The sequence below is a fragment of the Nocardioides sp. LS1 genome (assembly GCF_003865225.1).
Lineage (GTDB): Bacteria > Actinomycetota > Actinomycetes > Propionibacteriales > Nocardioidaceae > Nocardioides > Nocardioides ginsengisegetis.
On sequence record NZ_BIFF01000007.1, the window covers coordinates 53,836 to 167,613 of the forward strand.

The 113,778-nt window shown below is 71.3% G+C and carries 102 protein-coding genes, 1 tRNA gene and 1 pseudogene (2 of these 104 cut by a window edge); 68 read left to right on the top strand and 36 right to left on the bottom strand.

The genetic code is table 11. The features are described 5' to 3' along the window. A protein-coding gene (gene truA / locus EJF31_RS20200) for a tRNA pseudouridine(38-40) synthase TruA (RefSeq protein WP_125038991.1) crosses the window boundary here: on the top strand, window positions 1-26 show its end. It extends 811 nt beyond the left edge of the window; the window shows 26 of its 837 coding nt (coding positions 812-837); its start codon lies off the left edge, out of view; it ends in the stop codon at window positions 24-26. Further along, window positions 19-621, top strand: coding sequence for a class I SAM-dependent methyltransferase (locus tag EJF31_RS20205; RefSeq protein WP_125038992.1), 603 nt, complete (start codon window positions 19-21; stop codon window positions 619-621). The genes truA and EJF31_RS20205 overlap by 8 nt, the downstream gene beginning before the upstream one ends. A 7-nt stretch (window positions 622-628) precedes the next feature. On the opposite strand, the gene EJF31_RS20210 is transcribed toward EJF31_RS20205, so the two are convergent. Next, the gene (locus tag EJF31_RS20210) at window positions 629-1,036 is read right to left on the bottom strand and encodes an ArsI/CadI family heavy metal resistance metalloenzyme (protein ID WP_125038993.1); all 408 of its coding nucleotides are present in this window, start codon (window positions 1,034-1,036) and stop codon (window positions 629-631) included. Between the two features lie 80 nt (window positions 1,037-1,116). Here EJF31_RS20210 and EJF31_RS20215 point away from each other — a divergent pair, with 80 nt between their 5' ends. The 6 genes from EJF31_RS20215 to EJF31_RS20240 are packed head-to-tail and all read left to right on the top strand — an operon-like array spanning window position 1,117 to window position 6,406. Then, on the top strand, window positions 1,117-1,473 hold the full coding sequence (locus tag EJF31_RS20215; RefSeq protein WP_125038994.1) for a metalloregulator ArsR/SmtB family transcription factor: 357 nt from the start codon (window positions 1,117-1,119) through the stop codon (window positions 1,471-1,473). Next, on the top strand, window positions 1,470-2,150 hold the full coding sequence (locus EJF31_RS20220; protein ID WP_221767676.1) for an aquaporin: 681 nt from the start codon (window positions 1,470-1,472) through the stop codon (window positions 2,148-2,150). Before EJF31_RS20215 ends, EJF31_RS20220 begins: the two co-directional genes overlap by 4 nt. After that, window positions 2,150-2,572, top strand: coding sequence for an arsenate reductase ArsC (locus EJF31_RS20225; RefSeq protein ID WP_125038996.1), 423 nt, complete (start codon window positions 2,150-2,152; stop codon window positions 2,570-2,572). Before EJF31_RS20220 ends, EJF31_RS20225 begins: the two co-directional genes overlap by 1 nt. A 33-nt stretch (window positions 2,573-2,605) precedes the next feature. Then, a complete protein-coding gene (mgrA, locus tag EJF31_RS20230; protein WP_125038997.1) occupies window positions 2,606-3,652 on the top strand; it encodes an L-glyceraldehyde 3-phosphate reductase in 1,047 nt (348 codons plus the stop codon). A 43-nt stretch (window positions 3,653-3,695) separates the two neighbouring features. After that, window positions 3,696-5,390, top strand: a complete 1,695-nt coding sequence (locus EJF31_RS20235; protein ID WP_125038998.1) for an ABC-F family ATP-binding cassette domain-containing protein — start codon at window positions 3,696-3,698, stop codon at window positions 5,388-5,390. Further along, the gene (locus tag EJF31_RS20240; protein ID WP_125038999.1) at window positions 5,387-6,406 is read left to right on the top strand and encodes a PE-PGRS family protein; all 1,020 of its coding nucleotides are present in this window, start codon (window positions 5,387-5,389) and stop codon (window positions 6,404-6,406) included. The genes EJF31_RS20235 and EJF31_RS20240 overlap by 4 nt, the downstream gene beginning before the upstream one ends. 93 nt (window positions 6,407-6,499) lie before the next feature. On the opposite strand, the gene EJF31_RS20245 is transcribed toward EJF31_RS20240, so the two are convergent. Beyond that, entirely contained in the window at window positions 6,500-7,744 is a 1,245-nt protein-coding gene (locus tag EJF31_RS20245; protein WP_125039000.1) for a S1C family serine protease, read from the bottom strand. A gap of 83 nt (window positions 7,745-7,827) precedes the next feature. Here EJF31_RS20245 and EJF31_RS20250 point away from each other — a divergent pair, with 83 nt between their 5' ends. From EJF31_RS20250 to EJF31_RS20260, 3 genes are read left to right on the top strand one after another with little or no spacing between them, the layout of a single operon-like run. Next, window positions 7,828-8,346, top strand: coding sequence for a calcium-binding protein (locus EJF31_RS20250; RefSeq protein WP_185736361.1), 519 nt, complete (start codon window positions 7,828-7,830; stop codon window positions 8,344-8,346). Window positions 8,347-8,383: 37 nt separating this feature from the next. Continuing rightward, window positions 8,384-9,949, top strand: coding sequence for a long-chain-fatty-acid--CoA ligase (locus tag EJF31_RS20255; protein WP_125039002.1), 1,566 nt, complete (start codon window positions 8,384-8,386; stop codon window positions 9,947-9,949). After that, on the top strand, window positions 9,946-10,737 hold the full coding sequence (locus EJF31_RS20260; protein ID WP_221767677.1) for a DUF2127 domain-containing protein: 792 nt from the start codon (window positions 9,946-9,948) through the stop codon (window positions 10,735-10,737). The genes EJF31_RS20255 and EJF31_RS20260 overlap by 4 nt, the downstream gene beginning before the upstream one ends. Window positions 10,738-10,746: 9 nt before the next feature. On the opposite strand, the gene EJF31_RS20265 is transcribed toward EJF31_RS20260, so the two are convergent. Together EJF31_RS20265 and EJF31_RS20270 are read right to left on the bottom strand one after the other, a co-directional pair. Next, complete coding sequence (locus EJF31_RS20265; protein ID WP_125039003.1) at window positions 10,747-11,397, bottom strand: HAD family hydrolase; 651 nt, start codon at window positions 11,395-11,397, stop codon at window positions 10,747-10,749. A 99-nt stretch (window positions 11,398-11,496) separates the two neighbouring features. After that, window positions 11,497-12,786, bottom strand: a complete 1,290-nt coding sequence (locus EJF31_RS20270; protein WP_125039004.1) for a citrate synthase — start codon at window positions 12,784-12,786, stop codon at window positions 11,497-11,499. Window positions 12,787-13,086: 300 nt separating this feature from the next. Between EJF31_RS20270 and rplM the strand changes: the two genes are divergently transcribed. The 4 genes from rplM to EJF31_RS20290 are packed head-to-tail and all read left to right on the top strand — an operon-like array spanning window position 13,087 to window position 16,490. Then, on the top strand, window positions 13,087-13,530 hold the full coding sequence (gene rplM / locus EJF31_RS20275) for a 50S ribosomal protein L13 (protein WP_125039005.1): 444 nt from the start codon (window positions 13,087-13,089) through the stop codon (window positions 13,528-13,530). 30 nt (window positions 13,531-13,560) lie between these two features. Beyond that, on the top strand, window positions 13,561-14,067 hold the full coding sequence (gene rpsI / locus EJF31_RS20280; protein ID WP_125039006.1) for a 30S ribosomal protein S9: 507 nt from the start codon (window positions 13,561-13,563) through the stop codon (window positions 14,065-14,067). 22 nt (window positions 14,068-14,089) lie between these two features. Beyond that, window positions 14,090-15,442 (top strand): phosphoglucosamine mutase, encoded by a 1,353-nt coding sequence (gene glmM, locus EJF31_RS20285; protein WP_125039007.1) that lies wholly within the window; start codon window positions 14,090-14,092, stop codon window positions 15,440-15,442. 43 nt (window positions 15,443-15,485) lie between these two features. Further along, window positions 15,486-16,490 carry a GNAT family N-acetyltransferase gene (locus EJF31_RS20290; protein ID WP_125039008.1) on the top strand — a complete coding sequence of 335 codons (1,005 nt, stop codon included), beginning with the start codon at window positions 15,486-15,488 and terminating at the stop codon, window positions 16,488-16,490. Here EJF31_RS20290 and coaA read toward each other — a convergent pair. Next, a complete protein-coding gene (gene coaA / locus EJF31_RS20295) occupies window positions 16,477-17,463 on the bottom strand; it encodes a type I pantothenate kinase (protein ID WP_125039009.1) in 987 nt (328 codons plus the stop codon). The two genes, EJF31_RS20290 and coaA, sit on opposite strands and share 14 nt — an antisense overlap. Window positions 17,464-17,529: 66 nt before the next feature. On the opposite strand from coaA, the gene glmS reads away from it, so the two are divergent. Together glmS and EJF31_RS20305 are read left to right on the top strand one after the other, a co-directional pair. Continuing rightward, window positions 17,530-19,374, top strand: a complete 1,845-nt coding sequence (gene glmS / locus EJF31_RS20300) for a glutamine--fructose-6-phosphate transaminase (isomerizing) (protein WP_125039010.1) — start codon at window positions 17,530-17,532, stop codon at window positions 19,372-19,374. A 2-nt stretch (window positions 19,375-19,376) separates the two neighbouring features. Beyond that, complete coding sequence (locus EJF31_RS20305) at window positions 19,377-19,730, top strand: holo-ACP synthase (protein ID WP_125039011.1); 354 nt, start codon at window positions 19,377-19,379, stop codon at window positions 19,728-19,730. Between the two features lie 33 nt (window positions 19,731-19,763). On the opposite strand, the gene EJF31_RS20310 is transcribed toward EJF31_RS20305, so the two are convergent. Further along, a complete protein-coding gene (locus tag EJF31_RS20310; RefSeq protein ID WP_125039012.1) occupies window positions 19,764-20,687 on the bottom strand; it encodes a hypothetical protein in 924 nt (307 codons plus the stop codon). A gap of 120 nt (window positions 20,688-20,807) precedes the next feature. Between EJF31_RS20310 and EJF31_RS20315 the strand changes: the two genes are divergently transcribed. Genes EJF31_RS20315 through rimI form a run of 6 tightly spaced genes read left to right on the top strand, consistent with a single transcriptional unit; the run spans window position 20,808 to window position 26,973 of the window. Further along, on the top strand, window positions 20,808-22,247 hold the full coding sequence (locus EJF31_RS20315; RefSeq protein ID WP_125039013.1) for an NAD(P)H-hydrate dehydratase: 1,440 nt from the start codon (window positions 20,808-20,810) through the stop codon (window positions 22,245-22,247). Next, window positions 22,244-23,377: an alanine racemase gene (gene alr / locus EJF31_RS20320; RefSeq protein WP_125039014.1), complete on the top strand. Its 1,134-nt coding sequence runs from the start codon at window positions 22,244-22,246 to the stop codon at window positions 23,375-23,377. Before EJF31_RS20315 ends, alr begins: the two co-directional genes overlap by 4 nt. After that, window positions 23,374-24,456 carry an alpha/beta fold hydrolase gene (locus tag EJF31_RS20325; protein WP_125039015.1) on the top strand — a complete coding sequence of 361 codons (1,083 nt, stop codon included), beginning with the start codon at window positions 23,374-23,376 and terminating at the stop codon, window positions 24,454-24,456. The genes alr and EJF31_RS20325 overlap by 4 nt, the downstream gene beginning before the upstream one ends. Next, window positions 24,453-25,868, top strand: coding sequence for a tRNA (adenosine(37)-N6)-threonylcarbamoyltransferase complex ATPase subunit type 1 TsaE (tsaE, locus tag EJF31_RS21990; protein ID WP_185736362.1), 1,416 nt, complete (start codon window positions 24,453-24,455; stop codon window positions 25,866-25,868). The genes EJF31_RS20325 and tsaE overlap by 4 nt, the downstream gene beginning before the upstream one ends. A 20-nt stretch (window positions 25,869-25,888) precedes the next feature. Continuing rightward, on the top strand, window positions 25,889-26,527 hold the full coding sequence (gene tsaB / locus EJF31_RS20335; RefSeq protein WP_125039016.1) for a tRNA (adenosine(37)-N6)-threonylcarbamoyltransferase complex dimerization subunit type 1 TsaB: 639 nt from the start codon (window positions 25,889-25,891) through the stop codon (window positions 26,525-26,527). Beyond that, a complete protein-coding gene (rimI, locus tag EJF31_RS20340) occupies window positions 26,524-26,973 on the top strand; it encodes a ribosomal protein S18-alanine N-acetyltransferase (protein ID WP_125039017.1) in 450 nt (149 codons plus the stop codon). The genes tsaB and rimI overlap by 4 nt, the downstream gene beginning before the upstream one ends. 42 nt (window positions 26,974-27,015) lie before the next feature. Here the strand turns inward: rimI and EJF31_RS20345 are convergent, their stop codons facing one another. After that, window positions 27,016-28,659 carry an HAD family acid phosphatase gene (locus EJF31_RS20345; RefSeq protein WP_125039018.1) on the bottom strand — a complete coding sequence of 548 codons (1,644 nt, stop codon included), beginning with the start codon at window positions 28,657-28,659 and terminating at the stop codon, window positions 27,016-27,018. A gap of 101 nt (window positions 28,660-28,760) precedes the next feature. On the opposite strand from EJF31_RS20345, the gene tsaD reads away from it, so the two are divergent. Continuing rightward, the gene (gene tsaD, locus EJF31_RS20350; RefSeq protein ID WP_125039019.1) at window positions 28,761-29,807 is read left to right on the top strand and encodes a tRNA (adenosine(37)-N6)-threonylcarbamoyltransferase complex transferase subunit TsaD; all 1,047 of its coding nucleotides are present in this window, start codon (window positions 28,761-28,763) and stop codon (window positions 29,805-29,807) included. A gap of 16 nt (window positions 29,808-29,823) precedes the next feature. Here the strand turns inward: tsaD and EJF31_RS20355 are convergent, their stop codons facing one another. Both EJF31_RS20355 and EJF31_RS20360 read right to left on the bottom strand, forming a co-directional pair. Then, a complete protein-coding gene (locus EJF31_RS20355; protein WP_125039020.1) occupies window positions 29,824-30,993 on the bottom strand; it encodes a hypothetical protein in 1,170 nt (389 codons plus the stop codon). Beyond that, entirely contained in the window at window positions 30,990-31,505 is a 516-nt protein-coding gene (locus EJF31_RS20360) for a SigE family RNA polymerase sigma factor (protein WP_125039021.1), read from the bottom strand. Before EJF31_RS20360 ends, EJF31_RS20355 begins: the two co-directional genes overlap by 4 nt. Window positions 31,506-31,582: 77 nt before the next feature. Between EJF31_RS20360 and EJF31_RS20365 the strand changes: the two genes are divergently transcribed. The 3 genes from EJF31_RS20365 to EJF31_RS20375 are packed head-to-tail and all read left to right on the top strand — an operon-like array spanning window position 31,583 to window position 34,272. Beyond that, window positions 31,583-32,671 (top strand): S-(hydroxymethyl)mycothiol dehydrogenase, encoded by a 1,089-nt coding sequence (locus EJF31_RS20365; protein WP_125039022.1) that lies wholly within the window; start codon window positions 31,583-31,585, stop codon window positions 32,669-32,671. Continuing rightward, window positions 32,668-33,273, top strand: a complete 606-nt coding sequence (locus EJF31_RS20370) for an MBL fold metallo-hydrolase (protein WP_125039023.1) — start codon at window positions 32,668-32,670, stop codon at window positions 33,271-33,273. Before EJF31_RS20365 ends, EJF31_RS20370 begins: the two co-directional genes overlap by 4 nt. Before the next feature lie 12 nt (window positions 33,274-33,285). Further along, window positions 33,286-34,272, top strand: coding sequence for a B12-binding domain-containing protein (locus EJF31_RS20375; protein ID WP_125039024.1), 987 nt, complete (start codon window positions 33,286-33,288; stop codon window positions 34,270-34,272). 3 nt (window positions 34,273-34,275) lie between these two features. Here the strand turns inward: EJF31_RS20375 and EJF31_RS20380 are convergent, their stop codons facing one another. Continuing rightward, window positions 34,276-35,433: a class I SAM-dependent methyltransferase gene (locus EJF31_RS20380; protein WP_125039025.1), complete on the bottom strand. Its 1,158-nt coding sequence runs from the start codon at window positions 35,431-35,433 to the stop codon at window positions 34,276-34,278. Between the two features lie 228 nt (window positions 35,434-35,661). Here EJF31_RS20380 and groES point away from each other — a divergent pair, with 228 nt between their 5' ends. Both groES and groL read left to right on the top strand, forming a co-directional pair. Beyond that, a complete protein-coding gene (groES, locus tag EJF31_RS20385; protein WP_125039210.1) occupies window positions 35,662-35,955 on the top strand; it encodes a co-chaperone GroES in 294 nt (97 codons plus the stop codon). Between the two features lie 80 nt (window positions 35,956-36,035). Then, a complete protein-coding gene (gene groL, locus EJF31_RS20390; protein ID WP_125039026.1) occupies window positions 36,036-37,661 on the top strand; it encodes a chaperonin GroEL in 1,626 nt (541 codons plus the stop codon). A gap of 69 nt (window positions 37,662-37,730) precedes the next feature. On the opposite strand, the gene EJF31_RS20395 is transcribed toward groL, so the two are convergent. The 5 genes from EJF31_RS20395 to EJF31_RS20415 all read right to left on the bottom strand — a co-directional run bounded on the left by EJF31_RS20395 (window position 37,731) and on the right by EJF31_RS20415 (window position 42,630). Further along, window positions 37,731-39,068 carry a hypothetical protein gene (locus tag EJF31_RS20395; RefSeq protein ID WP_125039027.1) on the bottom strand — a complete coding sequence of 446 codons (1,338 nt, stop codon included), beginning with the start codon at window positions 39,066-39,068 and terminating at the stop codon, window positions 37,731-37,733. Further along, entirely contained in the window at window positions 39,062-39,607 is a 546-nt protein-coding gene (locus tag EJF31_RS20400; protein WP_125039028.1) for a SigE family RNA polymerase sigma factor, read from the bottom strand. Before EJF31_RS20400 ends, EJF31_RS20395 begins: the two co-directional genes overlap by 7 nt. A gap of 101 nt (window positions 39,608-39,708) precedes the next feature. After that, the gene (locus EJF31_RS20405) at window positions 39,709-40,581 is read right to left on the bottom strand and encodes an ABC transporter permease (protein WP_125039029.1); all 873 of its coding nucleotides are present in this window, start codon (window positions 40,579-40,581) and stop codon (window positions 39,709-39,711) included. Beyond that, on the bottom strand, window positions 40,568-41,512 hold the full coding sequence (locus tag EJF31_RS20410) for an ABC transporter ATP-binding protein (protein ID WP_125039030.1): 945 nt from the start codon (window positions 41,510-41,512) through the stop codon (window positions 40,568-40,570). The genes EJF31_RS20405 and EJF31_RS20410 overlap by 14 nt, the downstream gene beginning before the upstream one ends. Beyond that, window positions 41,509-42,630 (bottom strand): hypothetical protein, encoded by a 1,122-nt coding sequence (locus tag EJF31_RS20415; RefSeq protein WP_125039031.1) that lies wholly within the window; start codon window positions 42,628-42,630, stop codon window positions 41,509-41,511. The genes EJF31_RS20410 and EJF31_RS20415 overlap by 4 nt, the downstream gene beginning before the upstream one ends. Window positions 42,631-42,709: 79 nt before the next feature. Between EJF31_RS20415 and EJF31_RS20420 the strand changes: the two genes are divergently transcribed. Further along, complete coding sequence (locus tag EJF31_RS20420; RefSeq protein WP_125039032.1) at window positions 42,710-43,372, top strand: response regulator transcription factor; 663 nt, start codon at window positions 42,710-42,712, stop codon at window positions 43,370-43,372. Continuing rightward, window positions 43,369-44,760, top strand: coding sequence for a HAMP domain-containing sensor histidine kinase (locus EJF31_RS20425; protein WP_221767679.1), 1,392 nt, complete (start codon window positions 43,369-43,371; stop codon window positions 44,758-44,760). The genes EJF31_RS20420 and EJF31_RS20425 overlap by 4 nt, the downstream gene beginning before the upstream one ends. On the opposite strand, the gene EJF31_RS20430 is transcribed toward EJF31_RS20425, so the two are convergent. After that, on the bottom strand, window positions 44,708-45,007 hold the full coding sequence (locus EJF31_RS20430) for a YciI family protein (RefSeq protein ID WP_125039033.1): 300 nt from the start codon (window positions 45,005-45,007) through the stop codon (window positions 44,708-44,710). The genes EJF31_RS20425 and EJF31_RS20430 overlap by 53 nt on opposite strands. 114 nt (window positions 45,008-45,121) lie before the next feature. Here EJF31_RS20430 and EJF31_RS20435 point away from each other — a divergent pair, with 114 nt between their 5' ends. Both EJF31_RS20435 and guaB read left to right on the top strand, forming a co-directional pair. Continuing rightward, window positions 45,122-46,021 (top strand): GNAT family N-acetyltransferase, encoded by a 900-nt coding sequence (locus EJF31_RS20435; RefSeq protein WP_125039034.1) that lies wholly within the window; start codon window positions 45,122-45,124, stop codon window positions 46,019-46,021. Window positions 46,022-46,091: 70 nt separating this feature from the next. After that, window positions 46,092-47,594 (top strand): IMP dehydrogenase, encoded by a 1,503-nt coding sequence (gene guaB / locus EJF31_RS20440; protein ID WP_125039035.1) that lies wholly within the window; start codon window positions 46,092-46,094, stop codon window positions 47,592-47,594. On the opposite strand, the gene EJF31_RS20445 is transcribed toward guaB, so the two are convergent. Continuing rightward, a complete protein-coding gene (locus EJF31_RS20445; protein WP_125039036.1) occupies window positions 47,515-47,838 on the bottom strand; it encodes a hypothetical protein in 324 nt (107 codons plus the stop codon). The two genes, guaB and EJF31_RS20445, sit on opposite strands and share 80 nt — an antisense overlap. Before the next feature lie 57 nt (window positions 47,839-47,895). Here EJF31_RS20445 and EJF31_RS20450 point away from each other — a divergent pair, with 57 nt between their 5' ends. The 3 genes from EJF31_RS20450 to rnhA are packed head-to-tail and all read left to right on the top strand — an operon-like array spanning window position 47,896 to window position 50,289. Then, window positions 47,896-49,002 (top strand): GuaB3 family IMP dehydrogenase-related protein, encoded by a 1,107-nt coding sequence (locus tag EJF31_RS20450; RefSeq protein WP_125039037.1) that lies wholly within the window; start codon window positions 47,896-47,898, stop codon window positions 49,000-49,002. 4 nt (window positions 49,003-49,006) lie between these two features. Then, on the top strand, window positions 49,007-49,804 hold the full coding sequence (locus EJF31_RS20455) for a carbon-nitrogen hydrolase family protein (protein ID WP_125039038.1): 798 nt from the start codon (window positions 49,007-49,009) through the stop codon (window positions 49,802-49,804). Window positions 49,805-49,824: 20 nt separating this feature from the next. Continuing rightward, on the top strand, window positions 49,825-50,289 hold the full coding sequence (gene rnhA / locus EJF31_RS20460) for a ribonuclease HI (protein WP_125039039.1): 465 nt from the start codon (window positions 49,825-49,827) through the stop codon (window positions 50,287-50,289). A gap of 5 nt (window positions 50,290-50,294) precedes the next feature. On the opposite strand, the gene EJF31_RS20465 is transcribed toward rnhA, so the two are convergent. Next, complete coding sequence (locus EJF31_RS20465) at window positions 50,295-50,726, bottom strand: RidA family protein (protein WP_125039040.1); 432 nt, start codon at window positions 50,724-50,726, stop codon at window positions 50,295-50,297. A gap of 58 nt (window positions 50,727-50,784) precedes the next feature. Here EJF31_RS20465 and EJF31_RS20470 point away from each other — a divergent pair, with 58 nt between their 5' ends. The 11 genes from EJF31_RS20470 to EJF31_RS20520 all read left to right on the top strand — a co-directional run bounded on the left by EJF31_RS20470 (window position 50,785) and on the right by EJF31_RS20520 (window position 62,395). Further along, entirely contained in the window at window positions 50,785-51,453 is a 669-nt protein-coding gene (locus tag EJF31_RS20470; RefSeq protein WP_125039041.1) for a fumarylacetoacetate hydrolase family protein, read from the top strand. Between the two features lie 50 nt (window positions 51,454-51,503). Next, window positions 51,504-51,989 carry a cupin gene (locus EJF31_RS20475; RefSeq protein ID WP_125039042.1) on the top strand — a complete coding sequence of 162 codons (486 nt, stop codon included), beginning with the start codon at window positions 51,504-51,506 and terminating at the stop codon, window positions 51,987-51,989. Further along, window positions 51,986-52,906 (top strand): acyl-CoA thioesterase II, encoded by a 921-nt coding sequence (locus tag EJF31_RS20480; protein WP_125039043.1) that lies wholly within the window; start codon window positions 51,986-51,988, stop codon window positions 52,904-52,906. Before EJF31_RS20475 ends, EJF31_RS20480 begins: the two co-directional genes overlap by 4 nt. After that, entirely contained in the window at window positions 52,903-54,561 is a 1,659-nt protein-coding gene (locus tag EJF31_RS20485) for an AMP-binding protein (RefSeq protein ID WP_125039044.1), read from the top strand. Before EJF31_RS20480 ends, EJF31_RS20485 begins: the two co-directional genes overlap by 4 nt. After that, complete coding sequence (locus tag EJF31_RS20490; protein WP_125039045.1) at window positions 54,558-56,945, top strand: bifunctional salicylyl-CoA 5-hydroxylase/oxidoreductase; 2,388 nt, start codon at window positions 54,558-54,560, stop codon at window positions 56,943-56,945. The genes EJF31_RS20485 and EJF31_RS20490 overlap by 4 nt, the downstream gene beginning before the upstream one ends. Beyond that, window positions 56,942-57,778, top strand: coding sequence for a PaaX family transcriptional regulator C-terminal domain-containing protein (locus EJF31_RS20495; protein WP_260430992.1), 837 nt, complete (start codon window positions 56,942-56,944; stop codon window positions 57,776-57,778). The genes EJF31_RS20490 and EJF31_RS20495 overlap by 4 nt, the downstream gene beginning before the upstream one ends. A gap of 15 nt (window positions 57,779-57,793) precedes the next feature. After that, window positions 57,794-58,057: an RNase H family protein gene (locus tag EJF31_RS20500; RefSeq protein ID WP_260430993.1), complete on the top strand. Its 264-nt coding sequence runs from the start codon at window positions 57,794-57,796 to the stop codon at window positions 58,055-58,057. Window positions 58,058-58,344: 287 nt separating this feature from the next. After that, window positions 58,345-59,061, top strand: coding sequence for a hypothetical protein (locus tag EJF31_RS20505; RefSeq protein ID WP_125039046.1), 717 nt, complete (start codon window positions 58,345-58,347; stop codon window positions 59,059-59,061). After that, window positions 59,046-60,002: a beta-ribofuranosylaminobenzene 5'-phosphate synthase family protein gene (locus tag EJF31_RS20510; protein WP_125039047.1), complete on the top strand. Its 957-nt coding sequence runs from the start codon at window positions 59,046-59,048 to the stop codon at window positions 60,000-60,002. The genes EJF31_RS20505 and EJF31_RS20510 overlap by 16 nt, the downstream gene beginning before the upstream one ends. Window positions 60,003-60,048: 46 nt before the next feature. Further along, complete coding sequence (locus tag EJF31_RS20515; RefSeq protein ID WP_185736363.1) at window positions 60,049-61,587, top strand: non-canonical purine NTP pyrophosphatase; 1,539 nt, start codon at window positions 60,049-60,051, stop codon at window positions 61,585-61,587. After that, window positions 61,580-62,395 carry a Dam family site-specific DNA-(adenine-N6)-methyltransferase gene (locus EJF31_RS20520; protein ID WP_185736364.1) on the top strand — a complete coding sequence of 272 codons (816 nt, stop codon included), beginning with the start codon at window positions 61,580-61,582 and terminating at the stop codon, window positions 62,393-62,395. Before EJF31_RS20515 ends, EJF31_RS20520 begins: the two co-directional genes overlap by 8 nt. 48 nt (window positions 62,396-62,443) lie before the next feature. Here EJF31_RS20520 and EJF31_RS22590 read toward each other — a convergent pair. Continuing rightward, window positions 62,444-63,636: pseudogene (locus tag EJF31_RS22590) on the bottom strand (low temperature requirement protein A). Window positions 63,637-63,929: 293 nt separating this feature from the next. Between EJF31_RS22590 and EJF31_RS22195 the strand changes: the two are divergent. The 5 genes from EJF31_RS22195 to EJF31_RS20555 all read left to right on the top strand — a co-directional run bounded on the left by EJF31_RS22195 (window position 63,930) and on the right by EJF31_RS20555 (window position 67,179). After that, complete coding sequence (locus tag EJF31_RS22195; RefSeq protein ID WP_221767680.1) at window positions 63,930-64,175, top strand: MmcQ/YjbR family DNA-binding protein; 246 nt, start codon at window positions 63,930-63,932, stop codon at window positions 64,173-64,175. A 74-nt stretch (window positions 64,176-64,249) separates the two neighbouring features. After that, window positions 64,250-65,980: a helicase gene (locus EJF31_RS20540; protein WP_125039052.1), complete on the top strand. Its 1,731-nt coding sequence runs from the start codon at window positions 64,250-64,252 to the stop codon at window positions 65,978-65,980. Between the two features lie 559 nt (window positions 65,981-66,539). Beyond that, entirely contained in the window at window positions 66,540-66,773 is a 234-nt protein-coding gene (locus EJF31_RS20545; protein ID WP_125039053.1) for a DUF3099 domain-containing protein, read from the top strand. Between the two features lie 52 nt (window positions 66,774-66,825). Next, on the top strand, window positions 66,826-67,029 hold the full coding sequence (locus EJF31_RS20550) for a hypothetical protein (RefSeq protein ID WP_125039054.1): 204 nt from the start codon (window positions 66,826-66,828) through the stop codon (window positions 67,027-67,029). A gap of 76 nt (window positions 67,030-67,105) precedes the next feature. Continuing rightward, window positions 67,106-67,179, top strand: a tRNA-Gly gene (locus EJF31_RS20555). 23 nt (window positions 67,180-67,202) lie between these two features. On the opposite strand, the gene EJF31_RS20560 is transcribed toward EJF31_RS20555, so the two are convergent. After that, window positions 67,203-68,318, bottom strand: a complete 1,116-nt coding sequence (locus EJF31_RS20560) for a DNA glycosylase AlkZ-like family protein (protein WP_125039055.1) — start codon at window positions 68,316-68,318, stop codon at window positions 67,203-67,205. 74 nt (window positions 68,319-68,392) lie between these two features. Between EJF31_RS20560 and EJF31_RS20565 the strand changes: the two genes are divergently transcribed. Continuing rightward, window positions 68,393-68,833 carry a VOC family protein gene (locus EJF31_RS20565; protein ID WP_125039056.1) on the top strand — a complete coding sequence of 147 codons (441 nt, stop codon included), beginning with the start codon at window positions 68,393-68,395 and terminating at the stop codon, window positions 68,831-68,833. A gap of 82 nt (window positions 68,834-68,915) precedes the next feature. Here the strand turns inward: EJF31_RS20565 and EJF31_RS20570 are convergent, their stop codons facing one another. Next, window positions 68,916-69,740: a nuclease-related domain-containing protein gene (locus EJF31_RS20570; protein ID WP_221767681.1), complete on the bottom strand. Its 825-nt coding sequence runs from the start codon at window positions 69,738-69,740 to the stop codon at window positions 68,916-68,918. 125 nt (window positions 69,741-69,865) lie between these two features. On the opposite strand from EJF31_RS20570, the gene EJF31_RS22000 reads away from it, so the two are divergent. After that, a complete protein-coding gene (locus EJF31_RS22000) occupies window positions 69,866-70,033 on the top strand; it encodes a hypothetical protein (protein WP_185736366.1) in 168 nt (55 codons plus the stop codon). 32 nt (window positions 70,034-70,065) lie between these two features. Continuing rightward, window positions 70,066-71,088 (top strand): serine hydrolase, encoded by a 1,023-nt coding sequence (locus EJF31_RS20575; RefSeq protein ID WP_125039057.1) that lies wholly within the window; start codon window positions 70,066-70,068, stop codon window positions 71,086-71,088. A 24-nt stretch (window positions 71,089-71,112) separates the two neighbouring features. Here EJF31_RS20575 and EJF31_RS20580 read toward each other — a convergent pair whose 3' ends face one another. Further along, window positions 71,113-72,474 carry an MFS transporter gene (locus EJF31_RS20580; protein ID WP_125039058.1) on the bottom strand — a complete coding sequence of 454 codons (1,362 nt, stop codon included), beginning with the start codon at window positions 72,472-72,474 and terminating at the stop codon, window positions 71,113-71,115. Between the two features lie 50 nt (window positions 72,475-72,524). Then, a complete protein-coding gene (locus EJF31_RS20585; RefSeq protein WP_125039059.1) occupies window positions 72,525-73,076 on the bottom strand; it encodes a GNAT family N-acetyltransferase in 552 nt (183 codons plus the stop codon). A 59-nt stretch (window positions 73,077-73,135) separates the two neighbouring features. On the opposite strand from EJF31_RS20585, the gene EJF31_RS20590 reads away from it, so the two are divergent. Further along, the gene (locus EJF31_RS20590; protein ID WP_221767683.1) at window positions 73,136-73,489 is read left to right on the top strand and encodes an MmcQ/YjbR family DNA-binding protein; all 354 of its coding nucleotides are present in this window, start codon (window positions 73,136-73,138) and stop codon (window positions 73,487-73,489) included. Here the strand turns inward: EJF31_RS20590 and EJF31_RS20595 are convergent. Continuing rightward, a complete protein-coding gene (locus EJF31_RS20595) occupies window positions 73,478-73,897 on the bottom strand; it encodes a pilus assembly protein CpaE (RefSeq protein ID WP_125039060.1) in 420 nt (139 codons plus the stop codon). The genes EJF31_RS20590 and EJF31_RS20595 overlap by 12 nt on opposite strands. 78 nt (window positions 73,898-73,975) lie before the next feature. Here EJF31_RS20595 and EJF31_RS20600 point away from each other — a divergent pair, with 78 nt between their 5' ends. The 5 genes from EJF31_RS20600 to guaA all read left to right on the top strand — a co-directional run bounded on the left by EJF31_RS20600 (window position 73,976) and on the right by guaA (window position 81,588). Continuing rightward, the gene (locus tag EJF31_RS20600; protein ID WP_185736367.1) at window positions 73,976-75,703 is read left to right on the top strand and encodes a glycerol-3-phosphate dehydrogenase/oxidase; all 1,728 of its coding nucleotides are present in this window, start codon (window positions 73,976-73,978) and stop codon (window positions 75,701-75,703) included. Between the two features lie 98 nt (window positions 75,704-75,801). After that, window positions 75,802-77,418, top strand: a complete 1,617-nt coding sequence (locus EJF31_RS20605; protein WP_125039061.1) for a succinic semialdehyde dehydrogenase — start codon at window positions 75,802-75,804, stop codon at window positions 77,416-77,418. Then, entirely contained in the window at window positions 77,415-79,175 is a 1,761-nt protein-coding gene (locus EJF31_RS20610; RefSeq protein WP_125039062.1) for a GMC oxidoreductase, read from the top strand. The genes EJF31_RS20605 and EJF31_RS20610 overlap by 4 nt, the downstream gene beginning before the upstream one ends. A 26-nt stretch (window positions 79,176-79,201) precedes the next feature. Then, the gene (locus EJF31_RS20615; RefSeq protein WP_125039063.1) at window positions 79,202-79,723 is read left to right on the top strand and encodes a hypothetical protein; all 522 of its coding nucleotides are present in this window, start codon (window positions 79,202-79,204) and stop codon (window positions 79,721-79,723) included. A gap of 287 nt (window positions 79,724-80,010) precedes the next feature. Beyond that, window positions 80,011-81,588: a glutamine-hydrolyzing GMP synthase gene (guaA, locus tag EJF31_RS20620; RefSeq protein ID WP_125039064.1), complete on the top strand. Its 1,578-nt coding sequence runs from the start codon at window positions 80,011-80,013 to the stop codon at window positions 81,586-81,588. Between the two features lie 7 nt (window positions 81,589-81,595). Here guaA and EJF31_RS20625 read toward each other — a convergent pair whose 3' ends face one another. Next, complete coding sequence (locus EJF31_RS20625; RefSeq protein WP_125039065.1) at window positions 81,596-88,222, bottom strand: N,N-dimethylformamidase beta subunit family domain-containing protein; 6,627 nt, start codon at window positions 88,220-88,222, stop codon at window positions 81,596-81,598. Between the two features lie 189 nt (window positions 88,223-88,411). Between EJF31_RS20625 and EJF31_RS20630 the strand changes: the two genes are divergently transcribed. Beyond that, window positions 88,412-88,795: a VOC family protein gene (locus tag EJF31_RS20630; protein WP_125039066.1), complete on the top strand. Its 384-nt coding sequence runs from the start codon at window positions 88,412-88,414 to the stop codon at window positions 88,793-88,795. Between the two features lie 44 nt (window positions 88,796-88,839). On the opposite strand, the gene EJF31_RS20635 is transcribed toward EJF31_RS20630, so the two are convergent. Continuing rightward, window positions 88,840-90,036 carry an ROK family transcriptional regulator gene (locus tag EJF31_RS20635; protein ID WP_185736368.1) on the bottom strand — a complete coding sequence of 399 codons (1,197 nt, stop codon included), beginning with the start codon at window positions 90,034-90,036 and terminating at the stop codon, window positions 88,840-88,842. A gap of 174 nt (window positions 90,037-90,210) precedes the next feature. On the opposite strand from EJF31_RS20635, the gene EJF31_RS20640 reads away from it, so the two are divergent. Genes EJF31_RS20640 through EJF31_RS20650 form a run of 3 tightly spaced genes read left to right on the top strand, consistent with a single transcriptional unit; the run spans window position 90,211 to window position 93,351 of the window. Continuing rightward, window positions 90,211-91,302, top strand: a complete 1,092-nt coding sequence (locus EJF31_RS20640; protein ID WP_125039068.1) for a substrate-binding domain-containing protein — start codon at window positions 90,211-90,213, stop codon at window positions 91,300-91,302. Beyond that, the gene (locus EJF31_RS20645; protein ID WP_125039069.1) at window positions 91,302-92,105 is read left to right on the top strand and encodes an ATP-binding cassette domain-containing protein; all 804 of its coding nucleotides are present in this window, start codon (window positions 91,302-91,304) and stop codon (window positions 92,103-92,105) included. The genes EJF31_RS20640 and EJF31_RS20645 overlap by 1 nt, the downstream gene beginning before the upstream one ends. Further along, window positions 92,098-93,351: a sugar ABC transporter permease gene (locus tag EJF31_RS20650; protein WP_125039070.1), complete on the top strand. Its 1,254-nt coding sequence runs from the start codon at window positions 92,098-92,100 to the stop codon at window positions 93,349-93,351. Before EJF31_RS20645 ends, EJF31_RS20650 begins: the two co-directional genes overlap by 8 nt. An 80-nt stretch (window positions 93,352-93,431) precedes the next feature. Here EJF31_RS20650 and EJF31_RS20655 read toward each other — a convergent pair whose 3' ends face one another. The 3 genes from EJF31_RS20655 to EJF31_RS20665 all read right to left on the bottom strand — a co-directional run bounded on the left by EJF31_RS20655 (window position 93,432) and on the right by EJF31_RS20665 (window position 100,064). Continuing rightward, window positions 93,432-95,255, bottom strand: a complete 1,824-nt coding sequence (locus EJF31_RS20655; protein WP_125039071.1) for a serine/threonine-protein kinase — start codon at window positions 95,253-95,255, stop codon at window positions 93,432-93,434. Window positions 95,256-95,355: 100 nt separating this feature from the next. Further along, window positions 95,356-97,899, bottom strand: a complete 2,544-nt coding sequence (locus tag EJF31_RS20660; RefSeq protein ID WP_125039072.1) for a bifunctional FO biosynthesis protein CofGH — start codon at window positions 97,897-97,899, stop codon at window positions 95,356-95,358. A 59-nt stretch (window positions 97,900-97,958) separates the two neighbouring features. Next, window positions 97,959-100,064 carry an MMPL family transporter gene (locus EJF31_RS20665; RefSeq protein WP_125039073.1) on the bottom strand — a complete coding sequence of 702 codons (2,106 nt, stop codon included), beginning with the start codon at window positions 100,062-100,064 and terminating at the stop codon, window positions 97,959-97,961. A 202-nt stretch (window positions 100,065-100,266) separates the two neighbouring features. Between EJF31_RS20665 and EJF31_RS20670 the strand changes: the two genes are divergently transcribed. After that, window positions 100,267-100,539 carry a hypothetical protein gene (locus tag EJF31_RS20670; protein WP_125039074.1) on the top strand — a complete coding sequence of 91 codons (273 nt, stop codon included), beginning with the start codon at window positions 100,267-100,269 and terminating at the stop codon, window positions 100,537-100,539. 52 nt (window positions 100,540-100,591) lie between these two features. Here EJF31_RS20670 and EJF31_RS20675 read toward each other — a convergent pair whose 3' ends face one another. Both EJF31_RS20675 and EJF31_RS20680 read right to left on the bottom strand, forming a co-directional pair. Next, complete coding sequence (locus EJF31_RS20675) at window positions 100,592-101,725, bottom strand: HNH endonuclease signature motif containing protein (protein ID WP_260430994.1); 1,134 nt, start codon at window positions 101,723-101,725, stop codon at window positions 100,592-100,594. A 360-nt stretch (window positions 101,726-102,085) separates the two neighbouring features. Beyond that, window positions 102,086-103,234 carry an acyl-CoA dehydrogenase family protein gene (locus tag EJF31_RS20680; RefSeq protein ID WP_125039076.1) on the bottom strand — a complete coding sequence of 383 codons (1,149 nt, stop codon included), beginning with the start codon at window positions 103,232-103,234 and terminating at the stop codon, window positions 102,086-102,088. A gap of 110 nt (window positions 103,235-103,344) precedes the next feature. Between EJF31_RS20680 and EJF31_RS20685 the strand changes: the two genes are divergently transcribed. Then, window positions 103,345-103,737 carry a hypothetical protein gene (locus EJF31_RS20685; protein ID WP_125039077.1) on the top strand — a complete coding sequence of 131 codons (393 nt, stop codon included), beginning with the start codon at window positions 103,345-103,347 and terminating at the stop codon, window positions 103,735-103,737. On the opposite strand, the gene EJF31_RS20690 is transcribed toward EJF31_RS20685, so the two are convergent. From EJF31_RS20690 to EJF31_RS20700, 3 genes are read right to left on the bottom strand one after another with little or no spacing between them, the layout of a single operon-like run. Beyond that, window positions 103,730-104,758: an LLM class F420-dependent oxidoreductase gene (locus EJF31_RS20690; protein ID WP_125039078.1), complete on the bottom strand. Its 1,029-nt coding sequence runs from the start codon at window positions 104,756-104,758 to the stop codon at window positions 103,730-103,732. The genes EJF31_RS20685 and EJF31_RS20690 overlap by 8 nt on opposite strands. A 42-nt stretch (window positions 104,759-104,800) precedes the next feature. Beyond that, complete coding sequence (locus EJF31_RS20695) at window positions 104,801-106,891, bottom strand: acyltransferase family protein (protein WP_125039079.1); 2,091 nt, start codon at window positions 106,889-106,891, stop codon at window positions 104,801-104,803. Between the two features lie 19 nt (window positions 106,892-106,910). Then, complete coding sequence (locus EJF31_RS20700; protein WP_125039080.1) at window positions 106,911-111,188, bottom strand: BTAD domain-containing putative transcriptional regulator; 4,278 nt, start codon at window positions 111,186-111,188, stop codon at window positions 106,911-106,913. 162 nt (window positions 111,189-111,350) lie between these two features. Between EJF31_RS20700 and EJF31_RS20705 the strand changes: the two genes are divergently transcribed. Next, entirely contained in the window at window positions 111,351-111,725 is a 375-nt protein-coding gene (locus tag EJF31_RS20705; protein WP_125039081.1) for a hypothetical protein, read from the top strand. Between the two features lie 19 nt (window positions 111,726-111,744). Here the strand turns inward: EJF31_RS20705 and EJF31_RS20710 are convergent, their stop codons facing one another. Both EJF31_RS20710 and EJF31_RS20715 read right to left on the bottom strand, forming a co-directional pair. Further along, a complete protein-coding gene (locus EJF31_RS20710; RefSeq protein ID WP_260430995.1) occupies window positions 111,745-113,520 on the bottom strand; it encodes an ABC transporter ATP-binding protein in 1,776 nt (591 codons plus the stop codon). Next, window positions 113,517-113,778, bottom strand: partial view of an ABC transporter ATP-binding protein gene (locus EJF31_RS20715; RefSeq protein ID WP_185736369.1) — the 3' end only. It continues 1,463 nt past the right edge of the window; only the last 262 of its 1,725 coding nucleotides appear in the window; the start codon falls outside the window, past its right edge; the stop codon is at window positions 113,517-113,519. Before EJF31_RS20715 ends, EJF31_RS20710 begins: the two co-directional genes overlap by 4 nt.

The following is a 113,778-nucleotide window of genomic DNA, read 5'->3' on the forward strand; positions in this document are numbered from 1 at the left end:
CCAAGCGAGGAGTGCCCCATGGATGACCACTACTTCAGCGCCGACCCGGCGGTGGCCTTCAAGCGGGCACCCGTCTCGGCGCAGGTGTGGGGCCACGACCTGGCGCTCGTGAGCGGCTCGGGGGTCTTCGCCCAGGGACGCCTCGACATCGGCACGGCGATCCTCTTCCGCGAGACCGAGCCGCCGGCGGCCGGACGGGTCCTCGACCTGGGCTGCGGCTACGGCGTGATCGGCCTCGCGGTCGCCGTCGCCGTGCCGGACGCGGTCGTCACGGCCGTCGACGTCAACGAGCGGGCCGTCCTGCTCGCCAACGAGAACGCCGCGACGCTCGGCGTCACCGACCGCTACGCCGCCTCGACGCCGGACGGTGTCGACGCGGGAGCGACGTACGACGAGATCTGGTCGAACCCGCCCATCCGGATCGGCAAGGAGGCCCTCCACGAGCTGCTGCTGACCTGGCTGCCGCGACTCGCGCCGGGCGGCCGGGCCGTCATGGTCGTGGGCAAGAACCTCGGCGCCGACTCGCTCCAGCGGTGGCTGGGGGAGCAGGGCTTCCCGACCGGGCGGATCGCGAGCGCCAAGGGCTTCCGGGTGCTCGAGACCCGCCGGGCCGGGGACTGACCCGGGCTCAGCAGCAGGCCGTGGCGGTGGGCTCGGCGGCGAAGGTCGCGGAGTCCTCGAGCACGGTGTAGACCTCCCACCGCTCGCCGTTGGGGGCACCCTCGACCCAGAACTTGTCCTGACGGGCGTAGCAGCAGGTCGTGTCGCGCTCGTCGACCGAGGCGAGCCCGGCGGCGGCGAGCCGCGACTGCTCGGCGTCGACGGTGTCGGTGTCGGCGACCTCGACGCCGAGGTGGTTGACCGAGCCGCCGTGCCCGGGGTTCTCGATGAGGACCAGCTTCAGCGGCGGCTCGGCGATCGCGAAGTTGGCGTAGCCGGGCTTCGTCTTGGCCGGGGCGGTGCCGAAGAGGGTGCTGTAGAACGCGACGGACGCTTCGAGGTCGTCGACGTTGAGGGCGAGCTGGATGCGGGACATGGTTCCTCCACTGGAACATAGATGGTTGTCGATGTGTCCCCACCTTGCAACGACGTATTGACGTCTGTCAATATTCACGCATGTCGAATTCTCTCGAGCTGACGCCGGTGCAGACGGTGGCGTGCTGCTCGCCGCTCACCTCCGAGCCGCTCTCGATCGAGCAGGCCGAGCGGATCGCGCCGCTGGTCAAGGCGATCGCCGACCCGGTGCGGCTGCGGCTCCTCTCGATCGTGGCCAGCCACGAGGGCGGCGAGGCGTGCGTCTGCGACCTCAACGACGCCTTCGAGCTGTCCCAGCCCACGATCAGCCACCACCTCAAGGTGCTGCACGAGGTCGGGCTCCTGGACCGGGAGAAGCGCGGCGTGTGGGTCTACTACCGGCTCAACGCGACGGCGCTCTCCGACGTCGGCCTCCTGCTCGGCGGCGTCGCCCGGTGACGCTCGTACGACGCGCCGCGGCCGAGCTGGTCGGCACGGCGTTCTTGGTCATGGCCGTCATCGGCTCGGGCATCGCCGCCACGCGGCTCTCGCCCCACGACGTGGGCCTCCAGCTCCTCGAGAACAGCCTGGTGACCGGCGCCGCCCTGGTCGCCCTGATCCTGGCCCTCCAGCCCGTCTCGGCGGCCTTCAACCCGGTGGTGACCCTGGTCGAGCGGGTGCTCGGTCTCGTCACGACCTCCGACGCCGCCGTCCTCGTCGTCGCGCAGCTCGTCGGTGGCGCGGTGGGCGCGGTGGTCGCCAACCTGATGTTCGGCCTCGACGCGGTCACGGTCGCCACCCACGACCGGAGCGGGGGCGGCCTGTGGCTCGGGGAGGTCGTCGCGACCCTCGGGCTCGTGGCCGTCATCTTCGGCAGCGTGCGCCGCGGCCGCAGCGACAGCGTCGCCTACGCCGTGGGCGGCTACATCACCGCGGCCTACTGGTTCACGAGCTCGACGAGCTTCGCCAACCCCGCCGTCACCGTGGCCCGCACCCTGTCCGACACCTTCGCCGGCATCGCGCCGGGCTCGGTGCCGGTCTTCGTCCTCATGCAGCTGGTCGGCGGCGCCCTCGGGCTCGGCCTGGTCCTCCTGCTGCACCCCGACCCCACGCTCCCCACCGAGGAAGGCGCCTGATGGCCCCCACCGCCAAGCCCACCGACCGGCCCACCGTCCTGTTCGTCTGCGTCCACAACGCCGGTCGCTCCCAGATGGCCGCCGGCTACCTGCAGCACCTCGGGGCCGGTCGCATCGAGGTGCTCTCGGCCGGCTCGGCGCCCGCCGACTCGATCAACCCGGTCGCCGTCGCGGCGATGGCCGAGGAGGGCATCGACATCACCGCTGCGGTCCCGAAGATCCTCACCGACGACGCGGTGCGGGTCTCCGACGTCGTCGTCACGATGGGCTGCGGCGACGCCTGCCCCTACTTCCCGGGCACCCGCTACGAGGACTGGAAGCTCGACGACCCGGCCGGGCAGGGCATCGAGGCCGTGCGGCCGATCCGCGACGAGATCCGGTCCCGGGTCGAGGCACTCGTTGCGGAGCTGCTCCCGGCCTGACCCGCGTCGGCGGCGGGTGGCAGGCTGGTCGCCATGACGAGCTACGCCGCCGCCGACGACCGCTACGACACCGCCGCCACCGGCATGCACTACCGCCACACCGGCCGCAGCGGACTCCAGCTGCCCGCGCTCTCGCTGGGCCTGTGGCAGAACTTCGGCGACGACCGGTCCGAGGACACCCAGCGCGCGATCCTGCGCCGGGCCTTCGACCGCGGCGTGACCCACTTCGACCTCGCCAACAACTACGGCCCGCCCTACGGCCGCGCCGAGGAGAACTTCGGTCGCTACCTCAAGGACGACCTCGCGCCCTACCGCGACGAGCTGGTGATCTCGACCAAGGCCGGCTACGACATGTGGCCGGGCCCCTACGGCCAGGGCGGCGGCTCGCGGAAGTACGTCCTCGCCTCGCTCGACCAGTCCCTGGTCCGGCTGGGCCTGGACTACGTCGACATCTTCTACAGCCACCGCTTCGACCCCGACACCCCCGTCGAGGAGACGATGATGGCGCTGGACCAGGCGGTGCGCTCCGGCCGTGCGCTGTACGCCGGCATCTCGTCCTACTCGGCCGACAAGACGCGCGAGGCGGCCACCATCGCCCGCGAGCTGGGAACCCCGCTGCTGATCCACCAGCCGTCGTACTCCCTGCTGAACCGCTGGATCGAGGGCGGCCTGCTCGACGAGCTCGAGGCCCAGGGCATGGGCTGCATCGTCTTCACGGCGCTGGCGCAGGGCCTGCTGACCGACCGCTACCTCGACGGCATCCCGGCCGACTCGCGGGCCGCCCGGACCGGCTCGACCATCCCCGGCGACCACCTCGACGACACGACGCTCGGGCACGTGCGCCGCCTCAACGAGATCGCGGCCGGACGTGGGCAGAAGCTGGCCCAGATGGCGCTGCAGTGGGCGCTGCGCGACCCCCGCGTGACCTCCGCGGTCATCGGCGCCAGCTCGGTCGAGCAGCTCGACACCAACCTCGACGCGCTGTCGGGGCCGGCGTTCACCGCCGAGGAGCTCAAGGCGATCGACGACGACGCCGTCGAGGCCGGCATCAACCTCTGGGCGAAGGCGACCGAGGACTAAACGGTTCGCCAGCGCCACCGCCCATGACGGAGAATCCTTCGACGTGGGTCATGTGGATGTCGCCGGAGTCCGGTACGAGCTCCCCGACGGGCGGGTGCTGCTCGACGACGTGTCGTTCCGGGTCGGCGAGGGGGCCAAGGTCGCCCTCGTCGGGGCCAACGGCGCGGGCAAGACGACCCTGCTCCGGATCATCACCGGCGACCTGGTGCCGCACGCCGGTGCCGTCACGCGCAGCGGCGGGCTCGGAGTCATGCGGCAGATGGTCGGGGCCGGCCTGGGCGAGGACCCAACCGTCGCCGACCTGCTGCTGAGCGTCTCCCCGCCACGCGTCCGGGCGGCCGCGGCCGACGTGGAGCGCTGGGAGCTGGCGCTGATGGAGACCGACGACGAGAAGACGCAGATGGCCTACGCCCACGCGCTCTCGGAGTTCGCCGACGCCGGCGGCTACGACATCGAGGTCACGTGGGACGTGTGCTCGATGGCGGCGCTGGCGCTGCCCTACGACCGCGCGAAGTACCGCTCGCTGAAGACCCTGTCGGGCGGCGAGCAGAAGCGGCTGGTGCTGGAGTTCCTGCTGCGCGGCCCCGACCAGGTGCTGCTGCTCGACGAGCCGGACAACTTCCTCGACGTGCCGGGCAAGATCTGGCTCGAGGGGCGGGTCCGGGAGTCCGACAAGACGATCCTGATGATCAGCCACGACCGGGAGCTGCTCAACAACACCGCCACGCGCGTGGTGACCGTCGAGCTCGGGGCAGCCGGGAACACCGTGTGGACGCACCCGGGCGGCTTCGCGTCCTACCACCAGGCGCGCCTGGACCGCTTTGCCCGCTTCGAGGAGCTCCGCAAGCGCTGGGACGAGGAGCACGCCAAGCTCAAGCAGCTGGTGCTGCACTACAAGATCAAGGCGGAGTACAACGACGGCATGGCGTCGCAGTACCGCGCCGCCCAGACCCGGCTGCGCAAGTTCGAGGAGGCCGGGCCGCCGACCGAGCAGCCGCGCGAGCAGCAGGTCTCGATGCGGCTCAAGGGCGGCCGCACCGGCAAGCGTGCCGTGGTGTGCGAGGGCCTGGAGCTCACCGGGCTGATGAAGCCGTTCGACCTCGAGGTCTGGTACGGCGAGCGGGTCGCCGTGCTCGGGTCCAACGGGTCCGGCAAGTCGCACTTCCTGCGGCTCCTCGCGGCCGGCGGCAGCGACCCGGACGTCGAGCACCGGCCGGTCGGCGACGTCGTGGTCAAGCACGTCGACCACACCGGCAAGGCCAAGCTCGGCGCCCGCGTGCGCCCGGGCTGGTTCGTCCAGACCCATGAGCACCCCGAGCTGATGGGGCGCACGCTGCTGGAGATCCTGCACCGCGGCGACGGCTCGGCCAACGGTCGCGCCGGCCTGGGCCGGGAGGCCGCCGCGCGCGTGCTGGACCGCTACGAGCTCGCGCACGCCTCGGAGCAGAAGTTCGAGTCGCTGTCCGGCGGCCAGCAGGCGCGCTTCCAGATCCTGATGCTCGAGCTCAGCGGCGCCACGCTGCTGCTGCTCGACGAGCCGACCGACAACCTCGACGTCCAGTCCGCCGAGGCGCTCGAGGAGGGCCTCGAGGCCTTCGACGGGACGGTCCTGGCGGTCACCCACGACCGGTGGTTCGCCCGCGGCTTCGACCGCTTCCTGGTCTACGGCGCCGACGGGGAGGTCTACGAGTCCGACGGTCCCGTGTGGGACGAGGCGAGGGTGAAGCGAGCCCGATGAGCGACATCCGTCCCGTCGATCCCCACGACGACGCGGCCTTCGACGCCTGGCACGAGGTCTACCTCGCCTCCCAGCTGCACGGGCGGGGCGACTGGGCCTCGCCGTGGCAGCGCGAGGAGCTCCGCGCGCAGGTGCAGGCCCCCAGCACGCTCCGCAGCAACGCCGTGTACGCCGGGTGGTCGGCGGGACGGCTGGTCAGCGCCGGCTGGCTGGCGATGCCGCTGCGCGACAACCTGGACCGTGCCTACCTCGCCGTCGACGTGGCCCCCGGGGACCGGCGGAGCGGCCACGGGGCGGCCATGCTCGCCCACCTGGAGCAGCTGGCGCTGGCCGAGGGCCGGACCGTCATCGGGGCCGAGACCTCGTGGGGGCTGGAGTCCGGCGCCGAGGGCGAGGGCGACCCCGGACGGGAGTTCCTCGTCGCCCACGACTACACGCTGATGCTCGGCGACGTGCAGCGGCAGCTCGACCTGCCGGTCGCCGACGGGCTGCTGGACGAGCTCGCCGCGAGCGCGGCGGGTCACCACGCGGCGTACACGCTGCGGTCGTGGGTCGGCCCGGTGCCCGACGACCTGGCCGAGGGCTGGCTGGCGCTGTCCACCACCCTGATGACCGAGGCGCCCACCGGCGAGATGGAGCTGGAGCCGGAGGTCGTGGACGTCGCGGAGATGCGTGTCCACGAGGAGATGGTGGCCAGGCAGGGCCGCACGAAGTACAACACCGTCGCCCTGGACGCCGACGGCACCGTCGTGGCCTACACCGACATCGCGACCACGGTGCACGAGCCGGACCGCGCCTACCAGTGGGGGACGCTGGTGGCCGGCGACCACCGCGGGCACCGGCTCGGGCTGGCGGTCAAGGCCGCCAACCTCGCCCTGCTGCAGCGTGAGTGCCCGGGAGTCACCCGGCTGACGACGTACAACGCCGAGGTGAACGCGCACATGATCGGCGTCAACGAGATGCTCGGCTACCGGCCGGTGGCGCGGCTCGGGGAGTTCGAGAAGAAGCTGGCGTGACGGGGTCCCGCGGCCGGCGGGAGACGGACCGTGGGCCGCGGGACGCCCGTCACATCTGGGGGACCGGTCCAGGTGTGGGCTGGACCGGCTGGATCAGGAGTTGCTGGCGTTGGCGTCGGAGTCGAGCGCGAGCTTGACCGTCTTGGTGGCGCCGTTGTGGTCGTAGGTCACGGTGACGTCGTCGCCGGGCCGGAAGGACCGGATCGTCGCGACGAGGGAGTCGGCGCCGGTGATCGGCTCGTCGTTGACCTTGGTGATCACGTCGCCGGACGACAGGCCCGCGTTGTCGGCCGTCGAGCCACTGGTGACCTCCTGGACCTGGGCACCCTCGGAGACGTCGCTGTTGCTGCGCACGTCGGAGACGGAGATGCCGAGCCGGGCGTGCGTGGGGGTCTCGCCCTTGATCATCTGCTGCACGATCGGCATCACCTCGTCGATCGGGATGGCGAAGCCGAGGCCGATCGAGCCGCCCTGCTCCGTGGCGGAGGAGGACGAGGTCTGGATGGAGGAGTTGATCCCGACGACGTGCCCGTGGAGGTCGACCAGCGGGCCGCCGCTGTTGCCGGGGTTGATCGCCGCGTCGGTCTGGACCGCCGGGTAGACGGTGCTGTTGCCCTGGCCGTCGGATCCGACGTCGACGGGACGGTTCAGGGCGCTGACGATGCCGCTGGTGACCGTCGACTCGAGGCCGAAGGGCGAGCCGATCGCCACGACGCTCTGGCCGACCGCGAGGTCGCCGGACTTGCCGATCGTCGCGGGGGTGAGCCCGTTGACGCCCTCGGCCTGGATCACGGCGGTGTCGGTCAGGGGGTCCGTGCCGAGCACCTTCGCCCTGGCCGAGGAGCCGTCGTTGAACGACACGGTGATGGAGCCGGAGCTGCCGGCGATCTCGACCACGTGGTTGTTGGTCAGGATCTGGCCGTCCGAGCTCAGGATGATGCCCGAGCCCGAGCCGGACTCCTGGGGGCCGGAGACCTCGATCTTCACCACCGAGGGCAGCACCTGCTGGGCGACCTGCTCGACGCTCTCGTTGCTGGAGGACGAAGGGGTGTCCACCACCTGCGAGCTCGTCGGGGTGCTCGAGGAGGACGACGTGGTGCCGTCCGCCGGGTGCCAGGAGGTCCAGGCGGCGGCGCCGCCCACCCCCGCCGCCCCGCCCACGAGCAGGGATGCGGCCACGACGGACGCGGCGAACGCGCCACGGCGCGGTCGGCTCTCGGTGACGGTCCCGGTCGGGGGCGGCGTCGGCGGGCCGCTGGGGGGAAAGACCGGGTACGCGTAACGCGAGGTGTCGTCGGGCCGATCGCCCGCGGGCGGGACGGAGGGGGTGTCGTTCATGTCATGAACCTTGTCCGGCGTGCCTGTGACGTTCCTGAGACCGCCCTTGGCGTCGCCGAAGAACTCAGGCGATGCTGGCGGGCATGACGAAGAGAATCGCGACCGCGCTCGGGTGCGGCGTCCTGCTCGCGGTCACGGCGTACGGCGCCACCGCGCAGGCGGCCGTGGTCCGGGGCGACGACAACGACAACGTGCTGCGCGGCACGGCCCGGGCCGACAGCATCCGTGCCTTTGCCGGCAACGACCGGCTCTACGGGCTCCAGGGCCCCGACACCATGGCCGGGGGCACCGACGACGACAAGGTCAAGGGCGGCCCCGGCGCCGACGTGCTCAACGGCCAGGACGGCAACGACCGGATCAACACCGGCCACGACGACCAGGCCGACTTCGTGCACGGAGGCGCGGGGAACGACGTCATCTTCATGACTGGCAACGACACGGCGTTCGGCGACACCGGGGACGACAAGTTCTTCGCCTCCTACGCCGGCGACGGCATGGAGATCCAGTGCGGGGCGGGGGAGGACACCGTCATCTTCAACCAGCCGAGCCCGGGCGCGAAGCGCAAGGACTGCGAGCACGTGAAGGTGATCCCGGCCGGGTAGTTGTGCGGGGGTGTGGCGCCGGACACAATCGGGCCCCATGGACTCCCCGCGCTTCATGGACGACCGCCTCGCCCACTGGGCGGGCGCCGAGCCCGATGGTGAGGCGATCACCTACGGCTCCCGCACGTGGACGTGGGCGGAGTGGAACGACCGCGTGCGCCGCAACGCCGGCGGCCTGCAGGCGTTGGGCATCGGGCGCGGCGACGTCGTCGCGTTCCTCGACAAGAACCACCCCGCGTGCGTCGAGACGTCGCTGGGGGCGGGGTCGCTGGGTGCGGCCAACGCGATCATCAACTGGCGGCTGGCCGGTGAGGAGGTCGACTACGCCGTCAACGACAGCGGCGCGCGGGTGCTGATCGTCGGCACCGAGCTGATGCCGCTGGTCGACAAGATCCGCGACCGGCTCACCCACGTCGAGAAGGTCATCGAGGTGACCCCCGACGGGGCGGACGGCGACGAGTACGAAGCGTGGCTGGCTGCCTCCACCCCGGTGTCGCGGCCGGCCGACGTGGAGCCCGACGACGTGTGCCTGGTGATGTACTCCAGTGGCACCACCGGCCACCCCAAGGGCGTGATGCTCACGCACGCCAACATGGTCGCGCACACCCAGAACGCCCACGAGGGCTGGGAGTTCGAGCCCGGCGACAAGAGCATGGTCGCGATGCCGCTCTTCCACGTCGGGGGGTCGTCCTACGTCCTGTTCGGCATCAACGACGGCATCCCGAGCGTCATGACCCGGGACCCCGACGGCGCCTCGCTGGCTGGCGCGATCCTGGCCGGCGCCAACCGCACGTTCCTCGTGCCCGCCGTGCTCGCCCAGGTGCTGCAGGCCGGCCCCGACGCGGTCAAGCTGTTCGGGGCCCTCAAGACCTACACCTACGGCGCCTCGCCGATGCCGCTGCCGCTGCTGCGCGCGGCGATGGAGGCCTGGCCCGACACCGACTTCATCCAGGTCTACGGCCTGACCGAGGTGTCCGGGGTGGCCACCCAGCTGCTGCCCGAGGCCCACCGAGATGCCGAGCACCCCGAGCGGCTGGTGTCGGCCGGCCGGCCGATCCCCGGCTGCGAGCTGCGGATCGTCGACCCTGCCACCCTCGAGGACCTGCCGGTCGGCGAGCACGGCGAGATCTGGCTGCGCACCGCCCAGCTCACGAAGGGCTACCTCGGCAAGCCCGAGGAGACCGCCAAGGTGATCACCGACGACGGCTGGTTCCGCACCGGCGACATGGGCAAGGTCGACGCCGAGGGCTACGTCTACGTCGAGGACCGGCTCAAGGACATGATCATCAGCGGCGGGGAGAACATCTACTCGCCCGAGATCGAGCGGGTCCTGGCCGAGCACCCGGCCGTCATGGAGGTCGCCGTGATCGGCGTCCCCGACGACACCTGGGGCGAGTCGGTCAAGGCGGTCGTCTCCCTCCACCCGGGCGCCGAGGCCACGGAGGAGGAGCTGATCTCCTACTGCCGCGAGCACCTGGCGAAGTTCAAGTGCCCGCGCACGGTCGACGTGATCCCCGCGCTGCCGCGCAACCCCACCGGCAAGATCCTCAAGCGGGAGCTCCGGGCGCCGTACTGGCAGGGCCACGACCGGACGGTCGTGTGAACCTCCGGCCGCTGCGCCACTTCAGCTGGAGCCTGCGCTCCTGTGGCATCCGCGGGCACGTCACCTACAAGCCCGACGAGCAGGACCTCGCCGAGCGCCTGCACACCGAGACCGCGGTGGGGGAGGCTTGGCGGTGCCTGCGCTGCGAGGACTTCGTGCCCGGGCCGCCGCACGGCTCGGGCCCGGCCGAGGACGCCCCGATCGTGCTCAAGGACAAGGCGCTCAAGGACGCCGTGATCCTGCGGCTGCTGGCCGCCGAGCGGCTGGTGCGCGGCATCCTCCTCGTCGCGCTCGCCTACGGCATCTATCGCTTCGACGGCGCCAAGGACTCGCTCCAGCAGGTCTTCGCGGAGTACCTCCCGCGGCTCCAGCCCTTGGCCGAGCGCGCCGGCATCGACCTGCAGAACGCCGGCCCGGTCAAGCTGATCGAGGAGGCCCTCAAGGCGCAGCACTCCACCCTGAAGCTGGTCATCCTCGGTGTCGCGGCCTACGGGGCGCTGCAGCTGCTCGAGGCGGTGGGGCTCTGGTCGATGCAGCGCTGGGGCGAGTACGTCGCCATGGTCGGCACGTCCGCGCTGATCCCGCTGGAGGTCTACGAGCTGCTGCACACGGTCACGCCGTTCAAGATCGCCGCGCTGGTGCTCAACCTCTTCGCCGTGTTCTACCTGCTGTGGACCAAACGGCTCTTCGGCTTCCGTGGTGGCAAGGAGGCCTTCGAGGCCGAGCGGCACGGCATGTCGCTGCTGGAGGTCGAGCGGGCCGCCGTCGACGCCCCGCGCTCTCGCTGACCGGGCCGCTCAGACAGGCAGGCCGCGCTCGCGCAGGTCGACCCGGAGCCGGTGGGCGTCGGTGAACAGCAGTGCGTCCATCCCGGCGGCGTCGGCGGCCGCGACGTTGTCAGCACGGTCGTCGACGAAGACGAGGGTGTGCAGCGGCAGGCCCGTGCGCCGGCGTACGACCTCGAAGATGGCGGGGTCGGGCTTGGCGACGCCCTCCTCTCCGCTGACCACGACGTCGAGCAGGAGCTCGTCGAGGAAGGGGTGGGCGGCGCGGCCGTGCGGGAACAGCTCGGCCGACCAGTTGGTCAGGCCCCACATCGGGACCCCGGCCGCGGCGAGCTCACGGACCAGGTCGACCGACCCGGGGACCTCGCCGGCCAGGGAGGCGGGGAAGTGCCGGCGGTAGGCGCGGGCGTGGTCGAGCCAGTGCGGACGGGTCCGCGCGACCTCGGCCTCCGCCTCGTCCCAGTCCAGGCCGCTGTCCGGGCCGTGGTTGTAGGCGTGGAAGTCGAAGTCGTCCGCGGCCAGGAAGCGCGCGGCCTCCTCCTCGCCGACGCCCGCCGCGATGGCCAGCCGGGGCTGCCAGTCGACCAGGACGTTGCCCAGATCCCACACGACCCCCGCCGGCGAGCCGACGGGGGTCGTGGTGGGGGTGCTCTGTCTGCTCATCTCACCGAGTTTCGACACGCGGGTCACGGCTTCGCAAGCTCAGCCCTGCCGCTGCTCAACCTGGCCCGGGCTCGTCGGAGCGCTGGGCCATCGCTCCGCTCAGGCCCAGCGCTCCGACGCGGGCACAAAGTCCAACGTCCGGTCACCCGTGTAGATCTGCTTCGGACGAGCGATCTTCTGCTCCTTGTCCTGGACCAGCTCGAGCCACTGGGCCAGCCAGCCCGGGGTGCGGCCGATCGCGAAGAGGACGGTGAACATCTCCGGCGGGAACTGGAAGGCCTCGTAGATCAGGCCGGAGTAGAAGTCCACGTTGGGGTAGAGCTTGCGCTTGATGAAGTACTCGTCCTCGAGCGCGATCTTCTCCAGCTCCTTGGCGATCGCCAGGAGCGGGTTGACCCCGGTGACCTCGAAGACGTCGTCGCAGGCCTTCTTGATGATCGTGGCGCGCGGGTCGAAGTTCTTGTAGACGCGGTGACCGAAGCCCATGAGCTTCTCGTTGCCGGCCTTCACGCCCTCGATGAACGCGGGGATGTTCTCCTTCGAGCCGATCCGGCGCAGCATCCGCAGCACGGCCTCGTTGGCGCCACCGTGGAGCGGGCCGTAGAGGGCGCCCACGCCCGCGGCGACCGCGGAGTAGGGGTCGACCTGCGAGGAGCCGACCGAGCGGACCGCGTTGGTCGAGCAGTTCTGCTCGTGGTCGGCGTGCAGGATGAACAGCACGTCGAGGGCCTTGACCAGGCGCTCGTCCGCCTCGAACTTCCGCTCGCTCATCTTGAACAGCATCGAGAGGAAGTTGGCGGTGTAGCCCAGGTCGTTGTCGGGGTAGACGAACGGCTTGCCCTGCGCGTGGCGGAAGGACCAGGCACCCAGCGTCGGCATCTTGGCGATCATGCGGACGATCTGCATGTGCCGGTTCTCGGCGTCGGTGATGTTGCGGGCGTCCGGGTAGAACGTCGACAGCGCGCCGACCGAGGCCATCAGCATGCCCATGGGGTGGGCGTCGTAGCGGAAGCCCTCCATGAAGCTCTTGACGTTCTCGTGCACGAACGTGTGGTAGGTGATCTCGTGGACCCAGGTCTCGTACTCCACCTTGGTGGGCAGCGAGCCGTGGATCAGGAGGTAGGCGACCTCGAGGAAGTTGGACTTCTCCGCCAGCTGCTCGATGGGGTAGCCGCGGTACTCGAGGATGCCCTTGTCGCCGTCGATGAAGGTGACGGCACTGCGGCACGATGCGGTGTTCACGAAGCCCGGGTCGTAGACAGCCAGGCCGGGAGCTTCCTCGGCGGCCTTGATCTTGCCCAGGTCGGAGGCCTTGATGGTGCCGTCGACGATCGGGACGTCGTACTCCTGTCCGGTGCGGTTGTCGCGGACGGTGAGGGAATCAGTCACGCGCCCCAACCTAGTCGGCGTCGCCACGCCGGGCGAATCCGGTGTCCGCACTGTGCGCACGTGGGCCGCTCCCGGACCGGCCGTGCTGTGGGTTGTACCTCGTTTTGACCCGTGCCCACGCGTGCCCGTACATTTGACGGTCGCGACTCCTGCCGCGTTCCGACCAACTGCTGTGACGTCGGGGTGCAGCCCCGGAAGCCAGATCCTTGGCAAGCCGGGCCGTGTTCGTCAGAAGCCGCCGCACCACCACCCGGGAGAGACGTTCCCCCGGGCCCTACGAACGAAGAAGGTTCAACAGCCGTGCGTACGTACAGCCCCAAGCCCGCTGACATCCAGCGCGAATGGCTCGTGATCGACGCCGAGGACGTGGTCCTCGGCCGTCTCGCCGTCCAGACCGCCAACCTGCTGCGTGGCAAGCACAAGGCGATGTTCGCCCCCCACGTCGACACCGGTGACTTCGTCATCATCGTGAACGCCGAGAAGGTCTCCCTCTCCGGCACGAAGAAGACCACGAAGATGGCCTACCGCCACTCCGGTTACCCGGGCGGCCTCTCGGCCACCCCGATCGGCGAGGTCCTCGAGAAGGACGCCCGCAAGGCCATCGAGAAGGCCGTCTGGGGCATGCTCCCCAAGAACCGCCTCGGCCGCCAGATGCTGAAGAAGCTGAAGGTCTACTCGGGTCCGAACCACCCGCACCAGGCCCAGAAGGCCGTCCCTTTCGAGATCTCCCAGGTCTCCCAGTAATCCGCGAAGAAAGACTGAGTGAGGAATACCGTGGCTGAGACCACCGAAAGCACCGAGGTCGAGGAGACCTTCGAGACCAACGAGCAGGGCGTTGCCTACAGCTCCGAGAGCGCGCCGTCGGCCGACGCTCCCGCCCGCCCCGCGACCATCGCCCCCGCTGCGGCCACCGGCCGTCGCAAGGAGGCGGTCGCCCGCGTGCGCATCGTCCCCGGCACCGGCGTGTGGACCGTCAACGGACGCACCCTGGACTCCTACTTCCCGAACAAGCTGCACCAGCAGGTCGTGAACGAGCCGTTCGCGAACCTCCAGCTCGAGGGTCGTTTCGACGTCATCGCCCGCATCCACGGCGGTGGCATCACCGGTCAGGCCGGCGCCCTGCGCCTCGGCGTGGCCCGCTGCCTGAACGCCATCGACGTCGAGGCCAACCGTCCCTCGCTCAAGAAGGCCGGGCTGCTCACGCGTGACGCCCGCGTCATCGAGCGCAAGAAGGCCGGTCTCAAGAAGGCCCGCAAGGCGCCGCAGTTCAGCAAGCGCTAACCAGTTCTATAGTTTGGGTCGCATGTCACCCAAACTCTTCGGCACGGACGGGGTCCGGGGCCTGGCCAACGGTGTTCTCACCGCTGAGCTGGCCCTGGACCTTTCCGCTGCTGCCGCCCGTGTCCTGGCCGACCGGGGCGAGTTCGAGGGCCACCGCCCGCTCGCCGTCGTCGGCCGGGACACGCGCATCTCCGGACAGTTCCTCGAGGCGGCCGTCGTCGCCGGCCTCGCCTCCGCGGGGGTCGACGTACTCCTGCTGGGGGTGCTGCCGACGCCCGGCGTCGCCCACCTCACCGGCTCGCTCGGCGCCGACCTCGGCGTGATGCTCTCGGCCTCGCACAACGCGATGCCCGACAACGGCATCAAGTTCCTCGCCCGCGGCGGGCTGAAGCTCGACGACGCCATCGAGGCCGAGATCGAGCGCCACCTCCACGAGGACTGGGACCGGCCCACCGGCGGGTCCGTCGGTCGGGTCCGCCCGCACCCCACGGCCGTCGACGAGTACGCCGCCCACCTCGACCAGACGATCACCCGGTCCCTGACCGGGCTGACCGTCGTCCTCGACTGCGCCGAGGGCGCGGCCTTCGAGGCCGGGCCGCGGGCCCTGGAGGCGGCCGGCGCCACGGTGATCGCCATCCACGCCGAGCCCGACGGCCTCAACATCAACGACGGGTGCGGCTCCACGCACCTCGGCCCGCTCCAGCGGGCGGTGCTCGCCCACGGCGCCGACGCCGGCTTCGCCCTCGACGGCGACGCGGACCGGTGCCTGGCGGTGGACCACGAGGGCAACGTCGTCGACGGCGACCAGATCCTCGCGGTCCTCGCCCTGGCCCTGGCCGAGACCGGTCGGCTGGTCCGCAACACCGTCGTGGCCACCGTGATGAGCAACCTGGGCTTCGTGAAGGCGATGAAGTCCGCCGGGCTCGGGGTCCGGCAGACGAAGGTGGGGGACCGCTACGTGCTGGAGGCCATGCGGGTCTCGGGCTACTCCCTGGGCGGGGAGCAGAGCGGCCACGTGATCATGAGCGACTTCGCCACGACCGGCGACGGCATCCTCACGGCGCTGCACGTGCTCGAGCGGATGGCCGCGACCGGGCAGTCGCTGCAGTCGCTGGCCGGCGTCGTGACGAGGCTGCCGCAGGTGCTGGTCAACGTCACCGACGTCGACAAGAGCCGCACCGACGAGGACGCGGTCGTCGCGGCCGCCGTCGCCGAGGAGGAGGCGGCGCTCGGGGACAGCGGCCGCATCCTGTTGCGGCCCAGCGGCACCGAGCCGCTGGTGCGCGTGATGGTCGAGGCCGAGACGCAGGACGAGGCGCAGGCGGTCGCGGACCGCCTGGCCGACGTGGTCAAGCGCCAGCTGAGCCTGGCGTAATCCGGTCGCGGGGGCGCGGGGCCGACCCCTAGGGTCGTGGCCCGTGACCATCACGATCCGCGAGATCACGCCCGAGGACCCGTCCGCGCTGCACGCCTGGTGGGAGGTGGGGGCGGCCGCATCAGCGGAGCGGCCCTTCCCCGCGTGGGCCTCGTGGGAGGTCTCGCAGGTGACCTGGTCGCAGGCGCGGACCGACATCGACCAGGTGTTCCTCCTGGCCGAGGTGGACGGCCACGCGGTCGGCGCCGGGCGGCTCGTGTGCTTCCTGTCCGACAACACGCACCTCGCCGACCTGGAGGTGTACGTCGCCCCCGCCGAGCGCCGGCGGGGGATCGGGACCGCGCTGCTCACGGAGCTCGAGGAGCGGGCCGCCTCGGCCGGACGCTCGACGTACTTCATGAGCGTGCCGACACCGGTGGACAGCGACGGCGCGGGCGTGCCGTTCGCGGCCGCGCACGGCTACCCGGTCGCGAGCCGCGAGGAGACCAAGCTCGTCGACCTCGACGACACGCCGGGGTGGGCCGCCCTGGACGGCGAGGTCGCGGCCCGGCTCGGCGACTACCGCCTCGAGGTCTTCGAGGACGTCACGCCCGACCACTGGGTCGACGGGGTCTGCACGATGCTGGGAGCGTTCATCGGCGAGGTCCCGGCCGGGGACCTCGACCTGGAGGCCGCGAACTGGACGCCCGAGCGGCTGCGCGAGCACGAAGCGCGGACGCGGGACACCGACCGGGCCTGGGTGGTCGGCGTGGCCGTGGCGCCGGACGGATCGCTGTGCGGGTTCACCGAGGTGGGGGTCTCCCGCCAGGACCCGCGGCTGGGGAGGATCGGCGGCACGCTGGTGCTGCCCGGCCACCGCGGGCACGCCCTCGGCCTCGGTATGAAGCTGGCGACGCACCGTCGGGTGCGCGAGCTGTTCCCGTCCTGCGAGTCGATCGAGACCACCAACGCCGACGTCAACGCCTGGATGAACGCGATCAACGTGCGGATGGGCTACCGGATCGTCGAGCGGCTGCTCGACGTGCAGAAGAAGGTCAGAGCTTCCTGACCCGGACGTAGCGCACGGAGTGGTCGCGGTCCTTGCGCAGCACCAGGGTCGCGCGGGACCGGGTCGGCAGGACGTTCTGGGCGAGGTTGGGTCCGTTGATGGTGTCCCAGATGCGCTCGGCCTCCGCGACCGCCTCGTCCTCGGTGAGGGCGGCGTACTTGCTGAAGTAGGAGCCCGGGTCGCGGAAGGCGGTCTCGCGCAGGCGCAGGAAGCGGGAGACGTACCAGTCGCGGATGTGGCTGGTGCCGGCGTCGACGTACACGCTGAAGTCGAAGAAGTCGCTCAGCGTCAGGCCGGTCTTGCCGTCCTCGCGCACGCGCGCGGGCTGGAGCACGTTGAGGCCCTCGATGATGACGATGTCGGGCCGCTTGATGGTGACCTTCTCACCGGGCACGACGTCGTAGACGAGGTGGGAGTAGGTCGGCGCCTCGACCTCGTCCTTGCCCGACTTGATGTCGACGACGAAGCGGAGCAGCGCCCGGCGGTCGTAGGACTCCGGGAAGCCCTTGCGCTGCAGGATGCCGCGGCGCTCGAGCTCGGCGTTGGGGTAGAGGAAGCCGTCGGTGGTCACCAGCGCGACGTTGGGGTGGGCCGGCCAGTGGGCCAGCATCTGCTGCAGCACGCGGGCCGTCGTGGACTTGCCGACGGCCACCGACCCGGCGAGCCCGATGACGAACGGGGTGCGCGGCGGGGTCTGGCGGTGGAGGAAGTCCTCCTGCTGGCGGTGCAGCTTGCCCGCGGACTCGACGTACAGGCTGAGGAGCCGGGACAGCGGGAGGTAGACCTCCTGGACCTCCTCGATGCTCAGCTCCTCGCCGAGGCCGCGCAGCCGCGTGATCTCCTCGGGCGTGAGGGGGTTCTCGGTCTCCTGGGCGAGCGCGGCCCAGGCCGAGCGGTCCAGCTCGATGTACGGCGACGTCTCGCGGCCGTTGTCCTCGGGCCCACCGTGGGGGGCGCCGCCGTGGGGAGACATGCGGGAGATTGTTGCAGCCGCTGCGGGCCGGACGGCGTCCGGTCCGGCGTCGATACACTCGCGACCATGTGCGGAATCGTGGGCTACGTCGGTGAGAAGCAGGCGCAGGACGTCGTGGTGGAGGGCCTGCGACGGCTGGAGTACCGCGGCTACGACTCCGCGGGCATCGCCCTCGTCGACGGCGGCTCGATCGCCTCGGCCAAGCGCGCCGGCAAGCTGGCCAACCTCGAGAAGGCCATCGTGGACAGCCCGCTCCCGGAGTCCACGACCGGCATCGGCCACACCCGCTGGGCCACCCACGGCGCGCCCAACGACGTGAACGCGCACCCCCACCTCGGCCGGACCGGCCGGCTGGCGCTGGTGCACAACGGGATCATCGAGAACTTCGACGTGCTGCGCACCGGCCTCGAGGACGCGGGGCACGAGCTGGAGTCCGAGACCGACACCGAGGTCGCCGCGCACCTGCTCGAGATCGAGCTCGGCGCCGGGCACGACCTGACCACGGCCATGCAGAACGTCTGCCGGGTGCTCGAGGGCGCCTTCACGCTGGTGGCGGTCGACGCCGAGGACCCCTCCTGCGTGGTGGCGGCCCGCCGCAACTCGCCGCTGGTCGTCGGGATCGGTGAGGGGGAGAACTTCCTCGGCTCCGACGTCGCCGCCTTCATCGAGCACACCCGCGAGGCGCTCGAGCTCGGCCAGGACCAGGTCGTCACGATCCGCCGCGAGGGCGTGGCGGTGACCGGCTTCGACGGCACCCCGGCCGAGGGCCGCCGCTACCACGTCGACTGGGACCTGTCGGCCGCCGAGAAGGACGGCCACGACTGGTTCATGCGCAAGGAGATCCACGAGCAGCCGCGGGCGGTCGCCGACTCGCTGCTGGGGCGCCGGGACGCTGCCGGGCTTTTGCACCTCGACGAGATGCGGCTGTCCGACCAGGACCTGCGCGACGTCGACAAGGTCATCATCATCGCCTGCGGCACCTCGTTCTACGCCGGCATGGTCGCGAAGTACGCCATCGAGCACTGGACCCGGATCCCGGTCGAGGTCGAGCTGGCCTCGGAGTTCCGCTACCGCGACCCGATCCTCACCGCGTCCACGCTGGTCGTCGCCATCAGCCAGTCCGGCGAGACCGCCGACACCCTGCAGGCGATCCGGCACGCGCGGCTCCAGCGCTCGCGGGTGCTGGCGATCTGCAACACCAACGGCTCGACGATCCCGCGGGAGTCCGATGCAGTGATCTACACCCACGCCGGCCCGGAGATCGGCGTCGCCTCGACCAAGGGCTTCCTGACCCAGCTGGTCGCCTGCTACCTGCTCGCCCTCTACCTCGCGCAGGTCAAGGGCACCCGCTACGGCGACGAGATCGCCGAGATCCTCGACCAGCTCGACCGCGTGCCGGACCAGGTCCAGCAGGTGCTCGACGGCGCCGAGGCCGTCTACGAGCTGGCCCGCCAGCACACCGAGACGCGGTCGGTGCTGTTCCTCGGCCGGCACGCGGGCTACCCGGTCGCCCTCGAGGGCGCGCTCAAGCTCAAGGAGCTGGCCTACATCCACGCCGAGGGCTTCGCCGCCGGCGAGCTCAAGCACGGTCCGATCGCCCTGATCGAGGACGGCCTGCCGGTCCTCTGCGTGGTGCCTCCCCAGGGCCGGGACCAGCTCCGGGACAAGATGATCAGCGGCATCCAGGAGGTGCGGGCGCGCGGTGCCCGGACGATCTGCCTGGTCGAGGAGGGCGACGACGCCATCGGGCCGTACGCCGACGTGCTGATCCGGCTGCCGAAGGTGCCCGTGCTGCTGCAGCCGCTGGTGGCCGTCGTACCTCTCCAGCTGTTCGCCTGCGAGCTGGCCACCGCGATGGGCCACGACGTCGACCAGCCCCGCAACCTCGCCAAGTCCGTCACGGTGGAGTAGACGTGCCCGTCATCGGCGTCGGCATCGACGTGGCCGACCTGGGTCGGTTCGAGGCGTCGCTGGCCCGCACCCCCGGCCTCCGCGACCGGTTGTTCACCCCCGCCGAGCGGGAGCGCCCGATCGCGTCCCTGGCCGCGCGCTTCGCGGCGAAGGAGGCGCTGGCCAAGGCCCTCGGCGCCCCCACCGGCATGGCCTGGCACGACGCCGAGGTGGTCTCGGAGTCGTCGGGGCGGCCGCGCTTCGAGCTGCGGGGGACCGTCCTCGCCCGGGCGTCCGAGCTGGGCGTCGTCTCGGTGCACCTGTCGCTGTCGCACGACGCCGGCATCGCGTCGGCGATGGTGGTCCTCGAGTCGTGACCGCTTTGCCCGCGCCGTGTGCCTCAGGACGCGCTATGCCGCGTCGTCAGGCACACGCGCCCGGACTCCGAGGGCCACGAGGTCGGCGGCCACCTCGCCCGGCTCGTGTCGCAGCTCGTACGCCGTGCACCGCACCACGATCCGCTGCCGGGTCGTGATCCGGCGGGCCCGCTTGAGGTCCTCGCCCCACTGCATGACCTCGGTGTGGAAGCCGCCGTCGACCTCCAGGACCAAGGTCGTCCCGTCGGGGAGGTCCCACTCGCAGTCCGTCCAGCGCCGCCTGCCGCTCCTGTCCGTGCGAGCACGCTGACGCGCGGGGAGCGACAGCCCGAATCGTCGGCACATCCGGTGCACGTCGAGCTCGGCGCCCGAGTGCGCGCCGCCCCCGATGTCCCTGAGGGTGACCCGGAAGTCGGGCGCTCGCCGGAGGGGTCGCAGCAGATCAACCCACCGCAGCAGGCGTGTCGCAGTCGTAACCCGCTGCTGCACGGCGGCTGCCAGGATCCCGTGGGCCGCGCGGATGGGTGCGTCGTACGCCGCGTACATCAGGACGGCGGGTTCGATCCTGCACACGGGAAGCGTGGCACCTGGATCGTGGAGCAGCTCGAAGGAGCGTCGAGAGCGGAAGAAGTCGATACCGGGGACCGGCTCGAACGCGAGCTCGTCGTCGACCAGGACGGTGACCTCGGGACGGGGCCAGCCCCGGAGGCCGTGGACTCCCGCAGCGGTGAGACCACCGAGCAGGCTGCGGGGACCGGCGTGCAGCACGGCCAGCCACAGCCACTGCTCCCAGCTGGGTGGGCCCGTGGTGGTGCTCAGCACGCGTGGGGTCACCTCGACCCAGTGCCCCGACCGGACCCGGTTGCGGACACGGTCGGCGTCGACGCCGTACGTGAGGAGCTGACGGCGCGCCACCATCCCTGCCTGGCGACGGACGAGCTCGGAGAGTTCTTCCATGGCCGGACGCCTTCCCCGATCTCTTGGGTCGCTCATCCGTTCTCCACAGGCCCGGTGCCTCGTGTGCCCCAGGACGCGCCGGGGCGCGTCGTCAGGCACACGACCCGATAACTTGAGGGGGTGAGGAGCGCGCACACCGTCGAGCAGGTCCGGGCAGCGGAGGCCGCGCTGCTGGCCGAGCTGCCGGAGGGCGCGCTGATGCAGCGGGCCGCGGCCGGGCTGGCCTACGCGGTGATCGACCTGCTGGGATCGGCGTACGGCCGACGGGTGCGGCTGCTCGTCGGGTCGGGCGACAACGGCGGCGATGCGCTGTACGCCGGCGCGCTGCTGGCCCGGCGGGGCGCCGCCGTCGACGCGGTGCTCCTCGCCGAGCGGGTCCACGAGGCCGGCCTGGTGGCGTTCCGGGCCGCCGGCGGTCGCCTCGTGTGCCCCACGACGCGCTCTGGTGCGTCCTCAGGCACACGCCGCGAAGGACGCCGACCCGAGGTGGTGGTGGACGGGATCGTCGGGATCGGCGGACGGCCCGGGCTCCGGCCCGACGCGGTCGAGGCGCTGGCCGCGTGTGCGGGGGTCCCGGTCGTCGCGGTGGACGTGCCGTCGGGGGTCGACGTCGACACCGGCGAGCTCGACGGGCCGCACGTCGAGGCGGCGGTCACGGTCACGTTCGGGACGCACAAGGTCGCGCACCTCGTCGACCCGGCCAGCCGGGCGTGCGGCGCGGTCCACCTCGTCGACATCGGCCTCGACCTGCCCGAGGCGCCGGTCGAGGCGCTGCAGGCCGCCGACGTCGCCCGGCTGATCCCGCGCCCCGATCCGGACGCGCACAAGTACACCCGCGGCGTGGTGGGGATCCGCGCCGGCTCGGCCGCCTACCCGGGCGCCGGGCTGCTCAGCGTCGCAGGCGCCTCGACCGGGCTCTGCGGCATGGTCCGCTACGTCGGCGAGGTCGCCGACCGGGTCCGCGAGGCGCACCCCGAGGTCGTGGGGGAGGGGCGCGTCCAGGCTTGGGTCGTCGGGTCGGGCGGCGGCGAGAGAGCCGGCGACGCCCTCGCAGCAGCACGCCAGGACGGCGTACCCCTCGTCGTCGACGCCGATGCCCTCGCCCACGTCGACGGTCCGCTCGGCGTCCCGGCGATCCTGACCCCGCACGCCGGCGAGCTGGCCGCGATGACCGGCGCCGACCGTGCCGCCATCGAGGCCGCCCCGCTCGAGCACGCCCGCCGCGCTGCCGAGCGGTACGACGCCGTGGTGCTGCTCAAGGGCCGCCACACGCTCGTCGCCACTCCCGCCGGCCGGGTCCGCGTGACCACGACCGGCCTGCCCTGGCTCGCCACCGCCGGCGCCGGCGACGTGCTCGGCGGGCTCATCGGCGCGCTGCTCGCCGCCGGCCTCACGCCGTACGACGCCGCGTCGGTCGGCTCCTGGCTGCACGGCGCCGCCGCGACCCTGGCCTCGGGCGGCGGACCGCTCGTCGCGGGCGACGTGGCGCGGTGGGTGCCGCACGTGGTGCGAGACCTGATCGGGGCCGGATCGGGCGGATGGGAGAATCGACCGCTATGACCCCCGCACGCGCCGAGATCGTCGTCGACCTGGCGGCGGTGCGGCACAACGTGGCGACGCTCAAGGCGGCCACCGGGGTCGCGATGATGACCGTGGTGAAGGCCGACGGCTACGGCCACGGCATGGCGCAGGTGGCGGCTGCGGCCCGGCAGGGCGGCGCCGACTGGCTCGGCGTCGCGACGATCGACGAGGCCCTGGCGCTGCGCGCCGCCGGTGACACCGGTCCGGTGCTGTGCTGGCTGGGGGTGCCGGGCGAGGACTACGCCGCCGCGATCGATGCGGACATCGACGTGACCGCCTACTCCGTCGCCGAGCTCGACGAGATCCGGATGGCTGTGGTCGCCGTCGGCCGGCCGGCCCGGGTCCAGCTCAAGGTCGACACCGGCCTGTCCCGCGGTGGGGCGCCCGCCGACCGGTGGGCCGACGTCGTCGCCGAGGCCCGCGCGGGCGAGGACGCCCGGATCTGGACCGTCACCGGCATCTGGTCCCACTTCGCGTGCAGCGACGAGCCCGAGCACCCCGCCAACGAGGCCCAGGAGCGAGCCTTCCGCGACGCGCTGGCGGTCGCCGACGAGGCCGGCCTGCGGCCCGAGGTGCGCCACCTGTCCAACTCCGCGGGCGCCCTGCTGCGGCCCTCGGCACGCTTCGACCTGGTCCGGTGCGGGCTCGCGTCCTACGGCCTGGACCCCGCACCCGGGCACACCCCCGACCTCGGCCTCGTCCCCGCGATGACCGTGCGCGCGCGGCTCGCGATGGTCAAGGACGTCGCCACCGGCACCGGCGTCTCCTACGGCCACACGTGGGTCGCCGACCACCCCACCACCGTCGGCCTGGTGCCGGTCGGCTACGGCGACGGCGTCCCGCGCCACGCCAGCAACGTCGCCGAGACCTGGGTGGCCGGCAAGCGCCGCCCGGTCCGCGGCCGCATCTGCATGGACCAGTTCGTCGTCGACCTCGGGGGCGAGCTGCCCCCGGCCGGGCAGGACGTCGTCCTCTTCGGCACCGGTCGCGCCGGCGAGCCCACCGCCCAGGACTGGGCCGAGGCCTGCGGCACGATCTCCTACGAGATCGTCACCCGCATCGGAGGCCGGATGACCCGCACCTACGTCGACCAGGAGGAACCCGCATGAGCGTCAGGCGCAGGATCCTGGGGGTGGCCGCGGGCGCGTTCGGCGTCGCGGCCGCCGGCACCGCCGTCGGGGTCGCCCGGCAGCGCCGGGTCATCGCGCGCCGCGGTGCGGGGGAGACCTTCGAGTTCGGGAGCCTGCGCTCCAAGCCGCGCACTGTTGTGGCCGACGACGGCGTCCCGCTGCACGTCGAGGTGGACGAGTGCGACGACAGTGGCGCCACCCCGCGCCGCGGTGAGCCCGCGCAGGCGCGGCTGACGGTCGTGTTCTGCCACGGCTACGCCCTCAACCTGGACTGCTGGCACTTCCAGCGCGCCGCCTACCGCGGGCTGGTCCGGACCGTCTTCTACGACCAGCGCTCGCACGGCCGCTCCGGCCGCTCGACGCTCGGCCACGCCACCATCGACCAGCTCGCCCACGACCTCAAGCGCGTCATCGACGAGGTCGTGCCCGAGGGCCCGATCGTGCTGGTCGGCCACTCGATGGGCGGCATGACGATCATCGCCTTCGCCGAGCACTACCCCGAGCTGTTCGGCGACCGGATCGTCGGTGCCGGCCTGATCTCCACCACGGCCGGCGGCCTCGACCCGCACCGGATCCTCTTCCCGATGATCCCGGTGCCGCTGGGCGGGGAGCTCACCCACCGGGTCGTCGCCACGCTGGCCCGCGGGCACCGCGCCGTCGACGGCCTGCGCCGGATCGGCAAGGCCGTGGCCACGGTCGTCACCGACGGGTTCGCGTTCGGTGACGACGTCCCGGCGTCGTACGTCGAGTTCGTCGACGGCATGCTCTCGGCCACGCCCTTCGAGGTGGTCGCGGAGTTCTTCCCGAGCTTCCGCACGCTCGACAAGTTCCACGCCGTCGACGTGCTGGGCGAGATCCCGACGACGATCATCTGCGGCACCGCCGACCGGCTCACCTCGGTCGGGCACAGCCGCAAGCTGCAGTCGATGATCGACGGCGCGAACCTCCTCGAGTGCGAGGGCGCCGGCCACATGGTCATCCTGGAGCGCCACGACCAGGTCGACGCGGCCCTCGACCAGCTCATCGCTGCGGCCGCGGCGACCGTGGAGCTGCCGTGAGCCTCGAGGTACGACGCGTCGGTGCCGAGTCGGCCGGCCGGCTGATGGCCGTCATCCGCGCGGCCTTCGCGGCCCGGCCCCCGCTCGACCCGCCGGCCGCCGCGCTGTCGGAGACCGAGGAGTCGCTGGCCCGGATGCTCGAGGCCGGGGACGGCGGGATCCTGGTCACCCACCGCGGCGTCGACGTCGGCGCGCTGGTGCTCGACCCGGTCGGCACGACGATGTACCTGCGCCGCTTCGGGGTCACCCCCGCCTCGCAGGGACACGGGATCGCCCGGGTCCTCATCGACGCGGCGGTCGACGCGGCCGACGGCTACGACGACCTGACGGTGGTGACCCGCGAGGAGCTGCCGAGGACCCGGCGCTTCTGGGAGCGGCAGGGCTTCCGCGAGGTCTACCGCGACCCGCCCAACGTCGAGCTCCGGCGCCCGCTGCGCACCTTCATCTTCGACGCGCCCGACCCCGACTCCATGCGCGACCTGGGAGTGGCGCTCGCCGAGCAGCTGCGGGCGGGCGATCTGATCGTGCTCAGCGGCGAGCTCGGCGCGGGCAAGACCACGTTCACCCAAGGGATCGGCGCGGGCCTGGCCGTGCGCGGCGACGTCACCTCGCCGACGTTCGTGATCGCCCGTGAGCACCCGTCACTCGAGTCCGGCCCGGGGCTCGTGCACGTCGACGCCTACCGGCTCGCCGGGATAGACGAGCTCGACGACCTCGACCTCGACACCTCCCTCGACGAGGTCGTCACCGTGGTCGAGTGGGGCGAGGGCGTCGCCGAGGGACTGGCCGAGTCGCGCCTGGAGATCCGGATCATCCGGGCCCTCGCCGACGAGGAGCCGGACGGCGAGGACCTCGACCCCCGCCGCGTGCTGATGACCCCGATCGGGCCACGCTGGTACGAGATGGAGGTGCCCGGCACCCACCGGCCGCCGCTCGCCGAGAAGCTCAACGAGAACCTCCTCCTCGACTTCTTCCGCTGCGAGGAGTCCGAGCTGGGCGACCTCGACCCGACGATCCCGCTGCCGCTGTCGCTGATGGTCGCCGAGCACGACGGCCGGGTCGTCATGGTCCACAACGCCTGGCGGCGCGAGTGGGAGCTGCCCGGCGGCGAGATCGAGGCGGGGGAGACGCCGCGCGAGGCCGCCGTACGCGAGTTCCGTGAGGAGAGCGGCATGGCGCCGGGAGCGGACGTGGACTTCGTGGGCGTCGCGACCGTCCAGGTCGGCCACGAGCGGACGATCCAGTTCGCCGCGCTCTACCGGACCACCCTCGACGCGGTGGACGAGCTCGCCCCGCACGAGGAGATCGACCAGATGACCGCGTGGGACCTCGCCTCGGACCTCCCCGGGCTCTCAGCCATCGACGCCCACCTGGCGCGGATCGCGGTCGAGTCGGCCTCCGAGCCCGCCTAGCCTCCCGCTAGCCTCGTCCCGTGCTGCTCGCCTTCGACACCGCCACGCCCCTGGTCAGCGTCGCCCTCCACGACGGGGACGACGTCGTGGTCGAGCTCAGCTCGGACCGGCCGATGAAGCACGGCGAGCAGCTCGCGCCGCTCATCGCCGACGCCCTCGAGCGCGCCGGCATCGTCCGCCAGGACCTCACCGCGATCGCCGTCGGCATCGGCCCCGGCCCGTTCACCGGCCTCCGGGTCGGGCTGGTCACCGCACGCACCCTCGGGTTCGTCCTCGAGATCCCCGTCTACGGCGTGTGCTCGCTCGACGTGCTCGCGGTCGAGGCCGCCGACACCGGTGCGGTCGTCGGTGACTTCGTCGTCGCGACCGACGCCCGGCGCAAGGAGGTCTACCTCGCCCACTACGACGAGGACGGCCGGCGCATCGACGGTCCCGTCGTGGAGCGGCCGGCCGACGTGGCGACCGCGGCCCCGGCCGTGGGCGAGGGCGCCCTTCTCTATCCCGAGGCGTTCCCGACCCCGATGGGCCCGACCCGGCCGAGCGCCGGCTGGCTGGCCCGCGTGGTGACCGAGGAGCGCGCCGAGCTGCACGACCCCGAGCCGATGTACCTGCGCCGCCCCGACGCGGTCGCTCCGGGCAAGCCCAAGAGAGTCTCGTGATCCGTCCCGCCGAGCCGCGGGACGTCGAGGCGGTGGCCGAGCTCGAGCGGGACAACCTCGGCGCGGACGCCTGGTCCGAGGGGCTGGTGGCCGAGGGGATCAACGACCGGCTGCCGACCGTCCACTACCTCGTCGCCGAGCTGGACGGCACCCTCGTCGGCCACGCGGTGGCCAGCGTCGTCGCGGACGTCGCGGAACTGCAGCGGATCGCGGTCGATGCCGGCGTACGACGCACGGGGCTGGCCAGCGAGCTGCTCGACGCGGTCGTGGCCCTGGCGCGCGAGGGCGGTGCGGAGCGCCTGCTGCTGGAGGTGCGCGAGGACAACGACGGCGCGCTGGCGTTCTACGCCGCCCGCGGCTTCGCCGAGCTGGCCCGTCGGCCCCGCTACTACGGCGACGGCGCCACCGCCGTGGTCCTCGAGAAGGCTCTCGGACCGGGGCGGTGACGCCGTCACCTGGTGCTGTGGTGCTGGGTGGTGCGGGGTGCCTTACGGCAGGTAGTACGTCGGGTTCGGCAGCTTGATCACGTTGTCGGAGTGCTGGCCGATCAGGTCGCTGAACTGGTCACCGAAGTTCGCGATGATGTGGAAGCCGAAGTGGTCCTCGACGTACTTGCGGGTCGACGACTTGTACTCGATGGTCGAGCACTTCGTGGCGTCGGAGTCCTGCGCGCAGTCGATGTAGGCCGGCGGGGTGTCGGTGCTGGTCCACTTCGTGAAGTAGTACTGCGACTTGAACAGCGCGTTGTCGTTGTCGTCGTAGTAGTACTTCGCCAGGTTGTCGAGGGTCGCGACGCGCTGGGCGTTGTTGCGGCCCGTGAGCCCGATGATCTTGCAGCCGGCGGCCTTGGCGGCGTTGACGACGGCGGGCATGCCCGGGACGGCCGGGAAGCGACCCTCCTGGACCCAGGTGTTCTGAAGGGTCGGGTCGAAGTTGAAGTGCATCGCCGCGTCCTCCATGTTGTAGGTCCACAACGTGGTGTCGTCGGCGTCGAAGACGACGGCCGGCTTCGTGCCGTGCGCGACCCCGCGGGCGCAGCGGTTGGTGAGCCGCTTCGTCCAGAGGTTCTCGATGTTCGACAGGTCCGAGATGTACGGCGACGTGTCCGCGTTGGCGAGGCCGCTGGGGGCGCCGTAGTAGGTGCGGATCGTGGACTTCACCGAGTCGATGTTCGGGATGTTCTCGCCACCGACCGTCTTCCCGCTGGAGCCGTCCGGCTGCATGTCGAACTCGGTCTTCGGCGTGAGCTGCGAGTCGGTGCTGGGCGCGCCCTGGATGTCGGGGCTCGGCAGGTAGTACGTCGGGTTCGGCAGCTTGACGGTGTGCAGCGCGTAACCGCCCTGGAGGTCGGACCACTGGTCGCCGATGTTCAGGACGATGGTCTGGCCCAGGTCCTGCTCGATGTGCTTGCGGGTGCCGGCTTTGTACTCGACCGTCGTGCACTTGGCCGGGTCGTCGGCCGGGTCGACGCTGGTGTGGCAGTCGAGGTAGGCCGGCTTGGTGTCGGCGCTGCCGAACTTGGTGAAGAAGTTGTCGGCGTTGAACTCGGTGTAGCCGACCTTCGACAGGTTGGCCAGCGTGTCGGCCTCCTGGCTCTCGCCACGGCCGGTCAGGCCGTAGACGTTGTAGCCCTTGTCGGCGACTGCCTTGACGAAGTCGACCATGCCCGGCGTGGCCGGGAAGAGGCCGTCGTGCACCCAGGTGCCCTGGAGGGTCGGGTCGAAGTTGAAGTGCATCGCCCCGTCCTCCATGTCGTAGGTCCACAGCGTGGTGTCGTCGGCGTCGAAGACGACGGCCAGGTTGGGGGCCGGGGCGGTCGGGATCTGCGCGAGGATGCCGGCCTCCATGGCCTTCATCTCGGTGATGTAGGGCGAGTCGGTCTTGTTCGCGATACCGGTCGGGGCGTTGTAGTAGGCCCGGATCGTCGACTTGACCGAGTCGATGTTGGGGATGCCCTTGCCGTGAGCGGTCAGGCCGCTCGAGCCGTCGGCCGCCATCACGAAGTGCGTGGCGGGCGTCAGGGTCGAGTCGTCCGTCATGGCGCCCGCGGTGGCGGGGAGACCGATGAGGAGGGCGGCGGATGCGGTGGCTGCGAGGGCAGCGCGGGTTCGGGTGTGTCCCGAGAGTCGCATGGAGTTGCTCCGATGGAGGTGGATGCCGACAGAAACGCGGACAACCTAATCCCGATGGGGGCCGTTGGGAACGGATTCGGCGAAGTCGGCACAATGCACCCATGGACGAACCGCTGGTGCTCGGGATCGAGACCTCCTGCGACGAGACCGGCGTCGGGATCGTGCGCGGCCACACCCTGCTCGCCGACGCCGTGGCGAGCAGCGTCGAGGAGCACGCGCGGTTCGGCGGCGTCGTACCCGAGGTGGCCTCAAGGGCGCACCTCGAGGCGATGGTCCCCACCATCGAGCGGGCCTGCGAGACCGCCGGCATCCGGCTGCACGACGTCGACGCGATCGCCGTGACGTCAGGTCCCGGCCTGGCCGGTGCGCTGCTGGTCGGGGTGGCCGCGGCCAAGGCGCTGGCGCTCGGGCTCGGCAAGCCGATCTACGGCGTCAACCACCTCGCCTCGCACGTCGCCGTCGACCAGCTCGAGCACGGCCCACTGCCGGAGCCCTGCCTGGCGATGCTGGTCAGCGGTGGGCACTCCTCGCTGCTGCGCGTCTCGGACGTGACGGTCGGCGTGCAGCCGATGGGGGCGACCATCGACGACGCGGCCGGTGAGGCCTTCGACAAGGTGGCCCGGCTGCTGGGCCTGCCGTTCCCCGGCGGCCCGCACATCGACCGCTCGGCACGGTCCGGGTCCTCGGTGGCGATCGACTTCCCGCGCGGGCTGACCTCGCGCCGCGACCTGGAGCGGCACCGCTTCGACTTCTCCTTCTCCGGTCTCAAGACCGCCGTCGCGCGCTGGGTCGAGGCGCGCGAGCGGGCGGGGGAGCCGGTGCCGGTGGCGGACGTCGCGGCGTCGTTCCAGGAGGCGGTCTGCGACGTGCTGACCCGCAAGGCGATCGACGCCGCGGTCAGCGAGGGGATCGAGGACATCCTGATCGGCGGCGGCGTCGCCGCCAACTCCCGCCTCCGGGCGATGGCCGAGGAGCGCGCGACCGCCCGAGGGATCCGGGTGCGGGTGCCGCGGCCGGGCCTGTGCACCGACAACGGCGCGATGGTGGCCGCGCTCGGCTCGGAGATGGTCGCCCGTGGCCGTACGCCGTCGTCGCTCGACCTGCCCGCCGACTCGTCGATGCCGGTCACCGAGGTGCTGGCGGGCTGAGGCGGCGTGAGTCCCGTCAGGGAGTCGCCGCCAGCACGAACTGCTCGGAGGCCGGAACGGGGGTGCCGGCCCGTTCGAGGGAGCCGTCGAGGCCGATCCGGACGAGCACGAGCCGCTTGCCGTCGGGGATGCGGGCGAGCAGGTGGCGGTCGTCCTCCCAGGTGACCGGCACGCTCGTGGCCCCGATCCCGTTGAGGATGCGCTCCACGTCGGTGACCGGGCGGCCGGTAGCGGCGTCGTACACCGCCTGGCAGCAGAAGCCGCTGCCGTGGTCGACGAGCCCGAGGACGTGCCTGCCGTCCGGGCTGAACCCCTGCAGGACCGTGTGCTCCGCGCGCCACGCCACCGCACCGGTGTCCGGGTCGACGACCACCGCGGTCGACGTGTCGCCGACGACCTGCCCGGCGACCTGGCCGGTCGTCGGGCTCACGCCACCGGCACTCGCCAGACCGGGGATCCGCACCGGCGGATGCTGCAGGTCGGTCACGAAGGCGCCCCCGTCGGCGGAGTCGACCGTGAGCACGACCCGCTCGCCCAGCAGGCCGACCACTCGCGCGAACAGGCCGGTGTCCTGGCTGGTCTCGCCGTCGCCCATGCCGCTGGCGATGCCGCGCACGACCACGCTCGAGGGGCTGCCGGTGGCCTCCGAGCAGGGGAACCGCACCCACACGGCGTCGAGCTGGTCGGGGCTCAGCACCGGTGACCCCGTGGTGCAGGACGAGGCGATCTCGTGCCCCTGCCCGTCGTACTGGTGCAGCCCCACCGACGCCCCGACCGTCTGGTCGTCGGCGACCAGGAAGCCCCCGTGGTACGGCGTGATCGCGGTGATCCCGCCGGCGATCGGCAGCGGGTGCCGGGACCCGTCGGTCCCGATGAAGTCATGCCCCTCGACGTAGGAGATCCGCGGCGCGGGGCCACGGGCGAGGTCGCGCAGGTCGATCGAGGACGGCACTGGGTCCGTCGGTCCGGGCGCCGGTGACGCCCCGTGGCCGCGCACGAACACCGCCGTCGGCACGGACACCACCAGCACGGCCGCGGCGGCCAGGACGGTCCGGTTGCGCAGCTGGCGGCGCCGGATGCCGCGCGCCGTGGAGGCGACGTCACCCACCCCCGTCACGTCGTACGACGCGTGATCGGCGCGGCGGTGGAGCGCCTCGGTGAGCAGCCGCTCGGCGGGGTCGGTCATGACTCCTCCTGTCCGGGGTGCGTGATCTCGGGGTGGTCCGCGAGGCGGGACCGCAGCGCGGCGAGGGCGCGGCTGGCCTGGGACTTCACGGTGCCGACCGAGATGCCCAGGACGTCGGCGGTCTCGGCCTCGGTGAGCTCCTCGTAGTAGCGCAGCACGAGCACGGCCCGCTGGCGCGGCGGCAGGGTGGCGACGAACGCCCACACCTCGGCGTGCACGTCGGGACCGCTGCGGGACGACGTCGGAACGTCCGGCACCTCCGCGGTGACGACCTCGCGCCGTCGCCACGGCCGCCGCCAGGCGCTCCGGTGCTCGTTGACCAGGACCCGGCGGGCATAGCCGTCGAGGTGCTCGCGGTCCTCGAGCCGGTCCCAGGCGAGGTAGAGCTTGGCGAGCGAGGTCTGCACGAGGTCCTGCGCGGAGTGCGGGTCGCCGGTGAGCAGGAGCGCGAGCCGCTGGAGGGACGGCTCGCGCGCGACGAGCCACTCCTCGAAGTCGGACCGAGCCGCCACCCTGACCTCCACACCCGCCTACACGCACACCCTGCCCCTACGGTTGCATGGGAAGCCACCGACGAGAGGGAGCACGCATGCAGCAGGTCAAGGCCGTCGTCGCGCGCGGCAAGGGTCAGCCGGTCGAGGTCACCACCATCAACGTGCCCGATCCGGGCCCGGGGGAGGCGTTGGTGAAGGTGCAGGCCTGCGGGGTCTGCCACACCGACCTGCACTACCGCGAGGGCGGCATCAACGACGACTTCCCGTTCCTGCTGGGCCACGAGGCCGCGGGCGTGGTCGAGGCCGTCGGCGACGACGTGACCAGCGTGGCGCCGGGCGACTTCGTGGTCCTCAACTGGCGCGCCGTGTGCGGCGACTGCCGGGCGTGCGACCGCGGCGAGCCGTGGTACTGCTTCGCCACCCACAACGCCACGCAGAAGATGACACTCGAGGACGGCACCGAGCTCTCGCCGGCCCTGGGCATCGGCGCGTTCGCCGAGAAGACCCTGGTCGCGGCCGGCCAGTGCACCAAGGTCGACCCCTCGGCCCGGGCCGCGGCCGTCGGCCTGCTGGGCTGCGGCGTGATGGCCGGCATCGGCGCCGCGATCAACACCGGCCAGGTGACGCGCGGCAAGTCCGTGGCCGTCATCGGCTGCGGCGGCGTGGGGGTGGCCGCGGTGGCCGGCTCGGCGCTGGCGGGTGCGAGCCCGATCATCGCCGTCGACATCGACCCCAAGAAGCTCGCCAAGGCCACCGAGATGGGGGCGACCCACACGGTCGACTCCTCGACGACCGACCCGGTCGCCGCGATCCAGGAGCTCACCGGCGGCCACGGCGCCGACGTCGTCATCGAGGCCGTGGGCCGTCCCGAGACCTGGAAGCAGGCGTTCTACGCCCGCGACCTGGCCGGCACCGTCGTCCTGGTCGGCGTCCCGACGCCGGACATGACGCTGCCCGACATCCCGCTCATCGACGTCTTCGGCCGCGGCGGGTCGCTGAAGTCGAGCTGGTACGGCGACTGCCTGCCCAGCCGTGACTTCCCGATGCTCGTCGACCTCTACCAGCAGGGTCGGCTCGACCTCGACGCGTTCGTCACCGAGGAGATCGGCATCGACGACGTGGAGGCCGCCTTCGCCCGCATGCACGACGGCGACGTGCTCCGCAGCGTGGTGATCCTCAAGTGACCCGCGTCGACCACGCGGTCGTGTCCGGCACGTTCAGCCTCGACGGCGAGACCCACCAGGTCGACAACAACATCTGGGTGGTCGGCGACGACCGGGAGTGCGTGGTCATCGACGCGCCGCACGACGTCGAGGCGATCATGGACGTGGTCGGCGACCGCACGGTCAAGGCGATCCTGTGCACCCACGCCCACGACGACCACGTGCGGGTCGCGCCGGCACTGCGCGAGCGGGTGGTCGCGCCGATCATGCTGCACCCCGACGACCGGCCGCTGTGGGAGTTGACCCACACCGACCACCTGTGGGACCTCGACCTGGCCGACGGCTTCGAGCTGACCGTCGGCGGCACCCAGCTGCGGGTGATCCACACGCCCGGCCACGCGCCGGGCGCGGTCTGCTTCCACGCCCCCGAGCTGGGCTGCGTCTTCACCGGCGACACCCTCTTCCAGGGCGGTCCGGGGGCGACCGGGCGGTCCTTCTCCGACGAGGACCTCATCAAGGAGTCGATCCGGGCCCGGCTCTTCGCCCTCCCCGACGACACCGTCGTGCACACCGGGCATGGCGACGACACCACAATTGGGGCCGAGCGCGCGTCCGGACTCTGACACAGTGGGGCCATGTCCGGGTGGGAGGCCTACTGGACGGCTCTCGCGGAGGGTGATCGCGACCAGGCGATCACCTTGATCCAGCGAGCCCTCGACGAGGGGGCCGCGCCGCGCGAGGTGCTCGACGAGTTCGTGCTCGAGGCCCAGCACCGGATCGGCGAGCTGTGGCTCGAGGGCGAGTGGACGGTGGCCCAGGAGCACGAGGCCACGGCGGTCAGCGAGAGCCTCGTGCACTGGCTGGCCTCGGTCGCCTCGCGGCCGCCGACCCTCGACGGGCGTGCCCTCCTGGTGTCCTGCCTCCCCGGCGAGCGGCACGCCCTGCCCGCTCTCGTCGTGGCCGAGGGCCTGCGGATGGAGGGCCACCGCGTGCACTACCTCGGCGCCGACCCCGAGCCGTCCTCGCTGCTGAGCGAGGTGCTCGACCTCGGGCCGAGAGCCGTCCTGTTCAGCGGGTCGCTCACCTCGGCCCTCGGCACGCAGAAGTCGATGCTGGTCAGCCTCCGCGCGCTCGGGGTGCCCGTCGTCGTGGGCGGTCAGGCGTTCGGACTCGACGCCCGCCGGGCGCGTTCGCTCGGGGCCACGGTCCACGCCCCCAGCATCGAGGCCGTGGTCGAGGTGCTGGACCGGCTCCCCGCCCGGCTCCCACGGCTGCCCGACCTCGAAGCGGTGCCGGGCGAGGCCGAGGGCGCCTGGCTGGAGGATGCCCGGCCCGAGCTGGCGGCGTACGTCGTCCGGCAGGTACGCCGCCGCGTCGGGGACGAGGGCGGCACCCCGGACTGGTGGACCGACTACGAGAGCAACGTCGACCACCTGGTCGGCTGCCTGGGCGCGGCGCTGGTGACCGGGGACGACACGATCATGCTCGAGGTGCGGGAGTGGATGACCCGGATGCTCACGCGTCGCGCCGCCCCGTCCACGGTCATGGAGCTGACCTGGGACACCCTCGCGGGCCGGGTCCGCGGCCACCCGATGGCCCGGCTGCTGCTGGCCTCGGCGTAGCCGTCAGAAGGGTCGGACGAGGAGGGCCGTGCCGCTCCCGGCGACCCGGGTGAGCACGACCGTGGCGGTCTCGTCCCCGGAGAGGTCGAGGCGCTTGCGCAGCTGCTCGGGCACGACCTCGACGCCGCGCTTCTTGATGGTCAGGGCGCCGACGTTGCGCTCCCGAAGGGCCGCGCGCAGGGCCTTCTCGCGGTAGGGCAGCTCCTCGAGCACCTCGTAGCCGCGGGCGAAGGGGGTCCGCATCGCCTCGTCGGAGGTGACGTAGGCGATGTGGGCGTCGACCAGGCCGCCCCGCACCCCGGCGGCGACGGCGGTGACCAGGCCGGCCCGGATCACCGCGCCGTCGGGCTCGTAGAGGAATCGACCGACCGGTACGACGCCGGCGCCCGGGTCGTCCTCCTCGGTGAGGGTGGCCAGCCCGCCGTCGCCGATGACGGTGGCCCGGCGCTCGGTGGTGGCCAGCCGGCCCGACCAGAGCGCGGCCTCCTTGACCTCGCCGTGGTCGCTGACCCACTCGGCCTCGACCCCGGCCGGGATGATCGCGTGCGGGATTCCCGGGGCGACCTTGACGCACGCGTCGCGGCGCAGCAGGCCCTCGACGAACGGCCACGGCGGGGTCCAGTCCTCGACGTCGAACGTGCGGCCGCGGCCGGTGCGTCGCGCCGGGTCGGCGAAGGCCACGTCGAAGGGGGAGTGGTCGACCCCGGTGGCGTCGGCGACCATGACCGCGCCCGGCAGGTCGAGGGCGGCCAGGTTGGCCTCGGCGACGGCCACCCGCACGGGGTCGAGGTCGACGCCGGCGCAGGTCAGGCCGGCGCGGGCGGACGTGATGAGGTCACCGCCGATGCCGCAGCCCAGGTCGACCAGCGTCTCCATCTGCGCGGCCTGCAACCGGGCGGAGCGGTGCGTGGCGACGGGGAGCCGGGTCGCCTGCTCGAGGCCGTCCGGCGTGAAGTACATCCGCGCCGCGAGGTCGCCGAACTTCGCCTCCGCCCTGCGGCGCAGCCCGACCTGGGTGAGCGCCGCGGCGACGTGCCCCGGATCCGCCGTACGACGGAGCTGGGTCTGGGCGTGCAGCGGGTCGGCCGGGGCGTCGGCGGCGCGGGCGAGCAGCTGCTGGCCGTCGTCGGTCAGCAGCCACCGGAAGTCGTCGAGGTCCACGAGGCGATCCTCGCAGAGCGTTGGGCGAACGTTCAGGTGGGCTTCTCTGGCACTCCGCTGGGGCGAGTGCTAACGTCTGATCTGGCACTCTCGCCATGAGGGTGCCAGTGCTTGCGACGAAGAGCGACCCCCGCGACGGCGCCCTTCCCAGCAGGCCCCAACGTCCGGAGGCGCGTCCCGCGCCTTCACCCCAGAGTCAGACAAGTGGAGAAAGTGGAGGTCGACATCGTGTCGGTCAACATCAAGCCCCTCGAGGACCGCCTCGTCGTGAAGCCCCTCGACGCCGAGCAGACCACGGCCTCCGGCCTGGTCATCCCGGACACCGCCAAGGAGAAGCCCCAGGAGGGCGAGGTCCTGGCCATCGGTCCGGGTCGCATCGACGACAACGGCAACCGCGTCCCGCTGGACGTCAACGTCGGCGACAAGGTCATCTACAGCAAGTACGGCGGCACCGAGGTCAAGTACGCCGGCGCCGAGTACCTCATCCTGAGCGCCCGCGACGTCCTCGCCGTCGTTTCCTGATTTCACCGGGTCGTGCTGCCCACGGTGCGCTCCTGCGCACCCTGGGCGGCACGACCCGAACTCGTTTCTAGAGGAGACCAATGCCCAAGATCCTGGAGTTCGACGAGAACGCCCGCCGCTCGCTCGAGCGCGGCGTGGACAAGCTCGCCAACGCCGTCAAGGTGACGCTCGGCCCCAAGGGCCGCTACGTCGTCCTCGACAAGAAGTGGGGCGCCCCCACGATCACCAACGACGGTGTGACCGTCGCGCGGGAGATCGAGCTGGACGACCCGTTCGAGAACCTCGGTGCGCAGCTCACCAAGGAGGTCGCCACCAAGACCAACGACGTCGCGGGTGACGGCACCACCACCGCCACCGTGCTGGCCCAGGCGATGGTCCACGAGGGCCTGCGCGCCGTGGCCGCCGGCTTCAACCCGATGGGTCTCAAGCGGGGCATGGACGCCGCGGCCGAGGCCGTCGGCGACGCGCTGCGCGAGGCGGCCCGCGAGGTCGAGTCCCGCGAGGACATGGCCTCCGTGGCCACGATCTCCAGCCGCGACAGCGTCATCGGCGACCTGCTCGCCGAGGCCTTCGACAAGGTCGGCAAGGACGGCGTGATCACGGTCGAGGAGTCCAACACCATGGGCACCGAGCTGGAGTTCACCGAGGGCATGCAGTTCGACAAGGGCTACATCTCGGCGTACTTCGTCACCGACCCCGAGCGCATGGAGGCCGTCCTCGACGACCCCTACATCCTGCTGCACCAGGGCAAGATCTCCGCGATCTCCGACCTGCTGCCGCTGCTCGAGAAGGTCATCGCCGCCGGCAAGCCGCTCTTCATCCTCTCCGAGGACGTCGAGGGCGAGGCCCTCTCGACCCTGGTCGTGAACAAGATCCGCGGCACGTTCAACGCGGTCGCCGTCAAGGCTCCGGCGTTCGGTGACCGCCGCAAGGCGATGATGCAGGACATCGCGACCCTGACCGGTGGTCAGGTCATCGCCCCCGAGGTCGGCCTCAAGCTCGACCAGGTCGGTCTCGAGGTGCTGGGCCAGGCCCGCCGCGTCGTGATCACCAAGGACAACACCACGATCATCGACGGTGCCGGTGACGCCGCCGCGGTCGAGGGTCGCGTCAACCAGATCAAGGCCGAGATCGAGAACACCGACTCCGACTGGGACCGCGAGAAGCTCCAGGAGCGCCTCGCGAAGCTGGCCGGCGGCGTGTGCGTGATCAAGGTCGGCGCCGCCACCGAGGTGGAGCTGAAGGAGAAGAAGCACCGCATCGAGGACGCCGTCTCCGCGACGCGCGCCGCGATCGAGGAGGGCATCGTCCCCGGCGGTGGCTCCGCGCTCATCCACGCGGTCTCCGTCCTCGACGGCGACCTCGGCCTCACCGGCGACGAGGCGGCGGGCGTGCGCATCGTGCGCAAGGCCGCCGACGAGCCGCTGCGCTGGATCGCCGAGAACGGCGGCGTCAACGGCTACGTCGTCACCTCCAAGGTCCGCGAGCTCGGCATCGGCAACGGCTACAACGCCGCCACCGAGGAGTACGGCGACCTGGTCGCCCAGGGCGTCCTGGACCCGGTCAAGGTCACCCGCTCCGCGCTGGTCAACGCCACCTCGATCGCGGCCATGCTGCTGACGACCGAGACGCTGATCGTGGAGAAGCCCGAGGACGAGGACGACGCCCCCGCGGGCGCCGGCCACGGGCACGGCCACGGCCACTGATCCACCCGTCGCGTCCTGACGCGACACCGCACCGACCCGTCGTCAGCTGACGACGGGTCGGTGTCATTTTCAGGGGGTCAGCCGTCCGACGTGCTGCACCTGGCCGTGGCCGTGGTTGGTCGGGGTGCTCCACAGGAACGTGCCGTCCGGCGTCGGGCCGCCGTTGCCCCAGTGCGACATCCCGTCGCTGATCCGCAGCAGCCGATCGGTCGCGAGGTCGTAGAGGTAGGTCCCCGCCCGGCCCGGCTCGTACGCCGAGACCTCGACGAGGCTGCCGTCACCGCCGGCCCCGGCGAGCATGCCGTCGCTGCTGCTGTCCTGGATCGTGACGACCTGGTCGCCGTCGGTCGTCAGCACCTGGACCCGGTCGTCGCGGACGTCGCCGTAGGTGCCGCAGTACTGGCTCAGCACGACCCGGTCGTCGGTCGCCCCGAAGCCCAGCAGGTTGCACCGGTCGCCGGAGTGGGGGTCGAACGCGTGCTCCTCGCCGGTCGCGAGGTCGCGCACGTGCACCTGCCCGGCGTCGCCGTTGCTGCGGTCGGTCCACACCATCGAGTGCGGGGTGAAGGCCAGCTCGCCGAAGCGCAGGCCCTCGTCGCGGGCGTCGGAGCCCTCGGTCAGCGAGACCGACCACAGCTCGAACGAGTCGCCCTGGGCGTCGGCGTCCTCGGCGTCGCCGCCCGGCTGGGTCGGCCAGCCGCCCGGGGGGATCTTGCCCTGCGTGGCCGGCGTGCCGACGTACAGGCGCCCGTCGGGGCCGACCTGGGCCGATCCGGGGAAGCCCACCGCCGGCAGGCCGGGCCAGGTCACCGCCGACCACGTGCGGGAGCTGCGGTCGAAGACGTAGGCCGTCAGCGTCGAGGCCTGACTGCCGGCCGCGCCCACGAGGGCGAGGCGGTCGGACCCGAGCTCGACCGGCCAGGTCTGGGTCTGGCCGATGTGCAGGTCCGGCAGCCAGTCCTTGGTCCCCGTCGCCGGGTCGAGCAGCGCGAAGCGCGGCCGCAGCTGGTCGGCCCGCGGCCCGTCGCGGAAGAGGACGAGCCCGTCGTCGGTGACCCCGTCGAAGTACTGCCCGTTGTCGGCGTCGAGGTTGTCGTTGGTGTACGACGCCAGCTCGGTGTAGTCGCGTCCGGCCACGGCCGGGGTGGCGTCGGCGAGGCTGGTCGTCGGCGCGTCCGGGGCCGGCCGCGACGCCGGACCGGCGGCGTGGTCCGTGCCGGGACCGCCGAGCGCCAGCGCGGTCACGACGCCCGCGACGGCGATCGCCGACACGGCGCCGGAGCCGACGAGGGTCCGCCGGCGGCGTACGCGGGACCGGCCGAGGCGGAGCACCTCGCCGAGGTCGGCGTGGTCCTCGGGGGCGTGCTCGACGTTCTCCCGCAGCAGGGTGCGCAGCTCGTTCACCACGGCAGGCTCCTCTCTCCGGCGACCGCGAGCTCGTCGCGGGCCGCCGCCTCGAACATGGACCGGAGACTGCTGAGCGCCCGGGACGTCTGGCTCTTGACCGTGCCCTCGCTGCACCCGAGGGCGATCGCCGTGGCGTGGACGTCGAGGTCCTCGAAGTACCGCAGCACCACGCAGGCCCGCTGCCGCTCGGGCAGCCGCGCGAGCGCGGCCATCAGGGCGGCCCGGTCGGCGACCGCGCCCGCCACGTCGTCGGGCGTCGCGCCCTCGTGGTGCTCGGCAACCGGCAGCTCGGTGCTGGAGCGGCGCCGGGCCGAGTCCAGGAACGCGCTGACGACGGCCTTGCGGGCGTAGGCGAGCTCGCCGCCGTTGCGCACCAGCCGCGGCCACGCGACGTACACGCGGACCAGGCCCTCCTGGACGTGGTCGGACGCGCGGTCCCAGTCGCCGCACAGCAGGTAGGCCGTCCGGCGCAGCCGCGCCCGCGACGCGGCTGCGAACTCCGTGAACGCCTCGTCCCCGGCCTGGTCCCTGCGCCTCATCAGCGGTTCTTCCCCCGAGTCTCCATGTCCCTCTGAACGAGGTCAGCCGGCATTCGGTTGCACGCGACAGCGAAGCACCGAGACCCGGAACGGTCCCACACCTAGCTGGTGACGTCCTTGCCGGCGAAGCGGGCCCAGGCCGCGAGGAAGAACACCACGGCGTAGGCGCCCGCCACGTAGACCCCCTTGGTCACGCCGCCCCACACGACCGGGTCCCGGAGCAGGTCCCCGAACGCGGTCCAGTGGTGGGTGATGAGGTAGGGGTGCAGCCAGGACACCTGGGGGATGGCGTCGAGGATCAGGCTGGTGGCGCTGAAGAAGACCGTCGCGATCGTGGCGGCGATGGGCTGCTCGGTGAGGGTGGAGATGAACAACCCGACCGCGCCCAGCGAGGCGAGGCAGAGCGCGATGTAGGCCGAGGCGACCAGCACCCGCACGAACCCGTTGGTGAAGGAGACCTGGCTGCCCGACAGGGTCGTGAGGTCGCCGCCACCGAAGAGCGCCAGGCCGACCACCATCCCGGTCACGGTGACGGTGAGGGTAGCCACGAAGGCGAAGATCACCACCGCGACGTACTTGACCCCCAGCAGACGCAGCCGAGCCACGGGTGCCGTCAGCAGGTAGCGCAGGGTGCCGACGTTGGCCTCGCCCGCCACCGAGTCGCCCGCGATCACGCCGATGGCGAGGGGGAGGAACAGCCCGAGCTCGATGGTGAGCGCGGACAGCGCCACGAACAGCCCGTTCTCCGTGATGGAGCGGAAGAAGTCCGGCGCCTCCTCGCCGGGGCGCGACGCGGTGCTCTTCACGGCGATCGCGATGAAGATCGGGACCGCGGCCAGCACCAGGAGGCCGATCTGGTTGCGCCGTCGACGGAAGATCAGCCGCAGCTCCGAGCGCAGGAAGCGCAGTGAGGGCCGGCGTACCGGTCTGATCCCCGTGTGTACGACGCCGGTCGCCACCTCAGCCGCTGACATCGAATCCCTCCCCGGTGAGCGCGACGAAGATGTCCTCGAGGAGCGGGGCGTCGACGACGTACCGCGTGACCGACAGCCCGGCGTGCACGCAGGCGGTGACCACCTTCTCCGGCGCGACCGAGCCCAGCCGGCCGGCGGCACCGCCCGGGGTGACCCGGACGTCGGTGAGGCCGAGCTCGCGCATGATCCGCGCGGCCTCGGCGGGCTGGTCGGTCTCGATGCGCGCCTCGGTCTCGCGGACCCCGCGGACGTCGGCGGCCGTGCCCTGGGTGACCAGGCGACCCGCGTGCATGATGCCGATGTGGGTGCAGACCTGCTCCACCTCGGAGAGCAGGTGGCTGGACACGAGCACAGTGGCGCCCTCGTCGGCGAGTGAGCCGATCAGGGCGCGGACCTCGCGGGTGCCCTGCGGGTCCAGCCCGTTGGTCGGCTCGTCGAGCACCATCAGGTCCTTGGGGGTGAGCAGCGCCCCGGCGATGGCGAGCCGTTGCCGCATGCCGAGCGAGTAGGCCCGAAAGCGCTTCCCGGCGGCGGGCCCCAGCCCGACCCGCTCGAGCGCGGCGTCGACGCGCTGCTTCGCGGTGTCCGGGTCGGCGGTCCGGTCCGCCGCGTCGAGCCGGAAGAGGTTGTCGCGGCCGGACAGGTACGGGTGGAACGCGGGGCCCTCGACCAGCGCACCCACACGCGGCAGGGCGTCCACCACGCGCTCGGGCACGGGGCTGCCCAGCAGCTCGATGGAGCCGGCTGTCGGCTGGACCAGCCCGAGCAGCATCCGGATGGTCGTGGTCTTCCCCGACCCGTTGGGTCCGAGGAAGCCGTAGACCGCTCCGGACGGCACCTCCAGGTCGATCCCCGCCACGGCCTGGTGCGCGCCGAACGCCTTGGTCAGTCCCGCCGTCCGGACGGCGGGTGTCGTCGAAGCCTGGCTCACGGGCTCGAGAGTGCGGCGTAGAGGGCGTCGGGAGCAACCGACCCTGCGGCCACGCGCCCGTCGTCGGTCACCAGCACGGAGAACAGGGTGCCACGCCACAGGTGCCCCGAGCCCCAGCTGCCCGAGACCACGGGCAATCGCTTGACGACGCCGTCGAAGCTGCCCAGCCCGCCGCCGGACGCCTGGGACTGGGGCAGCGTGGCCACCACGACCGAGGCCCATCCGCTCCCGACCACCGTGGGCGCGGCTGCGGACCGGTCACCCTCGTGGGTCGCGGGATCCGTGCCCGGGTCTCCACTCCTGTCGGTGCCGTGCTGGCCGAGCATCTCCGACACGGTGGCTCCGGGCGGCGGGTTGAAGGCGAAGACCGAGTCCGAGGGGACGCTCGGGTCGAACGCCGTGAAGCCGACCTCGAAGGCCGGATCGGTGGAGCCTCGGGGGAAGACCTGGACCCGCAGCGGGATGTGGGTCGCGCCGTCGATGGCGATCTTCACCGTCCCGACCAGCGTGGAGGCGTCCTTCGGCTCGAGGACGAGCTGGTACGCCGATCGGCCGGCCACCACGGCGGCGGGATCGGTCGTGACGCTGGTCGTCGGGGTGATCTGCTCGAGGGCCATGTCCGCGGCCTCCTGCGGGGTGACCGGCGCGTCCGTGACCGGGGTGTCGGCGGGGTCCGGTGTGTCGGCCGAGGCGGGGATCGTGGCGTGCTTCGCGGTGTTGGAGCTGCTCGACCAGAGCCACACGTCCGGGCCGTTGCGGATCAGGTCCGACTCGCTCATGTCGCCGAGCAGCGCCAGCCGGGCCTTGGAGGGCCCGGCGTACCAGACGCGCAGCGTGTGCGACCCGGACACCAGGCTGGTGAAGTCCGCGCTGGACCTGCCTCCCACGTTGGGCAGGGCGGGCAGCCCGAGGTTCGAGGTCTGCACGATGGTGCCGGACAACCCCGCCACCCTGGCCTTCTGGACGTCGACCAGGAGCTGGGCCGCGCTGCGGGGCGACAGGGCGTCCCGTGCCCCCGCGCTGATGGTGGCGATGGTCGCGCCGGCACTGGCGAGGAGCAGCGCCGCCACCAGGGGCGCGAGCCAGCGCAGCACAGGGCGGCGGGCGAACGTGGTCATGGTCCCTATTCTGGGGATCGGCGCTGTGAAGTCGCTGAGAACCTGTGCCCGGCGACAGGTCGAGCGTGAGGATGTGGGCGTGCGGCTGCTGGTGGTGGAGGACGAGGTGCGCATGGCGCACGCCCTGCGCCGGGGGCTGAGCGCGGACGGCTACTCCGTGGACATCGCCCACACCGGGCCCGCGGGCCTGACCGCCGCCCGGGAGGGCGAGTACGACGCGGTCCTGCTGGACGTGATGCTCCCGGGCATGTCCGGCTACGACGTCGTCCGCACCCTCCGGGCCGAGGAGAACTGGGTCCCGGTCCTGATCCTCTCCGCCAAGGACGGCCCCCACGACCAGGCCGACGGCCTCGACTGCGGCGCCGACGCCTACCTGGTCAAGCCGCTCTCCTACGTCGTCGTCCTGGCGCACCTGCGGGCCCTCATGCGGCGGCCGCGGGACGCCAGGCCGGTCGTGCTCAGCTGGGGTGACGTGTGCCTCGACCCGGCGGTCCACGAGGTGACGCTGGGTGGCGAGCCCGTCAGCCTGAGCCCCCGTGAGTACGTGCTCCTCGAGTACTTCCTGCGCAACCCGGACCGCGTGCTCACCAAGGTCGAGCTGCTCGACCAGGTCTGGGACGGCAGGCACGACCCCAACGCGGTGGAGGTGTACGTCGGCTACCTGCGCCGCAAGCTCGGTGCGGAGCTGGTGCGGACGGTGCGCGGCGCGGGATATCGGCTCGGCGGGTCCGCGATCGCATGAACGCCCCGTGGCGGTCGTGGTCCCTCCGCTCACGGCTGATGGTCGTCGGGCTGCTCGGGTTGGCGATCGCCCAGGCCGTCGGGAGCGTCGCCCTCGCCGCAGCACTGCACGTCGCCACCGAACGACGGGTCGAGCACGCTGCGCGGGCGACGGCGGCCGAGGTGGTGAGCCTCGCGAGGGCCGGTCGCCTGCCGAGGACGCTTGCGGTCTCGGGCGTGGAGACGGTGCAGGTGCTGGACGAGCGGGGCCGCGTGGTGAGCGCGTCGCAGAACGCAGACCCGCTCACCGCGCTGCTCACACCGGCCGAGGTGGCTCGGGCGCTGACGGACTCGGTGACCGTGCCGGGTTCACGCGTTGCCACGGGTTCGGAGCTGCAGGTGTGGTCGACCCGGGTGACCGCCCAGGGCCGACAGCTGACCGTCCTGGTCGCGGAGCCGATCGACCAACGGATCTCGAGCGACGCCCTGCTCCGGCGCGTGCTGGTCATCAGTTTCCCGCTGCTGCTGGTGGTGCTCGGCCTGATCGCCTGGCGCGTCATCGGTGCCGCCATGCGCCCGGTCGAGGAGCTCCGGTCCTCGGCCGACCGGATCTCCGGGTCGGCCCGCGGGGAGCGACTGCCGGTGCCGCCGTCCGACGACGAGGTGCACGCGCTGGCGGTCACGCTGAACTCGATGCTGGACCGCCTCGACCGGGCGCGGGACCGGGAGGCGGGCTTCGTGGCGGACGCCGCCCACGAGCTGCGCAGCCCGCTCGCGTCGATGCGGATGCAGATCGACGTGGCCCGGAGGCTCGGTGACGGCGGCCAGCTCGCCGAGGAGCTGCACGCGGACGTGGTCCGGCTGGGGGCCCTCGTCGACGACCTGCTGGCCTTGGCCCGGCTGGACGCCTCCGACGACGAGCCCGCGGTGGAGCCGGAGCCCGTTGCCGTGGGTCCCGTGATGGAGGACGTCGCTCGCGAGTGGACCTCGCCCGGGGTCCGCATCGAGGTGGAGCCCGGGGCTCGCCTGTCGGTGTCGATGGGTCCGGGGGAGCTCGAGCGCGTCCTGGCGAACCTCGTCGCCAATGCCGCGCGGCACGCTCACACCATCCGCCTGTCGGCCTCGATCCTCGCGGACCTCGTGGTGGTCGCCGTCGAGGACGACGGACCCGGTGTCCCGTCCGGGGACCGGGAGCGGGTGTTCGAGCGGTTCACGCGCCTCGACGACGCGCGCGATCGCGACGCCGGGGGCGCCGGGCTCGGGTTGGCCATCGTCCGCGGGCTGGTCCGGAGCCGGGGCGGGGACGTGCGACTGTCCGACGCGCCGGCCGGGGGTCTCCGCGTCGAGGTGCTGCTGCCTACTCCCGGCCCCGGAGCAGCGAGACCCGGAACGGCCGCAGCTCCCCGGTGACCACCCCGCGCGCGATGGCGGGATCGGACTCCATGATCGCGCGGGCCGCGTCCTCGTCGGGGGCCTCGAAGACCGTGATGCCGGTGTTGGTCGGACCCAGCGTCGGGCCGGCCAGCACGAGCACGCCGTCGGCGAGCAGCTTCTGGAGGTGGGTGAAGTGCTCCCCGAAGACCTCGCCCTCGTGCTCGGTCATCGTCTCGGCGAAGTCGGTCTGCGGAGGGTGCAGGAAGTAGATCCACTCGGCCATCCGGCCATTGTTCCACCGCCGAAACACGGCGGACCCGATCCGGCAACACGTCCGGGTCAGGCTCGGTGGGTCGACCGGCGACCGGCGCCGGCGCGTCTCGAGGGGGAGATCACCATGCTGTGGCGAGTCCGCACCACCCTGCCCGACCGACCGGGCGCCCTGGCCGTGCTCGCGCAGAGCTGCGGCGCCGCGGGCGTCAACATCCTGGGGCTGCAGATCTTCCCCGGGATCGAGACGGTGACCGACGAGCTCGTGCTGCGCACGCCCGAAGATTGGGGCCTGCCGGAGATCGCCGAGCTGATCGAGGCCTCCGGCGGGCAGTCCGTGAGTGCCTCGCCGTGCACCGAGGCGGCGCTGACCGACCAGCCGACCCGCTACGTGCAGGCCGCACGCCAGATCCTCGCCCAGCCCGCGTCCTTCCCCGAGATCGTCGCCCTGCTCTTCGACGCCGAGGCGGACCCGGTCGCGGGCACGCTGACCCCCGTCCAGGACGTCATGGACATGATGGTGGGGGAGGTGCAGGTCCAGGTCCGTCGTACGGCGCCCTTCACCGCGACCGAGCACGCCCGCGGCGTCTCGATGGCCGACCTGGTCAGCGACGTTCTGGCCCGCGGCCGCGAGTCCGCGCTGGCCCCGACCCTGGGCCGCCGGGTCGGCGCCGGGGCGACCCCGGAGTACGTCGTGGAGGGCGACGCCGTCTCGGCCCTCATCGACGGCACCCCGGTCGGCCTGGCCGTCGTGCGGCCGCCGGTCGAGGACCCCGAGGTGCGGCCGGTGACGCTGCGCGTCGACCCCGCCTGGCAGCGCCGCGGCATCGGCACCCGGCTGCTCGTGGACGCGGCGCGGCTGGCGAACACCATGGGGGCCTCGGAGATCGTGCTGACCACCCGCGCCGACAACCAGGCGGTGCTGCCGATGGTCCTCGCGGCCGGCCTCCGCGGCCGGATCCGGATGGCCGCCGACGTGCTGACCGTGCGGGTGCCGGTGCGGGAGCTGCGCCCGGTCCGGCGCTGAGCGCGGCGACCGCGCCCTTCGTGCTCATGGCGGCTCCCTGAGCCGCGGGGGCGCCCCGTAGGATCTGCGCATGGAGGTACCCGAGAAGTTCGCTGCCCTGGGCCTGACCTACGACGACGTCCTGCTGCTGCCGGGTCACTCCGACCTGGCGCCCGCGGACATCGACACCACGACCCGCCTGACCCGCGAGATCTCGATCAACGTCCCGCTGATCAGTGCCGCGATGGACACCGTCACCGAGTCGCGGATGGCCATCGCGATGGCCCGCCAGGGTGGCGTGGGCGTCCTCCACCGCAACCTCTCGATCGAGGACCAGGCCTACCAGGTCGACCTCGTCAAGCGGACCCAGACCGGCATCATCTCCAACCCCGTCGTGATCGGCCCCGACGCGACGCTGGAGGAGCTCGACCGCATCTGCGGCGAATACCGCGTCTCCGGCCTCCCCGTCGTCGACTCCGACATGCGCCTGCTCGGCATCATCACCAACCGCGACCTGCGGTTCACCCCCGTCGCGGAGTGGGCCACCACGAAGGTCGACGAGGTGATGACGCCGATGCCGCTGATCACCGGCCCGGTCGGCATCGACCGCGACGAGGCGACGCTCCTGCTGCGCAAGCACAAGCGCGAGCGGCTGCCGCTGGTCGACGACGAGGGCCGCCTCGCCGGCCTGATCACGGTCAAGGACTTCGTGAAGTCCGAGCAGTTCCCCAACGCGTCGTACGACGCCGACGGGCGCCTGCTCGTCGGTGCGGCGATCGGCTACTTCGGCGACGCCTGGCAGCGCGCGACCACCCTCGTGGAGGCCGGGGTCGACGTGCTGGTGGCCGACACCGCCCACGGCAACGTCCGGATGCTGCTCGACATGGTCCAGCGCCTCAAGACCGACCCCGCGACCCGCCACGTCCAGGTGATCGGCGGCAACGTCGCGACCCGCGAGGGCGCGCAGGCGTTCGTCGACGCCGGCGCCGACGCCGTCAAGGTGGGGGTCGGGCCCGGCTCGATCTGCACCACCCGCGTCGTCACCGGCGTGGGCGTCCCGCAGGTCACCGCGGTCTACGAGGCGAGCCTGGCGACCAAGCCCGCCGGCGTGCCCCTCATCGCCGACGGCGGCATGAAGCACTCCGGCGAGATCGCCAAGGCCCTCGTGGCCGGCGCCGACTCCGTGATGCTCGGCTCGCTGCTCGCGGGCTGTGAGGAGTCGCCGGGCGAGCTGGTCTTCGTCAACGGCAAGCAGTACAAGTCCTACCGCGGCATGGGCTCGCTGGGCGCGATGTCGAGCCGCGGCAAGAAGTCCTACTCCAAGGACCGCTACTTCCAGGCCGAGGTCACCAGCGACGACAAGATCGTGCCCGAGGGCATCGAGGGCCAGGTCGCCTACCGCGGCCCGCTCGCCGCGGTCAGCCACCAGCTCATCGGCGGGCTCAACCAGTCGATGTTCTACACCGGCGCCCGCACCATCGCCGAGCTGCAGGAGAAGGGCCGCTTCGTGCGGATCACCTCCGCCTCGCTGACCGAGAGCCACCCCCACGGCGTCCAGATGACCGTCGAGGCCCCCAACTACACCGGTCGCTGAGCCGCTGCGGCTCAGCCGCGCCGCACACCTCGACGCAGTGGTCGACGTACTCGCGCGCCGACCAGGTCTCCGGCTCCGGCCGGCGGTCGGCGTCGGGATGGGTGAGGAGGCGCTCGAGGTCGGCGTACGCCGTGATCAGCCGCTCGGTCTCGTCGCGGCCGTCGGTGAGGTCGCGGGCGTCGAACCCGCACTCGTCGCAGAGCTCGACCAGGCGGCCGTCGACCGCATGCCAGGTGTAGGTCACGTCACCACCCTTCGAAGCGGGCGCCGTGCCGGGGCGCCGCCTCGCTAGGCTGTGTCGGTGACAGAGATCGAGATCGGCCGTGCCAAGCGCGCCCGCCGTGCCTACTCCTTCGACGACGTGGCCATCGTGCCGTCGCGCCGCACCCGCGACCCGGAGGAGGTCAGCGTCGCCTGGCAGATCGATGCCTACCGCTTCGACCTGCCGGTCATGGCCGCGCCGATGGACTCGGTGATGTCGCCGGAGACCGCGATCGCCTTCGGCAAGCTCGGCGGCCTCGGGGTGCTCAACCTCGAGGGTCTCTGGACGCGGTACGACGACCCCACGCCGCTCCTCAACGAGGTCTCCAGCCTGCGGGGCTCCGACGCGACGCGTCGGATGCAGGAGATCTACGCCGAGCCGATCAAGCCCGAGCTGATCACCGAGCGCCTCAAGGAGATGCGCGAGGGTGGCGTCACCGTGGCCGGGTCGCTGTCCCCGCAGCGCACCAAGGAGTTCTTCAAGACCGTCGTCGAGGCGGGCGTCGACATGTTCGTCATCCGCGGCACCACCGTCTCCGCCGAGCACGTCTCCAGCCAGGCCGAGCCGCTGAACCTCAAGGAGTTCATCTACGAGCTCGACGTGCCGGTCATCGTCGGCGGCTGCGCGACCTACCAGGCCGCGCTGCACCTCATGCGCACCGGCACCGCCGGCGTGCTCGTCGGCTTCGGCGGCGGCGCGGCCCACACGACCCGCACCGTGCTCGGCGTGGCCGTGCCGATGGCCTCGGCCGTCGCCGACGTGGCCGCCGCCCGCCGCGACTACATGGACGAGTCGGGCGGCCGCTACGTCCACGTCATCGCCGACGGCTCGATCGGCCGCTCCGGCGACATCGCCAAGGCGATCGCGTGCGGCGCCGACGCGGTCATGGTGGGCTCGCCCTTCGCGCGCGCCTCCGACGCTCCCGGCCACGGCTTCCACTGGGGCGCCGAGGCGCACCACGGCGAGCTGCCGCGCGGCGAGCGGGTGGAGTTCGGCACGGTCGGCACCCTCCAGGAGATCCTCTTCGGCCCCTCCCGCGTCGCCGACGGCACCATGAACCTCATCGGCGCGCTCAAGCGCTCGATGGCCACCACCGGCTACACCGAGCTCAAGGAGTTCCAGCGGGTCGAGGTCGTCGTCGAGTGACGGCGTGACTGTCCTGCGGGTCGCCGCCGCGCAGGCCACCTGCGTCGCGGGGGACGTGCCCGCCAACGTCGCCACCGCGGCCCGGCTGGTGCGGCTGGCCGGGAGCCAGGACGTGCGGCTCGTGCTGCTGCCCGAGGCGTTCCTGACCGGCTACGACCCGGGCGTCTTCCTGGGTGAGGTCCCGGCCCTCGAGGGCTCCTGGCTCGACCCGCTGCTGGAGGCCGCGGCCGAGACCGGCGCCGTCGTCGTGGCCAGCACGCCGCTGGCCCGGGGGTCCGCCAAGACCCTGTCGATGCTGGTGGTCCGGCCGGGCGGCGAGGTGACCGCGCCGTACGACAAGCAGCACCTCGACGCCGACGAGACCCCCTTCTTCGTGCCCGGCGACCACGGCGCCTCGATCACCGTCGACGGCCTCGAGCTGGGCCTGTCGATCTGCTACGACAGCTCCTTCCCCGAGCACGCCCGCGACGCGGCCGACGCCGGCGCGGTCGGCTACCTCAGCTCCAGCGCGTTCTTCCCGGGCAGCGCGCACCGCCGCGACACGGCCCTGGCGGCGCGCGCCCTCGACCACGGCATGTACGTCGTCCTCGCCGCCATGACCGGCCGCTGCGGGCCCTACGACTTCATCGGCGGCTCGGCCGTCCTGGACCCCGAGGGCCGCCCGCTCGCCCGGCTCGGCACCGAGGAGGGGCTGGCCATCGCCGACCTCGACCCGGCCCTGGTCGAGGAGACCCGCGCCGTACGCCGGATGCACGCCGACCGGCGCGCGACGCTCGGCCCGCGGGTGCACGAACGCGCCTGACGCATGGAAGGATCACGCCCGTGAGCAGCGAGGACGAGGTCGTCATCCACACCGACGGCGCGTGCGTCCCCAACCCGGGTCCGGGTGGCTGGGGTGCCCTGCTCCGGCAGGGCCCGCACGAGCTCGAGCTGTGCGGCGGCGACCCCGGCGAGACCACCAACAACCGGATGGAGCTCACCGCTCCGATCCGCGCCCTCGAGATGCTCAAGCGGCCGGTCGTCGTGCACCTCTACACGGACTCGACGTACGTCCGGAACGGCATCATGAAGTGGGTGCCGGGCTGGATGCGCAACGGCTGGATGACGTCGGCCAAGCAGCCGGTCAAGAACGTCGACCTCTGGAAGCAGCTCCAGGCCGCCTGCGAGAAGCACACCGTCGAGTGGCACTGGGTCAAGGGCCACGCCGGCGACGAGGGCAACGAGCGCGCCGACCGCCTCGCCGCCAAGGGCCTCGAGGAGGCCGCGGCCTCCGGCGTCGCGAGCTGACCCGGTCAGCTCGCCGGACGCGACAACCGCTCGTCAGGAATGACGGCAACGCCGAGGATCTCGATGAGTGCTTCGGGCTGCCACAGCCCCGTGGTGCCGATGCCCGCCATCGCGGGATAGACCGGCCCGGCCAGCTCGCGCCACACGGCACCGATCTCGCGGCCGTGCGCCTGGTAGTCGGGGATGTCCGTGAGGTAGATCGTGATCGAGACCAGGTCCTCCGGAACCCCGCCTGCCTCGCGCAGCGTCGTCAACACGTTGCCGAAGGCCTGGCGGAACTGCTCGACGATGCCGCCCTCGACGATGCGCATGTCGGCGTCGAGCGCCGTCTGCCCTCCCAGGTAGAGCGTGTTCCCGCTCAACGTGCCGTGGGAGTAGCCGCTCGGCGCCGGCAGCGACGGGGGATTGACGGGAATCGGCGCGAGGTGGGAAGCCATGACGGGGACACTAGGACGTCTATTGACAATCGCGCAACGTTCGTGAGCAGAATGAAATATGTCGTCCGGCGCCCACGCCCTGCCTCTCGCCTCCCCGGGCAAGGTCGTCTGCTGCGGCCTCAACTACGCCGACCACATCACCGAGATGGGCCGCGAGCTCCCGACTCACCCGACGCTCTTCGCGAAGTACGCCGACACGCTGATCCCCGACGGCGCCGACATCGTGCTTCCTCGCGGCGTCCAGGTCGACTGGGAGGCCGAGCTGGCCGTGGTGGTCGGGGCCGAGATCCGCGGCGCAACCCGCGATGAGGCCGAGCGGGCCATCGGCGGCTACACCGTCGCCAACGACATCTCCGTGCGCGACTGGCAGAACCGGACGCTCCAGTGGTTCCAGGGCAAGGCCTGGGACGCCACCACGCCCATCGGTCCCGTCGTCGTCCCGCCGGACGCCCTCGACCCGAAGGAGGGCGTCGAGGTGATCTGCCGCGTCAACGGCGAGGAGCGTCAGCGCGGCAACACCCGCACGCTCGTCTTCGACTGCCCCGAACTCCTGGCCTACATCTCGACCTTCACGGTGCTGCGCCCCGGCGACGTCGTCCTCACCGGCACACCCGGGGGAGTCGGGATGGGCATGACCCCGCCGACGTTCCTGGCCGACGGCGACGTCGTCGAGACCGAGATCCCCGGCATCGGGACCCTCACCAACACCGTCCGCCTCACCGACTGACACCCGGCACGACCAGCGTCCGCCCAGATCCAGCACAGAACAGGACTCCCGTGGATCCCAACCTCGACAACTACGTTCTCGAAGGCGACGCCTCCATGTACGCCAACGAGTCGGGACTCGTCGTCCCCTTCGTCACCCGCGCCGGGCAGGAGCCCGACCTCACCGGGCAGAGCGAGGGCGCCGTCCGCGTCAGCGGCGTCAGCATCCAGCACACGCCGGCCACGAAGCTGTGGTTCGGCCAGGTGCGCAACCTGGCCGGCTACCGCTCGGTCCCTCACCACCACGGCGAGGCCGAGACCGGTGGCTTCGTGCTCTCCGGCCGGGCGCGGATCTACTTCGGCGAGCGCTTCGAGGACTACCTCGACATGTCGGAGGGCGACTGGGTCTTCGTCCCGCCGTTCATGCCCCACGTGGAGTGCAACCTCGATCGCAACAACCCGCTCACGTGGATGACCGCCCGGACGCCGGAGAACATCGTCGTCAACCTGCCGCAGGTCGACGACGCCGACCTGCCCGGCTGGGCGGACCGCCCGTGAGCGCCACGTCCACCGCGGCGCCGACGTCGCGGACCTTCACCGACGCCGTCGCGCTGCGCGAGTGCGAGGCGGAGGTCTTCGACCGCGCGTTCACCGCCACCACCCAGCCCTGCCCGTGGCCCAAGGCCTACGGCGGCGACATGGTCGCTCAGGCGCTCGTCGCCGCCTCGCTCACCGTCAACGACGGCAAGTCCATGCACTCGATGCACTCCTACTTCATGCGGCCCGTCGACATCGGCGCCGAGGTCCGCTACGAGGTCGAGCTGCTGCGCGACGGCCGCGGCTACAGCACCCGCCAGGTCCGCGGCTTCCAGAACGGCAAGCCGGTCTACGTCTGCCTGGCGAGCTTCGCTGCCGGCGAGCCAAGCGGCAGCTTCCAGGCGACCGCACCCGCCGACCTGCCCGGCCCGGACGAGCTGCCGACGTCGGCGACGTACCTCGAGGGCCGCACCGGCGGCACCATGACCGAGGCGTCGAAGGCCTACTGGTCGAGCGGGCGCAGCTTCGACATGCGCCACGTCCCCGGCCCGGTCTACCTCACCGTCGAGGGCGGGCAGTCGCCCCACCAGGCGATCTGGGTGAAGCCGTACGACGCCCTGCGTCCGGTCGAGGGGCTCACCGAGGCCCAGCGCGACACGGCCGCCCTCGCCTACGTCTGCGACTACACGATCCTCGAGCCCGCCCTGCGGGTCCTCGGACTCGCCTGGGCCGATGAGGGTCTCGTGACCGCCAGCCTCGACCACGCCATGTGGTTCCACCGGCCGGTGTCGATGGGTGACTGGCTGTTGTACGCGCAAGAGGCGATGTCGGTCGAGGACGGCCGCGGCTCCGCCGTCGGCCGCTTCTTCGACCCCGGCGGCACGCTCGTCGCGACCGTCGTCCAGGAGGGCATGCTGCGCGCGGGGAGTGGTCGATGAGCGCGCCACACCTGGGCCCGTCGGGCTACGCCGACACCTTCGCGCGCGACCACCTGCCGCCGGCCGACCAGTGGCCGACGCTGGAGTTCACGACCGACTGGTTGCACTACCCCGACCGCCTCAACGCCGGCGCTGAGCTCCTCGATGCGGTCATCGACAGGCACAGACCGGATCGGCCGGCCCTGCGCACGCCCGACGGCGAGGTCTGGACCTACGGCCAGCTGCTGACCCGCACCAACCAGATCGCCCACGTGCTGGTCGACGACCTCGGTCTGGTCAGCGGGAACCGCGTCCTGCTGCGCTCTCCCAACAACCCGTGGACCGTCGCCGCCTGGCTGGGTGTCCTCAAGGCCGGCGGCATCGTCGTCACCACCATGGCCGCGCTCCGCGCGACCGAGCTGGCTCCGATCGTGCAGAAGACCCGGCCGGCCGTGGCACTGGTCGACCACCGCTTCGTCGACGACGTGCACACGGTGCGCGACGGCGTCGCACCCGACCTGGTCGTCGTCGCCTACGGGGGCGACGACGAGGACGACCTCACCCGTCGCCTCGAGGGCCACTCCGGCGACTTCGACGCTGTCGACACGGCCGCCGACGACGTCGCTCTCTTCGGACCCACCTCCGGCACCACCGGCGTCCCGAAGATCACGACGCACTTCCACCGCGACGTGCTCTCGATCGACAACACCTTCGGTCGCGCCGTGCTCAGGCTCGAGCCCGACGACCTGGTCGCCTGCACCGCCCCGCTCGCCTTCACCTTCGGGCTCGGGATGCTCGTGGTCTTCACGCTCCGGGCGGGCGCGTGCGCGCTCCTCACCGAGTCGGCGACGCCGGCCCAGCTCGCCGACCTGGTCGCCGAGCACGGCGTCACCGCCCTGGCCACCGCGCCGACGGCGTACAAGCAGATCCTCGCCTCAGGGCGCATCGAGAAGCTCCGTGGCCTTCGCGTCGCGGTGTCGGCCGGCGAGCACATGGCACAGGCGACGTGGGAGCGAATCGAGCAGGAGATCGGCATCAAGGTGATCGACGGGATCGGCGCCACCGAGATGCTCCACATCTTCATCTCGGCCGCCGGTGACGACATCCGCCCCGGCGCCACCGGAAAGCCGGTCGCCGGCTACCGTGCCGCGATCCTCGACCCCGACGGCAACGAGCTCGGCGACGGACAGGAGGGCCGGCTCGGCGTCATCGGCCCGGTCGGGTGCCGCTACCTCGACGACGAGCGCCAGCGCGGCTACGTCGTCAACGGGTGGAACGTCACCGGTGACACCTTCGTCCGCGACGCGGACGGCTACTACTTCTACCGCTCGCGCACCGACAACATGATCGTCTCCTCGGGCTACAACATCAGTGGCCCGGAGGTCGAGGAGGCGCTCGCCACCCACCCCGACGTCGTCGAGGTCGGTGTCGTCGCGGCTCCCCACGAGGAGCGCGGGGCGATCGTCTGCGCCTTCGTCGTGTTGCGCGAGGGCGTCGAGGGGGACGCCGGCAAGGTCACGGAGCTCCAGGACCACGTCAAGGGTCGGCTGGCCCCGTACAAGTACCCCCGCGACGTGCGCTTCCTCGACGCGATGCCGCGCAACACCAGCGGGAAGCTCCAGCACTTCAAGCTGCGCCAGATGGCCCAGTCCGAAGGAGCGGAGGGGCCGGCATGAAGATCGCCATCGCCGGTGGCGGACCCGGAGGCCTCTACTTCGCGACGCTGATGAAGACGCTCGATCCCTCGCACGACATCACCGTGTGGGAGCGCAACGCCCCTGACGACACCTTCGGCTTCGGCGTCGTGTTCTCCGACGAGACGCTCGGCAGCATCGAAGGCGCCGATCGAGTCGTGCACGAGCGCATGGAGAAGCGCTTCGCCCGGTGGACGGACATCGACGTCGCCGTCACCGACCGGGAGGGCGACACGCAGTCCTTCACCGTCGGCGGCCAGGGCTTCGCGGCGATGTCGCGCAAGGAGCTGCTCCAGATCCTCCAGGAGCGCGTCGCCGAGCTCGGGGTGACCGTGCACTACCGCACCGAGACTCCCGACCCCGACGAGCTGCGGTCGTCGTACGACCTGGTGCTCGCCTCCGACGGGCTCAACTCCCAGATCCGCACCAAGTACGCCGACCGGTTCCGGCCCTCGCTCGACAGGCGGCACAACAAGTACATCTGGTTCGGCACCGACCTGGTCTTCGAGGCGTTCCAATTCTTCGTGAAGCAGACGGAGTGGGGCACCATGCAGATCCACGGCTACCCGTTCTCCGAGTCGGGCTCGACCTTCATCGTCGAGATGCACGAGGACGTGTGGCGTCGCGCAGGACTCGACCGCACCGAGTCCGAGACCTTCCCGCCGGGCACCTCTGACGAGTACGCCGTCGAGCGGATCGCAGCGATCTTCGCCGACGAGCTGCAGGGCCACGAGATCCTCACCAACAACTCCAAGTGGCTCAACTTCCACACCGTGCGCAACGAGAGCTGGCACGACGGCAACGTGGTGCTGCTCGGCGACGCTGCGCACACCGCCCACTTCTCCATCGGCTCCGGCACGAAGCTCGCCATGGAGGACGCCCTCGCCCTCGCCGCCTGCCTGCACGAGCACCCGACGCTGGAAGAGGCGCTGGAGGCCTACCAGACCGAGCGCAAGCCGGTCGTGGAGTCGACCCAGCGCGCGGCCCAGGCGTCGCTCGAGTGGTTCGAGAACATCGGGATGTACGCCGATCAGGCCCCCGCGCAGTTCGTGTTCAACCTGCTCACCCGGTCACGACGGATCACCTTCGAGAACCTCCGGGAGCGCGACGCCGAGTTCGCGGCGCGGATGGAGGCGGAGTTCGCGCGGAGCCAGCACGGTGAGGACGGAGCGCCGGCGATGTTCCAGCCGGTGCGCATCGGCGATCTCGAGCTGAAGAACCGCGTCATCCTCTCGCCGATGGACATGTACTCCGCCACCGACGGGATGCCCGACGACTTCCACCTGGTGCACCTCGGGTCGAAGGCCCTCGGCGGCGCGGGCCTGGTCATGACGGAGATGACGTGCGTGTCTCCCGAGGGCCGGATCAGCCCCGGCTGCCCCGGGATCTGGAACGACGCGCAGCGCGACGCGTGGAGCCGGGTCGCCGCGTTCGTCCACGAGCGGACGACCGCGCGCATCGGGATGCAGCTCGGCCACTCCGGCCGCAAGGGCTCGACGAAGCTCATGTGGGAGGGCATGGACGAGCCCCTGGACGAGGGCAACTGGGAGGTCCTGGCGCCGTCGCCGATCGCCTACGGTGCCGGTTGCCACGTGCCGCGCGAGGCCACCCGCGCCGACCTCGATGCGGTCGTCGCCGACTTCGTCGCCTCGGCGGAGCGTGCGGTGCAGGCCGGCTTCGACCTCATCGAGCTGCACGCCGCGCACGGCTACCTGCTGAGCTCCTTCCTCTCGCCGGTGTCGAACCAGCGCACCGACGACTACGGCGGCTCGCTGGAGAACCGGATGCGCTTCCCGCTCGAGGTCTTCGACGCCGTCCGGGCGGCCGTGCCCGGCCACGTGCCGGTCACCGTGCGCATCTCGGCGACCGACTGGATGCCGGACGGCAACACCGACGAGGACGGAGTCGAGATCGCGCGCGCCTTCATCGAGCACGGTGCCGCCGCGATCGACGTCTCCACGGGCCAGGTCAGCAAGGACGAGAAGCCGGCCTTCGGGCGGTCCTACCAGACCCCGTTCGCCGACAAGATCCGCCACCGGGTCGCAGCCCCCGCCGGCGTACGGGTGATCGCGGTCGGCGCGATCTCGAGCTACGACGACGTCAACTCGATCCTGCTCGCCGGTCGCGCCGACCTGTGCGCGCTGGGCCGCGCCCACCTCTACGACCCGAACTGGGCGCTGCACGCCGCCGCCGAGCAGGAGTACGCCGGCCCGGGCGCGGACTGGCCGGACATGTGGGCCGCGGGTCGCCGGCGCCCGCCCACGTCGCGGACCGACAAGATCCCGCCGCGGCTCCAGCTCCTCCGGGAGGGCGTGGACGACCGGGTGCACCTCCGCTGGACCCCCGCTGGCACGGTGCGGACGTGACCCAGCCCAACCGCCAGTCCCGCTCCACCGTGATCACCTTCCTGGGAGCGGTGGTGCGGCCGCTCGGGTCGTGGATGCCGATCGCCGGCACCGTCGAGCTGCTCACCCAGGCCGGGCTGGACGCGCCTGCCGTCCGCACGGCGGTGCACCGGCTCAAGGGCAAGGGCTGGCTGGAGTCCGAGGCGCGCGACGGCGCCCGCGGCTATGCCCTCACCACCGCCGCGCTCGAGACGCTGGCCGCCGGGGACGAGGTGATCTGGCATGCACGCACCCCGGCCGACCTCGCCGACGGTTGGTGCATCGTCCACTTCGGCGTGCCGGAGACCATGCGGGCCAAGCGTCAGCAGCTCCGCGCCCACCTGTCCTCGCTCGGCTTCGGCAACGTCGGCACCGCGCTGTGGATCGCGCCCGCCCGGATGCGCGCTGCCGCCGAACGGGCGGTCGCCGAGCTCGGCCTCGAGGCCTACACCGCCGTCTTCGTCGGCGCCTACCACGGCACGCAGGACCTCACCGCGCTCCTCTACGGCAGCTGGGACCTCGCGGCGATCGACGAGGCCTATCGCGAGTTCGTCGCGACGTACGAACCTGGCGTCGCTGCTGCCGAGCGCAGGCAGCCAGACCACGCATCCGCCTTCGTCACCTACCTCCAGGCCCTGGACCAGTGGCGCAAGCTGCCCTACATGGACCCCGGGCTTCCCGCCGAAGTCCTGGCGTCGAGCTGGCACGGCCCCCAGGCAACTGCCGTGTTCGAGAGGCTCGTCTCGGCGTTGGAGCGGCCCGCCCTGGTCCATGCCCGCACCCACTGGCCGGCTCTCGGGACCAGGCCCGAGTGAGGGTCACCGTTCGTCGTGCACCTCTCCACGAACTCGACGTACGTCCGGAACGGCATCATGAAGTGGTTGCCGGGCTGGATGCACAACGGCTGGATGACGTCCGCCAAGCAGCCGATCAAGAACGTGGACCTCTGGAAGCAGCTCCAGGCCGCCCACGAGAAGCACGCCGTCGAGTGGCACTGGGTCAAGGGCCACGCCGGCGACGAGGGCAACGAGCGCGCCGACCGGCTGGCTGCGAAGAGCCTCGAGGAGGCCTCGGCCTCCGCCGTCGCGAGCTGACCAACGCAGGGAGAGGGCTGGCGTCCTTCCGCCCAGAATGACCGCGCCCTGCGACAGCCTCCACCAGCACGGAGCATTCCGGACGGGCCTACCTAAGCCCCGTGAAGTTGGCGGCTCCCAGCCGGCCCGGGCGTCGCATTCGAAGCGCAGAGGCCACCTCGCCAGCAGAAGGACTTGCCCTGGCGCCGCTTGTGCGGTTCTGTCGGATCGCGGGGTCGTCACGACTACGCTTGCTTCACCCCAAACAAGGAGCCGTCCTGAGCAAGGCCAAGTTCTCGACTACCACCGTGGTCTACTACCTCGCGCACGTTGTCCTCATCCTTATCGGGGCCATCTTGTGCGCCATCGGTTCTGATGTCGCCGCAGCGATCGGAACGGGCCTTATAGCCACTGGCGCGGCCGGCGCAGTCATCTACGTCTACGTAGCCAGGACCGACGGAGTGAGGTACCGGCTCGAATCTCTCTGGACGTCAGGAGTTGAACGAATCTACGTTCAGCGGGCCGCCCAGATCCGCCAAGAGTACGACGACCGTCTGGGCCGTGCTCATAGCCAGATCGACATCATCGGGTTCGGATTGAAAGACTTCCGCCGCGACTATCTCGACAAGCTAGGAACGATGAGCAGTCGTGCCCATATCCGCATTCTCTTGCTTGACGCCGACAGCGCCTATGCCGCACAGCGCGACAGCGAAGAGGAGCAGACCCCAGGAGTCATACAGTCAGAAGTCGCGGAGTTCTTGAAGCAATACAACAATCGGTATGGCTCAGAGCCCGGATTCAACACGGGTCGCCTCCAGGTCCGCACGTACAAGTCGCTGCCAACCGTCAACATCTTCAGGATCGACGATGACCTGTTCTGGGGTCCATATCTGAGCGGCCGCGCAAGCAGCAACACGCTGACCGTTCGCATCCGTCGAGGCACGTCGATCTTTGATCAACTTGAGGCACACTTTGCGGACATCTGGAGTCGGTTCTCTGAGGAGCCATCTTGGTCGCACCTCTGACCCGTGTCAGTGCGCCTTCTCGCTTGCACATGGGGCTGATTGATCTCGCGCACGCGACGCCGAGGACCTACGGAGGGTTCGGGCTCATGATCGATCACCCGGGTGTGATCGTCACCGGCAGGCCAGCGAAAGTGACCACACTCTCCGGGGATCTGAGCCTGCCGGAACGAGACGTGCTAACCCGCATCGTTGAAACTCTGTGTTCTGCCCACGCCCTGCCTGGTTGCGACATCGAGATCGTCGCACAGCCTCGAGCCCACGCCGGCTTGGGTCGCGGCACCGCGCTCAGGCTGGCGGCGCTCGCGTGTGTGGCGGCAGGCAGTGAAATTGCCATCGACAGTGACGAGATCCGACGCCTCTCGGAGCGCGGGGGCACAAGCGGGGTGGGCGTCAGCGGCTTCTTTGCGGGCGGCTTGATCGTTGATGCCGGTCACCGAGGCAGGCGGGCCTTCGCGCCCTCAGCGGACGTCCATCCCACGAGCACACCACCCGTGATCAGCAGGATCGAGCTGGACCCGCGCTGGTTCGTCACGCTGGCCTTGCCTACCACGAAAGGCAAGAGTGGAGTCGGTGAGTCCGACTTCTTCCAACGGAGTACACCGGTGCCCGCGTCAGACGTGTTGTCGCAGCTCGCCCTGCTCTATCACGGGATCTTGCCAGCGCTTGTGGAGCGCGATCTGGTTGCCGCTGGAACGCACTACGCCCAGTTCTCACGCTTAGGTTTCAAATCCTTGGAGATCGCTGCTTCGCCGGCCTCGCTGTCAGCAATCGAACTATTGTCCACAATCGCCCCTTTTGTCGGAATGTCGAGCGTTGGCCCCTGTGTCTTCGCGATATCCGAAGAATCGATACTTCGCCGCGCTACGTCTCGATTGCCCTGCAACTATACGGTTATTGAAACCCGCGCAAATAATGTCGGCCACGTGATTTGTGATGCCTAGACCATATCCGCGCGCTGCCTTCTTCTCGGGCGGCAAGCAGGCGCGAGTGGTGTTCTTTACCTCTAGTGCAAGTAAGTACCTTCAGGCTCGCCTTGTTTTTTCGATGTATGGGCTGGACCTGACCCAGCGAGCTCATGATGACCGCGAGTACTCGGAGGACTACTCCGGCAGCCCAACGGACTTGTTGAAGTCCGCGGTCAACGAGGTAAACCGTCGTTCTGGTGGCGGTGCGCTCTTCTTCATTGAGGACACAAGCATCCGCATTGAGGCACTTAGCCGTGGCGCGGCCGATCAGCCAGGTTTGCGGGCGAAGGAATGGTTCGCCGACACTTCGTTCAACGATCTTCAAGACGCAATTGACACGAACGGCGGCGATAGGCGAGCCACCGTAACCTCGCGAATCGCCTTATCCTTGCCAGGATTGAACAGGCCTCAATTGTTTGAGGGATCGATGTCTGGTGAAATTGTCTCCGAGTTGCCGAATCTCACGACAGATCCGCTATATCCTTGGCTAGCGAGCGACAACTTTAGCGCCTGGATCGTCCCCGACGGCGCCGATCGAACCCTGTCGGGGATGTCGTTCGAGCAGTCCCTCGAATTCGACTTTCGAGTTCGATCACTCCGGTTGCTAGTTGACCGCCTCGAGGAGTACGCACTGGTCGCCAACGCGGGCCCCCCGGTCTTCATTCCGCCAGCGCGTGTTCGTGACAGCCAGCCAACCCTTTTCACCATAGATAAGCCAATCATTCTCGTTATCGGCCCCACCTGCGCGGGCAAGTCGACGTTCGGCGCAATCGCACAGGCCGACAGCGAGGCGCAGGTCGTTGATGCCTCATCGATCGTTCGAATCATTCGGGAGGAACGCGACCAAGCGCAAATTGATATTGGAACTTTTGCGACCGAACTCCTCCGCGACGAGGGGCCAGACGTCGTTGCCCGACGAATCTCATCCGAGTTCATTGACGACAAGCCCCGTGACAAGCCCATCATAATTACGGGTTTCCGAGCCATCGAAGAAATCGAATTCATGAGGGAGAGCGCTGAAGATATCCGCGTGATCTCTATTGAAACTCCGGCTCGCCTGCGTTACGAACGCTATCAAAAACGCGGCACGCGGCGCGACATTACTACTTTTGATGAGTTTCAAGATCTCGATGCCGAACAGCACGCGCTCGGCTTGCTTCCCGTAGCGAGCACGCTCGCAGATCTAAGAATAGAGAATGTGCACTCGCTCGAAATCTACTACCAGCAGATTGCATCTGTACTCGACATTCAAGTGAGTAACCCTGATTCCGTCAGCACTCGAGGGGTATCGATCGTCCACTCACGCCTGGACCCCGACAAGAGCCAGTTGCTGCGTTGCTTGAAGATCCTGCGGCGGGCTGGCCGTCCCCTAACCACCCAAGAGATCGAAGCGGCGTTCGACGACGGCCCACCGATCCGGTACAACAATGCGAACAAGATGCTCAAGCGCTACCCGCAGCTGGTTCGGCGTCAGGAGAGTCGAGGAGCCAACGTGAGATATCAGATGACGCCCGCTGGCTTGGCCTTCCTTAGCGCGATCGAGAAGATGAATCGTGCCTAACGCTTCGCTACTTCGCTGGGTAGGGGGCAAGGTTCGTTACGCCCCGGAACTAGCGCGGATCCTGGCCTCGGCCAAGTGGGCTCGCGGATCTCGCTATGTTGAGCCATTCGTTGGAGGCGCCTCGGTCTACTTCGCGCTCGGTCCCAAGCGGGCCCTCCTGGCGGACGCGAACCCCGACTTAGTTTCCTTCTATCAGTGTGTTTCAGATTCCGCCCAAGCCGTGTACGAGATCGCCCGTGGCCTGTCCGGAAGGACGAGCAACGCAGAGTTCCTGGACTATCGCGCAGAGTTCAACGAGCTCCAAAGCGGAACCCGCAAGGCGGCGCTCTTCCTGTATTTGAACCGAACTTGTTTCAACGGAGTTTGGCGGGTCAACCGTCAAGGAAACTTCAATGTGCCCTTCGGTTCAAGGGAACTTACAATGCCGGAACTTGGCGCTTGGCTTGAGGTTTCTGCCTCTTTGAAGTCAGCAGACATCCAATGCTCGGACTGGGCCGCAACAGTCAACACCGTGTCGAAGCAGGATGTCGTGTTCATTGACCCGCCGTACCATCAGGCTAACTCGACTGAAAGCTTTGCTCGGTACACGAAAGGCGTGTTCTCTGAGGGCGATCACCGAGCGCTCGCGGCACGCGTCGACGCGCTGGACGCGCTCGGATGTCAAATCTTGTTGACCGTCTCAGATTCATCGCTGATTCGCGATTTGTATCCAAACTTCAAAATTTCCGAACTCGGTGGTTGGTACACCGTAGGAGCAAAGGGCTCACATCTACGATCGAACGAAATCGTCCTGCGAAATTTCGGATAGGACCGTCGCGGTGACCCACACTGCGACGATGGGGTGTGGCTGCCTCCGTCAGTTCGTGTCGCGCAGCCGTAGGACGCGGGTGAATCGGCCGTAGCGCCAGGCGTCGAAGGTGGCCAGGCTCAGGAATGTGCCGGTGACGATGGTGACGTTGGCCAAGGGTGCGACCGGTGTGGCTGCCAGCACCGCGCCCGCGAGGACGAGCCAGGCGGCGACGACCAGGCGGGGGAGGCTGGGGTGGTCGCGGACCCGCCAGCGCAGGGCGGAGAGGGTGAGCAGGTAGAGCGCGGCTCCGGCGTACAGCGTGAGGACCGCCATCGCCGGGGTGTCCTCGTGGGCATCGGCTGCCACCTCGTCGAGCATCACCCGCAGCCCCACGGCGAGCATGACGATGCCGGCAACGGCGGGGAGGTGCAGGTAGGTGAAGGTGTCCCGCGCCATCCGGGTGCGGTCGTCCCCACGCACCTCGCGCAGCCGGTGCTCGGCGGCGACCGCGATGGCGTTGAAGTACGTGCGCCACAGGGCGATCGCCAGCGCGATGCCGAGCAGCGCGCCCCCGAGCAGCGGCCCGTCGATTGCGCTGTGCGAGACGGCCTCGCCGACGCTGACCACCGACTCGCCGATCGCGATGATGATGACCAGTGAGTGCCGCTCGGCGAAGTGGCGCGGCGCGGCCACCCGCCACCCGCCGGTCGCGCCGAGGAAGTCCCGACGTAGTCGATGAGCACCGCGGCCGACCACAGGGCCAGCCGCGCGTCGGGCGAAAGAACAGCGCCGACGAACAGCAGGACCAGCGCCGGCAGAGTGGTGAGCAGAGTGCGCTGGATGATGCGACGCAGCCCGGCGTCGTCACCCGCCGCCCACCAGTAGAGCAGCAGGTGGGCCAGCCGGATCACGGCGTACGCGACGACGAAGACCACCGGTCCGGAGAGGCCGCCGGGCACGTCCCCGAACGCCTCGTGGATGGTCAGGGCGACCACGAAGAAGCCGCCCATGGCCAGGAGCATCGCCACCCGCAGCGGACCCTCGTCGGCCCGCGCCTGGTTGCCGAGCCACGCGTACGCCGACCAGCCGAACCAGATCAGCGCCATCAGCACCATGCCCTCGACCAGGCCCCGGACGTCGAGGTGGCTGAAGATGGCGCCGCTGACGGCCGTGATCGCGTAGACGAACACCAGGTCGAGCAACAGCTCCAGCGTCGTCACCCGGTGTTCGTCGCCCGTCGGCTGGAAGCCCCCTCGCATCCGCCCAGCCTAAGGTCGTCATGCGACGCTCGCGGAGGTTGATCAGGGCCAGGAGTGAGCAGGCTTGGCGTCTGGAATGCCAAACACCAACGACCACTGTTTGTCGGCACCCACTGTCAGACTCACGACGTGTCCAGGCCGCCGCGCATCGAGCCCTCGGGCGACGTCGTCGCCCGGATCGCGTCGACCGCGTTGGCCCTGCCCGAGGCCTACGGGAGGACGCGTGGACGGGCGTGCGGTGGCGGGTCCGGAAGAAGACCCTCGCGCACGTCCTGGTCGCTCAGGAGGGTTACATGTCGGCGTACCGCGACGTGACGGGGGTGGCGGAGCCGACCACGGTCCTGACCTTCCGATCATCCGGCGACGAGCTGCTGGCCCTGGCTCACGCCGGGCCGCCGTTCTACCGGCCACCGTGGTCGAGCACGGTCGTCGGCATGGTGCTCGACGACGACACCGACTGGGGCGAGGTGGCCGAGCTGGTGACCGAGAGCTACCGGTTCTGCGCTCCCCAGAAGTTGAGGCACCGGCTGGATCGATGACATCGCACGGTCCCTGGCGGCCGACGTGGGCGAGCCGGATCTGATCGCGACGGCGACGCCGGTAGCGTCCGGGGGTGGCCAGCTCTCGCCGATCCAGTGCCCGTCGACGCGGCGAGGGCACGCGCCGGAGCGGGACGCGCCAACCGCGGCCGTTGCCGGTGGCGGGGCCGGGCGAGCGGGTGTGGGTGCTCGACGTCCCCTACGGGACACAGGTCGAGGGCGCCACCTGGCACCCTGCCGTCAGGACCCACCTGTACGTCGGGCGCGCCCTGCCCGCGCACCTCGCGCCCTACGCTCCGGGGCCCTACACGCTGGGTCGGTTCATCGAGAACACCCTCAATCCTGACGATCCGACGCCCAGCCCCGAGCCGACCGACGAGCTCGAGCCCCGGAGGATCCAGTTCGAGGCGGCCGATGCGATCGCGGCGCGCGCCGCGGCGGGTGGACGGCAGTTCCTGCTCGCCGACGAGCCCGGCGTGGGCAAGACGATCGCCGCCGTCCTCGGGGCGACGGCGGTGGGTGACCTCCGCGGCGCGCGACGGGTCCTCGTCGTGGCCGACCGGCCCGCCGCGATCACGATCGGCCACTGGTGCCGCACCATCACGGCCCTGGGGGATGGCGGCCTGGAGTGGGTCGTGATCACGTGGGACCGGCTGGAGAAGGTCAAGGACCACACGTGGGACGTGATCATCGCGGACGAGGCCCACGCCCTGCGACGTACGACGACGAAGCGGTGGAAGCTCTGGGCGCGGATCTCGGGACACGGGCGGCCGCACGACACGGCGCCGTTCGTCATCGCGACCACCGCGACGCCCGGTCACACGCCGCTCGAGCTGCCCTACCTTGCCCCGGCCTATGCGCAGGTGCTCGGCGAGTCGATGAAGGAGTGGACCTCTGCGACGCAGCCCGGGCAGGCGTTCGCCAGCGCCCTCGAGCGCCACGGGGTCGGGGTGGAACAGGGACGGTACGGCGCGACCTGGACCACCGATCCGGCACGGCGCGCCGCGGACCTCAAGCTCGTGCGCGGCTGGCTCGACGAGGAGCGGCCCCCGGCGATGCTGCACCGGGCCGCGCCGTGGGGGCCGGTGCCGATCTCCGGCATGCCCGTGGCGCTCACGCCGGCCGAGCGCACGGCGTACGAGGCCGAATGGGGAGAGTTCTGTCGCGAGATGGACATCGCCCGGCGCGGCCGCAACGTCGCGAAGGGGCGGGCCGCGCTGCTGCGCTTCCGGCAGAAGGCCGGGCTGATCCGCGTCGACTCGACGGTCGCCTGGATCGCCCAGCAGGTCGAGGCCGAGCGGCAGGTGGCGTGCTCGGTCGAGTTCGTCGCGACCGCCGCCGACCCGATTGCCGACCGGCTGCGTGACTCCGGCATCGACGTCGCCACGATCTACGGCCGCGACCGGTTCGACCCGGAGGCCGAACGGCTCCGGTTCCAGACCGGGCAGGCGAAGGTCTGCGTCTTCACCACGGTCGCCTCGATCAGCCTGCACGCCGGCGAGACCCTCGCCGACGGCCGCCGGGCGAGCACGGAGCCGCGGGTCGGTGTCTTTCACCAGGCCCGCTTCTCGGGCATCGCCGGACGGCAGGTGACCGGCCGCACCCACCGCGACCAGCAGGTCTCGCCGTGGCACATCGCGTACGCCGAGGGCACGGTCGAGGAGCAGGTCGGCAAGGTGATGGTGGAGCGGATCGCCGCGGCCTCCGACACCGTGGGCGGCGACACCACCGGCCTCGCCGACCTCGCCCAGCTCCTCGGAGCCGACTGGCTGCCCGTCACGACCCTGACCGAGGACGGCGCCTGACCGGGCTCGGCTCAAGGTTCGGGACGTCGCTGAGGTGGAGAAACCACCCAGTTGGAGGGCGCTGCATTCCGCCGCCTTGATGGGACCAAGCGGGGCGCGCTAGGAGTAGCGGTGACTCTTCGCCGCATGGCCCTGCTCGCGTGTGCAGGTGCGTCCGTTCATCGAACGGTGCCCACACAGCGCGTCGGTGGGCGCAGCCTCGGAGACCACCCGGGCCGTCGGCTTCGCGCGTCTGACAGCCAACGTGGCCGGCGTCGAGGAGGCTGTGGACCCAGCTGACCTCTCGCCATACCTGGCCTCGCGCATCGCCCGCATCGCCGCTTCCTTGCTCATCGTGGGCTCACCCGACGAACTCTAGGCGCGCATGCCGACAGTTTCCGTCAGGCGCGGCCGGGGCAACCGACCCGCTGCCCGGTACATGGCGCCGGGTCCATGAACGCGGGTTCCCGCGAACAGCTCAGGTGCGTCATTGCGCTGCGAGCTGGACATCGCGATCTCCCGACGAGCGAGCTCGTTGCGGCCGAGCGTTCCTGGCGACCAGAGTGGCAAGGTGGAGGTGATGAGACGACGCCAACGCATCACGGCCGCCGGGGTGCGCCGACCGCAGAGCGAGCGGCTGCGGCGGCGTCGACGGTGGTACTTCACCCTGATGGGCACCTGCCTGGTGCTGATCGTGCTGGCCTGGAACCTGGTCCGGCTCTGGTCGACGACGGCAGCCGTGGCCATGTCGGTCGTGGCTGCGGTGCTCCCACCGATCGCCGTGATCGTCGCCAACTGGGGCGAGGACCGCTGACGACGAGCGGTCGACGGCGCTTGGCCTGGCTGACTGGGCTAGCGTTGCCGCGATGAACAAGCCAGATCTGGGCGACCGCTACGGCGGCTCGAACGTCGCGATCAAGATCCTGTGGTCACTGGTCGCGCTGGCGATGATCGTCCTCGGAGCGATCTGGACCTTCGCAGGCACGGGTGCCGCCCACTCGTTCGGCCCGATCGTCGCGGGTCTCGGTGTGGCGTTGGCCTATGTCGCGCTGATCCAGAAGCGTCACTGATCCAGGGTCACCGTTCGGCGGGTCCTGCGAGTGGGGCATACTTCGGACGCGTCAGCGTCGTCAGAGGCTGGCCCACGCGGACGTGGTGTAGTTGCAGCACGCTTCCCTTCCAGGGAAGGGGTCGAGGTTCAAATCCTCGCGTCCGCTCCACTTCTTGAAGCGCCGCGCAGCCGCTACTGCGTCAGGCGGAGCCGCAGCTCCCGCCCGAGGATCGCTCCCAGCCGTTCGGCCTCCCGTTCGACGGCATCGCGGGGGAGTGCTTGTTCGTCGAGCCAGGTGACCGTGAGCTCGTCGCCGGTCCGTGCCCACGTCCCGCACACGACGCCACCCGCGACGACCGGGTTGGCCTTGCGGGTCATCAGGTCCCGTCGCGACGGCGGGGTGACGTGCACGTCCTTGGTGCCCGGGCCCATCAGCCACTGGTCGTGGCCGGGGAGGAAGCGCACGGCCTCCGAGGGAGAGGCGGCCAGCAGGCTGTCGACGTCCTCGCGCACGACGTACGCCGTCGTGCCCTCGACGTCGACGGCGACCAGCCGGTCGCCGAGCCCGGCGAACCAGGTCGTGAGGCGCTTGCGGCCCGCGCTCAACCCCTCTCCCAGCCAGTGGTGAAGGTTGTCGGTCGTCGCCGGACCGTAGGTCCGGAAGTACGCCAGCACGGCCCGCGGACCCGCGTCGTCGAGCTCGGGGACGCCCTGCCACCGCGGGTTGGCGTCGAGGCGCTGGAGCGTGCGCTGCCCGTCGCGCCGGGGGCCCAGGCCCACGTCCCCCTGCCAGCACAGCGGCTTGACCAGGGTGCCCGTGCCCTCCTCGAACACCGGCGCCAGGTGCGCGTACGCCGGGTTCGTCGCCAGCACCTGGCCGAGCTCGGGGACGGTCAGCGGCCCGTCGTCCAGCGCGGCACGCACGGCGGCTCGGAAGTCGGGCCAGTCCGTGGCGCCGAGCCGGTAGTACTCCACCCAGCTCCGCAGCTCCCACTGCCGGCCGGCCGACCGCAGGGCGAGGTAGAGGCCGCCGTCCTCGGGCGAGAGGTAGTGCATCGACCCGCGGAACGAGAACGACTGGATCACCTCCCCACTGGCCAGGGCCGCCGCCAGCTCGCCCGACTGCGACTCCTGCTGACGCCTGCGGACCGCCAGCTCGGCCAGGCCGTCGTCCATCGAGAGCACCGCACCGAGACGACGTACGACGTCGGCGACGGAACCGTCTCCGACGGGGTCCAGCAGGTGCCGCCCCATCCGCCAGGCCAGTGCCTGCACCCACGGGATCGTGGCCTCTGCCGGTGCGCTCATGCCCCGCAGCCTCGCACCGATCCCGGACGAATGGCGTCCTGAACGGCCGCACGAGGCTCGTAGAGGATGGGCCCATGGGAGTCATCAAGCGCTTCGACCACGTCGGCATCACCGTCGCCGACCTCGACCTGGTGACGGAGTTCTTCGTCGGCCTGGGTCTCGAGGTCACCGGGCGGATGTTCGTCGAGGGCGAGTTCCTCGACACCGTGTGCGGCATCCCGGACTCGCGGACCGAGATCGTCGGGCTGCAGGCGCCGGGCGGTGGGACCTGGATCGAGCTTGCCACCTTCGTCCGACCCGACCACCAGCCGGGCTCGCCCGACGCCATGGCCACCGAGCTGGGCATCCGCAACGTCTCGTTCGAGGTCGAGGACCTCCCCGCGACCGTCGAGAAGCTGGCCGCGGACGGCTACGGGCTCGTCGGCGGCATCGGGGAGTACGAGAACACCTGGCGGATGGCCTACGTCCGCGGCCCGGAGGGCATCATCGTGTCGCTGGCCGAGCGCATCGGCTGAGGTGCCGTCATCGTGGAGCCTGCGGCGCACCCTGTACGCCGCAGACTCCACGATCCTGCCGATCGGGCCGGACCGCCGGGCCTCAGACGGCCGGGAAGGCCGAGGCCAACTCCCGGTGCACGCGCTGAACGACGTCAACGTCCAGGGGACCGACTGACTCGAGGTGGGTGATCAACCGCTTGGGCCAGAGGACGTGGACGCCGCGGGTGGAGAAAGCGCCGCCGATGAGTGGCCAGTCCGCGTCGACGAAGCACAGGACCGGGTGGACAGGGACCTCACCGACCACGGCTCGCACCAGATCGGCCTGCTTGAGGACGCCGTCGACGAGCTTCGTGCAGTCCCGGCCGCCGACGACCAGCTTCTCGGTGCGCGGGCGCAGCAGCCCGCCCTCGACGCGCAGGTCAGGGCGACCCTTGAGCCGCTTCGCGTCGATCACGTGGACCCCGGTGGGGGTCACAGCGAGGTGGTCGATGTTCGCGCGACTTCCCGGGATCCGTCGGTCATGGAGCATCCGACGTACGTCGGATGCCGCGTCGTTCAGGCGGGCGCCGAGCCGTTCCTCGCCCACGGCGCCGGTGTCCCACGCAGTCGTGGACTGGGGCTCATCGCTCAGCGCCAGGATGAGTCCGCCGATCTTGGGGTGCCGGGTGCGGATCCGGTCCTCGCGCGCGGCCTTGCGTCGCTCGAACTCGCGCCGCGCCGACCCACCGGGGGTGCCCGGTTGCAGCGTTTCCTCGAGGGCCGGCGCCTCTGTCGTCTGCTGGGCGTGGTCAACACAACGGACGGTCCGGCTCGATCGCTCGTAGATCGCCTCGGCCTTCGCCGGCAGTTCGTTGCCGCACACGTGACACGTGCCGGCGTAGCGCAGCCGCATCCGTTTCTCGTCCGGTTGGGTCCCGTCATCCATCCCGCGAACCTGGTCACGGATCGTGCCGGTGTTCGCGGTTCCGGGACCAAAGCAACTGGTCACCAGTGACGCCGCCCCGCAACCTGAAAGGGTACGAACGGAGTCCTCTGGAGGTGTTGTTGGCCGTGAACGAGACACTGACATTGATCGCCGTCGTCCTGATGCTCGCGGGCGCCTTCCTGCTCATCGCCGGCATCGGTGCGGTCGTCCTCTGGGTCGCCACGATCACGGTCGGGATCGCCCTGGTCGCGATCGTGGCCTACCGCAACCGGCAGAGCGGCCATCACGCCTGAGGCGCCCCGGCCGGGTTGGTAACTTCGACGCCATGCAGTCGCTCCACGACGCAGTGGCACGGGCGGCGGAGGACGGCGGTTTCTCCGGGGTGGTCCGCGTGGACCGCGCGGACGAGGTGGAGCTCTGCGCGGCGTACGGCTTCGCCGACCGTGCCCACGACGTGCCCAACACCGTCGACACCCAGCTTGGGATCGCCAGCGGCACCAAGGGCCTGACGGCGCTCGTGGCGATGAGCCTGGTCGAGCGCGGGACGCTCGGGCTCGACACCACCGCCCGCTCGCTGCTCGGGGACGACCTGCCGCTGGTGGCCGACGACGTGACGATCGAGCACCTGCTGGCACACCGGTCCGGGATCGGCGACTACCTCGACGAGGACGGCGCCGACCTGAGCGACCACCTCATGCCGGTGCCGGTGCACCGGCTCGCGACGACCGAGCAGTACCTCGCGGTGCTGGACGGGCACCCGACCGTGTTCCCCGCCGGCGAGCGGTTCGCCTACAACGACGCCGGCTACGTCGTGCTCGCACTCCTCGCTGAGAGGGCGACTGGCGTGGAGTTTCCCGACCTGGTTCGCGCCCTCGTCTGCGAGCCCGCGGGCATGGCGGACACCGCGTTCCTCCGCTCCGACGAGCTGCCCGGGCGCGCCGCCCGCGGCTACCTCGCGGTCGACGGCCTGCGCACCAACGTGCTCCACCTGCCGGTGCGCGGCAGCGGCGACGGCGGCGCCTACTCGACCGCCGCCGACCTCAGCGCCTTCTGGACGGCCCTCGTCGCCGGCCGGATCGTCTCTCCGCAAACCCTCGCCGAGATGGTGCGACCCCGCAGCCACTGGCCGGACCTGTCCTACGTGAGCTCGCGCGACCACCGGCGCTACGGCCTGGGGTTCCACCTGCACGCGACGGGCGACCAAGTCTGGCTCGAGGGGTACGACGCGGGGGTGTCGTTCGCGAGCCTGCACGACTCCGCGTCGTCGGTCACCTGGACGGTCATCTCCAACTGGACCGACGGCGCCTGGCCGGTCGTCCGGGTGCTCCGGGACCGGTTCGGCAGCTGAGCCCCGGAGCCTGACGCCTGCCGGTCAGTGGACCGGGTCGGGCTCGTGGTCCGGGACCGGCGCGTCGGTGTCGATGAGCGACGGCGGCCCGACCGCGAGCCCCTCCTCGGCCTCCGGCGACGACGCACGCGCGTCGGCCAGCACGTCGGCGGGGACGTGCTTCTCGAGGAAGCGTCGCGCCATGCGGGTCGAGGGGTGCACCCCGATCGTGGCCAGCACGATGACCCCGGCGATGACCAGCCATCCGGCGGCGCCCCAGTTGATCGCGAGGAACGTGTAGACGGCGGGCGCCCACACCTTGCCGAGGGTGCTGCTGAGCCCGGCCGCACCCTGGTAGGCGCCGCGCTGGCGCGGGTCCATCAGCTCGGCCTCGAACGTCCAGCTCGCGGCGGAGAGGTAGAGCTCGGCGCCGGTCACGGTCACGTGACCCAGCCAGACCAGGGCGATGGTCAGCAGGCCGACGGTGTCGTGGGTGGCCAGGGTGATCAGGCAGGACAGCACGAAGAAGGACGAGGAGATCCGCACGGCCTTGAGCGCGGTCCGCAGGTCCTTGACCCCGCGGGCGGCCGCCATCGGCAGGAAGATGCACATCACCGTGTTGGTGCCGAAGAGGAAGGCCAGCAGCACGCGTGGGGCGTCGGTCTCCTGCACGAGCCACAGCGGGATCACGACGTTGAGCAGCACCTGGTTGGTCCAGAAGACCCCGCTGAAGAACTCCGTCAGCAGCCAGCCGGGGTTGCGCAGCGGCCCCGGCCCGGGGACCTTCACCTTGCGCTCGTCGGCGGTGCGGTCGTCGTGCGCGGCCCGCGGCAGCCGGGTGATCGCGACCGCGTTCACCAGGAACGCGACCGTGGTGAACCACGGCAGCATGTGCAGCACGTTGTTGGAGTGGAAGGCCAGCGCGACGCCGCCGACCGTCGATCCGAAGGTGAAGCCCACGTTGAGCGCGGAGTACATGTAGGCCCGCGACTTCACGCGCTCGTCGGGCGGCAGTACGTCGATCGTGTAGGTGCCGAACGCGGCCCCGCCCAGGGCGCCGATGACCTCCATGCCGACCGCCATCGCGACGTACCCGTGGAAGTCGTGGATGAAGGGCCACACCGAGAACATCGCCGCCTGGCCGGTGGCGCTCACGGCCCACATCTTCTTGGGCCCGAACCGGTCGACCAGCTTGCCCATCGGCAGGGCCGCGAGGAACGAGGCGATGCCGGCGATGGTGAGGCCGAGGCCGACCTGGGCGGCGCTCAGCCCGACGATCTGGGTGAAGAACACCGCCGATCCGGTCATGAACGTGCCCTCGCCGAGGGCGAAGAGGAGGGACTGGGCGGAGAGTCGCCCGGCGAGCGGGGACGGCGGGCGCGCGTGGCGGAGGAGTGCGGTGAACATCGGGTGCAATTGTCCGGGTCGCGGCGTTGCTTGTCGCCCCAGTTTCCGGATCAGGAAGCCCGCCACTCTCGCCGGAGCAGCCCGTAGACCCACGAGTCGGAGACGTCGCCGTCGACGACGCAGTCCTCGCGGAGCGTGCCCTCGCGCACGAACCCGAGCTTCTCCAGCACCCGCGCGGAGCCGAGGTTGCGGGTGTCGGTCTCGGCCTGGACGCGGTTGAGGTCGAGCGTCGCGAAGGCCCAGTCGAGCAGGGCGCCCGCGGCCTCCGTCGCGTAGCCGTGGCCCCACGCGTCCTCGCAGTAGCAGTAGCCGAGCGACGCGCTGCGGTGGTCGGGGCTCCAGCGGTTGAGGCTGCACCAGCCGAGGAACGCCCCCTCGGCGGCGCTCTCCACGGCCAGCCGCGCCCCGACGCCGTCCTCCGCCATCTGCCGGCACGTGGCCAGGAACCTCTCGGCGCGCGCGGGCTCGCCCCACGGCGGCGAGTCCCAGAAGCGCAGCACGTGGGAGTCGCTGTGCAGCGCCCACAGGTCGCCCGCGTCGCCGTCCTCGAAGGGACGCAGGCGGAGACGCTCCGTCTGGAGGGTGGGGGTGGGCAGCGCCATGCGGCCCATGGTGGCAGCCGCGGCAACCGGTTTCCCGGAGCCGGTGCGAGGATTGCCGGGTGACCGGGTGCACCCTCCAGGACGCCTTCGCCCTGCTCGACCAGCTGCCCGGGGCGACGCGCGAGGACAACGGCCGCTACTGGCGGCTGGGCATCGGGAGCAGGACCTTCGGCTACGTGTGGGAGCCGACCCGGACCATCGGGCTCAAGCAGACCCTCGCCGAGCAGCTGGCGCTGGTGGCCGAGCGGCCGGAGACGTTCGAGGTGCAGTTCACGGCCGGCGGCTTCGGGTGGGTCGTGGTCCACCTCGAGGGGGTCGAGCGCGACGAGCTGGCCGAGCTGACCTTCGAGGCGTGGCGGCTGACCGCGCCGGCCGCGCTCGTCGAGGCGAGGGCAGACCGCCTACCCCGCTGACCCGGCGAACACGGCCAGCACCGCACGGGCGTACGCCGACTCCGCGTCCACGTCGACGTGGCGCTCGAGGCCGGCACCGCGGCGTACGGTCACGGCGAAGCCGTCGGCCGCGCCGTCCAGCCGCTCGAGCGACACGAACGCCTCGCCCAGCAGGTCGCGCAGCTGGTCCTCGCGCGGCACCCAGACCGCGACCTCGGCCTCGAAGCTGTCCAGCGCCCACTCGGTCGTGCCGTTGAAGGCCAGCACCTGCCGGCCCTGCGGGACGTCGAGCACCTCGATGACCATGTCGCTGACGACGAAGACGTCGGTGTCGAAGTCGCGGTCGAAGACGACGAAGCGGTCACCCTTCGCGGGCGCCCACTCCACGCCGGCGTCCCTGAGGGCCAGCGCGAGCTCGCGGGTCATCATGCGTCCAGTGTGCCCCCGCTCGTGGGCCCGCAGCTCGCTGGCAACCTGCGCGTCACCCTGGCCTGCGAGACTGGCGGCATGACCCACTCGAGCGCACTGAGCCCCGAGTCCCGCGACGCGGCCATCGCCACGATGACCGGCACCGGGGGCGAGACGGAGCTCGACGTGCTGGTCGTGGGCGGGGGAGTGGTCGGCGCCGGCACCGCCCTCGACGCGGTCACCCGCGGCCTCAACACCGGCCTGCTCGAGCAGCGCGACCTCGCCAGCGGCACGTCCTCGCGGAGCAGCAAGCTGATCCACGGCGGCCTGCGCTACCTCGAGATGCTCGACTTCGGACTCGTCCGCGAGGCCCTCCAGGAGCGCGGCCTGCTCTACACCCGGCTCGCGCCGCACCTGGTCCGGCCGGTGTCGTTCCTCTACCCGCTGACCCACAAGGGCTGGGAGCGCCCCTACGTCGGCGCCGGCCTCGCGCTGTACGACGCGATGGCGATGCTCGGCAAGTACGACATGGGCGTGCCTCGCCACCGCCACCTCTTCCGCAAGCAGGTCGCCCGCATCGCCCCCGACTTCAAGGCCGACAAGCTCACGGGGGCGATCCGCTACTACGACTGCCAGGTCGACGACGCCCGCCTGGTGGTGACCATCGCCCGCACCGCCGCGAAGCACGGCGCCCACGTGGCGACCCGGGTCAAGGTCACCGGCTTCCTCCGCGAGGGCGAGCGCGTGGTCGGCGTACGCGCCGTGGACCTGGAGTCCGGGCGCGAGCTCGAGGTGCGGGCCCGCGTGGTGGTCAACGCCGCGGGCGTGTGGACCGACGAGATCCAGGAGATGGTCGGCGGCCGGGGCGCCCTGCACGTGCAGGCCTCCAAGGGCATCCACCTCGTGGTGCCGCGCGACCGGATCCGCTCCGACGCCGGCTTCATCACCCGCACCGAGACGTCGGTGCTGTTCGTGATCCCGTGGGGCCGGCACTGGATCATCGGCACCACCGACACCCCGTGGGACCTCGACAAGGCCCACCCGGCCGCCAGCCGCACCGACATCGACTACGTGCTGGCCCACGTCAACACGATCCTGCGCGAGCCCCTCGACCACGACGACGTCGAGGGCGTGTACGCCGGCCTCCGCCCGTTGCTCACGGGAGAGTCCGAGCCGACCTCCAAGATCTCGCGCGAGCACACCGTCGTCACCCCGGTCCCGGGGCTGGTGATGATCGCCGGCGGCAAGCTCACCACCTACCGGGTGATGGCCCGGGACGCGATCGACGCGGCGGGACACTCCCTGAAGACCACCGTGAACATCACCGTGCGTGACTCGATCACCGACCGCGTGCCGCTGGTCGGGGCCGACGACTTCGAGACCCGGTCCAACCAGCGGGTGCTGCTCGCCCGGCGGTCCGGGCTCCACGTGGCCCGGATCGACCACCTGCTCGGCCGGTTCGGCGGGATGATCGACGACGTCCTCGACCTGATCGCGGCACGCCGCGTGCTCGGGCTGCCGCTCGAGGGCGCCGAGGACTACCTCGCGGCCGAAGTGGTCTACGCCGTCACCCACGAGGCCGCCCGTCACCTCGACGACGTGCTGACCCGCCGGACCCGGATCTCGATCGAGACCTTCGACCGCGGCGTGAAGGCGGCCGCGCCGGCCGCCCGGCTGATGGCCGAGGTGCTGGGGTGGTCCGAGGAGCGCACCGCCGAGGAGGTCGACCACTACCTGCGCCGGGTCGAGGCCGAGCGGGTCTCCCAGGAGCAGCGCACCGACCGGGAAGCCGACGAGGCGCGGGTGCAGGCGCCGGACATCGTGTAGCTCACCGGGTTTGCTTGACAGATCAAGCCCATGTGTCAATCGTCTCAGTTGGCTACCGGAGGGTAGTGGGCGAGACCCGGGTCACATACTCTCGGTACATGAATGACCCCACCCCCTCCTCCGGCCCCCTCATCGAGGGCCCGCACGACCCCGAGCACGACCCGACGGCGTCGTACGCGCTGGAGCCCGCCCGCACCGCGGCCCTGACCAGCCGGGTGCTGTCCACCACGGGCGAGACGGTGGAGGTGCGGTCGCCCCTCAACGGCGCCCCGCTGGCGCACATCCCGCAGTCCAGCGACGCCGACGTCGAGGAGGCGTTCCGCCGCGCACGCCGGGCCCAGGAGACGTGGGCACGGACCCCGATCGACCGGCGCAGCGCGATCCTGATGCGGCTGCACGACCTCGTGCTGGATCGCCAGGACGAGATCATCGACCTGATCGTGTGGGAGTCCGGCAAGGCCCGCAAGCACGCCTTCGACGAGCCGCTGCACATCGCGCTGACCGCGCGCTACTACGCGCGCACGGCCCACGACCACCTCGACACCCAGCGCAAGCTCGGCGTGGTGCCCGGCCTGACCCGGGTCGAGCTCAACCGGATCCCCAAGGGCGTCGTCGGCATCATCTCGCCGTGGAACTACCCCTTCACGATGGCGCTGTGCGACGGCCTCCCGGCCCTGCTCGCCGGCAACGCCGTCGTCGCCAAGCCCGACGCGCAGACCATGCTGTCCGCGCTGCTGGCCGCCGAGCTGCTCGAGCAGGCGGGCTTCCCGAAGGACCTCTGGCAGGTCGTCGCCGGACCCGGCTCCAAGGTCGGTACGTCGATCATCGGGCGCGCTGACTACGTCTGCTTCACCGGCTCCACGGCCACCGGCAAGATCGTGGCGAAGGGCTGCGCCGACCGGCTGATCGGCTGCTCGCTCGAGCTCGGCGGCAAGAACCCCCTCCTCGTGCTCCGCGACGCCGACCTGGAGAAGGCCGCCGAGGGCGCCGTCCGGGCGAGCTTCTCCAACGCCGGCCAGCTGTGCGTCTCGATGGAGCGGATGTTCGTCGCCGACCAGGTCTACGACCGGTTCGTCGAGCGGTTCGTCGCGCGCACGCAGGCGATGACGCTCGGCGCGACGCTCGACTGGGGCAACGACATGGGGTCGCTGATCTCCCAGGACCAGCTCGACACGGTGGTCGCCCACGTCGACGACGCCGTCGCCAAGGGGGCGCGGGTGCTCACCGGCGGCCGGGCCCGTCCCGACCTCGGGCCGTTCTTCTACGAGCCGACGATCCTCGAGGGCGTCACCCCCGACATGACCTGCTTCGGCCACGAGACGTTCGGGCCGGTCATCGCGCTCTACCGCTTCCACGACGAGACCGACGCGGTCGCCCGCGCCAACGAGGGCGACTACGGCCTGAACGCCTCGATCTACAGCCAGGACGGCGCCCGGGCCCGGGCGATCGCCCGCGAGATCAAGTGCGGCACGGTCAACATCAACGAGGCCTTCGGCGCGACCTTCGCCAGCATCGACAGCCCGATGGGCGGCATGCGCGAGTCCGGCATGGGCCGCCGCCAGGGCAGCGAGGGGATCCTGCGCTACACCGAGTCGCAGTCGGTCGCCACCCAGCGGCTGGTCCGCTTCGCCCCGATGCTGGGCATGTCCGACCAGACCTACGCGAAGGTGATGACCGCCAACCTCCGCCTGATGAAGAAGCTGGGACGCGCATGATCTCGACAGGCTCGATCAACGACGAGGGCTCGATCACCGAGTTCGACTACGACGTCATTGTCATCGGGTCCGGCTTCGGCGGGTCCGTGACCGCGCTGCGGCTCACCGAGAAGGGCTACCGGGTGGCCGTGCTCGAGGCCGGCGCGCGGTTCGAGGACGACGACTTCTCGACCGGCACCACCGACCTCAAGAGCTACCTGTGGGCGCCCGCGATCGGGTGCTACGGCATCCAGCGCATCGACGCTGTCCGCGACACGATGATCGTGGCCGGCGCGGGTGTCGGTGGCGGCTCGCTGGTCTACGCCAACACGCTCTACGAGCCGCTCCCGGCGTTCTACACCGACCGGCAGTGGGCCCACATCACCGACTGGCGCTCCGAGCTCGCCCCGTTCTACGACCAGGCCAAGCGGATGCTCGGCGTCGTCGAGAACCCCGTCCACACCAACGCCGACAAGGTGATGAAGCAGGTCGCCGACGACATGGGCGTGGGGGAGACCTTCCACCCGACCCCCGTCGGCGTCTTCTTCGGCGGTCCCGGCCAGCAGGCCGGCGAGCGGGTCGAGGACCCGTTCTTCGGCGGCGAGGGCCCGGCCCGCAACACCTGTCTCAACTGCGGTGAGTGCATGTCGGGCTGCCGGCACAACGCCAAGAACACCTTGGTCAAGAACTACCTCTACCTCGCCGAGAAGAACGGCGCCCGCGTCCTGCCGATGACCACGGTCACCCGGCTGGTGCCGCGGGACGGGGCCGGGGGCGGCTACGACGTACACGTCCGCTGGACCAAGGCCCGTCGCGCGACGGCCAAGAACACCCGGGTCCTCACCGCCCAGCACGTCGTGATGGCCGCCGCCTCGCTCGGCACCCAGAAGCTCCTGCACGCCATGAAGGCCGACGGGGACCTGCCCGGCCTGTCGGACCGCCTCGGCCACCTGACCCGCACCAACTCCGAGTCGATCCTCGGGGCGATCGCGCCCAAGTCCGACACGACGGACTACACCCAGGGCGTCGCGATCACCTCGAGCTTCCACCCCGACGAGCACACCCACATCGAGCCGGTGCGCTACGGCAAGGGCCACAACACGATGGCGATGATGCAGACGGTGCTCACCGACGGGGACGGCGACCGGCCCCGCTGGAAGACCTGGCTGCGGGAGCTGTGGACCCAGCGCGGCAACGTCCGCGACCTCTACGACCTCAAGCACTGGTCCGAGCGGACCGTCATCGCGCTGGTCATGCAGAGCCTGGACAACTCGATCACGACGTACCCCAAGAAGAACCCGCTCACTGGCCACTGGCGGATGACGTCCAAGCAGGGCCACGGCGCCCCCAACCCGACGTGGATCCCCGCCGGCAACGACGCCGTACGCCGGATGGCCGGCGTCTTCGGAGGCACCGCCGGCGGCAACATCGGCGAGCCGTTCAACATGCCGCTGACCGCCCACTTCATCGGAGGGTGCGCCATCGGCGACTCGGCCGAGACGGGCGTGATCGACCCCTACCAGCGCGTCTACGGCCACCCCGGCCTGCACGTGGCCGACGGCTCGGCGATCACCGCCAACCTCGGGGTCAACCCGTCGCTGACGATCACCGCACAGGCCGAGCGGGCGATGTCGTTCTGGCCCAACAAGGGTGACGCGGACCAGCGCCCGGCGCTGGGCGCGACGTACGTCCGGATCGAGCCCGTTGCGCCCGTGCGCCCTGCGGTGCCGGAGAGCGCGCCCGGCGCGCTGCGGCTGCCGATCGTCGGGGTCAGCTGAGGATCCGCGTGGCATGATCCCGCCCCATGGGGGACACGACTGACGCCCGGCCGCTGCAACCGCTGCTCATGGCCGCCTGGGGCATGGGGCTGGTCGCGATCGACCTCAACATCAACGGGCTCGACCTGGTGCCGGACCCGATCGGGTGGGCGCTGGCGCTGATGGCGGCGCTGCGTCTCACCTCCCGCCACGCCGGGTTCCGGTGGGCGGCCGGGGCGGCCGCGCTCGCGCTCCTCGTCTCGCTCCCCTCGTGGATGGGGGCCAGCGGCGCGCTCCTCTCGGTGGCCGGCTACGTCGCCTCGACCGGCTTCGTCTTCGCGGTGTGCACGGCCCTGATCGCCCTCGTCCCGGACCGGGCGGCGGGGGCCCAGACCATCCGCTGGGCCGACGTGGCGCTGACGGTCCTGGTGCCGTTGATCGCGTGGACGGCCGGCCCCGGATCGACCCTGGCCGTCGTGCTGCTCGTGCTCGCGGGGCTGACCGTCTTCGTCTGCTTCATCGTGCTGATGGTCCGGTCCTCGGGTGACCCGGTCGTGCCTGTCGGCTGACTCACAGCCGTCACGGAAAACCTGTCTAGAACATCCCGTAACCCCCGTCCGGACGGCTCGTTGAGCCTGCGAACCCGGCAGTCATGCTCCCTCCCAGTAGGCCGGGTTCCCAGGTCCAGGCACTGTCCATCAGATGCGTGGACGATCAGGGCCCGACCACCCTCCCTCCCCGGTCGGGCCCTGATTAGTTTCCAGGCCGTCTCGAAACCAATCGGTGGGGTCGGAGCGGTACGGATCACGCCGGGCGCGGTTCGAGGCGGAGCCACCCGCGCCGATAGAGTCGGCCCATGACGGACCTCCCCGACCATGACCTCGTCCTCGTGGTGGACTTCGGGGCGCAGTACGCCCAGCTGATCGCCCGCCGCGTCCGCGAGGCCCGCGTCTACTCCGAGATCGTGCCGCACACGATGCCCGTCGAGGAGATGCTGGCCCGCCGCCCGAAGGCGATCATCCTGTCGGGCGGACCCTCGAGCGTGTACGCCGAGGGCGCCCCGTCGATCGACCCCTCGATCTTCACGAGCGGCACCCCGGTGTTCGGCATGTGCTACGGCTTCCAGCTGATGGCCCGCGGCCTGGGCGGCGAGGTCTCCCACACCGGGGCGCGCGAATACGGCCGCACCCCGGTCGCCGTCTCCGAGCCCGGCACGCTCCTGGCCGACATCCCCGCCGAGCACACCGTGTGGATGTCCCACGGTGACTCGGTCAGCGCGGCCCCCGAGGGGTTCACGGTCCTGGCCTCGACCACGGTCACCCCGGTGGCGGCGTTCGAGAACGTCGCGGCCGGTCTGGCCGGCGTGCAGTGGCACCCCGAGGTGATGCACACCCAGCACGGCCAGCAGGTCCTCGAGCACTTCCTGCACCGGATCGCCGGCTGCCGACAGACCTGGACGATGGTCAACATCGTCGAGGAGCAGATCGAGCGGATCCGCGAGCAGATCGGCACCGAGGGCCGGGCCATCTGCGGCCTGTCCGGCGGCGTCGACTCCGCGGTCGCCGCCGCGGTCGTCCAGCGCGCCATCGGCGACCGGCTCGACTGCGTGTTCGTCGACCACGGCCTGCTCCGCAAGGGCGAGGCCGAGCAGGTCGAGCGAGACTTCGTCGCCGCGACCGGTGTGAAGCTGCACGTCGTGGAGTGCTCCGAGCGCTTCCTGGGTGCGCTGGCCGGCGTGACCGACCCGGAGGAGAAGCGGAAGGTCATCGGCCGCGAGTTCATCCGCGTCTTCGAGGCCGCCGAGGCCGAGGTGCTGGGCGCCGCGGCGCAGGAGGGCGAGAAGGTCGCGTTCCTCGTGCAGGGCACGCTCTACCCCGACGTGGTCGAGTCGGGCGGGGGCGCCGGCACCTCCAACATCAAGTCCCACCACAACGTCGGCGGCCTGCCCGAGGACCTCGAGTTCGAGCTCGTCGAGCCGCTGCGCACGCTCTTCAAGGACGAGGTCCGGCTCGTCGGCGAGCAGCTCGGCCTGCCCGCCGAGATCGTGCACCGCCAGCCCTTCCCCGGCCCCGGCCTGGGCATCCGGATCATCGGCGAGGTCACGCGCGATCGGCTCGACATCCTGCGCGAGGCCGACGCGATCGCCCGCGAGGAGCTGACCCGCGCCGGCCTGGACCGCGACATCTGGCAGATGCCGGTGGTGCTGCTGGCCGACGTACGCTCCGTCGGCGTGCAGGGTGACGGCCGCACCTACGGCCACCCGGTCGTGCTGCGGCCCGTCACCTCCGAGGACGCCATGACCGCCGACTGGGCCCGGCTGCCCTACGAGGTGATGGAGCGGATCTCCACGCGGATCACCAACGAGGTCGCCGAGATCAACCGCGTCACCGTCGACGTCACCTCCAAGCCGCCCGGCACCATCGAGTGGGAGTGACGATCACCTAGTCGCCCTCCCCGATCACCTCCGGCGGGGTGCCGTCGTGGGTGAAGCCGACGGCGGTGACGGAGTACGCCGTGCCCGTCGGCGCGACCAGCGTGACCCGGAACTGCAGGTAGCGGCCGGGGGAGCGGAAGGTCGAGCCGTCGGTCGCGACGGTCCGCCAGCCGGTCCACGAACCGTCCGGCTCCGCCGAGCTGCCGGTGCGGACGGCCACGGCGACGCGCGCCCCGGTGGCGCCGGAGTCCTCGACGAGCGCCTGGCGCCAGTCGCCCTTCAGCCGCGAGTCCTGGGTGGTGGACTCGAACGTGCCGCGCCCACCATTGGGCAGGGTCAGCGCGCCGAACCCGTCGTCGCCGAGGCGCAGGTCGCCGCTCAGCGTCCCGGTGAGGAACTGGCTCGACTGCAGCGCGACCCCGGCCTTGCCGGTGTCCAGCGCGACCACCGAGGTGGAGGCGCTGTTCCCGGCGGCGTCGGCCGACTCCGCCGACAGCCAGTACGTCGCCGTCGGGTCGAGGCCGGTCAGCACGACCGTGTGGTGGCGCACCAGCTCGCCGTCGCGCCGGGCCTCGGCCCCCAGCAGCGGGAGCGCGGTCTGCCCGAACTTGACCAGCGAGTCCGACGGCTCGGAGGTCTGCCAGCTGACCCGTGCCGTGCCGTCGGGCAGGGAGATCGTGCGCAGCTTGCTGATGGTGGGTGCGACCGTGTCGACCGCCCTGGTGCGGAACGTCGCGGCGGGCCGGCCGTAGGCGGGCCAGGTCCGGGTCGTGCCGTCGGGCAGCCGCGAGACGACGCGGTAGCGGTAGGTCGCCCCCGGTCGCAGGCCGGAGAGGACGACCCGGTGCTGGGTGGTGCGGTCGGCCCGCGCCACCGGCGAGAGCGAGCCGCCGCTCGCGCCGACCAGCACGGTGGAGGTCGCGGCCCGCGTGGTCGACCAGGCAACCGTCGCACCCGTCTCACGTGTCGCGGTGACCCGGGCGGGGCCGGCCGTCAGGGAGCCGCTCGTCGTGTAGGTCGCCGTCCACGAGCCCGCGGCGGCCGGGAACACGGCGTACTCCTGGCCCTTGACCGTCATCTTCGTGAAGGCGACGGAGGTGCCGCCCCGCGAGAGTGAGGCGATCTGGAGGCCGCTCGGCCCGGTCGTGGGCAGCATGGCGGTGAGCCGGGAGGCCCCGGTGCCGACGGCCATCGTGAAGGTCAGGTTGCCGCCGGACCAGGCGAGGTTGCCGAACGACGAGCCGTTGCGGCCGTCGGTCCACGCCAGGAGCTGGCGCGCGGCGATGACCGGCACGCCGCGCGACTGGGCGGAGGCGAGCAGCGCGCTGTCCTGGAACTCCGCGGACGCGTCGGTGTGCATGTTGGCGGTGAACGCCCCGTAGTAGCCGAGCGGGCCGAGCGCCCGGTCGAGCAGCGTGTCCGGGGTGAAGGGGTAGCTCTGCCCGGACTCGTCGGTCATGGACGTGGCGGCCTGGTAGACGTCGAGCATCGTGCCGTCGGTGTCCGTGAGCCGCATCGGCATGCCCGAGCCGTTCATGAAGCCCGGCCGGTCGAGCACCCACGTGGGCGGCCAGAAGTAGTAGTTGGTGTCGAGCCGGATCCCGTTGGCCAGCTCCGCCTTGGGCTGCGAGGCCCAGTCGCTCCAGACGATGCAGTGGAAGCGGTTCGTCGTGGGCGAGGCGATGCTGGTGTACTTCGAGCGCCAGTTGGCCAGGTCGGTGCTGTAGGTGCCCTGGAGGTTGGCCAGCGAGGTGTAGTCGGTGCAGTTGTTCTGCGGGTGCACGCCGATCTCGAAGCCTTGGGCGTTGTAGGTCGAGGCCTGGGCGTTGGTCAGGGGCGACGACGGGTAGACGTAGGACGTGAAGCGCGGACAGGTCCAGGCCGCCACCGAGCAGCCGGCGGGACTGGCCGCGAGGTAGGCGTCGAAGCGCCCGGCGGTGCCGCCGCCCGCGTGGTCGTCACCGGTGGCGACCACGACGGCCTTGGTGGTGTCGGGGAAGTACCAGAAGCGCGGCATGGGCAGCTTGTCGCGACTCATGACCGTGATCAGGTTCGCGAGCAGCCGCTGCTGCTCGTCGGCCTGCGGGATGAACACCTTGGACAGGTTCACCCAGTCGGTGCTGGCACCGCCGAAGAACTGGTCGTCGGACCGGATCGGCGTCTGCCCGTCCCGCTCGGTGCCGGCCCACGCCTGGTTGCCCTGCCGGGTCTGGACGATCGAGCTGGCCAGGTCGAAGGCGAAGGCCGCCACCTGGCCGCCGTTGGTGCCGACGCTCCGCCAGGTCACGGCCGGCTGGCCGGTGGAGGCCGTCGCGGACGAGTAGAGCGTCGCGACGGTCGTGGCCCCGGACAGCGTGTAGCGGTCGGCGGTGCCGTGGAACTGCATGGTGTCGGTGGTGATGCCGGCGCCGGGAGCGCTCGTCGCGTCCACAGCGAGGTAGCCCTCGCTGACGCTGCCGGAGGCGGCGGTGAGACCCGCGAGCGAGAGGAACCGGCTGTCGGGACGCATCAGGATCAGGTCCCCACCGCCGTTCACCCAGGTCGTCAGGGCCGCCACCTGGGTGTCGTCGACCGGCACGTTGCCGAGCACGACGACCTTGAAGTTGGCCAGGTTGGCCGCGGTGAGGCCGGACGTGCCCATCGTGGTGAACTCGTTGAGCCCCTCCGCGCGGAGGATCTCGGCGAGGTACGTCGACACCGGGACGGTGCTGCTCGTGACGACCGCGATCGGGCCGCCGGGGCCCTGGTCGGGCGGGGGCGGCGGGGGTGCGGCCGTCTGGAAGGACCACGTGGCCGTCGGCGCGACGTTGTTGCTGGCGTCGGAGGCGCCGATGACCTGCACGGTGTAGGTCGTGGAGTAGGACAGCGACGACGTGGGGGTGAACACGACCCGCGTGTTGGCGGTGTCGTAGGTCGTCGTACCGGCGACGAGCTGACCGGCCGGGTTGCGCACCTCGACGGCGGCGCTGCCGGACTTGAGCGGCTCGTTGTAGGTGGCCGTGACCGTCGTGTTCACCGGGACGGCGGTCGCGTTGACCGCGGGAGAGCGGTCCTGCAGGGACGGCGGCGTGGTGTCGCTCGCGGTGTCGGTGAAGACGACGTCGACCCAGTAGTTCTCACTGTTGTAGGTGTTGTTGGGGAAGGCGCCGGCGGTGCTGGTGTAGCGGTAGAGCCCGTTCCCGCCGTCCGTGCCGTTCTGCAGCGCGGTCAGCGGACCGCGGGTCGTGGCCGAGGAGAAGTAGGCCGAGTTCACCGCGTAGCGCGACGGGGTGAAGTACGACGCGACGTACGTCGTGTTCGCCTGGACCGGGACCGGGCTGGCGAAGGTCGCCTGCTGCCACCCGCTCGCCGTCTCGCCGGTGAACGCGACCGTGGCGAGCTGGGTGCCGGTGCTGGTCCACAGGGAGCCGACGTGGGTGCCGCTGGTCTGGGTGGGCTTGTAGTAGCGGATGCCCGTGATGAAGCCGGCGGTCGAGGTCCGGAACTTCACGCCGAGCTCCACCGCACTCGTGTCCGGGTCGGTGCCGGCCGGCGTCGCGGTGCTCGGCCAGATCGTGCACGGGCAGTTGTTGTTGGTCGGTGCCGCCGTGGTGAAGGTCCAGGTGACCGGGTCCATCACGTTGCCCGACGGGTCGGTCGCTCCGCTGACCGAGGCGGTGTAGGCGGTGCTCGTCGCCAGCGCAGCGCTCGGGGTCAGGGTCGCGGTCTGGGTGCCGGCGTTGTAGGCGGTCGTGGCCGCGACGGTGACGCCGGCCGGGTTCTTGAGGGTGAAGGTGATCGACCCGGCCGTGACCGGCTCGCTGAAGACGGCCGTCGCCGTGGTGCCGACCGGCACGTTGGTGGCGCCGGGAGCCGGCGTACGGCTGGTGAGCGTGGGTTTGGTCGTGTCGGCGGCGGCGGTGGTGAACGTCCAGGTCGCCGGGTCCATCACGTTGCCTGCGGCGTCGGCCGCACCGCTCACGGTGGCGGTGTAGGTGGTCGATGCCGCCAGCGGGGCGCCGGGCGTGAGCGTCGACGTCTTGCTCGTCGCGTCGTAGGCCGTGGTGGCGGCCACCGCGGCGCCGGCCGGGTCCTTGAGCGTGAAGGAGATCGACGCGGGCGTGACGGCCTCGCTGAACGTGGCCGTCGGCGCCACGCCGACCGACACGTTGGTCGCGCCGGACGCAGGGGTGCGCGCCGACAGCGTGGGCTTCGTGGTGTCGACGCCGCTGGTGTAGACGACGTCGACCCAGTAGTTCTCACTGTTGAACGTGTTGTTCGGGAAGACGCCGGCGGTGTTGGTGTAGCGGTAGAGCCCGTTGCCGCCGTCGGTGCCGTTCTGGAGCGCGGTCAGCGGCCCGTTGATCACCGGCGAGCCGGCGAAGTACGCCGAGTTCACGGCGTAGCGCGCCGGGGTGAAGTACGACGCGACGTACGTCGTGTTCGCCGTGATCGCGACCGGGCTCGAGAAGTCCGCCTGCTGCCAACCGCTGGCGGTCTCGTTGGTGAACGTCGCGGTGGCGAGCTTGGTGCCGGTGCCGGTCCACAGGGTCCCGACGTGCGTGCCGTTGGTCGTGGTGGGCTTGTAGTAGCGGATGCCGGTGATGAAGCCGTCCTGGTTGGCACGGAACTTCACGCCCAGCTCGACCGAGCTGGTGTCCGGGTCGGTGCCGGCCGGCGTCGTGGTGCTCGGCCAGATCGAGCAGGGGCAGGTGACCGGCCCGCCGCCGTTGCCGACGACGAGGGTGTTGCCCGGCTTCGGGGTCTCGATGTTGCCGCTGTCGTCGGTCGCCCGGCTCTTGATCGTCAGCGAGCCGGCCGCCGCCGGGGTGAACGTGTAGGTCCACGCCGCCCGGCCGGTGGCGCGGTGCCAGGTGGTGCCGCCGTCGACCGAGACCTCGATGCCGCCCACCTGGCCGCCGGTGTCGGTGGCGGTTCCGGTGACGGTCACCTGGCCGCCGACCGGGACGTTGGCGTTGTTGGCGGGCGCGGTGATCGCCGACACCGGCGCTGTCGTGTCGGTGGAGGCGCTCGCGGCGACCAGGCCGCTCTGCAGGGTGGTCGGCTGGACGCCCATGTCGGCCAGCAGGTTGACCGTCGCCTGGCGGGCCGCGGTGTCGGCGGCCGCGGACCCGCGGTCGTGGTTGGCGTCCAGGGCCCACGGCCACTGGATCGTGCCCGCGCCGAAGACCAGCGCGCCGCTCGGCGCCTTGTACATCGTCATCGAGTGCGTGGCCGTGCCCGAGGCGTAGGTCGACCCGTAGTCCTGCAGCACCTCGGCGCTGCCGGTCGTCTGGGACACCCGGAAGAGACCGGCAGGCCGCGACCCGTTGTCGGCGTCCTGGTCCCACTCGTAGCCGATCACACTGGACCCGATGGTCGTCGTCGCGTTGGTGCCCAGCGTCGCCACCCGGGTGTTGCGCCAGAAGCGCATCTTGCCGTCGGCCGACCCCACGACCATGTTGATGGCGCAGCAGTTGGCCGTGAAGATCTGGCCGCTCAAGGCGTTCTCCGGCCGCCCGCCGTCAGCGGGCGGACTGAAGCGCGGGTCACGCCAGGTGCCCGTCCACGTGGTCGGGTCCTGCGGGTCGATCGGCGCGTTGGCGTGGGTCTCCTTGTAGGTGACCAGCGTCCGGTTCGGCGTGCTCGGCCCGGCGATGCTGGGCTCCCACCGGGTCTTCCAGAAGATCTCGTTGCCGCTGAAGAACGCCAGGTTCACCCCGGCGGCCCGGGCCGCCTCGACGTTGGCGCGCTGCTGGCCGGACCAGTACTCGTCGTGGCCCACGGACATGAAGACCTTGTGCTCGAGCAGCTCGGCCCCGCGGGTGGCGGTGTCGACCCCGGAGGTGTAGCTGACGTCGTACCCGTTGGACTCCAGCCAGCGCACCATCGGGTACTCCGAGTTGAAGACGAAGTCCTCGGGGCTGGTGTCGCGGGTCGTGAACGGCCGGTTGTAGCTGACCTTGTAGGCACGCCCGGCGGGGGAGCCGACGTACAGGCTGTTGCCGCCGTACTGGTTGTAGGCCTGCCACGTGGTGTCGGAGGTCTGCACGAGGATCTTGGAGCTCGAGTTGTCGTTGCGGACCACGAAGAAGACATGGCTGGCCCCGGTGGTGCCGTCCGTGCGCACGAGCTTGGCGAAGTAGATGCCCGAGACCGCGGTGGCCGGCACGGTCCACGACGCGTTCTGGGTCCAGTTGCCGCAGTCGATCAGCCCGGTCGTGGTGTCGTTGAGGCAGTTGGGCTGGTTGGTCACGATCGTGGTCGGGTTGACCGTCGCGACCAGCCGGGCGCCCATGCCGCCGTAGTAGCCCATCCGGTAGATGTCGAGGCGGTACGACGTCGCCGGGGTGTCGATCTTGAAGCCCTCGGTCTCGCCCACGTTGACGCTCATCTGGGTCGCGAAGCCCTGGATCGAGCTGCTGCCCGCCCCGGTGATGCCCCACTCGCTCTGCGGGTTGCCGGTCTTGGTGTTCTCGCACGCCACGGGGCTCACGACCGGCGCGTCGCAGGGCGCGGCGACCGCGACCTGCGCGGGGACCACGGTGAGGAACGCCGTGACCAGGGCGCCGGCGAGGACGGCCAGCCAGGTGGCGGCCCGTCGGCGGGTGCGTCGTGGGGTGGTCCCTTGCCTGCGCGTCCGGGTCATGAGCATGTGCGCACCTACTGACTGACGGTCCCTCGGCTCCCCGCACCGACGTGCCTTGTGAGCGTCGTCCGGCGTGCGCCGGCGGCGCGGGAAGAACTCCGCTGATCGCCGGAGCGTAGGAGCGGAAACGCCCTCGAAACGGGCTCGGCCGGTGGATTACCGAAGATGAAGGACTGCGTCCGTAGAGTGGCCCGCATGCGGGCCCTCCACCACCTCGACCTGTGGGTCGGCGACCCCGTCGTCGCTGCTGCCGAGTGGGGGTGGCTGCTCGGCGAGCTTGAGTGGGACGTCTCCGACGACGGCCGCTCCTGGGCGCACCCCGACGGCACCTACCTGTTCATGGAGCGCTCGCCGGACCAGGTCGACGAGCCGTTCGACCGGATGCGCGCCGGCATCAATCACCTCGCCTTCACCGTCGACGACCGGGCGCTCCTGGACCGGGTGCGTGCGGAGTCCTCCTCGCACGGCTGGCACGAGCTGTTCGCCGATCGCTACCCGCACGCCGGCGGCGACCAGCACACGGCGCTCTACCTCGAGAGCTCCGAGGGCTTCGAGGTCGAGATCGTCCTCGGCGACTGAAGGTCGGTGGCCGAGGAGGTTGCGCAGCAACCGTCTCGAGAGTCTCAGGCGTGCTCGACGACCAGGACGGTCCGCTCCGCCGCCAGCAGCACGGCGCCCACGAGCGAGGCGCGCTCCCCGAGCTCGCTGGCCAGGATCGGGGTCAGCGCGACCGAGTCGAGCGCGTGCCGGCGCAGGCCGATCCGCGCGGACTCCAGCAGCAGGTCGCCGGCGCGCGCCATGTCGCCACCGATGACGACGACCGAGGGGTTGATCAGGTTGACCACGGAGGCGATGCCCTTGCCGAGGTGCAGCCCGGCGTCCTCGAGGGCGCGCTGGGCCGAGACGTTGCCGGTGCGCGCCGCCTCGAGCAGGTCGTCGAGGGTCGCGTCGGGGAGCTGGCCGGCCATCATGGCGAGCACGGTGCCGGTGGAGGCGTAGGCCTCGAGGCAGCCGCGGCTGCCGCAGCGGCACAGCGGGCCGGCGTCGTCGAGGGTCAGGTGGCCGATCTCGCCGGCGGTGCCGCCCGAGCCGTGGAACAGCTCGTTGTGGATGATGATCCCGGCGCCGACGCCGGAGGAGATCTTCACGAAGACCGAGCTGTCGTGGCCGCGCGCGACGCCCTGGCGGTGCTCGGCGAGCGCGCCGAGGTTGGCGTCGTTCTCGACGTGCACGGGGATCCCGAAGTGCTCCTCGGCGGCGGCGCGGGTGTTGACGCCGTCCCAGCCGGGGAAGATCGCGGAGGAGCGGACCACGTCGTTGGTGACCGGCGCGGGCAGGCCCAGGCCGATGTGCCGGATGGGACCGGCGGGCTCGAACCCCGAGGCCATCGCGTCGAGCATGGAGGAGGCCAGCCGGAGCGCCTCGGTGTGGGCGTGGCCCTGTTCGAGGGGCCGACGCTCCTCGGCGAGCAGCCGGCCGGTCAGGTCGCCGATCGCCACGGCCACGTGGCTGTGCCCGAAGTCGACGCCGCCCACGATGCCGGCGGCCCGGGCCAGCCGGATCGCGGAGCCGCGTCGCCCGCTGCCGGCCTCGGTCTCGACCAGGCCGGACGCGACGAGCTCGCGCACGATGTTGGAGACCGTGGCCGGGGCCAGGCCCGTCACCCGGGCCAGCTCGGCCTGCGTGAAGTCGCCCCCGGTGAGGTCCGCCGTGGGGCCCGGGGCGGACCCGCTGCGGAGCACGTCGAGCACCCGCTGCTGGTTCGCCGTACGCAGCGTGGAGGTCGATCCGGGCGCCGCGTCGGTGCGGTGATGACGCATGCCGGAACCATGACGCACCGCGCGCTTGTGGTCAAGACATGATGAATAACTCGCTCCATGTACCGGAATGATCATTTTTGCGTTCACGTCTTGACGACAAGCATGTGACGGTCAACACTCGGACCCAGATCAGGGCACGCGCCGCCGGGCCGGCCCCCAGTCGAGGAGAGAAACGTGTCCACACCCCTTCACCGCGTCGCGGCCTTCGGGTTCGCGCTCATCATCGGCACCGGTGGGCTCGCGGCCTGCGGCGCCAACGACTCCACCAAGAGCGGCAGCAGCAGCAGCGGCAAGACCATCGCCCTGCTCCTCCCCGAGTCCAAGACCACCCGCTACGAGGCGTTCGACAAGCCGCTGTTCGAGGCGGCGGTCAAGAAGCTGTGCAGCGACTGCAACGTGACCTACTACAACGCCGACCAGGACGAGACGAAGCAGTCCCAGCAGGTCGACACCGCGATCAGCGACGGCGCCAGCGTCATCGTCCTCGACCCGGTCAACGGTGCCGGTGCGGGCGCGATGGTCCAGTCCGCCCAGGACTCCGGCGCGAAGGTCATCGCCTACGACCGCTTCATCGAGGGCGCTGACTACTACATGTCCTTCGACAACGAGACGGTCGGCAAGATGCAGGGCCAGGCCCTCGTCGACGCGATGGGCAACAAGGGCAACATCCTGATGCTCAACGGCGCCCCCTCCGACCCCAACGCCGCGCAGTTCAAGGCCGGTGCCCACTCGGTCATCGACGCCAGCGGCGTGAAGATCCTCCAGGAGTACGACAACCCCGACTGGAGCCCGGAGAACGCGCAGAAGTTCGTCACCGACCAGCTCAGCAAGTACGACCCCAAGGACATCAACGGCGTCTACGCCGCCAACGACGGCCAGGCCGGCGGCGTCGTGGCCGCGCTGACCGGTGCCAGCGTCCCCGCCAACGCGCTCCCGCCCATCACGGGTCAGGACGCCGAGCTCGCTGCCGTGCAGCGGATCGTCGCCGGTGAGCAGACCGTGACGATCTACAAGCCGATCCCGATCGAGGCCAACACGGCCGCCGAGGTGGCCGTCAAGCTCGCCAACGGCGACGACGTCGGCACCACCACCGACACCGGCATCGACCAGAGCGACTACAAGGGTGTCGCGTCGTTCATCTTCACCCCGATCGCGGTGACGAAGGACAACGTGGCGGACACCGTCATCAAGGACGGCTTCTACTCCGCGTCGGACATCTGCACGAGCGAGTACGCCGACGCCTGCAAGGCGGCTGGCATCTCCTGATGAGCACCATGACGGAAGCGCCGGTCGGGGACGTGGTCCTGTCCCTGACCGGCGTGAACAAGAGGTTCGGCGCCGTGCAGGCGCTGACCGACGTGCACATGGAGGTGCGGGCCGGTGAGGTCGTCGCCCTCGTGGGGGACAACGGCGCCGGCAAGTCCACCTTGGTCAAGGTGATCTCCGGCGTCTACCAGCCCGACGGCGGCGACATCACGTTCGCCGGCCGGAAGGTCTCGGTGGGGGGACCCTCGCAGGCCCAGGCGCTCGGGATCGCCACGGTCTTCCAGGACCTCGCCCTGTGCGACAACCTGGACGTGGTGGCCAACCTGTTCCTGGGCCAGGAGCGGGCCAACGCCCACGTCCTCAACGAGGTCGAGATGGAGAAGGAGGCGTGGCGCCTGCTGCGCACCCTGTCGGCCAAGATCCCCTCGGTCCGGATCCCGATCGCCGCGCTGTCCGGTGGTCAGCGCCAGACCGTCGCCATCGCCCGCAGCCTCGTGGGCAACCCGAAGGTCGTCATGCTCGACGAGCCGACCGCCGCCCTGGGTGTCGCCCAGACCGCGGAGGTGCTCAACCTCGTGGAGCGGCTGCGCGAGACGGGGCTCGGGGTCATCCTGATCAGCCACAACATGGCCGACGTCCAGGCGGTCGCCGACCGCATCGTCGTCATGCGCCTGGGTCGCAACGCGGCGGAGTTCCGCGTCGAGGAGGCGTCGACCGAACAGCTGGTCGCCGCGATCACCGGCGCGTCCGACAACGTCGTGGCGGCCCGCGCCGAGCGCCGGAAGGAGAGCCACGATGGCTGACACGGACACCCCCGCCCCGGCGGTCGCGACCGACCTCACCGACGAGCGGCTGATCAAGGCCGAGGGCTTCGCCGGCTACGCCAAGGTGCTGCTCGACCGGCTCAAGTCCGGCGAGCTCGGCAGCCTGCCGGTCGTGGTCGGCCTGATCGTGATCTGCATCGGCTTCTACTCCGCCGAGCCGGTCTTCCTCTCCTCGCGGAGCCTGGTCTCGATCATGCAGTTCGCGGCGCCGGTCGGGACGATCTCCCTCGGCATCGTGCTCGTGCTGCTGCTGGGCGAGATCGACCTGTCGGTCGGCTCGGTCAGCGGCCTCGCGGCGGCCTCGATGGCCGTGCTGACGGTCGAGAAGGGCCACTCGGCGGTGCTGGGGCTGGTCGCGGGCATCCTGATCGGCCTCGCGATCGGCGCGCTCTACGCCGTGCTCTACACGCGGGTCGGCGTCCCGTCGTTCGTCTTCTCCCTCGCGGGGCTGCTGAGCTTCCAGGGCCTGCTGCTCTACGTGCTGGGCAAGAACGGCACCATCAACCTGCCCTCGGACGGGTTCCTGGTGCAGTGGACGCGCTTCAAGTTCGTCTCGCACCCGGTGTCGTACCTCCTGGTCGCGCTCATCACGCTGGCCTTCCTCGGCGCACAGCTGTGGGGTTCACGCACCCGCGCCCAGGCCGGCCTGAGCACCCCGTGGGTGCCGCTGATCGTGCTCAAGACGGTCCTTCTCGGTGCCGGGCTCGGCTTCCTGACCTACTACATCAACATCGACCGCGGCTGGAGCTACCTCTGGCTGTTCTTCGTGCTGCTCGTGGTGGCCATGGACTTCGCGCTGCGCCGGACGCGCTGGGGACGGCACGTCTTCGCGGTGGGCGGCAACGTCGAGGCGGCGCGCCGCTCGGGCATCAAGGTGGGCCGGGTCTACTTCTCGGTCTTCGCCCTGTGCTCGATGCTCGCGGCGGTCGGTGGCCTGCTGGCCGCCGGTCTGCAGACCTCGGTCTCGCAGGCGTCGGGCACGACCGACACCAACCTGACCGCCATCGCGGCGGCCGTCATCGGTGGCACCAGCCTCTTCGGTGGCCGTGGCTCGGCGTACTCCGCCCTGCTCGGCATCGTCGTGCTGCAGGCCATCCAGACCGGCCTCAACCTGGTCGGCGTGGACTCCTCGGTCCGGTTCATGGTGACCGGTGCCGTGCTCCTGCTGGCCGTGGCGATCGACTCGGTCTCGCGCCGGATCCGTTCCTCGAGCGGACGCGGCTGACCGACCCCGGGGTCATCAGTCCCGAGGCCACCCGTTGCTGCGAAGCGCGGGTGGCCTCGGTGCGTCCGGGGCCGGGCGGGTCAGGGGACGTAGACGACCTGGGTGACGCCGTCGATGGAGAGCGTGACGTTCCGCGCGAAGGCGCCCGGGGCGACCTGCCACTCGTGGACCTGCGCGCCGCGACCGTCCTTGCCGATCCGGATCGGGTTGAACGTGCAGTCGCACCAGGGGTGGCCCGGGCTGTCGTAGATGAACGCCTTGGGTGAGGTGCCGGTGGCGAAGCCCTCGGCGTAGACGTTGTACCAGTGGCAGCCGGCGCCGTTGCTGCACGCGTCGGCGGTGCGGACCAGTCGGACCACGCGGGGCGCGGCCGTTCCGCAGGCGCGCACCGGGTCGCTGGCCGCCTGCTGGTCGCCGTCGGCCACCGTCGTGCGCGCCGACAGGCAGCCGCGGTCGCCGCCCTGACGGGTGGGGACCGTGACCCGCTTGCCGGAGGCGTCGGTCCAGCCGTCGCCGGTGTTGACCTGGACGACGGGGTGCAGCCCGGCCTTCGCCTTCGGCGCGGCCAGGACGAAGGCCACCGAGCGGTAGGCCGGGGCCGCCCGCACCTGCGGCGGCTTCGGGGCGGCGAGCGGGGTCACCGGCGCCGATGACGAGGGCGACGGGGAGGTGCTGGTCGTCGGCTCGCTGGACGTGGTGGCCTTCTCGTCGCCGCCACCCGCGGCGGCGACGACGGCGGTGGTCCCCACGGCCGCGAGCGCCGCGGCGACCAGGGCCGGGACCAGCCAGCGGCGACCCCGCGACGTCGTGGCGGCGTGCTGCGCCGGGGGCACGGGCGGGATGACCGGCGGCACCGCGGGGAGGTCGCGGATCACGGTGCTGTCGAGCGGCGGCTCGGCGGCGGGCTCGGCAACGGGCTCGGCAACCGGCTCGGCAACCGGCTCGGCCGGGACGTCGAGCAGCGGCATCGAGGTGGCGCGGGTGCGGTCCTCGTCCCGGTCGACCGGTGCGCCGGTGGCCTGCTGGGGCGGGATCGGCAGCGGCACGACGGCGGCATCGATGTCCTTGATGATCGCCAGCAGCTCGGCGCGCAGCTGGGCGGCCGACGACGTACGTCGCTCCGGGTCCTTGTTCAGCGCGCCCGCCAGGACGGCATCGATGCGGTCGTCGACGGGGTGGCCGGTGTCGAGCTGGGGGACCTGGCCGTTGATGTGGGCGTTCATCATCTGGAAGTCGGTGCCGCTGTAGGGCGCGTCGCCGGTCAGCGCCGCCCACAGCAGGCAGCCGACGGAGTAGATGTCGCCGCGCTCGTCGGCGGCGTGCCCGAAGTGCCGCTCCGGCGCCATGTAGGCGGGGCTGCCGATCAGGGTGCCGGTGCGGGTCAGGCTGGCGCGCTTCTCGTCCTGGCCGTCCACGGCGATGCCGAAGTCGCACAGGTAGGGGATCAGCCCCTCGGGCCGGCTCCACAGCAGCACGTTGCCGGGCTTGACGTCGCGGTGGATGACGCCGTGGGCGTGCGCGTCGGCCAGCGCCTCGCACACCTGGGCGACGAGGGAGAGGGCGGCGCGGCGGTCGAGCGGGCCGTTGCGGGCGATCCAGCTGTGCAGGTCGCCGTCGGGGAAGAGCTCGGTCACGAAGAAGACGGTGTCGTCGTGCTCGCCGTACTCGTGGATGCCCACGATGTTGCGGGAGCGGATCCGGGCCAGCACGTTGGCCTCCCGGGCGAACCGCTGCTGGTAGTCCTCGCGGTCCGGCAACGAGGGAAGCACGATCTTCAGGGCCACCGACCGGTTGAGCACCTTGTCGACCGCTTCGTAGACCACGCCCATGCCGCCGTGCCCGAGCTGGCGCACGATGCGGTAGCGACCGCCGTACTCGTCGCCCGCCTTAGGAAATCCCGCCATCCCCGCCTCAGCCCCGTCGTCGGCGGCGTGCCGCCCCCATGTACCCGGCGGATTTTACTGATGTATCGCCGGGCTCCCGCATGATGCCCCGTTTCGGCGCTCAACGCGAGGGCAGCGACCCCGGCGAGCCGTAGGTCGTGGTGCGCTCGCGGACGGGGCGGCCGATGCCGGCGCCGATCTCGGTGAGCTCCTCGACGGTCTTGGCCGAGCCGTGCTCGGAGCCGGCCATCCGGGAGATGGTCTCCTCCATGAGCGTGCCGCCGACGTCGTTGGCGCCGGCGCGAAGCATGGCGCGGGTGCTGTCGACGCCGAGCTTGACCCAGCTGGTCTGGATGTTGTCGATCCGGCCGTGCAGCAGGATCCGGGCCAGGGCGTGGACGGCGAGGTTGTCGCGGTGCCCGGGGCCGGGGCGTGCGACACCGGCGAGGTAGATCGGCGCGGAGTGGTGCACGAAGGGCAGCGGCACGAACTCGGTGAAACCGGCGTTGCCGTGCTCGCGTGCGGTGTCCTGGATGCCGGAGAGCACCCGGAGGTGGCCGACCCAGTGGCGCGGGTTGTCGACGTGGCCGTACATCATCGTGCTGGTCGTGGGGATGCCCACGCGGTGGGCGGTGCTGATGATCTCGACCCAGGTCCGGGTCGGGAGCTTGCCCTTGGTGAGCACCCAGCGGACCTCGTCGTCGAGGATCTCCGCGGCGGTGCCGGGGATCGACCCGAGGCCGGACTCGCGGGCCTTGATGAGGAAGTCCTCGAAGGACAGGCCGGTGCGAGTGGCGCCGTTGACGATCTCCATGGGGGAGAAGGCGTGCACGTGCATGCCGGGGACGCGCTGCTTCACGGCGGTCGCGAGGTCGAAGTAGGCGGTGCCGGGCAGCTCGGGGTCGATGCCGCCCTGCATGCAGACCTCGGTGGCGCCGAGCTGCCAGGCCTCCTCGGCGCGGTCGGCGACCTGCTCGAGCGAGAGTGAGAACGCGTCGGCGTCGGTGCGGCGCTGGGCGAACGCGCAGAAGCGGCAGCCGACGTAGCAGACATTGGTGAAGTTGATGTTGCGGTTGACGACGTAGGTGACGTCGTCGCCGACGGTCTCGCGGCGCAGGTCGTCGGCCAGCCGGCAGACCTGGTCGAGGAGGGCTCCCTCGGCGGTGATCAGGGTGAGTGCGTGCTCGTCGGCGAGATTGCCCGGGTCGCGCTCGGCCGCGGCCAGGGCCTCGCGCCCCTCGGCGTGCAGCACGGTGTGCATGGTGGGGGGTCCGCCGGTCAGGGCGGCGGCGTCCTTGACCGAGTCCCAGTCGCCGTAGACGTTGCCGAAGTCCGAGCGGCGGTCCTCGGTGCGGCCCTCGGTATCGACCGCCTCGTGCAGGTCCGTGCGTCCCACGCTCGCGAACCCGCCATCGGGCTCCTGCCACGGCAGCCCGACCGGCCGTACGCCGACCGTCGCGAGCCCGTCGTCGCCGGCGAGCGCGGCGACGTGGGCAGAGACCCGGGGGTCCAGCCACGGCTCGCCGCGGACGACGTACTCGGGGTGGACGGTGAGCCGGGCCCGGAGCTCGAAGCCGCAGTCGGCGGTGATGTCGCGGAGCCGCTCGAGGCTGGGCCAGGGCCGCTCGGGGTTGACGTGGTCGGGGGTCAGCGGGGAGACACCGCCCCAGTCGTCGACACCGGCGCCGAGCAGGGCGCGGCACTCGGCCAGGTCGACCAGGTTGGGCGGAGCCTGGACGCGCGCCTTGGGTCCGAGGACGAGGCGGGTGACGGCGATGGCGGCGCGGTAGTCGTCGAGGGCGAGGTCGTCGGCGTGCCGCATGGCGGTGTCGGGCTTGGCCCGGAAGTTCTGGACGATGACTTCCTGCACCGCGCCGTAGCGCTTCATCGTGGCGCGCAGCGCGAAGATCGTCTCGGCCCGCTCGGTGAGCGTCTCGCCGATGCCGACGAGCAGCCCGGTGGTGAAGGGGATCGCGAGCCGACCGGCGTCCTCCAGCACCTGCAGCCGGACGGCAGGGTCCTTGTCGGGGGAGCCGAAGTGGGCCTCGCCCTTGTCCTCGAAGAGCCGGCGAGAGGTGGTCTCGAGCATCATCCCCATCGAGGGGGAGACCGGCTTGAGCCGGTTCATCTCCTCCCACGACATGACGCCCGGGTTGAGGTGGGGCAGCAGGCCGGTCTCCTCGAGCACCCGCACCGCCATGGCGCGGACGTAGGCCAGCGTGGAGTCGTAGCCCTCCTCGTCGAGCCAGGCGCGGGCCTCGGGCCAGCGGTCCTCCGGCCGGTCCCCGAGGGTGAACAGGGCCTCGAGGCAGCCGAGCTCGGCGCCCTGGCGGGCGATCTCAAGGATCTCGTCGGGGGAGAGGAACATCCCGTGCCCGGCCCGCTTCAGCTGGCCCGGCGACTCGACGAACGTGCAGTAGTGGCAACGGTCGCGGCACAGCTTCGTGACCGGGATGAAGACCTTGGGGGAGTAGGTGACCACCCCGGGGCGACCCGCCCCGGCCAGGCCGGCGTCGCGGACCTGGGCGGCGGCCGCGGTCAGCCGGTCGAGCTCCTCGCCGCGGGCGGCCAGCAGGACGGCGGCCTCGGAGACGTCGAGGGCGGCGCCGCGCTCGGCGCGCGCCAACGCCCGGCGTACTTGCTGGGGAGTCGGCTGCTCGCTCATCGTGCTCAGGCTAACCGCGGGCCCGGGAGGTGGACTCCCGGGCCCGCGGGTTGGTCTGGTCAGCGGGAGGCGGGCTCCCACTCATCGGCCGGTGCGGTGACCTCGGCCGGGTGGTCGCCCCGGTCGAGCTTGCTGGGCCACCAGATCTTGCTGCCGAGGTCGAGGTTGAGCGCGGTGACCAGGACCGACCGGACGATCATCGTGTCGAGGATGACGCCCAGCGCGACGGCCGTGCCCATCTCGGCCAGGAAGACCAGCGGGATCGAGCCGAGGACGGCGAACGTCGCCGCGAGCACGAGGCCGGCCGAGGTGATCACGCCACCCGTGGCCGACAGGGCGATCAGCGAGCCCTGGCGGGTGCCCTTGGTCATCGTCTCCTCGCGGACCCGGGTCATCAGGAAGATGTTGTAGTCGATGCCGAGGGCGACGAGGAAGACGAACACGAAGAGCGGGAACGATGCGTCGGCCCCGTTGAAGCCGAAGACGTACTCGAACAGCAGCGTGGAGATGCCGAGCGCGGCCCCGAAGGACAGCACGACCGTCAGCATCAGCAGCAGTGGCGAGACCAGGGCCCGCAGCAGCACCATCAGGATCAACATCACGACGATCAGGACGACCGGGATGATGACCTTGTTGTCGCGGCTCGAGGCCTTCTCGATGTCGAGGTAGAGCGCGGACGAGCCGCCCACGAGGGCATCGGCGCCGCTCACGCCGTGGACCGCGGTGCGGACCTCGGTGACCTTGTCGAAGGCCGCCTGGGCGGCGACGTCGCCCGGCACGGTGGCGGTCACGAGGGCGACCCCGTTGACCGGCGGGACCGACGTGTCGGGGGTGCTCAGGCCGGGGACCGTGGCCATCGCCGCCGCGACGTCCTGGGCCTTGTCGGCGTTGGCGACGACCATGATCGGGGTCGAGGTGTCGACGAGACCGTGCTCGATGAGGACCTTCTGTCCCTTCACCGAGTCGAACTCCTTGGTGTACTGGTCCTCGGTCGAGAGGCCGTGGGCGTCGAGCTTGAACAGGCCGAGGCAGGCCACGAGCAGCACCACGGTCGTGCCGACCCAGACCGTGCGCGGGCGCGGGGAGATCCGGCGCCCGACGCGGGCCCACAGGCCCGAGGCGGTCGGCTCGGCCGAGCCCATGTGGGGGCGCGCCGGCCAGAAGATCCAGCGGCCGCAGATGACCAGCAGCGCGGGCAGCAGGGTGACCATCACCAGCAGGGTGATGCCGACGCCGATCGCGTTGACCGGGCCGAGGCCGGCCGTGGAGTTCATCTCGGCCAGCATCAGGCAGAGCATGCCGACCACGACCGTGCCGGCGCTGGCGAAGATGGCCGGGGCGGCGCGGTGCAGCGCGAAGGCCATCGCCTCGTGCCGGTCCTCGTGGCGGCGCAGCTCCTCGCGGTAGCGGGCCACCAGGAGCAGGGCGTAGTCGGTGCCGGCGCCGACGACCAGGACGGTCAGGATGCCCTGGGACTGGCCGTTGACGGTGAGGTCGGCGTACTTGGCGAGGAAGTAGATGACCGCCTCGGAGGTGAACAGGGCGAAGACGGCGCTGATGATCGGCAGCAGCCAGAGAACCGGGCTGCGGTAGGTGAAGAGCAGGATCAGGATGACCACGCCGAGGGTGGCGAACAGCAGGGTGCCGTCGATGCCGGCGAAGGCCTCGGCCGAGTCGGCGGCCTGGCCACCCGGACCGGCGATGTGGGTGGTGACCCCGTCGATCGCCATGATCTCGCGGAGCTTGTCGGCGGTGGCGGGGAGGTCGTTCCAGCCGTTCTGGCCGAAGTTGTAGGTCACGACGGTCTGCGCGACCTCACCGTCCTGGGACGGGATCGGGCCCTGGACCTGGCCCACGACGCCCTTCATGCCCTGGATCTCGGCGACCTGCGCCTTGATCGCGGACAGGTCGTCGGGGGTCAGGCCGCCGGAGCGGGTGTAGACGAGGACGGTCGGGATGTCGTTCTGGTCCTGGAAGGGGGCGAGCTTCTCCAGCGCGCGCGTCGACTCCGCCGACGACGGCAGCCAGGAGGAGGCTTCGTTGTTCTGGACATCGGTCAGCTTCGAGGCGAAGCCGCCGGCGACGCCGAAGATGATGATCCAGGCGACGAGGACGATCCACTTGGTGACTCTGCCGGTGAGCTTGCCGGCGATCTGACGATGCATGGGAGAACTCCATCACGGGGCGGGGACAGGCGGCATCGGGGTTTTCCCTGATCAGACCCGAACTGTGACCTCGACTCATCGGCTGTCCAGCACTCCGGCGGTCCACGGGGGTTCAGGGCGCCGAGGACGACCCGCCCCGATCCATGGGTGCGCGGATGAGTGGTGAGCATCGGCAGTTGCCAGGTCTCCGTACGCTGAGAACGTGTCCCGGCTACGTGTGGCCCTGCGGCAACTGCCGATTCCCCTGGCGGGCACGCTCGTGGGCGGCGTCGTGCTCGGCGCTGTCGGAGGGATCATCGGGTTCGTCCTCGGTCTTCGCGCGCACCCTCCCACTGCGTGGTTCGCGGTGCTCGAGATCGGCATCCCGGTTGGCCTGGTCGGGGCTCTTCTCGGCTTCCTGTTCGGGCTGATCGCGCAGTGGATCGCCCGTGCGCCGGCCGAAGATCCCGAGGCGGATGACATCGCCAGACATTGACCTGGTGCGCCCACCCGGACACCGTTGGTGCCGCGCACCGCCAGGCGCCGGCCTATGTCCGCCTGGTGAACGCGACCTTCCCGCCGGTCTGTTTGGTCATCGTGAACTTCGGGTCATGCGCCCGGGCGTGGTGGTGAGGGCAGAGCAGCATGCCGTCGGTGTTGGTCTCGCCGTCCTGGCTCCAGGGGATCGGGTGGTGTCCGTGACACAGGCCGGGTGGCCAGTCGCATCCTTCGGCGTTGCAGCCGCCCTGCTCGATGGCCATCGCGATGCGCTGGGACTCGGTGTGGAAGCGGCGCTTGCGTCCCAGGTCGAGGACCTGGGACTTGCCGCCCAGCACGGCGGGGATGATCCCCGCCTCGCAGGCCAGGCGACGGGCCTGGCCGGCGGTGATCCGCTCACCGGTGTCCAGCGACGCCGCCTTCAGGCCGCCCATCAGGGTCGAGATGTCCATCGTCACCACGACGGTCGCGGAGACGCCGCCGGCCTTGGGGAGCTTCTTGATGGGGTAGCGCTCGATCAGCTCGACAAAGGCTTGTCCCATCCGCTCCGCACTGGGTCGCCGCTCACCCAGCCCGCCGTCGACCGCGGCCCGGTGCTTCGGCGCCGCGAACGCGAGCAACGCCTTCTTCAACATCGCGGCCTGCGCGGACGGCAGCGTGAACCGGCCGTGGACCTTGCCGTGCCCGTCGTCGGTCATGGTCAGCTTGGTCGATCGCGCGGCGTCGCGCTCCTCGTCCTCGAGCTGCTTGGCCTCGTGCGCTTCGGCCGCTTCGGGGTCGAGGAACTCCAGGATCCGCCGGCCCAGCTTCTTCAACGCCTGCGCGTCGTGCTCGGCGGCGAACTTGATCAACATCGCCTCCGCCTCGTCGCGGTGCTCGGCCGGGAGGACCTCGACGGCGTCCACGATGACCCGGGCCTGCTCCACGAGGACGTGACCGGCCGCGACCGCCGTACGCAGCACGGGCCTTGCGGCCAGCGCGAGGGCGAGCCGCATCTTCCCGTGCGCCGCAGTCCTGGTCTGGTGCGTGGCGTGCGCCCAGAAGTTCGCCGTCGAAGTCGCCCCGACGGAGTCACCAACGCCGACGGTCTGGGCGTGCTCGGCGACCCGCATCTCGATCTCCTGGGCCCGCGCGACCATCCGGGTGGCCTCCGCCAGCGTGATCGCGGCTTCCTCCGGCGACATCGACCACAACGACACATCCGAGAGCTCAGAAAGCTGCGACTGCATGGCCTCGACAGCACGCGACACCTGGTGTCGAGGAGGCTGCTGGACCGTCGCTGTCATGGGTCAATTCCAGCAGGGACCACCGACAAAACCGCAGGCCAGAGCCCCTATTTCGACCGAAGAAAGGTAAAGAATGAAAGGAATCTTGAAACCCTGATCACGACGGTCGAGCGAAGGAACCGAAAGCCGGGAAGCAGGGCCCGGAGGCACCCCGTGCGAACCCTGCGGCGACCACCCAAATTCTAGAAATACGCGCCGAAGGCGCGAGGCCCCGCACCCAACGTCGGCGAACAACGCCGCACCTCAACCAGCGAAAGGTCAGATGCCGAGGGACCGGCCGATGATCTCCTTCTGGATCTCGGTGGTGCCGCCGTAGATGGTCTGGATGCGGCTGTCGACGTACGCCTTGGCGATGGGATACTCCATCATGTAGCCGTAGCCGCCGTGGAGCTGGACGCCCTGGTCGACGATCTTCTTCTGCAGCTCGGTGGTCCACCACTTCGCCATCGAGGCGAGCGAGGTGTCGACCTCGCCGGCGTTGAGCTTGAGCACGCAGTCGTTGACGAAGACGCGGGCGATGTGGACCTCGGTGGCCATCTCGGCCAGCAGGAAGCGGTTGTGCTGGAACTTGCCGATCGGCCTGCCGAACGCCTCGCGCTCCTTGGCGTAGTCCAGGCACAGCTGGAGGACGTGCTCGCACGCGGCGACGGCGATCGCGGCGATCGAGATCCGCTCCTGCGGCAGGTTGACCATCAGGCTGATGAAGCCCGAGCCCTCCTCACCGAGCAGGTTGGTCTTGGGCACCTCGACGTTGTCGAAGAAGAGCTCGGAGGTGTCCTGGGCCTTGAGGCCCATCTTGTCGAGGTTGCGGCCGCGCTCGAAGCCGGCCATCCCGCGCTCGACGACGAGCAGGCTGATGCCCTGGTGGCCGGCGTCGGGGTTGGTGCGGCACACCACGATGACCAGGTCGCTCATGATGCCGTTGGAGATGAAGGTCTTGGAGCCGTTGAGGACGTAGTGGTCGCCCTTGTCGACCGCGGTCGTCCGGATGCCCTGGAGGTCGGACCCGGCGCCCGGCTCGGTCATCGCGATCGCCGAGATCAGCTCGCCGCTGACCAGGCCGGGGAGCCAGCGCTGCTTCTGCTCCTCGGTGCCGAGGCTGCTGATGTAGGGGACGATGATGTCGGTGTGGACGGCGAAGCCGAGCCCGCTCGCCCCCACCCGCGAGATCTCCTCGCTGACGACCATGTTGTACCGGAAGTCCTTGGCGCCCATGCCGCCGTAGGCCTCGTCGACGTCGAAGCACAGCAGGCCCGCCTCGCCCGCCTTGGTCCAGACCTCGCGGCTGACCTGGCCGTCCGCCTCCCACTGGTCGTGGAAGGGCACGACCTCCTTGTCGAGGAAGGCGCGGACGGTACGCCGGAAGTCCTCGTGCTCCTGCTCGAAGATCGACGTCGGCTTGCTCATGGGTCCTCCGGAGGATGCAGGGGTGGGCGGAACCACTGTGACAGTTCCACTGTCAGCATTCAAGGAGGTGTTCGGCCGCGCCGCCCTGCCGGGTCTACCGTGAAGGGGACATGGACAGGCGTCGTCCCTCGCGCACCAGCCGGGCCGTCGCGGCAGCCACGGCCCTGCTCGCGGCGTCGTGCGCCTCGGACAGCCCGAAGAGCTCGTGCCCCTCCCCGCCGCCGCCGACCGGCCCCTGCGCCGACCTCCTGTTCGGAGGGCGGCTCTACGACGAGTGGCGCCCGATCGACCGGCCGAGGATCCTCGCGGAGGTCGGCAACTCGACGTACCCGGCCTGCAACGTCACGACCTGCGGCGGTGACCCCTTCGAGGGGTTCGGCGCGACCGACGTGTGGAAGCTCGACGGGGTCGACCCCACGCGCGCTGTGATCGGGTTGCGCGAGGGGACGCACACCTATGTCATCTTCGTGCGGCGCGGCGTCGACCCCGCGACGATCAGCTGATCCACTCCTTGACCTGCGCCATCGTGGCGGCGGGGTCGTCGGAGGCGGGGATGACGGAGAGCTCGGTGCAGCCGGCCTCCTGGAAGGCCGCGATCCGCTCCTTGACGTACGACGCGGGGCCGACCAGGTTGCCCGCCTCCAGCCACTCGAGCGGGACCTTGGCCTCGGCGTCGCGCTTGTTGCCGCCGAGGTAGAGGTCCTGGATCTCCTGGGCCTCCTTCTCGTAGCCGTACTGGCAGGCCAGCTCGTTGTAGAAGTTCTTGCCGCGGGCGCCCATGCCGCCGACGTAGAGCGCGTACATCGGGCGCATGAAGTCGAGCATCCCCTTCACGTCCTCGCCGATCGCGACCATGCCGCCGGCGCTGATCTGCAGCGGCCCGAGCTCGGGGGCGCGCTTGGCGACGCCGGCCGCGATGGCCTCGCCCCAGACGTCCTTGGCCTTGTCGGGGTGGAAGAGGAACGGCAGCCAGCCGTCGGCGCACTCGGCGGTCATCTCGACGTTCTTGCTGCCCAGGGCGGCGACCCAGAGCGGCACGTCGGCGCGCTCGGGCTTGTTGAGCAGCTTGAGGGGCTTGCCGAGGCCGAGGCCCTGGTCGGCGGGCAGCGGGATCTTGTAGATGCCGTCGCTGGTCAGCGCCTCGCGGCGCAGGCCGCGGCGGAGCAGGTCGAGGATCTCGCGGGTGCGGCCGAGCGGCTTGTCGTAGGGGAGTCCGTGGAAGCCCTCGATGACCTGGGGGCCCGAGGCGCCGAGGCCGATGACGGCGCGGCCGCCGGAGACGTTGTCGAGTCCGGCCGCGGTCTGCAGCAGGGCGCCCGGGGTGCGGGAGTAGATGTTCAGGATGCCGGCGGCGATCTCGACCGTCTCGGTCTTGGCGGCCAGGTAGCCCATCAGCGTGGGGGAGTCGAAGCCGTAGGGCTCGGCGACCCAGATCCGGTCGAGGCCGGCCTTCTCGAGTCCGGCCAGCTGGTCGGCGGTCTCGCGCGGGTTGCCGGCGTAGGTCAGGGGCATCGAGAGCTTCATGGCGGTCACTCTGACACCGGCGCTGTCACAGTGGCAATGGGTTCAGCGGCTCCAGAGACCGAGGTCACGGCCGAGCGGCTCGGCCAGCGTGGCGGCGTACTCGGTGGTGAGGTGGTCGACGTCGCGGTAGGTGATCGTCGAGCCGACCACGATCGGGCAGGAGCCGTCCCAGCACAGCCAGCGGGTCGGGTCGGTGACCTCGACGCCGTGCGCGCGGGCGCGGCGGACCGGGACGGCGCCGAGGGTCCGTGACCGGTCGAGCGGCCGGAACAGGCAGTCGCCGAGGTCGGGGTCGCCGGTGGTCAGGCAGGTCGCCGGGTCCTCGGGCGACTTGGGCACGTCGCGGATCAGGGCGACGTGGGGGGCCAGGTCGGTGAGCCGGTCGAAGAGGTCGTCGTAGCCGGCGGTCAGGACGTGGCTCACGGCGCCCTCCTCCAGCAGGTGGTTGCCGTCGACCCAGACGCCGTTGACCGGAGGGGAGGAGGCGACGACGACGAGGTCGGGGTCCAGGTTCGCGACCTGCTGCAGCACCCAGTCGTGGAACTCGTCGCAGTCGGCCCACGGCTTCCCCTCCTCGAGGTCGCCGACGGTCACACGGGCCGCCGTGCACTGCGGCTTGACGAGGTAGTAGGCCTTCCACCCGTCGTGCCGGGCGATCTCCTCGAAGGCGGGGATCCAGGCGCGGGCGTGCGAGTCGCCGGTGACGACGAGGGTGCGCTCGCCGTCGGGGTTCCCGCGAGGGCACAGGTCCCGGATGTCGGGGAAGGAGGTGTAGTCGCAGTCGCCGACGTCGGCCACGGAGTCGCGCAGGCTGAGGACGTCGGGGGTCAGGTCGCTGGGCACGGGCCGGTGGTCGCGGGCGGCCAGGACGCTGGCCCGGACCAGCGCGACGGTCCGGTCGGCGCCCGGCGGGGCGCCGTACTCCCCGACGGTGACGGCCGGGTCGTGCCCGAGCTCGCCGCCGCGCCACTCGGTCCACCACCACGAGCCGGCGCAGGCGACCGCGACCAGCGCGACGCAGGCGGGGTAGAGGGCGACGGCCCGCGGCACCGTCAGCACGCGGGCGGGGCGACCGGTGCGGAACGGCGTCTCCACGAACGTGTACGTCGCTCCCGCGAGCGCGAACGTGGCCAGCAGCGCCGACCCGGTCTCGAGGCCGGTCAGGGAGCGGCCGAGGTGGCGCTCGGCGAGGACCAGCACCGGCCAGTGCCACAGGTAGAGCGAGTAGGACCAGTCCCCGACGGTCCGGAGCGGCTGGAGCCCCAGCCAGCGGTTGGGGGTCGGCTCGTGCCGTCCGGCGCCGGCGAGGAGCACCAGGGCGGTCCCGACGACGGGGAGGGCGGCCGCAGGTCCGGGGAACGGCGTGTCCGTGGTGAAGGTCAGGCAGGCGACCGCGATCGCCGCCAGCCCGGCGCCGGTCAGCAGGCCCAGCGCACGGCGGCTGAGCGCGCGGACGAGCCGGGGCGCGACGAGGGCGGTCAGGGCGCCCAGGCCGAGCTCCCAGGCGCGGGTCAGCGTGGAGAAGTAGGCCGCCACCGGGTTGCTGCCGGTCTGCACGACCGACCACGTGAATGACGCGACGGTGGCGACGGCCAGCACGACGGCGAGGTCGCGGCGGGGCAACGCGGTGCGGCGTCGTTGGCCCCGCGCAGCGAGCACGACCGCGGCGAGCAGCAGCGGCCAGACGAGGTAGAACTGCTCCTCCACCGACAGCGACCAGTAGTGCTGGAGCGGTGAGGGGCCCTGGTCCTGCGCGAAGTAGTCGACCCCGTCGGCGGCGAAGTGCAGGTTGGCGGCGAAGGCCGTGGCCCAGCCCGCGTCGGTCACCACCTGGCGGGCGTCGACCAGGCTCAGGTAGACCAGCGAGGCGGCCAGGGTCGCGACGGTCACCAGGGTCGCCGCCGGCAGGATCCGGCGGGCGCGGCGGGCCCAGAAGCCGGCCAGGCTGAGTCGGCCGGTGCGCTCGACCTCCGCGAAGAGCAGGTGCGAGATCAGGTAGCCCGAGACGACGAAGAAGACGTCGACGCCGACGTAGCCGCCGGTGAGGCCCGGAATGCCGGTATGGGCAGCGATGACGGTCAGGACCGCGACCGCGCGCAGGCCCTGGATGTCTCCGCGCACCCGGTTCGCCACGCGCAGACGGTACCCGGCGTCAGCGGGAGGGGCAGGTCGAGCGGTAGGGCTCGTCCCCGAAGTACTGCTGCCACTCCTCGGTGGTGAGGTCGCGGCCCACCGCGCGGCACGCGAAGGCGATCGCGTGCTCGGGGCTGGGGTCCCAGAGGTAGACGGCCGGGTCGCCGCTCCACGGCGCGACCAGCAGCGAGTGGCCGTCGGGGCGGAATCCGGCCGAGACGAGGAAGTTGTTCGGCGCGGTGATCTCGCTGACGGGGGTTCCCGTGGCGCTGTCCCAGAGGACGACCGACCCGTTGCCCCCGGCGGTCACGAGCTGCGAACCGTCGGGCGAGAACGTGCCCCAGAAGACCCCCGACTCGTGGACGCGCAGGGGAGGACGGACCGGCTGGTGGGTGTGGAGGTCGATCACCTCCACCTCGCCGTCGAAGCCGGTGGCCGCGGCGTACCGACCGTCGGGGGAGTACGCCGCCCAGATGCCGTTCCCCATCGCGAGCGGTCCACCGGCGATCTTCGTGCCGCGCTCCAGGTCGACCAAGGCCCACTCGGTCGAGGGGTCGTTCCACAACGGGTCGGGACTCGGCCCGCCGACCAGGACGAAGGCCGTGCGACCGTCCGGGCCGGCCGCGACGCAGCACACGTGGCTGTGCAGGTCGACAGGGCGCCCCATCGTCGCCAGGGTGTCGGTGCTCAGCATCGAGATGCGGCCGTTCAGCTCGGCGATGACCAGGCGCGTCCCGTCGGCGGAGTGGTCGACCTCGACGACGCGGCGCCCGGCCGGCTGGTAGGTGTGCAGGAGTCGACCGGTGCGCCCGTCGAAGACCTCGACCAGGCCACCGTCGACGTTCACGTAGAGGCCGTGCAGCCAGCTGCCTCCGCCGAAGAAGAAGCCGCGGCGCGCCGCCGTGGCCCGGTGGGCCCGGTGGCGGTCGACGTCGAGCAGCACGTACGTCCGAGGCGAGGCGGGTCCGTTGCAGAGCTGGAACGCCACGAAGTCGCCGAAGGCCGAGGGGGTCGCGAAGCAGGCGCCCCAGCGGTTCCTCGCGGTCCACGGCAGTCCCCGCACGGGGATGCGCCGCAGGAACCGGCGGTCGCCGTCGACGTCCCAGCTGCGCAGCGCGTGGTCGTGCCCACCGCTCACCACGGTGGCGCCGTCGGGGCTCAGGGTGACGGCGGGCCCGGCGCCGAAGCCGACCGGTAGCCGCGCGACCTGCGCGCCGGACCGCGTCTCCCACACGGAGGTGTCCCGGTCGGGCCAGGTCGTCGTGAGCAGGCGCTCGCCGGTCCGGTCGAAGTCGACGACGTCGACCTCGGCGGTCGTCGTGATCCGACGACGCACCTGGCCGGTCCGGGCATCCACGAGGGCCACCGCGAGTCTCGTGCCCAGGGCGACGGCGAGGAGCCGTCCGTCGGGGCTCACCTCGAGACCCGACCCGTCACCGTCCCCCGGGGCGAAGTCCAGCGACGCGAGCGGGCGCACCGCGCCGGTGCGCAGGTCGTGCACGGCGAGGTCGGGCGAGGTGTAGAGCAGGTGCCCGTCGGGGCTCAGCGCCACCGAGGCCCAGCCCCAGTGGCTCGTGAGGTCGACGAGCGTGGGCGGTCGTTGCGACCTCAGGTGCCAGACGACCGCGGTGACACGAGCGCCGCGGTCCCCGTGGGTGACCCGGACGAGGACGGCCGCGAGGGTGGTGCCGTCCCGGCTGAAGGTGAGGTCGGTGACCCGCCAGGGCCCACCGGGCACTGGGGCGAGCCGGGGGGCGACGGGCCGAAGGCCGCCGACCCGGAGCAGCACGACGGGGTGGGGGCTCAGTGCCGTGCTGGCGACGGCGAGCTCCCGCCCGTCCGGCGCGAACTCGACGCTGCGGCTCTGCTCCACCTCCGTCCGGGCAGCCCCGACCTGCCGGGAGGCGCGCTGGTCCCCGGTCGCCAGGTCGACGAGGCGCACCCGGTGGACCGCGTCGACCGTGGCGACGCTGCGGCCGTCCGGACTGATGTCCAGCGCGAGGGCCTCGGCGCCCGCCAGGGGCGAGGACTGGACGAGCGCGGGTCGCTTGGCCAGGACCTGGCTGAGGCTGCTCAGGGTCTGGGGCGAGGACTGGAGCCGGACGCCCGCGACGCCCAGCAGGAGGCCGAGGTCGATGTCCTCGGTGACCACGGCCTGCGCACCGGCCCGTTGGGCGCGCGCCGTGACGGCCGCCTCCTGTGCCGTGGCCTCCGCGCGTACGGCGGTGGTGGCGTTGCGGCCCGCACGGTCGGACTGGACGACGGCGACGCCACCGGCCGCCAGCGCCAGCACGAGCAGGACGACGGCGCCGGTCAGCACCAGCCGCAGCCGGGCGATGAGTCGCGCCTGCCGTCGCGCGTGGGCGGCCGCGAGGTCGGCCTCGGCCTCGGAGGTGGCCCGGGAGGCCTCCAGGAAGTCCCGTTCGACCTCCGTGAGGGCGATCGACCCTCGTCGCCGCCAGTCGCGTGCCTGCACGAGCCGCACGCCGCGGTAGAGCTCGCTGTCGGGGCGGCCGAGCGTCTCCCAGGCGTCGGCGGCGGCGGAGAGGTGGTGCAGGATCCGCTGCCCCTCGACGTCGTCGTCGAGCCAGGACCGGAGCCGCGGCCAGGCGCGGGCAAGTGCCTCGTGGGTGATCTCGAGGACGCCGTCGCCGCTGGTCACCAGCCTGGCGGCGACCAGCATGTCGATGAGCCGCTCCATGTCGGGGTCGGTCGCCACCTGGCGGGTGGGGACCGGGCTGAGCACCGGCTCGCCCTGGTGCCCGGGGGAGACGAGCCGGAGCACCAGGTCGCGCATCAGGTGCCGGAGCCCCGGCTCGATCTGGCCGTAGAGCCGTTCGGCCGACTGGGCGACGGCTCCGTGGATGCCGCCGGACGCCCGGTACCCCGCCACCGTGAGCGTGTTGCTCTCGCGCCGCTTCCAGGTCTCCAGGAGGGCGTGCGACATCAGGGGGAGGGCCCCGGGGTCGTCCTCGACCTCGCGCACCAGCACGTCGACCAGGCCCGGCTCGATCATGAGCCCCGCCTGGCGGGCCGGAGCCTCGACCGCCTCGCGCAGCCCCGCCTCGCTGAGACCGCCGACGAGGTAGAGGCCCTGCTCCACGAGTCGCGCGAACGACGGGTGCCCGGCCAGGTCGGCGAGCCGGTCGGCCCGCAGCGCGAGGGCGATCGTCCGGTCCGCGGCCTCGTCGACGAGGGCCTGGAGGAAGTCCTGCTGCTCGTGCGGGTCCGCGCAGAGCGAGAAGACCTCCTCGAACTGGTCGATCAGCAGGACCGCCCCGCGGGGCAGTCCGTCGGCGGCCGTCACGGCCCGCATCGGGTGCCGGCCGGGGGTGATCAGGCGCGTGACCCGGCCGTCGCGGTGCAGTGCCGGCGCGACTCCGGCCCGGAGCAGTGACGACTTGCCCGACCCCGAGGGCCCGACCAGGGCGAGCACCGGACTGCGGGCGAGCACGCCCAGACAGGCGGTCACGTCGTCGGCGCGGCCGAAGAACCGGTCCGCGTCGTCCACGTCGTACGGCATCAGGCCCTGGTAGGGGCACTCGCCGTTGCTGACGGTCGGTCCCTCGGTCAGCAGGGCGGCGTCCTGCCGGAGGATGGCCTGCTCCAGTGCCGCGACGTCGGGACCGGGGTCGATGCCCAGCTGCTCGACCAGGACCCGGCGGAGCCGGTGGAGGGTGCGCAGCGCCTCGGCCTGCTGACCCGCCTGGTACTGCGCGAGGGCGAGCAGCGTCCAGCGGCGCTCGCGTAGCGGGGCCGCCCGGACCATCGTCTGGGCCTCGGCCAGGACGTGCTGGTGGCGCCCCGACCGCAGGTGGGCGTCGACCCGGAGCTCCTCGGCCTCGAGGTGCAGCTCCACCAGCCGCCGGACCTCGGCCTCCGCGGGTGCCCAGCCGTCGAGGTCGGCGAACGGATCCCCGTTCCACAGGGCGAGCGCTTCGGTGAGCTGGAACCCTGCCCGGTCGCTCTCGCCCAGGGACAGCAGCTCCCGTGCGCGGACCACGATCCGCTCGAAGCGGCGGGCGTCGACCTGGTCCGGTGGCAGGGCGAGCACGTAGCCGTGGTCGGAGGTGGTGATCGCGGTGGGGCCGAGCACCTTCCGCAGCCGCACGATGCAGCCCTGCAGGACCTTGTGGGCCGAGCTGGGAGGGGTCTCGCCCCACAGCGCGTCGATCAGCAGGTCGGCGCTGACCGGATGGCCCAGGCGCGTCGCCATCGTCTCGAGGACGACCCGGTCGCGGCGGCCGATGCGCTCGGCACCGTCCACGGAGAGCGGGCCGAGAACCGCGATTCCCACGCATCCACCGTCGACCCATCCAGATCACCCGTCAATGACGCCGACGGGCGGCGATACCGCGGCGATACCGCGGCGGAGAGGCCGTGGAACCGGGAGGTGCCAGACCAGTGGGTGAGGCCGGTCAGACCGTCCGGCCCGACAGAACTCCGACAGGGGAAAGTCATGAACCGCTACTCACTCGCCGCCGAGTCCCGCACCTGGTGGTGCCCCTCGGCGGCAGCCGGAGCGCTGGGGGCGACCGCGGTCGCCCTCGTCGCGCTCTCCACGCCGGTGGCCGTGGCCATGCCGGTCGAGACGACCCGCGCCGAGGCCCCGGCCTCGCTGGTGCCGTTCTCCTCCGCCGGCGTGACCGGGGTCGAGCGTCCCTGCTTCATCCTCCAGCCGCACTGGAACACCGGGCTGGACGGCCCGCAGCCGACCTGCCTCACGCAGGTGTCGGACCTCGTGGCCGAGCGCGTCGGCACCGGCTCGCTCTCGGGCGGCTCCCGGGACAAGCCTGATCACGTGATCCGGCTGAACCTCGACTACCTGCCCTAATGTCCGCCGTCGCCCCGGGTCAGGCCTGGTGCTTGCCGTTCCAGCTGTCCCAGAGGGCGGCGTACGACCCGCCCGCCGCGACGAGCTCGTCGTGGGAGCCGAGCTCCGAGATCACGCCGTCCTCGACCACCGCGACCCGGTCGGCGTCGTGCGCCGAGAAGAGCCGGTGGGCGATCGCGATGACGGTGCGGCCGTGCAGCACCGCCGCCAGCGAACGCTCGAGGTGGCGGGCTGCCCGCGGGTCGATCAGCGACGTCGCCTCGTCGAGGACGAGCGTGTGCGGGTCGGCGAGCACCAGTCGGGCCAGGGCGATCTGCTGGGCCTGCGCGGCCGTGACGGGTCGCCCGCCCGAGCCGACGACCTCGTCGAGGCCGTCCGGCATCGCGTCGACCCAGTCGAGGGCGTCCACGGCCGCGAGGGCCTCGCGGATGTCGTCGTCGGTGGCCCCGCCCTCGTTGGTCGAGCTTGTCGAGACCGCCAGCGCCAGGTTCTCCCGCAGCGTCCCGACGAAGACGTGGTGCTCCTGGGTGACCAGCGCGACGTGCCCGCGCAGGTCGTCCAGGGGCAGCTCGACCAGGCCGACCCCGCCGACGGTCACCTGGCCGGTCCGCGGGGGATGGATGCCGGCGAGCAGCCGGCCGAGGGTCGACTTGCCCGCGCCCGACGGGCCGACCATGGCGATGCGCTCGCCGACGCCGACCGACAGGTCCACGCCGTGCAGGACGTCGCGCCCGTCGACGTACGAGAACCGGACGTCGGAGGCGTCGAGCTGCTCGCCGTCGGGGGTCGACCCCGAGACCTCGCGGTCGTCGGGCACCTGCGCGACGCCGAGCAGGCGCGCCAGCGACGCCGCACCCATCTGGAGCTCGTCGAGGATCGAGACGATCCGGTCGACCGGGTCGATCAGCATCTGCACGTAGAGCGTCGCCGCCGTGACGTCGCCCAGCGACGCGTGGCCGTGCATGTGCAGCCAGCCACCGAAGAGCAGCGTGGCGACCGTGGGGATCAGGTAGGCGATCTCCATGTTGGGGAAGAAGACCGTGCGCAGGAACAGCGTGTAGCGCTCCGCCGCGTAGGACTCCCGGATGTCGTCGTCGATGGCGCGGACCCGCTCGTCGCCCAGGCCCAGCGCCTCGACCGTGCGGGCACCCTCGACGGTCTCGGTGAGGGTGGCGTTGATGGCGGAGTACGACGCGCTCTCCCGGAGGTAGCCGTCCTTGGCGCGGGCGAGGTACCAGCGCAGCCCGATCACGAGCGGCGGGACGCCGAGCAGGCACGGCAGGGCGACCCACCAGCCGACGCTGATCGCGGCCACGAAGGTGACGATCGCGGTGATCACGGCGATCACCCACTCGGGCAGCGCCATCCGCACCGACCAGCCGAGCTGGTCGACGTCGCGGCTGGTGCGGGTGAGCAGGTCGCCCGAACCGGCGGACTCCACGACCCCGACGGGCAGGGCCAGGGTGTTGCCGACGAAGTCCTCGCGCAGCTCGGCGAGGACCTGCTCGCCCAGCACGGTGCTGACGTAGCGGGCGTAGCGGGTGAGCACGGTCTGGGCGACGAGGAAGCCGGCCAGCCACAGCATGATCCGGTCGACGTGGCCGGTGGTCGTGCCGTTCTGGACCTCCTGGACCAGGTCGCCGAGCAGCCGCGGGGCGGCCAGCCCGGTCAGGGCGGCCGCGATGTGCAGGACGACCGCTCCCCAGAGCATCCGCGGGTGCTGGCGGGCCAGCCGGGCGGCGTACCGCCGGACCGCGCGGGTGTCCGCGACCGGGAGCTTCGTGCCGATGCTCATCGGACCGCCTCCATCTCGTCGGCGGACTCGCGGGTGACGACCATCCGGTAGTCGGGGTCGGTCGCGAGCAGGTCGCCGTGGGTGCCGGCGGCGACGATCCGCCCGTCGCGCAGGAAGGCGACCTCGTCGACGGCGTCCAGCATCAGCGGGCTCGACGTCGTCACGACGGTCGTGCGGCCGGCGCGGTGCGCGCGGAGCCGGAAGGCGATCCGGGCCTCGGTGTGCGCGTCGACCGCGGACGTCGGCTCGACCAGCACG

Bases quoted from the DNA above. Each gene is read 5' to 3' on its own strand.
- EJF31_RS20400 (WP_125039028.1), bottom strand. From the start codon at position 39,607: ATGAGGCGCAGGGACCAGGCCGGGGACGAGGCGTTCACGGAGTTCGCA.
- EJF31_RS20545 (WP_125039053.1), top strand. From the start codon at position 66,540: ATGAGACGACGCCAACGCATCACGGCCGCCGGGGTGCGCCGACCGCAG.
- EJF31_RS20215 (WP_125038994.1), top strand. From the start codon at position 1,117: ATGTCGAATTCTCTCGAGCTGACGCCGGTGCAGACGGTGGCGTGCTGC.
- EJF31_RS20600 (WP_185736367.1), top strand. From the start codon at position 73,976: ATGACCCACTCGAGCGCACTGAGCCCCGAGTCCCGCGACGCGGCCATC.
- EJF31_RS20375 (WP_125039024.1), top strand. From the start codon at position 33,286: ATGTCCGGGTGGGAGGCCTACTGGACGGCTCTCGCGGAGGGTGATCGC.
- EJF31_RS20675 (WP_260430994.1), bottom strand. From the start codon at position 101,725: ATGTCGCCGGAGGAAGCCGCGATCACGCTGGCGGAGGCCACCCGGATG.
- EJF31_RS20650 (WP_125039070.1), top strand. From the start codon at position 92,098: ATGGCTGACACGGACACCCCCGCCCCGGCGGTCGCGACCGACCTCACC.
- EJF31_RS20210 (WP_125038993.1), bottom strand. From the start codon at position 1,036: ATGTCCCGCATCCAGCTCGCCCTCAACGTCGACGACCTCGAAGCGTCC.
- EJF31_RS20615 (WP_125039063.1), top strand. From the start codon at position 79,202: ATGGGGGACACGACTGACGCCCGGCCGCTGCAACCGCTGCTCATGGCC.
- EJF31_RS20635 (WP_185736368.1), bottom strand. From the start codon at position 90,036: ATGCGTCATCACCGCACCGACGCGGCGCCCGGATCGACCTCCACGCTG.
- EJF31_RS20430 (WP_125039033.1), bottom strand. From the start codon at position 45,007: ATGGCCGAGTGGATCTACTTCCTGCACCCTCCGCAGACCGACTTCGCC.
- EJF31_RS20425 (WP_221767679.1), top strand. From the start codon at position 43,369: ATGAACGCCCCGTGGCGGTCGTGGTCCCTCCGCTCACGGCTGATGGTC.
- EJF31_RS20685 (WP_125039077.1), top strand. From the start codon at position 103,345: ATGGACAGGCGTCGTCCCTCGCGCACCAGCCGGGCCGTCGCGGCAGCC.
- alr (WP_125039014.1), top strand. From the start codon at position 22,244: ATGACCCCCGCACGCGCCGAGATCGTCGTCGACCTGGCGGCGGTGCGG.
- EJF31_RS20680 (WP_125039076.1), bottom strand. From the start codon at position 103,234: ATGAGCAAGCCGACGTCGATCTTCGAGCAGGAGCACGAGGACTTCCGG.
- EJF31_RS20365 (WP_125039022.1), top strand. From the start codon at position 31,583: ATGCAGCAGGTCAAGGCCGTCGTCGCGCGCGGCAAGGGTCAGCCGGTC.
- EJF31_RS20625 (WP_125039065.1), bottom strand. From the start codon at position 88,222: ATGCTCATGACCCGGACGCGCAGGCAAGGGACCACCCCACGACGCACC.
- EJF31_RS20565 (WP_125039056.1), top strand. From the start codon at position 68,393: ATGGGAGTCATCAAGCGCTTCGACCACGTCGGCATCACCGTCGCCGAC.
- EJF31_RS22195 (WP_221767680.1), top strand. From the start codon at position 63,930: ATGTCGGCGTACCGCGACGTGACGGGGGTGGCGGAGCCGACCACGGTC.
- EJF31_RS20630 (WP_125039066.1), top strand. From the start codon at position 88,412: ATGCGGGCCCTCCACCACCTCGACCTGTGGGTCGGCGACCCCGTCGTC.
- EJF31_RS20240 (WP_125038999.1), top strand. From the start codon at position 5,387: ATGAGCGACATCCGTCCCGTCGATCCCCACGACGACGCGGCCTTCGAC.
- EJF31_RS20595 (WP_125039060.1), bottom strand. From the start codon at position 73,897: ATGATGACCCGCGAGCTCGCGCTGGCCCTCAGGGACGCCGGCGTGGAG.
- EJF31_RS20585 (WP_125039059.1), bottom strand. From the start codon at position 73,076: ATGGCGCTGCCCACCCCCACCCTCCAGACGGAGCGTCTCCGCCTGCGT.
- EJF31_RS20665 (WP_125039073.1), bottom strand. From the start codon at position 100,064: ATGCATCGTCAGATCGCCGGCAAGCTCACCGGCAGAGTCACCAAGTGG.
- EJF31_RS20345 (WP_125039018.1), bottom strand. From the start codon at position 28,659: ATGCGACTCTCGGGACACACCCGAACCCGCGCTGCCCTCGCAGCCACC.
- EJF31_RS20485 (WP_125039044.1), top strand. From the start codon at position 52,903: ATGAGCGCGCCACACCTGGGCCCGTCGGGCTACGCCGACACCTTCGCG.
- EJF31_RS20265 (WP_125039003.1), bottom strand. From the start codon at position 11,397: ATGAGCAGACAGAGCACCCCCACCACGACCCCCGTCGGCTCGCCGGCG.
- EJF31_RS20550 (WP_125039054.1), top strand. From the start codon at position 66,826: ATGAACAAGCCAGATCTGGGCGACCGCTACGGCGGCTCGAACGTCGCG.
- EJF31_RS20325 (WP_125039015.1), top strand. From the start codon at position 23,374: ATGAGCGTCAGGCGCAGGATCCTGGGGGTGGCCGCGGGCGCGTTCGGC.
- EJF31_RS20310 (WP_125039012.1), bottom strand. From the start codon at position 20,687: ATGGAAGAACTCTCCGAGCTCGTCCGTCGCCAGGCAGGGATGGTGGCG.
- EJF31_RS20225 (WP_125038996.1), top strand. From the start codon at position 2,150: ATGGCCCCCACCGCCAAGCCCACCGACCGGCCCACCGTCCTGTTCGTC.
- glmM (WP_125039007.1), top strand. From the start codon at position 14,090: ATGTCACCCAAACTCTTCGGCACGGACGGGGTCCGGGGCCTGGCCAAC.
- EJF31_RS20570 (WP_221767681.1), bottom strand. From the start codon at position 69,740: ATGGATGACGGGACCCAACCGGACGAGAAACGGATGCGGCTGCGCTAC.
- guaA (WP_125039064.1), top strand. From the start codon at position 80,011: ATGACGGACCTCCCCGACCATGACCTCGTCCTCGTGGTGGACTTCGGG.
- EJF31_RS20245 (WP_125039000.1), bottom strand. From the start codon at position 7,744: ATGAACGACACCCCCTCCGTCCCGCCCGCGGGCGATCGGCCCGACGAC.
- EJF31_RS20690 (WP_125039078.1), bottom strand. From the start codon at position 104,758: ATGAAGCTCTCGATGCCCCTGACCTACGCCGGCAACCCGCGCGAGACC.
- EJF31_RS20580 (WP_125039058.1), bottom strand. From the start codon at position 72,474: ATGTTCACCGCACTCCTCCGCCACGCGCGCCCGCCGTCCCCGCTCGCC.
- groL (WP_125039026.1), top strand. From the start codon at position 36,036: ATGCCCAAGATCCTGGAGTTCGACGAGAACGCCCGCCGCTCGCTCGAG.
- mgrA (WP_125038997.1), top strand. From the start codon at position 2,606: ATGACGAGCTACGCCGCCGCCGACGACCGCTACGACACCGCCGCCACC.
- EJF31_RS20205 (WP_125038992.1), top strand. From the start codon at position 19: ATGGATGACCACTACTTCAGCGCCGACCCGGCGGTGGCCTTCAAGCGG.
- EJF31_RS20490 (WP_125039045.1), top strand. From the start codon at position 54,558: ATGAAGATCGCCATCGCCGGTGGCGGACCCGGAGGCCTCTACTTCGCG.
- EJF31_RS20355 (WP_125039020.1), bottom strand. From the start codon at position 30,993: ATGACCGACCCCGCCGAGCGGCTGCTCACCGAGGCGCTCCACCGCCGC.
- EJF31_RS20415 (WP_125039031.1), bottom strand. From the start codon at position 42,630: ATGACCACGTTCGCCCGCCGCCCTGTGCTGCGCTGGCTCGCGCCCCTG.
- EJF31_RS20610 (WP_125039062.1), top strand. From the start codon at position 77,415: ATGATCTCGACAGGCTCGATCAACGACGAGGGCTCGATCACCGAGTTC.
- EJF31_RS20405 (WP_125039029.1), bottom strand. From the start codon at position 40,581: ATGTCAGCGGCTGAGGTGGCGACCGGCGTCGTACACACGGGGATCAGA.
- EJF31_RS20575 (WP_125039057.1), top strand. From the start codon at position 70,066: ATGCAGTCGCTCCACGACGCAGTGGCACGGGCGGCGGAGGACGGCGGT.
- EJF31_RS20435 (WP_125039034.1), top strand. From the start codon at position 45,122: ATGCTGTGGCGAGTCCGCACCACCCTGCCCGACCGACCGGGCGCCCTG.
- EJF31_RS20655 (WP_125039071.1), bottom strand. From the start codon at position 95,255: ATGGCGGGATTTCCTAAGGCGGGCGACGAGTACGGCGGTCGCTACCGC.
- EJF31_RS20470 (WP_125039041.1), top strand. From the start codon at position 50,785: ATGTCGTCCGGCGCCCACGCCCTGCCTCTCGCCTCCCCGGGCAAGGTC.
- guaB (WP_125039035.1), top strand. From the start codon at position 46,092: ATGGAGGTACCCGAGAAGTTCGCTGCCCTGGGCCTGACCTACGACGAC.
- EJF31_RS20660 (WP_125039072.1), bottom strand. From the start codon at position 97,899: ATGAGCGAGCAGCCGACTCCCCAGCAAGTACGCCGGGCGTTGGCGCGC.
- EJF31_RS20645 (WP_125039069.1), top strand. From the start codon at position 91,302: ATGAGCACCATGACGGAAGCGCCGGTCGGGGACGTGGTCCTGTCCCTG.
- EJF31_RS20710 (WP_260430995.1), bottom strand. From the start codon at position 113,520: ATGAGCATCGGCACGAAGCTCCCGGTCGCGGACACCCGCGCGGTCCGG.
- EJF31_RS20465 (WP_125039040.1), bottom strand. From the start codon at position 50,726: ATGGCTTCCCACCTCGCGCCGATTCCCGTCAATCCCCCGTCGCTGCCG.
- EJF31_RS20605 (WP_125039061.1), top strand. From the start codon at position 75,802: ATGAATGACCCCACCCCCTCCTCCGGCCCCCTCATCGAGGGCCCGCAC.
- glmS (WP_125039010.1), top strand. From the start codon at position 17,530: ATGTGCGGAATCGTGGGCTACGTCGGTGAGAAGCAGGCGCAGGACGTC.
- EJF31_RS20560 (WP_125039055.1), bottom strand. From the start codon at position 68,318: ATGAGCGCACCGGCAGAGGCCACGATCCCGTGGGTGCAGGCACTGGCC.
- EJF31_RS20255 (WP_125039002.1), top strand. From the start codon at position 8,384: ATGGACTCCCCGCGCTTCATGGACGACCGCCTCGCCCACTGGGCGGGC.
- EJF31_RS20250 (WP_185736361.1), top strand. From the start codon at position 7,828: ATGACGAAGAGAATCGCGACCGCGCTCGGGTGCGGCGTCCTGCTCGCG.
- tsaD (WP_125039019.1), top strand. From the start codon at position 28,761: ATGGACGAACCGCTGGTGCTCGGGATCGAGACCTCCTGCGACGAGACC.
- EJF31_RS20705 (WP_125039081.1), top strand. From the start codon at position 111,351: ATGAACCGCTACTCACTCGCCGCCGAGTCCCGCACCTGGTGGTGCCCC.
- coaA (WP_125039009.1), bottom strand. From the start codon at position 17,463: ATGTCTCCCCACGGCGGCGCCCCCCACGGTGGGCCCGAGGACAACGGC.